This window comes from Arthrobacter sp. PM3 (assembly GCF_003352915.1).
Lineage (GTDB): Bacteria > Actinomycetota > Actinomycetes > Actinomycetales > Micrococcaceae > Arthrobacter.
Genome location: NZ_CP022314.1, coordinates 1,595,737 through 1,697,171 on the forward strand (window position 1 = coordinate 1,595,737; position 101,435 = coordinate 1,697,171).

The following is a 101,435-nucleotide window of genomic DNA, read 5'->3' on the forward strand; positions in this document are numbered from 1 at the left end:
AGGCGGCGCCGGCACCGGAAACGCGGGAGTCGCCGGTGCGGGCGGGTGCGGGGGTGTTCCGTCGCCGCGGGCGCAGGTCCTGGTCACGGTCCCGGTGATGGCTTTGCTCGGGGTCACGGAGGAACCGGCCATGCTGGACGGGTACGGGCCGGTCCCGCCCTCGATGGCCCGCCGGCTGGTCGCCGACGGCGCCAATTCGTTCCACCGGGTCCTGGTCGACCCCCGCGACGGGGCGCCGCTGGAGATCGGGCGTACCAGTTACCGGGTCACGAAGGCGATGCGGCAGTGGCTGCGGCTGCGCGACGGCAAGTGCCCGTTCCCGGGCTGTAATAACCCGTCGTTGGATAACGAGGCCGATCACCTGCTGGCCTGGGCCGACGGCGGCGGGACCGGGGTGGCGAATCTGGCCCAGCCCTGCCCGAAACACCACCGGCTCAAACACAACTCCACCTGGACACCCGCCGCCGCCACCAGGGAGCACCCGCCGGGCTGGACCTCACCGGCCGGACGCCACTACGCCAGCGAACACCCCGACTGGGAACCACCCCGCTGGCCCGAAAATCTCCTGTGCGCAGATCCATTCCCGGACCCCGGCCCGGACCCCGACGCCGCCCTGCCCCCGGACCCCTTCCCCGAATGGCACCACTACCCTGCCGAGGCCCGCAGTGGCGGTGGTGGTTACTTGGCGCAGGCGTCCTGAAGAGCCTTAATCGACTCAGCCGGAACCTGGTCGCCGGAGTTGGCGATCTGGCGCAGCGGGGTGGTGATTTCAGCCGGGGCGCCCGCAGTTTCCGCGCTGGCGGCAAGACCGCCCAGCAGCTCCTTGTCCTTGGCGCTGACCAGGCCGTTCTTCACGATGGCGCATGCCTGCTTCTTCACCTCACTGACGGCCGCCGTGGCAGCCTGTGACGCGCCGTCACTGACGGCCTTATTGGCTGCGTCCTGCACTTGGCCGCAGCCGGTCAGGGCGATCAGGAGGGCGGCAGGGGCAAAGGCGGCGAGGCGTCGTTTCATCCATCCAGCCTAGAGCCTGCCCGCGGCCGGAGATTCGGCGAAAAAGGGGAAACGCGAGGCGTAGCCGTGCGGCGCCGCCGCGCATAGGCTCGGTTAGTGGACATCGTCGAGTTTTTGACTGCTCGGATAAAGGAAGACGAAGCTGCCGCGCTGAAGCTGCTCGGCGACCCCACGCTGGCCGTGTCCGGCGAGTGGTACGAACGCCGCCTGCTTCGCGAATGCGAGGCTAAACGCCAGCTCATCGGCATCATCGAATCAGCCCGTCAGTCCGTCCTGGCCACGCTGGTCAGCCTGGAGCCTGCCGACGCCGGCTGGGTTCCGGATGTCATTGAGTGGACCACCCTGTCCTTGAACACCCTGGCCCTGCCGTATGCCGACCATCCTGAGTTCCAGGCCCGCTGGCGTCCGCCCGGGTAGGGCCGCCCGGCGCGCGTGCCCGGACGCAAGGACATATGACACCGGAAACCTGCAGGAAATCTGCCCGGCCTACGCTGGTCACACCGCAGCATCCGCAGTCCGCCAGCCGGTCCGGTCCTTGAAGGGATTCCGTCATGCACTTATTGCCCCGTGAGCAGGAAAAGCTCATGATCGTCGTCGCAGCGGACCTCGCCCGCCGCCGCCAGGCGCGCGGACTGAAGCTGAATTTCCCCGAGGCCGTGGCCGTGATCAGTTACGAACTGATTGAGGGCGCCCGGGACGGCCGGAGCGTGGCGGAGCTCATGAGCTACGGAACCACCCTCCTTGGCCGCGATGACGTCATGGAAGGCGTGCCGGAGATGATCCACGACGTCCAGGTCGAGGCCACTTTCCCGGACGGCACCAAGCTCGTCACCGTCCACGATCCCATCCGCTAGGAGGAGCCCACATGATTCCGGGAGAATACGTCCTCAGCGCCGCGCCGCTGGTGATCAACGCCGGCCGCGAGGCGGTGGAAGTCGCCGTGACCAACACCGGCGACCGGCCCGTCCAGGTGGGCTCGCATTTCCACTTCGCCGAGGCGAACGCCGCCCTGCGGTTCGACCGGCAGGCCGCCTACGGCCGGCGGCTGGATATTCCGGCCGGCACCGCGGCTCGGTTCGAACCGGGGGACAGCAGGACGGTCCGGCTGATCGAACTGACGGGAAACCGTGAGGTGTACGGCCTCAGCAATGCAGTGAACGGCAAACTCCGCGATGCGGGACGCCACGATTCCGAACTCGACGCATCCGGACAGGCAGGGGATCAATAGTGAGTTTCGAGCTCTCCCGACGGCAGTACGCAGACCTCTACGGCCCGACGACGGGCGACGCCATCCGCCTCGCGGACACCGAACTGTTCCTCGAAATCGAAAAAGACCTCACCGTTTACGGCGAGGAGGTGGTGTTCGGCGGCGGCAAGGTCATCCGCGACGGCATGGGCCAGAACGGCCAGATGACCCGGGACGGGAGCGACTCCGCCGAAGACATCCCGGACACCGTAATCACCAACGTCGTGGTGCTGGACTACACCGGCATCTACAAGGCCGACGTCGCACTCCGGGACGGGCACATCTTCCGGATCGGCAAGGCCGGCAACCCGCAAATCACCGACGGTGTCGACATCGTGATCGGCGCCAGCACGGAGATCATTGCCGGTGAGCGGAAAATCCTGACCGCCGGCGGGGTGGATTCCCACATCCACTTCATTTCCCCGGACCAGGTGGCCACCGCCCTGTGCAGCGGCGTGACCACGCTGGTGGGCGGCGGCACCGGGCCGGCCGAGGGCACCAAGGCCACCACCGTCACGCCCGGGAAATGGCACATCCAGCGCATGCTGCAGGCCGCCGAAGGGTTCCCCATCAACATCGGCCTGTTCGGCAAGGGGCACGCGTCCGCCGTCGAACCCCTGGCCGAGCAGATCCGCGCCGGCGCGATCGGACTGAAAGTCCACGAAGACTGGGGTTCCACGACCTCCTCCATCGACACCTCGCTGCAGGTCGCGGACCAGTACGACGTCCAGGTGGCCATCCACACCGACACGCTGAACGAGTGCGGCTTCGTGGAGGACACTGTCCGGGCCATCAACGGCCGCGTGATCCACACCTTCCACACCGAGGGCGCCGGCGGCGGCCACGCCCCGGACATCATCAAGATCGCCGGGCTGCCCAACGTCCTGCCGGCCTCCACGAACCCGACACTGCCCTACACGCGCAACACCATCGAAGAGCATCTGGACATGCTCATGGTGTGCCACCACCTGAACCCGGACATCCCGGAAGACGTGGCGTTCGCCGACTCCCGGATCCGCGCCGAAACCATCGCCGCCGAGGACGTCCTGCAGGACCTGGGGATCTTCGCCATCACGTCCTCGGATTCCCAGGCCATGGGCCGGGTGGGCGAGGTCATCACCCGCACCTGGCAGGTGGCGGACAAGATGAAGAAGCAGCGCGGCGTGCTCAAGGACCCGCAGCTGGACAGCACCGGCGGCGCCGGCGGCGAGGCATCCGGCAAGGACGCGGAGAGCGACAACTTCCGGCTAAAGCGCTACGTGGCGAAGTACACCATCAACCCGGCCATCGCCCAAGGCATGGCCGACTCCATCGGTTCGGTGGAGGTCGGCAAGTTCGCTGACCTGGTGCTGTGGGACCCGGCGTTCTTCGGGGTCAAGCCGGAGCTGGTGCTCAAGGGCGGCCAGATCGCCTACGCCCTGATGGGGGACGCCAACGCCTCCATCCCGACGCCGCAGCCGCGTACGATGCGGCCCATGTTCGCCGCGTACGGCAAGGCGGTGCAGCAGTCCTCGATCACGTTTCTGTCCCAGGCCGCCATCGACGCCGGGGTCCCGGCCGAACTCGGGCTGCAGAAGGTCATCCGGCCGGTGTCCGGCATCCGCAACCTCACGAAGACGGACCTGAAGCACAACGGTGCCACCCCGCAGATCGAGGTGGACCCGGAAACGTACCAGGTCACGGTCGACGGCGAGGACGTCACCTGCGAACCGTCGGACGTCCTGCCCATGGCGCAGCGCTACTTCCTTTTCTGACCTCCGGAGGAGACCACCATGATCATTGAAAAGGTCCTCGGCAACACCCACGACCTTCCCCCCGGACCGGACCCGTACGCCGGGCTGCACAAGGAAAAAGTCATCCTGCCCAGCGCCCAGCTGGTCAAACGCATCCAGCGCGTCACCACCGACCACGGCAAGGAACTCGGCATCCGGCTTCCCTCCGGTTCCGGGGACCTGCGCGACGGCGACATCCTGCACGTGGCCGGGAGCAACATGATCGTGGTGTCGGTGCTGCCCACCGACGTCCTGGTGATCGCCCCGCGCTCCATCTACGAGATGGGCGTGGCGGCGCACTCCCTGGGCAACCGCCACCTGCAGGCCCAGTTCTTCGACGCCTCATCCGAATACGGGGCCGAGGTGATGGTTTGCCAGTACGACCACACCGTGGAGGACTACCTCAAACACGTCGGCGTGCCCTACGACCGCCAGGAACGCGTCATGCCTGTCCCCTTCCGCCATGCCGAACACAGCCACTAGGTCCGCGTCCTACCAGCTCGCGCTGCAGCAGCTGTGCGACTCGGCGCTGCCCACCGGGGCGTTTGCCCACTCGCTGGGCTTTGAGACCTACATTGAGCGCGGACTGGTGCGGGATGAGGAATCGTTCGGAGTGTGGCTGGCAGCCTTCATCTCACAGCAACTGACCTACTCGGATGCGCTGGCCATCAGGTTCCTCTACGAGGACGTGCCGGCGGCCGAACTGGATGCGCTGCTGACCGCCCAGCTGCTCCCGCGGCAGGTGCGCGAGGCCAGCACCAAGATGGGCGGCCGGCTGCTGGAGATTGGGGCCGGGATTTTTCCGTCGCGCGAGCTGGACGAGTACCGGGAACTGGTGGGTTCCGGACGCGCCGCCGGGCACCAGCCGCTGGCGTTCGCGGTGATCGCCCGGTCCCTGGGCGTGCCGCTGGCCGAGGCCCTCGCCGCCTACCTGTTTGCCACGGTCACGTCGCTGACCCAGAACGCCGTCCGTGCCATCCCCCTGGGGCAGAACGCCGGCCAGCGGATCCTGCGGAAGGCGGCCGACGGCGTCGCTGCCGCCGCCGAACGGGCCGGCCGCCTGACGTCGGACGACTTCGGGGCCGTGAGCCCCGGACTCGAAGTCTCCCAGATGCGGCACGAACGCCAGCGCGCCCGCATGTTCATGAGCTAGACCTCTTGCCCGAGCCAACCGACAACACGAAATATGTCTGGAGAAGAATATGTCTGAGCCCATCAAGATCGGTATCGGCGGCCCGGTGGGTGCCGGCAAGACCCAGCTCGTGGAGCGCCTCACCCGCCACATGAGCCGGGACATCTCCATGGCGGCCATCACCAACGACATCTACACAATCGAGGACGCCAAGATCCTCGCCGCCAACGGCATCCTCCCCGTCGACCGGATCATCGGCGTCGAAACCGGCGGCTGCCCGCACACGGCCATCCGCGAGGACACCTCCATGAACACGGCGGCGATCGAGGAGCTGAAGAAGCGGCACCCGGACCTGCAGGTAATTTTCGTGGAGTCCGGCGGCGACAACCTCTCCGCGACGTTCAGCCCCGAACTGGTGGATTTCTCGATCTACATCATCGATGTCGCCCAGGGCGAGAAGATCCCGCGCAAGGCCGGCCAGGGCATGATCAAGTCCGACTTCTTCATCATCAACAAGACCGACCTCGCGCCGCACGTGGGCGCTGACCTCGCGGTCATGGAGCGGGATTCCAAGGAATTCCGGGGCGAGAAACCGTTCTGCTTCACCAACCTCAAGACCGACGAAGGGCTGGAGCACGTCATCGAATGGGTGCGGCACGAGGTCCTGATGCTCGACCTCGCCTCATGAGCACGACGGCGGCGCTCGGCTTCGCCGCCTCAGCGGTTAAGTCGCCGATGGGGGAGCTCGAACTCGTCATCTCTGACCGTGCGGGAAAGTCGGTGGCGACGCACCAGTTCCATCGGGGGGCATTGCGGGTGTTGCGGCCGCATTATCTGGATGACTCGGGGCAGGTTTGTTATGTGCTCGTGAATCCGGGCGGCGCTTATCTGGGGGCTGACCTCTACCTGATTGACGTGGAGGTGGCGGACGGGGCGGAGTTGCTGCTGGCGACGCAGTCGGCCACCAAGATCTACCGGACTCCTGGGTCCTTCGCCGAGCAGCGGATGCGGCTGCGCCTGGGCGAGGGGGCGCGGCTGGAGCTCGCGCCGGACCAGGTGATCGCCTACCGGGAGGCCAGTTACCGGCAGAACACGCACGTGACGCTGCGGCCGTCGTCGAGCCTCGTCATGGCCGAAGTCGTCACCCCGGGGTGGTCCCCGGATGGGGCATCATTCCGGTATGAGGAACTGCGGCTGCGGACGGAGATCCGGGTGGAGTCCGGGGATTCCGGCGGGGGAGCGGGCGGGCTGCTGGGCCTGGACAACGTGCTCATCCGGCCGTCCCTGGACGATGTCACGGGCATGGGGTTCATGGAGGGTTTCAGCCATCTGGGGTCGCTGATCGTCGTCGACCAACGGGTGAACCAGGAGCTCGCCGACGACCTGCACGAGCTTACCCGTGGCTATGACGCGTACGCCGGTATTTCGCTGACCCCTTCTCTTGACGGGACCACCGGGCTTATCCTGCGGTCGTTGTCGAACAGCACCGAAGAACTGAATCATTTGTTGGGAGCCTGCGCCGGTGTCCTTCGCGAACGCTGGTACGGGCAGGGGCCCCTGAACCTGAGGAAGTACTGATGACGACACTGGCCGGGGTCGCCGGCATGTACCGGGCGCGGGAGACGCTGTCCCTGCGCACCCGGCTGCTGTTCACCTTCGGTGCGGTGGCCGCCTTGCACCTTGCCGCCGTCGTCCTCCTGGTTTCCGGCGCGGCCGGCGGAGGACAGCCGCTGGGGATCGGACTGGTCCTGACGGCCTACCTGGCCGGGGTGAAACACAGCTACGACTGGGACCACCTCGCCGCGATCGACAACTCCACCCGGAAATTCGCCGCCGAGCACCGCCATCCCGTGAGCGTGGGCTTCGCGTTCAGCCTGGGGCACAGTTCCGTGGTGGTCCTTGCCGGGGTGCTCGTCGTGGCGGGAGCCTCGCTGGTGGGCAGCTTCATGGACGAGGGGACGTCCGGGAACCTGGTGCTGGGGCTGATCGGCAGCGGGGTGTCGGGGCTGTTCCTGCTGGCCATGGGCACCTTCAACGGTTCGGCGTTCCTCCGGACCCTCAAGGCCTACCGCGGCGCCAGGAACGGCGCCGCGGTCGCTTCCGAGGACCTCGCCGCCGAGGGCTTCGTGGCCAAGCTGCTCACGCGTCCGCTGGCCCGGGTCCGGCATCCGCGGAACATCTACGTGATCGGTTTCCTCTTCGGCCTGGGATTCGACACCGCCACCACGATCGGGCTGCTGGTCATGGCGACAGCGGCGTCCATGGCCGGAGTTTCCCCGCTCGCCCTCGTGGCGCTTCCCCTGGCCTTCACCGCGGCCATGACCCTGTGCGACACCGTCAACGGCGTGGGCATGATGCGAATGTACCGCTCGGCCCTGACCGACCCGCGGCGCAAACTCTGCTTCAACGCGGCGATCACGGGAATCTCCGCGGTCTCCGCCCTCTTCATCGCGGTCATCACCCTCGCCGGAGCCGTCCACGAAGTGTTTGGCCTGAAGGACCCGCTGACCACCTGGTTCGCGTCCGTGGACCTGGGCGACGCCGGGCTGCTGCTGGTGGCGCTGCTGCTGTCGGTCTGGGCCGGTTTCTGGGCCGTGGCTGCGCTGCACGGGCGGGCCGCCGAGCGCGCGCGCCGCAGGCGCTGATCCCAGGAGCTGATCACAGCCGCCGGGCCCCCTTGGCCGGCAGCACCGTGAAGATGTCCGGTGCCCGTAGCCCTCGGGCAGCGAACGCGGCAAGCACCGCGGACCGGGCCCGGTCGACGTCGTCCGCCGGAACCAGGGCGATGGCCGAGCCGCCAAAGCCGCCGCCCGTCATCCGGGCGCCGATCGCCCCGCTGGCGCGGGCCGTGTCCACGGCCAGATTCAGTTCCGGGCAGGAGATCTCGAAGTCGTCCCGCATGGAGCGGTGGCTGGCGTCCAGCAGTTCCCCGATGGCCAGGGGCCCGTGCGTTCCGAGCAGTTCCGCGGTCCGGGCCACCCGCTCGTTTTCGGTGACGATGTGCCGGACCCGGCGGAAGGTCACGTCATCGAGGGCCCGCCTGGCCCGGGGGAGGTCTGCGGCCTCGAGGTCGCGCAGGGCTGCGACGCCCATGCCCTGCGCGCCCCGGACGCACGAGGCCCGGCGGTCGGCGTAGCCGCCGCTGGCGTGGGCGTGCGAGACCTTCGTGTCGATGACCAGGCAGCGGAGGCCGGAGTCCTCCAGCCCGAGCGGCACCGGGCGGGAGGTGAGGTCGCGGCAGTCCAGGTAGACGGCGCAGTCCCTGGTGCCCAGCATCGAGGCCGACTGGTCCATGATCCCGGTGGGCGCGCCGACCACATTGTTTTCGGCACGCCGGCCGATGTCCGCGAGGTCGGCGCGGCCCAGCCCGGCGCCGGTGAGATCGGACAGCGCCAGGGCGACAGCGCATTCCAAGGCAGCCGAGGACGACAGCCCGGCCCCGACCGGAACCTCGGAGGTCACGAACAGGTCAAAGCCCGGAACTGCAACGCCGGCGCGTTCCAGTTCCCAGGCCACGCCGGCCGGATACGCGGACCAGCCGGCCGCCTGCTCCGGCGCGAATGCGTCGAGGTCGAACCCGGCCGGTTCCGCGCCCGGAAACCCGGAGGCCATCCGGACCGTCCTGTCCGCCCGGGCCGCCACGGCCACGGTGGTGGCGCGGTCGATGGCGAACGGGAGGACAAGGCCGTCGTTGTAGTCCGTGTGCTCGCCGATCAGGTTGACGCGCCCCGGCGCCTGCCACACGCCGTCGGGGTCGCGGCCGAAATGCCCGGCAAAGGCACGGGCCAGCGCTGTCCCCACAGTGGCTGACGTGCTCATGAAAGCGCTCCCGTCCCGACGCCGCGGAGCCGCGCCGCGACCTCTTCGGGGGTGGTGTCGTTGATGAAGGCGCCCATGGCGGCCTCGGAACCGGCCAGGAACTTCAGCTTGTCCGCGGCACGCCGCGGCGAGGTCAGCTGCAGGTGCAGGTACCCGGAGCGGCGCAGCACCGGGTCCAGCGGGGCCTGGTGCCAGGCGCTGATGTACGGGGTGGGGCTGCCATAGAGGCGGTCAAAGCGGCCCAGCAGCTCCGGGTACAGGACCGAGAGTTCGTCCCGCTCGGCGCCCGTCAGCGCTGCAAGGTCCGGGACCTGGCGGTGCGGGACCAGGTGGACTTCCAGCGGCCAGCGCGCGGCGAACGGCACGTAGGCGCTGAAGAATTCCCCTTCGAGGACCATCCGGGCGCCGTCGGACCGTTCATTGGCCAAGATGCTGCCGGTCAGGGTCGCGGTTCCGTCCGCGTCCTCGTGGAACTTCCGCGCGGCCGCGGCCATCACCGCGGCCCGCGGCGTGACATAGGGGTAGGCGTAGATCTGGCCGTGCGGGTGGTGCAGGGTCACACCGATGTCCTGGCCCCGGTTTTCGAAGCAGAACACCTGCGCGACGCCGGGCAGCGCACTGAGCGCCTCGGTCCGGTGCGCCCACGCGTCGATCACGGTACGCACGCGCCGGGTACTGAGTTCGGCGAACGTCCCCGTGTGGGCGGGGGTGAAGGCCACGACCTCGCACCGGCCGCCGGCCAGCCCGCGGGTGCCCCAGCCCGGGCTGGCCGGGGCGGAGGCGAAATCGGGGCCCAGGGAGGGGAACCGGTTTTCAAACACGGCGACGTCGTAATCCGCCGCCGGGATCTCCGAGGCCCGCGCGTCCGTGCTGGGGCATAGCGGGCATTCGTCGGCCGGCGGAAGATGGGTCCTGTGCTGCCGGTGCGCGGCGACCGCCACCCATTCCCCCGTCAGGGCGTCGTGCCGGATCTCGCCGGAGCGGCCACGTTCGGGAAGCTCGCGCCGGTCCCGCGAGGGGCGCTGCAGCGGATGGGAGGTGTCGTCGAAATACAGCAGTTCGCGCCCGTCGGCGAGCCGCGTGCTGGTGACCGCGGACACCGACGCCGGGGCGTCAGCGTGGCTGATGATGCTGGTCATGGGGTTCCTTCAGGGATCTGGGGGCCGGTCAGACGGCCTGGACGTGCAGCAGGAGGGCATGCTCCGGGTTCAGTGCCGGCAGGGGCAGCCCGACGTGTTCGAGGAAGGCGCCGGAGACAACGGCCCCGTCCTCCAGCCACGCCGGCGGTTTGATCTGAGTGAACGTGTGCGCGTAGTCGCCGTCGAGGGGTGTGGGCAGTTCGGCCCGGACCCGGTAGGTCCGCTTCGGGTCAAGGCCCGGGAGTGAGGCCTGCCCGGGGGCTTCCGCCGGTGCGGATGCCAGTGACACGGCCGCGAACAGTCCCTCACCGGCGTCGTGCGCCACGACACCGTGGATGCTCAGGGAGGGCTCCGCGGTGTCAGCGTTCACGCGCTTGCCGGAGTGGAGCAGCGCGCGGTGGCGCTTGTACAACGCGATCGCGCGGCGCAGCGTGGCCTGCTCCGCGTCCGTGGCTGCGCGGATGTCCCATTCCATGCCGAAGTGGCCGAAGAGTGCCGTGATGGCGCGGAACGAGATGTCGTGGGTGCGGGCCGTCGTGTGCGAGGTGGTGGGGCCGATGTGCGCGCCGACGAGTTCCGGCGGCAGGACCGCCTGGGTCCACCGCTGGATGGTCTGGCGTTCCAGGGCGTCGTTGCAGTCCGAGGCCCAGACCCGGTCCGTGCGCTGCAGGATGCCCAGGTCCACGCGTCCCCCGCCGGAGGAGCAGCTTTCGATCTCCACGTCCGGGTGTGCCGCCTTGAGCGCGTCGAAGAGGCGGTAGGCGGCCAGCGTCTGTTCGTGCACGGACGGCCGGCCGCCGCTGCCGTGCTCGGTGAGGTCGCGGTTCTGGTCCCATTTCAGGTAGGCGATCTTGTTCTCGCGCAGCAGGGCGTCGAGCCGGCCGTAAATGTAGTCCCAGGCCTCCGGGTTGGCGAGGTCCAGGACATGCTGGTGGCGCCACGTGTGCGGAAGCCGGCCGCCGTCCTTGTGGGATACGGCTGAGGGGCCAACGATCCAATCCGGGTGCTCGCGGGCGACGTCGGAGTCCAAGTTGACCATCTCCGGCTCCACCCACAGGCCGAACTCCATGCCGTGGCCGGTGACCGCGTCGATCAGCGGGGTGAGGCCGTCGGGCCACACGGCCTCGTCGACGAACCAGTCGCCGAGGCCGGCGTGGTCGTCGCGGCGGCCGCGGAACCAGCCGTCGTCCAGGACGAAGCGTTCGACGCCGATCCCGGCGGCAGCGTCGGCGAGTTCCAGCAGGGGTTCGAGGCGGTGGTCGAAATACACGGCCTCCCACGTGTTGAGCACCACCGGGCGGAGCCGTCCTGAGGTGGTGTCCACGTGCTGCGGGCGGGCCCGGAACCAGTCGTAGAACGCCTCGGTGACGCCGTCCAGGCCGCGCGCGGAATAGGCGGCGAAGAGCGACGGCGTCCGGTAGCTGGCTCCGGGGGACAGCACCACTTCCCCGGAGCCGAGCAACTCCGCGGCGCCGAGCATGCGCCGGCCGGTCGTGAGGGTGTCGAAGTACTGCTCGTGGTTGCCGCTCCAGCCGAAATGCGTGGCCCAGACCTGGCCCCGGCGGTTGGAGAAGCCTGCGGTGCCGGCGGCGACCAGCAGCGAGGAATCGTGGCCGGTGCGGCCGTGCCGGCCGGTCCGGACCCAGGTGCCCTGCCGGACCGCGTGCCGCTGCGGGTGGTTTTCACGGCACCAGCGCCCGGTGAGGTCCAGGAGTTCGGTGGCGTCCCGCGGCACCGGCAGCACCGCGGCCAGTTCCTCGTGCTGGTACGCGGCCGTGCCGGTGTTGGTGAGGGTGTGCGCGAGTTCCAGGAGGCCGCCGGGGTGCAGGGTGAGTTCGGAGCTCACCTCGAGTCCGGCGTCGGCATCCCGGTGGATCACCAGGACCCCGCGGCCGCCGTCGAACACGTCGGCGGAGACCACCCGGAGGGCGGGCGAGAAGTCCCGGCCGGGGGCGCCGTCGGCGTTGCGGTGCCCGCGCAGGGCCGGCCGTCCGGCCCAGCCGGAGGAGGCCTGCGGCAGCAGCCCGGCGGGGACGGGGATGTCGAGGGCGGAGTTGGTGATCGGGCCGCGGAGGACCGCCAGCTCGGGGAGGTGCTCGCCGAGGTCGGCGCCCCAATGGACGATCTCGGCCTCGCCGGAGTCGAAGGCCAGCAGGAGGCTGGTGCCGGCAGAACGCAGGTGCACGGGGTGCATGGGATTCGCTTTCGGTAGGGCTGTGGCGGCTTGCTTGGTGGACAGGCCTATTTGTTGAAGAGGGAGTTGACCTGGTCGTTGGCCTGCGAGAGGGAGCTGGCCGGCTGCTTGCCGGAGACGACGGCGTCCATGGCCGGCTTCATGATGCCGTCCACCTTGGCCGCCTTGTCGGCGATCGGGAACAGGAAGGTGGTGTCTTCCTTGACCTGCTGGGTGAAGGGAGTGACGTCCACGCCCTTGGCCTTGAAGGCGGCTTCGGCCTTGTCGGAGGAGGTCTTGATCGCGGGGAACACCACGGCCTTGGAGGCCACGACGTCCTGGCAGGCGGCGGAGCCCAGGTATTCGGCGAACTTCACGGCGGCAGCGGGCTTCTTGGTTCCGGCCCATACGGAGTCGGCCAGGCCGTTGAACATGGAGGACCGCTTGCCGTCGGGGCCGGTCGGGGTCGGGGCGATGCCGACGTCGACGCCCTTGTAGCCGGTGTACTGGCCGATCATCCACGAGCCGTTGGCGTTGATGACGGACTTCCCGGCGGCGAAGGTGTCCGCCATGCTGGCTCCGACCGTGGTCTCCAGCTTGGGCATGTAGCCCTTGTCCGCGAGGCCGGCGAACCAGGCGATGGAGTCCTGGAACTTGGGGTCGTCGTAGTTGAAGTGCGTGCCCCACGGGTTCTTGTCCGTGTGGGTCCAGCCGGTGGTGCCGGTCAGGTAGCTCCACTCGGTCTGGCCCTGGCCGGAACCGGAGCCGGTCAGGCCCAGGCCGTAGACCGCCACCTTGGTCTTGTCGAAGCCGGGCTCGTCGCCGCGCTTGCCGTTCTTGTCTACGGTGAGGTGCGCGATCGCCTTCTCGTAGGTGCCGCCGTCCTGCGGGTTCCAGCTCAGGGACTTCATCTGGTCCTCGCTGACGCCGGCGTCGGCTGCGAGCTTCTTGTTGTAGAACAGGGAAATCGTGTCCCAGTCCTTGGGCAGGCCGTAGCGCTTGCCGTCCTCGCCGACCCACAGATCGGCCAGGCCCTTGTTGTACTGGGCGACGTCGACGTGGTCGTTCGCGACGGCGTCGTCCAAGGCCAGCAGCTGTCCGGTTTTGGCGAACTCGGGGTACTTGGCCAGGTGGTCGGTGAAGACGTCCGGGGCGGTGCCGGCGACAAAACCGTTGGTCAGCGTGCTCCAGTAGTCGTCCCAGCCGCGCTGGGTGATCTTGACCGTGATGTCCGGGTTGGCTTTGTGGAAGTCATCGGCGCACTGCTGGTAGGCCGGGAGCTGGTTGGCGTCCCAGAGCCAGTAGCTGATCTCGCCCTTGGCTTCTTCCGCCGAGGCGCCTCCGCCGCTTCCGCAGGCGGAGAGGGCGAGGACGGCGGCGGCTGCGGCGGCGATGGCGCCGGCTGCCTTCCTGCCGGTTGCTTTCGTGCTGGCTGCCGTGGTGCCGGTTGCTTTCATGTTCACGGTGGTCCTTTCGGGACGGGTCTTTCGGGAGGGTGTTTTAGGGGTGGGGTTACTTGATGCCGGAGAAACCGATGGAGTTGACGATCTTCTTGCCGAACGCGATGAAGAGCAGCAGGACGGGCAGGGCGGAGACGAGGGTGGCGGCCATGAGGCCGGACCAGTCGGGTGCGCCCTGGGGTGACTGGGACTTGAAGACCCCCAGCCCGACCGTGAGCACCCGGACGTTTTCCTGGTTGCCGACCAGCAGGGGCCAGAAGTATTCGTTCCACTGCCCGATAAAGGTCAGCAGCGCGAGGGTGGCGATCGGCGCAGCGGCGTTGGGCAGGACAATTTGGAAGAAGATGCGCAGGTGCCTGGCGCCGTCGAGCATGGCGGCCTCTTCCACTTCGCGGGACATGTTCAGGAAGAACTGCCGCAGGAAGAAGATCGCGAACGGTGTCATGAAGAGGTAGGGGAGCACCATGCCGAGCAGGGTGTTCAGCAGGCCGAGGTTCTTGATGAGCAGGAAGTTCGGCAGCGCGGTGAAGATCGGCGGGACCATCATGGTGGCCAGGAAGAGGCTGAACACGGCGTTCCGGCCGCGCCAGCGCAGGCGGGAGAAGGCATAGGCGGCCATGGCGCTGAAGAAGACGGCGCCGGCAGTGGTGATCCCGGCGAACAGGACGGTGTTGCGGAGGTAGATCCAGAAGTCGATCTTGGCCCCGGAACCGCCCTCCGCCATGGCTTCCTGGGCGGTCTGGAGGCCGAAGACCCGCTTGTAGGCGCCGAGGTTGAAGTCGGCCGGCAGCAGGTTGGAGGCGTTGGACGCCAGGGCGCTGTTGGAGGACAGCGACGTGCGCAGCACCCAGTAGAAGGGCAGTACCGAGACCGCGACGGCGAGGATCACCAGGACCCAGGCTCCCGCGCGGCGCCAGTTGAAGGGGCGGCGGCGTTTGCTGCCGCCGGACGATTTGAAGCGGCTGCTCCGGGTGGCTGAAGTGGCAGTAGTCATGCTGGGACTCCTTAGTCCAGGTCCGACTCGTTGCCCTTGAGGAACTTCATCTGGATGAAGGCGACCAGGGCGAGGATGACGAAGAGGATGACAGCGAGGGCGGAGCCGTAACCGAAGTCGGACTCCGTGAACGCACGCTGGTAGATGTAGAACTGCAGGACGCGGCTGGCGTTGATGGGGCCACCCTGCGTGGTGACGGCGACGGTGTCGAAGACCTGGAACGAGCCGATGACGGTGACGATCAGGACCAGGACGATCACGGGCCGGAGCAGCGGCATGGTGATCTTCCGGAAGGTCTGGAAGGGTGAGGCGCCGTCCAGGTTGGCCACCTCATACACGTGCTGCGGGATGGCCTGGAGGCCGGCGAAAATCAGCAGGGCCGTGTAGCCCATGTGCCGCCACGTGTTGATCAGGGCCTGGGTGGGGATGGCCCATTCCTCGCTGCCGAAGAAGGCGACGCGGGGCAGGCCGAGGGCGTCGATGATGTTGTTCACGATGCCGATCTGGTAGTCCAGCAGCCAGAACCACAGGAGCGCGGCGATCACATTGGCCATCAGGTACGGCAGCAGCAGGCTGCCGCGGATGAAGGTCGACTTGGCGACCCGGTGCATCAGCAGGGCCAGACCGAGGGCCAGGACCGTCTGCAGCACGATGTTGATCAGGACGTACTGGGTGGTGACGCCCAGCGCGTTCCAGAACAGCGGATCCTTGGCGATCGCCGCGTAGTTGGCGCCGCCGACCCACTTGGGTGTGCCGAGGATGTTGTATTCGGTGAAGCTCAGGTAGATGCCGCGGATGGTCGGCACCAGGTAGAACACCACGAGGCCGAGCATGGCCGGGGCGATGAAAAGCAGGGCGACCTTGAGGTCACTCCGGGGTCGGCGCCGCGGCCGGGGGGCAGCAGTGCCGTGTCCCGGGCCGGTCGCCTTGCGGGCCGGTGCGGCTCCGCGGGCAGTTGTGGTGGTCATTGGGGTTCCTCCGCAGTTACGTGGATGCTGTGACGTGGATTACAACTGGCTTAAGAATCTACACGAGTAACTTTTCAATGCGCAATAGTTTCTTTTGTGTTTCAGGGCTGGAACTTTTCGCTCACTCGCAGCTATTGACTCGAGTAGAAACTGATGTGAAACTTGCGTGCATGACATTCTCACTAGGCATCGTCGGCGCCGGACAGTTCGCGGGCGCCTTCGCCAAGCTCTTTGACGCCCACCCCGCGATTTCAGAAGTCCACGTCACCGACGTCCTGCCGGAACGGGCCGAGTCCCTCCGGGAACGGCTCGGCCTGGCGGGCACGTATCCCAGCTTCGAGGCCATGCTCGCCAGCGACCTCGACGCCGTCGCGATTTTCACCCAGCGCTGGACGCACGGCCCGCTGGTGCTGCAGGCGCTCAGGGCCGGCAAGCATGTCTATTCGGCGGTGCCGATGGCCATCAGCGAGGACGAGATCGCCCGGATCATCGAGGCGGTCCGGGAGACCGGCCTGACGTACATGATGGGTGAGACCAGCTACTACAACCCCGCCACCGTTTACGCCCGCAAGCGCCGGGCCGAAGGCGCATTCGGCCGCATCTTCTACGCAGAGGGTGACTACGTCCATGACATGGATCTCGGCTTTTACGAGGCCTACCAGTACAGCGGCGGGGATGACTGGAAGCGCACCGCCAGCTACCCGCCCATGCTCTACCCCACCCATTCCACCGGCGGGGTGCTGGGCGCCATCGGCGGCCACGCCGTCAGCGTCAGCTGCATCGGCGTCACCGACGACCGCGGCGACGGCGTCTTCGACAAGGACGTCAGCATGTTCGGCAACGATTTCTCCAACGCCACCGCGCTGTTCGAGCTTTCCACCGGCGGGTCCATGCGCATCAACGAGATGCGCCGCGTCGGCTACCCCTCCCACCTGCGCGAAAGCCGGTTCCGGTACTTCGGCACCGAAGCCAGCTTCGAGCAGCTGGCCCTGGTCAGTGTCTGGCAGGACAAGGACTCCGTGACCGACGTCAGTGCCGAACTGGCCACCCGTGCCACGCTCGACGCCGACGATCCGGCCCTGGCCGACGTCGCACCGGCCCTGCGGGACGCCTTTACCTCCGGCATGGCCCCCGTGCACGACGCCGGCCGGCTCCCCGCCGAGTTCCGCGGACTGCACAACGGCCACGAGGGCAGCCACCACTTCCTCGTGGACGACTTCGCCACCGCCGTCGACACCGGAACGCTGCCGCCCGTCAACGCCTGGGAAGCCGCCCGCTACACCCTGCCGGGCATCGTGGCGCACCGGTCCGCGCTCCGCGGCGGGGAACGGCTGCCGGTGCCGGACCACGGCGACGCCCCGGCCGCGCTGGCCGCCTCGGCTCCCGGCCTCGACGGAGCCGGTGGGGAGGGGTCCGCCGGGGAAACCCGGCGGTAGCATGGTCACTGTGCCGCACTCGCCAGCCCCCGCCAGGCCCACGATCACCCGCAAGGACGTGGCCCGGCTGGCCGGCGTCAGCACCGCCGTCGTCAGCTATGTGGTGAACGACGGCCCCAAGCGGGTCTCCCCGGCAACGGCCGCGAAGGTGCGCGAGGCCATCAGTGCGCTCGGCTACCGGCCGAATGCCGCGGCGAGGGCGCTGAAGCTGGGGTCCAGTGAGATGCTCGGCATGGTGGTCCCGGACACCACCAACCCTTTCTTCGCCACCTTGGCCCGGGCCGTGGAGGAGGCAGCGGCCGCGCGCGGCTACGCGCTGCTGCTGGCCAACTCGGGCGGATCGGCGGCCAATGAGCGCCGCCAGATCAGGAACCTCGCGAGCCGCCGCGTGGACGGGGTCTTTCTCTCCAGCGTGCTGTTCGACCCCGACCTCACCGAGCTGGAGCATTCGGAGATCCCCACCGTGCTGCTCAACCACAGCACCGAGGTGCCGGGGTTCAACTCGGTGGGCGTGGAGCTGCAGGAAGGCTCCCGGCGCGCCGTCGAGCACCTGGCGGGCCACCACGGCCACCGCAACATCGCACTGGTCATGGGCATGAACGCCGGCAATGATCTCGACGGCCGCGAGGTCGGGTGGCAGCAGGGCCTGGCGGACGCCGGGCTCCCGGAAGGGCCCATCCTCCGCTGTGACTTCGACCGGCAGGGCGGCTACCGGGCCGGGCAGCGGCTGCTCGCTGCGGCCGACCGGCCCACCGCCGCTTTCGTCAGCTCCGACCTGCAGGCCGTCGGCCTGCTGCGGGCAGTGCACGAGGCCGGCCTGCGGGTTCCCGAGGACCTGGCCGTGTTCTCCTTCGACGGCTCGGCCGAGGCGGAGTACAGCTGGCCGCCGCTGAGCACGGTTGCTCAGCCGGTCAAGGGCATGGCCGAGGCCGCCGTGGCGGCCCTTGTTGACTTCGACGGCGTGTCCCCGACCCGGAACCGGACGTTCCCCGTGGACCTGGTCCTCCGGGCGTCGTGCGGCTGCGCGCCCGTGCCGGTTTCTGCGGGCTAAGGTCCCCCGCTTTTCTTATCGTTCCCTGTTCCACCCACCGGGCGCGCTGGTCAGCCGCGCCCGGCCGAACCCCAGAGGTCCCCATGAATGTCCCCACCGCAACTGCTACTCATTCTGCTGCGCCCGAACCGGCCGTGTCCGCGCCGTCTGGGTCTGCGCCGTCTGGGTCTGCGCCGGCTGGCGCCGATCCCTTCCGGCCCGCGTGGCACTACTCGGCCCGGAAGAACTGGCTCAACGACCCCAACGGGCTGGTCCACCTGGACGGCACGTACCACCTCTTCTACCAGCACAATCCTTCCGGGGACGTCTGGGGGAACATGTCCTGGGGACACGCGACGTCCGCGGACCTCCTGCACTGGGAGGAGCAGCCGGTCGCCATTGCGTGCGACGCCAACGAGGCCATCTACTCGGGCTCCGTGGTGTTCGATCCCGACAACACCAGCGGTTTCGGCACCGCCGGGACGCCGCCGCTCGTGGCGATCTACACCAGCGCCTACACCGACGCGTCGCCGCTGCGCGGGCGCCAGGCCCAGTCCCTGGCCTACAGCCTGGACCGGGGACAGACCTGGACCAAGTACGCCGGCAACCCCGTCCTGGACCGCGCCTCGGCAAACTTCCGCGACCCCAAGGTGTTTTGGTACGAGGGCCCGTCGGAAAGCTACTGGGTGATGGCCGCGGTGGAGGCCACGGACTGCCTGGTGGTCCTTTACCGGTCCGCGGACCTCAAGAACTGGGACTACCTGAGCAGCTTCGGCCCCGCGAACGCCACCGGCGGCGACTGGGAGTGCCCGGATCTCTTTCCCCTCGCGGTCGACGGCGACCCGGCCGACACCAGGTGGGTGCTGGTGGTCAACCTCAATCCGGGCGGCCTGACCGGCGGCTCGGGCGCGCAGTACTTCGTGGGAACGTTCGACGGCGTGGAGTTCCGTTCCGGGACCACGGTCACCGAGGGCCTCCAGCGGGACAGCAGCCGGATGCGGGACTACGCCTGGCTCGACTGGGGGCGCGACTACTACGCCGCTGTGTCCTTCAACGACGCCCCCGGCGGCCGCAGGATCATGATCGGCTGGATGAACAACTGGGACTACGCGGCCGCGACGCCCACCGGTGCGTGGCGCGGCGCCATGTCCCTGGCACGGGAGCTCACCCTGACCCGCCGCGACTCCGGCGTCGTCCTGCTGCAGACGGCGATCGATCCCTTCGACGGCCCGGACCGCGGCCGCATCTCCCTGGCGCCGCGGGACCTGCACCCGGGAACCGTGGATCTGCTGCTGCCGGAACCGGCGGCCGCCGGGGCTGGGCCTGCGGCCGCACCTGCACCTGCACCGGCGGTTGCGGCGCGCATCGACGTCGACCTTGAGCCCGGAACCGCCGCACGCGTGGGACTCCTGCTGCGGACCGGCGGCACCGAGCGGACCGTCCTGGCCTACGACACCGCCACGTCCCGGCTCTCCCTGGACCGGCGCGACTCCGGCGCCGTGGCGTTCCACGAAGGCTTTGCCTCGGTGGAACACGTTCACGTGCCCCTCGAGGACGGGATTCTGCGGCTCCGGGTCTTCCTGGACGCCTGCTCGGTGGAGGTCTTCGCCCAGGACGGCCGGGCCGTCCTCACGGACCTCGTCTTCCCGGCGGAGTCCAGCACCGGACTGGCCTTGTTCGCCGAGGGTCACGGAGCGCGGGTGCGGTCGCTGGACATCCGGAGGTAGCGCCTCGCGGCCTTGGTGGTCCGGGCCGGGCGGCGGAGTTTCCCCACTTTCCATGGCGCAGCCGGCCGGCCGCCGGCGATTCGGCGCAACACGCCGGCCGGGACCGGCGAAGGCGGGGAAATCCCGACGCCGGTGCACCGCAACTACCGCCGTCGCCGGCCAACCGGAGAGGCCTACCCGCGGGAAGGTCCCGGGAGTACCCTGTGCCAATCTGCAAGACCGTAGTTGATGGAGGTGCGGCGCAATGATGGACAAGCAGCCTATGGACAAGCAGCTCTGGCACAGGGGCCCGGTGGTGGGTGTCGGAGTCGGAGACCTGCAAAGCGCGGTGGCCCGGGAAACCGGGCGCATCATCCGGGAAGCCAACGGCGACCGCCTCAAAGCCACCAAAATCGTCCTCGACAAGCTCGTGGAAATGGGGCTCATCACCGAATCCGAGCTGCCGGTCCTCGCCGGGATCTGTGAGGAAGGATTCGCTGCCACATCCGGCAAGAAGGACGCCGCGGCCGCGTACCACGAGGTCCGGAAAGCCTACGACGAAATGCTCCTCAAACCCGGAGCCAGCCCCGTCGCGCTGGCCTTCGCGTCGGCGTCGGCCGGCTCCTACGTGGCCACCGACGGCGGCGAGGACGGCGGTGGCGGGACCACCGTGGTCTACAAGAAGTCCGGCGGCAACTGGCAGGAGACCCTCGCCGGGGCCGGGGCTGCAATCGGAGGCATCCTCGGCGGGGCGGCCGGGGCGGGACTGGGAACGGTGATCGGCGGCGTCGCCGGCAAGATCGTGGACGAGTGCCTGGACTGACGCGGAAAAGGTTCGACGACACCGGAAGGCGCTGGCGACGCGCATGATGCCTGGCGCCCCCCGAATATGGGAGCGCCCGGTATTTTGCGCGTCGCGGGGCGGCCGACGCGTCGTCAGGTATGCCTGAAAACCGGCCGGATCAGTCCCCGTGGACGGCGGCCTGGCGTTCCTCCGAGCGGTCCAGGTAGGCCAGCAGTAGGTCCCCGGCCCGGTCCAGGTCGCCGGATTCCAGGGCCGCGCAGATTTCTTCGTTGTCCGGCAGCCAGCCCTGGTAGAAGTGCGCATCGAGGGTGGCCTTGTGGAAGAAGAGGCGCATCTCGGCCAGCACCTGGGCCATGATCGTGTCCAGCCGCCGGCTTTCCGCCAGGGCCACGATTGCCCCATGGAAATGCTGGTTGGCGGTGCCCAGGCCCTCTTCGTCGCCGGCGGCGGCGGCGGCTTTGCCCTCCTCGACGGCGGCCCGGACCGCCGCGACGCGCTCGGGGCTGCCGCCGCCGCGGATTGAACTCACTTCAATGGCCCGGCGCACCGCGTAGACGTCGTGGATGTCGCCTGCCTCCAGGCTGGCCACGAAGACGCCCCGGTTCGGGTGGCGGACCACCAGGCGTTCGGCGGCCAGCTCGGCGAAGGCCTCGCGGACGGTGTTGCGGGAGACGCCCAGGTCCTCGGCGATGGTCGATTCCGTGAGCCGGGCTCCCGGCAGGAGCAGCCCCTCGGCCAGCTGGAGGCGCAGTTCCGCCGCCACCCGATCCGCCACAGACGGCACCGCGACGCGCAGCCGGGCCGCCGCTCCCAGTGCAGCCCCCACCGCGGGGCTGCCCGCCGCCGCGCCAAGTCCGGTGCCCGTTCCGGTTCGCGGCTTGGCGGAAAGGACTCGGGAGCCTGCTTCGGAGCTGGTCATACTCCAGAATTTACACGATCGCCAGATCGTCGGATTGAAGAATCGTTGAACAATCCGAAGTTTTAGTGCATCCTAGATAGGGGCCCAACCATGAGATGAGGATCACAATGGCAACCATCGACCTGAACAGCGACGTCGGCGAGTCTTACGGCCGGTGGACGCTGGGCGACGATCTGGCGATGTTCCGCTCCGTTTCCAGCGCCAACGTGGCCTGCGGATTCCACGCCGGCGATCCCAGCGTGATCCGCCGGACCTGCCGCGAAGCCGTGGCCGCAGGCGTCATGATCGGCGCCCACGTCGGCTACCGCGACCTCGCCGGCTTCGGACGCCGCTTCCTGGACATCGACCCTTCCGAACTGGCGGACGACGTCGTCTACCAGATCGGCGCGCTGCAGGCGCTGGCCGCGGCCGAAGGCGGCAAGGTGGCCTACGTGAAGCCGCACGGCGGCCTCTACAACGCGATCGTGGCGCACACCGCCCAGGCGCGGGCCGTCGTCGACGCCGTGAAATCGGTGGACCCGAGCCTGCCGATCCTGGGCCTGCCCGGCTCGGAGGTGCTCCGCCTGGCCGAGGCCGCCGGGCTCCGGGCCGTCACCGAAGCCTTCGCGGACCGGGCGTACAACACGGACGGCACGCTCGTCTCCCGGACGCTCCCCGGAGCGGTCCTGCACGACCACAAGGAGGTCACTGAGCATGTCCTCCGGATGGCCACCGATTCCGCCGTCCGCACGGTGGACGGCTCCATCCTGAAAATCCGGGCCGAGAGCATCTGCGTGCACGGCGACTCCCCGGGCGCCGTCACCATGGCCGCGGCCGTCCGCGAGGCCCTCAACGCCGCCGGAATCACCACCGCCGCGTTCGTCTAGGCCGGACCGCCGCCGGCGGCCGCCTTCATCCGGGCCTGCACCGCAGTCCCCGCACGACTCACGTCGACTTCAAACCCCAAGCATCAGGCAGCACCCCGCACACCTGGAGGAAAATCATGACCACACCGCAGCAGGCCACCCCGGCCGCCAGCAAGAAGAAGCTGCCGCCCGGCGCCGTCAAGGCCTACATCGCGAGCCTCACGGGCACCTCGCTCGAGTATTACGACTTCGCGATCTACTCGGTGGCGTCGGCCTTGGTGTTCCCCAAGGTCTTCTTCCCCGGCAACGACGAATACGTCGGGCTGCTGCTGTCGTTCTCGACCTTCGCGGTGGGCTACCTCGCCCGCCCGATCGGCGGCGTGATCTTCGGCCGGCTCGGCGACAAGATCGGCCGCAAGCACGTCCTCGTGACCACCCTGCTGCTGATCGGCATCGCCACCGTGCTGATCGGCGCGCTTCCGGGCTACGCCGCCATCGGCCTGGCCGCGCCCACCATTTTGGTGCTGCTGCGCCTGGCCCAGGGCATCGGCGTCGGCGGCGAATGGGGCGGGGCCGTGCTGCTCTCCAGCGAATTCGGCGATGCCCGCAAACGCGGCTTCTGGTCCTCGGCCGCCCAGATCGGCCCGCCGGCCGGCAACCTGATGGCCAACGGCGTCCTGGCCGTGCTCGCCGCGACGCTCAGCAACGAGGCGTTCCTCTCCTGGGGCTGGCGCGTGGCGTTCCTCGCCTCGGCCCTCCTGGTGGGCTTCGGCCTGCTGATCCGGCTGAAGCTGGAGGAAACCCCGGTCTTCAAGGCCATTCAGGCGCACGGCGAACAGCCCAAGGCCCCCATCAAGGAGGTCTTCACCAAGGAACCGCGCGCCCTCGTCTCAGCCGCCCTCAGCCGCATCGGCCCGGACGTGCTGTACTCCCTGCTCACCGTCTTCATGGCCGTCTACGCCACCAAGCAACTGGGCATGACCACCAGCAACGTCCTCACCGCTATCCTGATCGGCTCGGCTTTCCAGCTGGTCCTGATCCCCGTGGCGGGCGCCCTCACGGACCGCTTCAACCGCCGCCTCGTGTACGGCATCGCCGCCGCCGGAACCGCCGCGTTCATCCCGCTGTTCTTCCTCATGATCCAGGGCAAGTCGGTGCTCATGCTGACTGTCGGCATCGTGATCGGACTGGCGTTCCACGCGTTCATGTACGGCCCGCAGGCTGCCTTCATCACCGAGCAGTTCCCGGCCCGGCTGCGGTACGCCGGAAGCTCGCTGGCGTACACCCTGGCCGGCGTGGTCGGCGGCGCCATCGCACCCCTGGTCTTCACCGCCCTCTTCGCCGCCACCGGCAACTGGTTCCTGATCGCAGGCTACCTTGCGGTCGCCTCCATCGTGACGGTGATCGGCCTGGCCATCGGGCGCAACCCGCAGACCAAGGAAGAGGAACGCCTCCTGCAGGACGCCCACGCCTGAGCGGCGCGGATCCTTCGAGCAACCCGGCGGCAATGATGGAGACAGCAATGGAAACCCTGGCAGTTCACAACGATGCTGCTCAAACCAGTGCAGGTCACGACGGTGCCGTTCACAAGGTCCGCTCCGTGCGGGCCGTGGGAACGCGCGCGGTCCTCGCCGAGCTCGCCGGCACCCAGGACGTACTGGCCCTGCAGGCCCTGCTCCTCGAGTCGCCGCTGCCGGGCCAGCAGGACGTCCTGGCCGCGGCCGAGACCGTCCTGGTCAGGGCAGACTCCCCGGCGTCGGCGCGGCGCATCGCCGCGCGGCTGCTGGAGCTCGACCTCACCGCGCCCGTGCAGCGCGACGGCGGGCTGGTGGTCATCGACACCGTGTACGACGGCGAGGACCTCGCCGAAGTCGGCCGGCTCACCGGGCTGGGCGCCGACGGCGTGATCGCGGCCCACTCCGGCCAGGTCTGGACCGTGGCGTTCGCGGGGTTCGCGCCCGGTTTCGGGTACATGGTGGGGGAGAACCAACAGCTGGAAGTGCCCCGCCGCAGCTCGCCGCGCACCGCCGTCCCGGCCGGCTCCGTGGCGCTGGCCGGAAACTACTCGGCCGTCTACCCGCGCCGCTCCCCGGGCGGCTGGCAGCTGATCGGACGCACCGATGCCCGGATGTGGGACCTGGACCGGGCGCAGCCGGCCCTGGCCGCGCCCGGGCACCGGGTGCAGTTCCGTCCCGTCCGGGATGCGGTCACGCTGTCCGCCGAGCCCACCACCGAATCCGCTGCGGAACCCGCCGCCGCGCCGCGCACTGCAGACGGGCAGCACACCGCCTCAGGGCTCCGGATCGTGTCCCCGGGGATGCAGAGCCTGGTCGAGGACCTCGGCCGGCACGGCCATTCCGGCCTCGGAGTGTCCGCCGCCGGCGCCCTGGACCGGGCGTCGCTGCGGCGGGCCAACCGCCTGGTCGGGAACCCGGCGTCGGCCGCCGTCATCGAGACCGTCGCCGGCGGGCTTACCGTCCAGGCCGTGGGGGACCAGGTCCTCGCGGTGGCGGGGGCGCCGTCGGACCTGGACATCGTGTCCAAGCCCGACGACGCCGGCGACACCTGGCACCGCACCGTCCCGGTGGCCACGCCCTTCGCGCTGCTCGACGGCGAAACCCTCACCCTCGGTGCCCCGCGCAGCGGCTTCCGCAGCTATCTCGCGGTCCGCGGCGGCGTGGATGCGGCTCCCGTGCTGGGCAGCCGCTCCACGGACACCATGTCCGGCATCGGCCCCGCGCCGCTGGCCGCCGGGCAGCTCGTTGCCGCGGGCGGCGAGGCCGAGTCCGGCGTCGTCGGGCATCCCGAACTGCAGCCGGACTATCCGGGCACCGGGGTGACCGTCCTCGACGTCGTCCCCGGCCCGCGCGCGGACTGGTTCGACCAGGCGGCGCTGGAATCCTTCACCGCCCAGGAGTGGGACGTGACGCCGCAGTCCAACCGGGTGGGCATGCGGCTGGACGGGACGCCGCTGCGGCGCACCCGGCAGGGCGAACTCCCCAGCGAGGGCACCGTGGCCGGCGCCCTCCAGGTCCCGCCGGAAGGCCTGCCCGTCCTCTTCCTGGCCGACCACCCCATCACCGGCGGCTACCCGGTGATCGCCGTGGTGGTCGACGCCCAGCTGGACCTCGCCGCGCAGGTCCCGATCGGCGGCAAAGTCCGCTTCCGCTGGACGCCGGACGAAACACGCGTGCCCGGCACCCCCGAATCCAACCCCCAGTCCGTCACCGAAGAATCCGCCACCGAAAAAGAAGCGAGTAACTGATGCGCAAGGTCCTGATCGCCAACCGTGGGGAAATCGCGGTCCGCATAGCCCGGGCCTGCGACGACGCGCAGCTGGCGTCCGTCGCCGTCTACGCCGATATCGACGCCGACGCCCTGCACGTCTCCGCCGCGGACGAAGCCTTCAGCCTGAACGGCAACTCGCCCGCGGACACGTACCTGAACATCGCCAAGCTGCTCGCCGTGGCCGCCGAGTCCGGAGCGGACGCCGTCCACCCCGGCTACGGCTTCCTCTCCGAGAACGCCGACTTCGCCCAGGCCGTCCTGGATGCGGGACTGACGTGGATCGGCCCCAGCCCGGACGCCATCCGGCTGCTCGGCAACAAGATCACCGCCCGCGACGCGGCCGTCCGCGCCGGTGCGCCGCTGGTCGCCGGCAGCGACGGTCCCGTGGCGACAGCCGCCGAGGCCCGGGCGTTCGCCGAACAGCACGGCCTGCCGATTGCCATTAAGGCCGCCTTCGGCGGCGGCGGCCGCGGCCTGAAGGTGGTCCGCGTGCTCGACGAGGTGGAGGAAGCCTTTGATTCCGCCGTCCGCGAGGCTGTCGCCGCCTTCGGCCGCGGCGAGTGCTTCGTGGAGCGCTACCTGGACCGGCCCCGCCACGTCGAGGCGCAGGTCCTGGCGGACACGCACGGCAACGTCGTGGTGGTCGGAACCCGCGACTGCTCGCTGCAGCGCCGGCACCAGAAACTCGTCGAGGAGGCCCCCGCGCCGTTCCTCAGCGACGCCCAGCGGGAGCAGATCTACGACGCCGCCAAGGCCGTCTGCCGGGAAGCCGGCTATTCCGGCGCCGGCACGGTGGAGTTCCTCGTCGCCGCCGACGGCACCGTCGCCTTCCTCGAGGTCAACACGCGCCTGCAGGTGGAGCACCCGATCACCGAGGAGACCACGGGGATCGACCTCGTCCAGGAGCAGTTCCGGATCGCCGCCGGCGAGCCGCTGCGCCTCACCGAGAACCCGGCGCCGCGCGGGCACGCCTTCGAATTCCGGCTCAACGCCGAGGACGTGGGCCGCGGCTTCCTGCCTTCGCCCGGCACCATCGGCGAGTTCGCCGGCCCCACCGGCCCGGGCATCCGGCTGGACACCGGGGTCCGGTCCGGCTCCTTCGTCGCGCCGCAGTTCGACTCCCTCCTTGCGAAGCTGATCGTCACCGGCGCGGACCGCCAGCAGGCGCTGCGCCGCGCCCGCCGTGCCCTTGCCGAGATGCGCATCACCGGGGTGGCCACCGTGCTGCCGTTCCACCGGGCCGTCCTGGAATCCGCTGACTTCACCGCCGAGGACGCCCTGGGCGTCCACACCCGCTGGATCGAGACCGACTTCGCGGACAGCATCCCCGCCGACCCCGGCTACAGCACCACCGCGCCCGGCGGCGAACGCCGCACCATCACCGTCGAGGTCGACGGCCGGCGCCTCGCCGTCGGGCTCCCGGCGGATCTGCTGGACGGCTGGGCCCGCTCAGGCGCGCCGCTACCTGCCGGCGTCACCGTCCCCGGAACGTCCGACGGCGGTGCCGCCGCCGGCGGGTCGGCCGCCGTCGATCCCGGCGAGCTGCGCGCCGACATGGCCGGGACCGTGGTGAAGTGGCTGGTCGAGCCCGGCGCCGAGGTCGCGGCCGGCGACCCGGTGGTGGTCCTGGAAGCCATGAAGATGGAAACCCAGGTCTCCGCGCACCGCGCCGGGACCGTCACGGACGTCCGCACCGGCGCCGGGGGAGTGGTGGCCGCGGGCGCGGTGCTGGCGCTGATCGGCTAGCTCCCGGGCTGGTACGTGCCTGCACTCCATTCCTGGCCCTGCGGATCAAGGACCCTGCTGCGCCTGGAGCCCCACTCTGTGTCCTCAGGTTCGATCACGGAGATTCCACCGGCTGCGACGGCCCTGCGGTGGAAATCGTCGACGTCACCGACCAGCAGATAGAGCCCCTGGCCCGTCGACTGGCCGACGAGTGGCGGCCGTTGGTAACCGGCATCGCTGCTCGCGAGCATGACGACCGCTTCTCCCATCCGCGCCTCGGCGTGCACCACGGTGTCGTTGGGGCCGTCCTGCCTGCGGACAATTTCGAACCCGACTTCCTGCAGCCATTCCAGGGCTGCAGGGGCGTCGGCGTAACTGAGATAGACGTAGAGCCGGGCTTCCATGCGGTGATGATAGTTCCCGGGCGCGTCGGCGGGAAGATCCGGTGCCGGTCTGCCCGGACGGGGCGGCGGTGTCAACCGCTCAGCTCCCGGGCTCGCCAACGGTGATGACGGCCTTACCCCTGATGCGTCCGTCCGCGAGGTCAGCCAGGGCCTTTCCGGCGTCGGCGAGTGCGTAGGTCATACTCACCATGGGGCGGAGGGTGCCGGTCTCCGCAGCCTGTGCCAGGGCAGCGAGGTCGCGGCCGGTTGTGCGGCCGAACATGCCGCCAAGGTGCTGGCTGATGAACGGCGTCAGCAGGCTGCCGCGCAGCTGGCGGCCGAGGCCGCCCAGCAGCGGGCCGCCGTTCTCGCCGCCGACAATGACCAGCCGCCCCCGCGCTGCCAGTACGCTCCGCAGCAGCCGCAGGGGCCGGTTGCCGGCGATGTCGATGACGACGTCGTAGCCGCCGCCGCGGGCATCGATTTCCTCCCGGGTGTAGTCGATGACGTCCTTGGCTCCCAGCCCGAGAACGAACTCGCGGTTGGTCCCGCGGGCCACGGCGGTGACCTCCGCGCCGGCGGAGGCCGCGAGCTGGACAGCGTAGGAGCCCACGCCGCCGGATGCCCCGATGATGAGGACCCGGTTGCCCGCCGCGACGCGGGCATGGTCACGGACCGCCTGCAGCGCGGTGCAGCCGGACACGGGAAGTGCGGCGGCCTCGACGGGACTGAGGTGCTGCGGGCGGCGAATGACGCGGCTTGCCGGGGCGGTGGCATAGCCTGCGTAGGCGCCGGTCCCGCTGCCGAAGACCGGGTCGCCGACAGCGTAGTCGCTCACGCCCTCACCGACTGCGGCCACCGTCCCGGCAAAATCGAGCCCCGGGACCGGCTGCCTGGGTTTGGTGAGCCCGATGCCCAGCCGGGCCGCGTAGGGACGGCCGGTGGTCAGGTGCCAGACGCCGCGGTCGACGCCGGCCGCCTCCACCCGTACCAGCACCTGGCCCGGGCGAGGCCGTGGGACGGGCACCTGCCCTGGGGAGAGCACCGCAGCCGGGTCGTCCCCGTAGCGGGCCTGGACAATCGCCGTCATGAGCTCCGGCAGCGGCGGGTTCACGCCGCCCCCGTTTCCTGCAGATGCGGCGGGGCGGTGTGCGGGACTGTTCATGGCGACCTCCAAGCGGGTGACTTACGGTGTAAGAAAAGATAGCCTTACGGTGTAAAAACGTCAAGGGAGTGATGCAGATGGCAGGAACGCCACGGCGAGGTGCCGCCTTGGACCGCGCCGGAATTGTGGGCGCTGCGGTTGCCCTGGCCGATGAGCAGGGCATCGAGCGGCTGAGCATGCGGCGGCTCGGCGACGCCCTGGGGGTGGAGGCCATGTCCCTCTACCACCACGTGCCCGGCAAGGCGGTGCTGCTCGATGCCATGGTCGATTCGGTGTTCGGCGAGATCGCGCTGCCCGGGGATGGGGCCTGGGCCGACGGCATGCGGGACCGGGCCAGATCACAGCGAGCGGCGCTGCACCGCCACCCGTGGGCGCTGCGGCTGCTGGAGTCGCGCTCGGCCCCCGGAGTGGCCAATCTGCGTCACCACGACACCGTGCTGGGCTATCTGCGCGACGCCGGGTTCTCCATAAGGGCGGCCGGGCACGCATACGCCCTCCTCGATGCCTTTGTGTACGGCTTCGTGATGCAGGAGCAGGCCCTGCCGTTCGACGCCGGCAGCGCCCCGCAACTGGCGGCCACGATGCTGGCCTCAACTCCCGGGGCGGACTTCCCGAACCTCACGGCGTTCATGCGGGACGTCGTTCTGCCGGGCGGATATGACTTTGCGGACGAATTCGAGGTGGGGCTCGCCCTTGTGCTCGACGCCGTCGCGAACCTGCAATCCGGCCCGCCCCGGCCTTAGCGCGCGACGGCGGGCGGCGGTGCAGTGCTCGATCTCACCGTGAGCGACGGCGGAACGAGCGTATGGGTGCGCCGCCCCTCAAGCGCGGCCGCGGCCGCCGCCACCGCGGCGCCGGCGAGGGCGTCCGGATCCTGCCGGACGCTCGTAAGCTGGACATGCGCAAGCGCCGCCAGGCGGGAGTCGTCGTATCCCACCACGGAAAGCTCCTCGGGAACGACGGTTCCTGCGGCGTCCAGCGCGTGGAGGAACCCCAGGGCCGCATCGTCATTGAAAACCACGACGGCGGTCGGCAGCTCCGCCGGTGCGCCCAGGCTCCGCAGTTCAAGCAGTGCCCGCGCAGCTGCCATGCCGTCTGTCTCGCCCGGGCCGCCGGCAATGACTAGCGGCGGGACGGCAGTGTCCGCCATGAGCTGTTCATACGCTACCTTCCGCGCCCGGGAGCCGGCCGCCGTGCCGCCGTCGACGTGCGCGATCCGCGTGTGGCCCAGCGCGCGCAGGTGCTCAACGGCCAAAGCGATCCCGGCGGCTTCGTCCGTCGCGGCGCTCGAGAGCCGCGGATCGCTGTGCGGCTCCAGGACGGACACCACGGGTGCCGGCTGGGCGGCGAGAATGTCGGAGGAGGACGCCGGGCCCAGGACCAGCAGCGCCTCCGCGCCAAGATCCAGAAGGGAGCGGACGGCCTCGTCCTCGGCACGGCGATGCCCCCGCGCGCTCAGCGTGATGTCGAATCCGAGGGTGGCGGCCGCCGGATACAGGGCCTCGATGATCTCCGTGTGAAACGGCCCGTCGACGTCGAACACCACGCCGAGCAAGTGGCTGCGCGAGCTGCGCAGGAGACGGGCCCGCGCATCCGGGCGGTAGCCGAGCTGGGCGGCGGCCGCGAGGACCCGCTCGCGGGTCGCGTCGCTCGCGCCAGGAGCGCCGCGGACGACGATCGAGACGAGCGCGCGCGAAACCCCCGCCGCTGCGGCGACGTCCGCCAGTGTGGGGCGCTTGGCCATGGGTACTCCTTAGACTCTCCCTAAACTCTACTGGAACGTTCTAGACAGCGGGCCGTGTGCCGTGCGACACTCGTCAAATACTCCACTAGAACGTTCTAGTGAATTCTTGAGAGGACTGTCCCATGACTTACCTTCCCGTCGCGTCCGCCCGGCCCGCGCCGGTGCGCATCGGCCTCATCGGAGCGGGTTGGATGGGCGCGTATCACGCCCGCAGCCTGGCCCTGCGCATCCCGGGCGCTAGCCTCGCCGCGATCGCCGACCCCGCCGTCGCGGTCGCCGAAGAACTCGCCGCCGAACTCGGCGTGGCCCGCGTGACCCCGGACCCCGCAGACCTGTTCGCCGATCCCGGGATCGACGCCGTCGTAATCGCCGGGCCCGCACGCTTCCACGCGCAGCTCTCGATCGACGCCGCCCGCGCCGGCAAGCACGTCTTCTGCGAAAAGCCGGGCGCGCTGGACCTGGAGGAGCTGGCACGCGTCGAGGAGGCGGTCGCGGCCGCGGGCGTGCATTGGCAGATCGGCTTCAACCGGCGCTACGCGGCCGACTTCCTCGCCGCCCGCCGCGAAGTGGCGGCCGGCACGGTCGGAACGCCGCAGCTCCTGCGCTCCCTGACCCGCGATCCCGGCACGGGCAGCATCGGGCACGCCGCGCGGATTCCCCAGTGGACGATCTTCCTCGAGACGCTGATCCACGACTTCGACGCGCTCAACTGGTTCAACCCGGGTGCCGAGCCCGTCAGTGTCCACGTCACCGCGGACGCCCTGGTGGAGCCGTCCTTCAAGGACGCCGGCTTCCTCGACACCGCCGTGGTGACGGTCCGCTACGCGAACGGCGCGATTGCCGTTGCGGAGGCCAGCTTCTCCGCACTCTACGGCTACGACGTTCGCGGTGAGGTCTTCGGCTCAGCCGGCATGGTCCAGGCCGGCCGTGCCACCGAGACCGCCGCCGTGCGCTACGGCGCCGCCGGGCTGTCGGCTCAGACCCCGCGCCTGAACATCGAGCTCTTCCACGACGCCTACACCGATGAGCTCGCGGACTTCGCCGAGCACGTCCGCTCCCGCCGCGACGGCGCCGCCGCGCCCGAACACGGCGTGCCCCTCACCCCGGGCCTCGGGGACGCGCGGCGCGCCCTCGCCATCGCCCTGGCCTGCATCGAATCGGCCCGGACCGGCGCCACCGCCGCCGTCGCCGACGCCTCGGCTGCGGAGGCACGCGCGTGAGGCTCGCTGTCTGTGCCGAGATGGTCTTCACGGACCTGCCGTTCGTCGAGCGGGTCCGCCGCGTCCACGAGGCCGGATTCGACGTCGAGATGTGGGACTCGCGCAACAAGGACCTCGCCGCGCTCAAGGCGACCGGCGCCCGGTTCTCGTCCATGACCGGCTATTCCGCCGGCTCGCTGGTCGAGCCCGACACCGCTGACCTCGTGCTGAGCACCGCCGAAGCCCTCATCCCGACGGCGCTCGAACTCGGCGTCGAACGCCTCGTCGTCCACCCGGCCGAGCTCATCGACGGGAAGGCCGCCCGACCGCACTGGCGCTCCGACGGCACCATGTGGCTCACCGCGGCGCGCACGCTTGAGCGCCTCGGCGAGCTCGGCGCGCGCCACGGGGTCACGTTCTGCCTCGAAAACCTCAACACCGTCCTCGACCACCCGGGCATCCCGCTGGCCCGCGCGAAGGACACGCTCGCGCTCGTGCGCGCCGTCGACCACCCGAACGCGCGGCTCATGCTCGACCTCTACCACGCGCAGCTCGGCGAGGGGAACCTGATCGAACTGGTCCGCGAGGCCCGGCCGTGGATTGGCGAGATCCAGGTCGCGGACGTCCCCGGCCGCTGCGAGCCCGGAACCGGCGAGATCAACTACGCAGCGGTGTACCGGGCCCTCGCCGAGGCCGGTTACGCCGGGACGGTCGGGCTGGAGGCATATGCGTCCGGTGATTCCGACGACGCGCTCAAGGCCTTCCGGACAGCATTCGAAGGCTAGAGAGCCGCCGGTACCCGAACTCAGCTGTGGGTGGGTTCTTCCACCAGGGCGGTGGCGATGCTGTCCGCATCCTCCAGCGCGGCCAGGTAGCGTTCGGCATCCAGGGCGGCGGCGCAGCCGGTTCCGGCGGCGGTGATCGCCTGGCGGTAGCGGTGGTCCACCGCGTCCCCGCAGGCGAAGACGCCGGAGAGGTTGGTGACGGTGGTCGGGGAGTCGACCTTGATGTAGCCCTCCGCATCGAGGTCAACCTGCCCGGCCACGAGCTCGGTCCGCGGCACGTGGCCAATCGCGACGAAGATGCCCGTGGCGGCGTGTTCGCGGGTCTCGCCGGTGCGGGTGTCGGTCAGCGTGACGCCGCTGACCTTGCCGTCGCCGTGGATCGCGGTGACGGCGGAGTGCCAGGCGAAGCTGATTTTGGGGTTGTCCTTGGCGCGCTGGGCCATGATCCGCGAGGCGCGGAGCTCGCCCTTGCGCACGACGACGGTCACGGACTTGCCGAACCGGGTCAGGAAGGTTGCTTCCTCCATGGCGGAGTCGCCGCCGCCGACCACGATGATGTCCTGCTCGCGGAAGAAGAAGCCGTCGCAGGTGGCGCACCAGGAGACGCCGTGGCCGCTGAACTTCTTTTCCTCCGGCAGGCCGAGTTCCTTGTACGCGGAGCCGGTGGCGAGGATGACGGCCGGGGCCTTGTGCGTCGCGCCGGTCCCGGTGACCACGCGCTTGAGGTGCCCGGTCAGCGTCACCCCGGTGACGTCGTCGAACACCACCTCCGCGCCGAACTTCTCGGCCTGCTGCTGGAGCCCGTCCATCAGTTCGGGGCCCTGGATGCCGGCGGGGAAGCCGGGGAAGTTCTCCACCTCGGTGGTGTTCATCAGCGCACCTCCCGCGGTGACGGCGCCGGCAAGGACGAGCGGCGCCAGGCCGGCGCGGGCTGCGTAGATCGCCGCGGTGTAGCCGGCGGGGCCGGAACCGATGATGATCAGCTGCCGGCTGTCGGTGGTCTCGGTGCTCATGGTGGACTCCTGGATTCTCCTGCGGCCCCGGCCCCGGGCTACGCGCTGGTGCTGGATGCGAGAACGCCCAGGCCGAGGGCTGCGATGATGCCGCTGCTGCCGCGTTCGAGCCAGCTGCTCACCTTGGGGCGCTGCAGCCAGGCCATAGCCTTGGCCGCCGCGATGGCGACGACTGCCAGGTAGAGGAAGCCGATGACGCTTTCAATGACGCCGAGGACCATGGCGGTCTCCAGGGTGTTGCCGCCGTGCGGGATGAACTGCGGGACGACGGCGAGGTAGAACAGGCCCACCTTGGGGTTGAGCAGCGTGGACAGCGCGCCGGCGCCGAACCCGGAACGCCGGCTGTAGCTTCGGCGCGGCGGGAGCCCGGCCGCCGCGGGGGTTGCCGCGCGGCGCGCCCGGATCAGCGACGAGATGCCCAGGTACAGCAGGTACAGGCCGCCGGCGACCTTCAGCCAGCGGAACACTTCCGCCGAGTCCTCCAGCACTGCGGCGAGCCCCACGCCCACGAGTGCGGCCCACACCAGCGCGGCCAGCGCGGAGCCGACCGCCGCCGCAATGCCGGCCCCGGCACTTTGCAACGAGATGCGCAGCACCAGGAAAGTGTCCGGTCCGGGAGTCACGGAGAGCAACAGGCACAGGCCCGCGAAGGCCAGCAGGGAGACGGCGGTCATGGGCACCATTGTCCGGGTGCGGGCGTCCGGGTGCAATTGAGACAGTGCAGCGTGAGGTCAGTCGTCAACCTCAGCACTTGACCTCAGCACTTAACCTCGGCCCTGAGATCACTGATGGCGGCCTGGACGTTCGCGGCCTCGTCCTGGAGGGACGCGGCGGCCTGGGTCAGCGTGGCGTCGTTGGGTACCGCGCTGACGGCGGCGTTGAACTTGGCTTCGGCCGCCTTGACGGCGTCGGCCCGTTCCTGGGCGAGGTTCTTGTTGGCCGCGACGAGGTCGTCATAGGTCTTGGTGACCTGATCCTGGGCCTTGCGGACCTGCTCGATGGTGGCATCAGGCTTCAGTGTGTCCTTGAAATTTGTCAGCGCCGCGGCGTGAGCATCAATGGCGGCGCAGACCTCGGACGTGCTCGCCGGCGGACTGGACATGGACGCGGGCGCACTGGCTGAGGCGCTGGAGGTCGCAGCAGGGGTGCCGGCGGGGCTGCACCCGGTGAGCAGCGCGGCGGCGAGTGCGATCGCTCCCAAGAGAATCGGGTGGGGTTTCGGCATTGGACGTTCCTCTCCCAGTTGGGTGTCGCCTCCGCGCGTCGAAGGCCATATTCATCCTCTGCCCGGACGGGGGAGCGGACCTCACCCGCCGGGGGTGAAATGGGAAATGTTGCCCTCACACTGCCGCCGCTCCGGGACGCAGGAGGCTATAGGCAAAACGGCTCTAGTGGGACCGGCCCGGCACGGGTAGAACGGATGGTGCCACGGCGGAAGGGGTCGTCCGCGACTGGTGTTGAAGCCGGGGCAGGCGGTCCAAGGCGGGACGTTTGAACTATCTGCCTTGGGCCGCCGCGGCGCATCTGTGTGTCGTTGGGAAGCGGATCTGAGGTGCCGGCGGATTTGATGGCGCCGCAGCCCCCGCGCGGACGTATGCTGTTTTCATCGGCTCAGCAATGAGCCGCGTGCCTTGACTTCGAGCGTGGAACATGACCCAGGTAACGCCGGAAGGAAGCGGGCAGGATCCCCATGCCGCCTTCTGGGATGTGCATTTCAACGACCCCGCCGTCGGTGCGTTTCTCAGCGACGTCGTGAGTGAACTCCTTGACGACATCGGCGGGGCCGGCCGCGGGATCGACTGGGGGATTACACTTCTGCGGTCCGGGGAAACCATCACGCTCGCCGCCGGCAGCGTACCGTCGCGTGCAGCGGACGAAGCCCAGCGTGTCTTCGATGACGGCCCCGCCCGCGCCGCCGTGCGCAGCGGGGAGTTTGTCCTCGTGGGTGATACCTCCCTGGAGCGCCGCTGGCCCGGATACGCCAGTGCCGTCGCTGCCGAGGGAGCCCGATCGATCCTGACCGTGCCCCTGTTGCCCGCCGACGTGTTTCGTGCCGCGGTGAGCCTCTATGCGGCGCGGCCGCAGGTCTTCACCAGCGCGGACATCATGGCAGCGGTGCGGCTGGCCCACCAAGTGTCCCGTGCGTTGCTCCTGGTCCAGGAAGCGGCCCTCACGTACGGGGCGGCTGCCGATCTGTCCTCGGTCCAGCTCTCCCGGGTGCTGGCCGGCCTGGCACTGAGGACACTGGTGCGCGACTACGGCTTCAGCGAAGGCGAAGCCCTTGACTATCTCCGGAGCGCGGCGGCCGGTCCCGCCCGGGAACCGTCCGGCGGCGCGGTCCGTGTGCTGGTTCCCGGCCCGGGCCAGGACGAATCCCTGCCCGTTCCCTACGTCGCTGCGCCCCACGCTGAACCCCCGGTTCGCCGCAGGCGGCGAAAGGTGGAGAGCCCCGCGTAGAGCCCGGCTGAATTAGTCGACGGCCGGGCGCAGCAGTCGGGCCGCGAAGTGGAGCTGGCGGACCCAGTGGTGTTCCTGCCCGCCCTCATGGTTGTTGAAACGGTAGACCTCAATGGCTGTCGCCGGGGCTGCCGTGCCGGCTTCCCCGGCGCCAGTGCCCCCTCCGGCGCCCGTGCCGTAGGCGTTGTAGGCGGCAAAGACCGTGGACGCCGGGCAGACGTCGTCCATGAGCGCCACGGAGAACAGCGCCGGCGCCGTGGCACGCCGGCCCAGATGCACGCCGTCGAAATAGTTCAGCACCGCCAGTGCGGGCTCGTAGCGGTCCCGGTGCCGGGCCAGGAAGCCGGCAATTTCCGGGTAGGGCCCGCGCGCGGCGATGTCGATGGCGCGGGGAAAGTCCTGCAGGAACGGCACGTCGGCCATGGTGCCCGCAATCCCGTCCAGGCGCCCGCCCGCCAGCCCGGCGGCCGCGATGGCCAGGCCGCCGCCCTGGCTCAGGCCCGCCAGCAGCACCTGCCCGGCATCCACCTCGGGGTGGCTCTGCGCGGCTTCGATGGCCCGGAACGCGTCGACGAACACGCGGCGGTAGTAGTAGTCCTCCCGGGAGGACAGACCGCGTGTCATCAGCCCGGCGTAGGCCACCTCCCCTGCCGAGGCGTGCGTATCCGGCGTCTCACCCAGGGAGCCGCCGTAGCCCTGGCCGCGGGTGTCCATGATGAAGTGCGCGTAGCCCGCCTGCGCCCATTTCGTGTCCTGCTGGACCAGTCCCCGGCCGCCGGAATAGCCGACGTACTGCACCACCACGGGCAATGCCCGGCCGGGCTCCCGGTTTGCCGGCAGGTGCAGCCAGCCCTTGATCCGGGCGCCGCCGAAGCCGGAGAAGGACACATCAAAGCTGTCGATGACGCTCAGATGGTTCTCGACCTCGACAAAGACGGCGTCGAGCGGGAATTCCCTCGCTTCAACAATGGTCCGGTCCCAGAACGCATCGAAATCGCAGGGTTCGACGGCGGACGAAGTGTAGGTGCGGAGCTGGTCCAACGGCAGATCAACGAGGGGCATCGGGTCTCCAAGAGGTGAGGCATGCGGTCCGTAAGCGATCCTATGTCCCGGGGGCGACTGTCCCGGGGGCGCCGCGTCCGGCGCGGCTCAGGCGGGGGCGGCCAGGATCCGGCCGCCGCGCAGGACCGCGACGCGCTCGAAGCCGGCATCGACGGCCAGGATATCGGCGCGCATCCCCGCCCTGAGGGCGCCAATCTCGTTGTCCAGGCCCAGGACACGGGCCGGCACCAGCGTCGCCGCCAGGACGGCGTCGACCGGACTCACGCCGGCGGCGATCGTGGTGCGGACAACGTCCAGCAGGGTCGCCGTGCTGCCGGCAAGGGCGCCGTCGCTCTTCAGGGTGGCCACGCCGTCGCGCACTACGACGTCGGAGGGGCCGAGCCCGTAGTCGCCGTCGGGCAGCCCGGTGGCCGCCATGGAGTCGGTCACCAGCGCGATGTTCGCGGCTCCGGCCAGGCCGAACACCATCCGGACCGTCTCCGGGTCCAGGTGGACGCCGTCGCCGATCAGCTCGACTACAACCGTGCCGGCCGCCGCCAGCCGCAGGCACGCGCCGGCCGGTCCGGGACTGCGGTGGTGCAGCGGCGGCATGCCGTTGAACAGATGCGTCACCGTGGGCCGGGCGTGCGGACCGAAACGGCCGCCCGCGGCAGCGCCGCCGATGAGGTCCGCGACCTCGGTCAGTGATTCGGCCGTCAGGCGGGCATCGGCGTCGGTGTGGCCGAGCGACGGGGTGACGCCGTGGTCTGTGAGCATCCGGAGCAGGTCCGCGGCCCCCGGCAGTTCGGGAGCGTACGTCATGGTCCGCAGGGTCCCGCCGGCGGCGGCCAGCATGAGGCCGAGCAGTTCGGGATCCGGGTCCCGGAGCCAGCGCGGATTCTGCGCACCGCAGCGGGCGGCGGAGAGGAAAGGCCCCTCGGCGTGCACGCCGGCGATCAGTCCCTCGGAGGCCAGGACTCTGAGGATGCGCAGGGACTGCACGAGGTCGTCGCCGGAGGCCGTGACCAGGCTTGCCAGCAGGCTGGTGGTTCCGCTCCGGTGCAGGAACTGCACAGCCTCCCGGCAGGCCTGCTCATCTCCAGCGGGGAATCCGCCGCCGGCTGCGCCGTGGCAGTGCAGGTCGACCAGCCCGGGAAGAAGTGATGTGCCTGCCGGCAGCGGCAGCTCCTCCGCATCGGGGGTTTGTGAGGCGTCATAGCCGGCGGCGGGCCCCGCATAGGCGATCCGGCCGCCGGCCACCGCCACCACAGCTTCCCCGGTCCGGTCACCGTCGGTGAGGAGGGCGCCCCGCAGCACGTAGGCAGGCGCGGGGGCGGCGGCGCTGTCCCCGGGGGTTAGGGTCATGGTGTCCGGTTTCTGTACGGCCCGGCACTGCCGGGCGGGTACGGTCAAGCCTAGCGGTGCGGCCCCGGGCAGCGGCTGCGGAGTTTCAGCCGTTCTTCTTCCAGCGCTTGGGCCACCTGACGTTCATCAGCAAGAGCCCGAGCAGGAGCGAGTCGATCGTCATGATGGCTGCCAGGAGGTAGGCCCACCCGGCCATCATGGCCGGGTCGCCCGGCTGCTGGAAACGAGCGTGTTGACCGGAATGCCCATGACGATCTCCTGACGTGGTTCCCCCCAGTCACTCGATAGTCCACCCAGTGTGCCAGCCCCCCGCCGGTGTGGGAACCGCGCTCCTTCCCAGCCCAAGGTTTTCACAAGGAATGCCACTCGACGTTGAGAAGCGCCCGGCGGGTCCGGTGTCATGCGTCAGAAGACGACGCGTCACATAAGCAACTCTGCTTCGGCTAGCGCAACTGCTGGAACGACGCCGTACAGCCGCCTTTAGCCGCGGAACTCGAGGCCCAGGGAGTTCAATCTGAGAATAACGGATGAAAAAACCATTGACTGTGTTGCGCGTCACGCCTAATCTGATGCAACAGCGTTGCAATCAATGCAACTCCAAAAATCGTTTTGGTGGACACATGAGTAACGAAACTTCCTCCCCTGCCACTCTTGCGGGGACGGACGGCCCGGAGTCCAATAGCGGGCATGGCAATACCCTCTCCGGAGAAGCGGCCGTGAGCGGCGGCGGGGTTCCGGCCGGCCAGGATGGACGCACTACCGGCGGCGCCGTCAGCCGGGACACCCGACGCCGGGTGGTCGCCGCCAGCTTCATCGGCAACTTCGTCGAATGGTTTGACTACGCCGTCTACGGGTACCTTGCCGCTACCATCGCCGCGGTCTTCTTCCCCGAATCCAACCCGCAGACCGCGCTTTTGCTGACATTCGCCCTGTTCGCCATCTCGTTCCTGGTGCGGCCGATGGGCGGTTTCGTCTGGGGACACATCGGCGACCGGGTCGGGCGCAAGACCGCCCTGTCCCTGTCGATCCTGATCATGTCCGGGGCGACGTTCTGCATCGCCCTCATTCCCGGCTACAGCGCCATCGGCATCTGGGCGCCGGTCCTGCTCCTGCTGGTGCGCGTGGTCCAGGGTTTCTCCGCCTCGGGCGAATACGCCGGCGCCTCCGCCTTCCTGGTCGAGTACGCCCCGGCTAACAAGCGCGGCCTCTACGCCGCGGTGGTTCCGGCCAGCACCGCTGCAGGCCTGCTGCTCGGCTCCCTGCTCGCCGGCCTGCTGACCATCCTGCTCAGCTCCGAGGCGATGCACAGCTGGGGCTGGCGGCTGCCGTTCCTCCTGGCCGCCCCGATGGGCCTGATCGGACGGTACATCCGCACCAAGCTCGAGGACACCCCGGTGTTCCGCGAAATGGCACAGGAAGAGCACGCCGTCAAGGCGCCGGTATCCAGCCTGTTCCGCAACCACTGGAGGCTGCTGCTGAAGGCCGTCGGAGCCGTGCTGCTCAACGCCGTCGGTTTCTACGTGATCCTCAGCTACATGCCCACGTACCTGTCCGCGGAACTGGGCCTCGGCGCGGCTGAATCCTTCCTCGCCACCACCATCGCGCTGGTGACGTACATCGGGTTCATCTTCCTAACCGGAATGCTCTCGGACCGCTACGGCCGCAAGAAGGTCCTCATCTCAGCATCCCTGAGCTTCATGGTCCTGACCGTGCCCGCCTTCGCCCTGCTGGACACCGGGAACTTCCTCGTGATCGTTCTGGTCCAGATCCTGCTGGGCGGCATGCTCACGCTCAACGACGGCACGCTCCCGAGCTTCCTTGCCGAAATGTTCCCCACCCGCGTCCGCTACAGCGGCTTCGCCGTCAGCTTCAATCTCTCCAACGCGCTCTTCGGCGGCACGGCGCCCTTCATGGCGACCCTCCTGATCGCCGCCACGGCCAACGACCTCGCCCCGGCCTGGTACCTGGCCGGCGCCGCCGCCGTCTCCCTGGTCGCCGTCGTGCTCTCCCGCGAAACCAGCCGGGAACCGCTGAGTCACGACTAACCCGGCGGCACGACTAGACGGCGCCACGACTAGACGGCGCCACGACTGACCGGCGCCGGCCCCCCATCTTTCCCTCCACAGAACAACACTGCAGAAAGGCACCACCAGCATGACCATCACCACTTCTGACAACGCTTCCTCCGTCGCCGAACTGGAGCGCCTCAAGGTCCTCAACAACGGCCAGAAGGTCAGCCTGACCTTCTCCGACGCCGAATTTGAGCGCCGGCTCGCCGGGCTGCGCCGGATCATGGCAGAGAAGGACCTGGACGCCGTCGTCCTGACCAGCTACCACTCCATCAAGTACTACTCCGACTTCCTGTTCACCTACTTCGGCCGTTCCTACGGCATGGTGGTCACCAAGGACGACACCGTCACCATCACCGCCAACATCGACGCCGGCATGCCCTGGCGCCGCAGCTACGGCGACAACCTGGTGTACACCGACTGGCGCCGCGACAACTACATCCACGCCATCCAGGAGACCCTGCGCACCCGCGGCATCAACCCGCGCCGGCTCGGCGTCGAAGACGATTCGCTGCCGCTGGACAACCGGAACAAGATCCAGGCGGCCTTCCCCTCCGCCACGCTCGTGGACGTGGCCCAGGCGGCCATGCGCCAGCGGATGATCAAGTCTGCCGAGGAAATCGAAGTCATCAAGCACGGCGCCCGGATCGGCGACCTCGGCGGCGAGGCCATCCGCAACGCCATCACCGCCGGCATCACCGAATACGAGGTCGCCCTGATCGGCACCGAGGCCATGGTGCACGAGATCGCCCGGACCTTCCCGGACTCGGAAATCCGTGACACGTGGGTCTGGTTCCAGTCCGGCATCAACACCGACGGCGCCCACAACTGGGCCACCACGCGGAAAATCCAGGAACACGACATCCTGTCCCTGAACTGCTTCCCGATGACCTCCGGCTACTACACCGCCCTGGAACGCACCCTGTTCTACGGCGAACCGGACGCCCGCTCCCTCGAGCTGTGGAACATCAACGTGGAGGTCCACAAGCGCGGCCTGGAACTCATCAAGCCGGGAGCGGTCTGCAAGGACATCGCCGCCGAGCTGAACGAGATCTACGTCAGCCACGGACTGCTCGCCAACCGGACCTTCGGCTACGGGCACTCCTTCGGCGTCCTGAGCCACTACTACGGCCGGGAAGCCGGGCTGGAACTCCGCGAGGACATCGACACCGTGCTGGAGCCGGGCATGGTGGTCTCCATGGAGCCCATGATCACGGTCCTGGACGGCCAGCCCGGCGCCGGCGGCTACCGCGAGCACGACATCCTGGTGGTCGGTGAGGACGGCGCCGAGAACATCACCAAGTTCCCGTTCGGCCCGGAATACAACATCGTGGGCGCCTAACCCTCCCGCGACCGGCTTCCCCGACCCCGCAAAGAAGCGGCGCCACGTCCACCGTGGCGCCGCTTTTCGGTCCCCATGCAGCATGATGGAAGACACCATGACCCCAGCAGAATCTCCCGAGACCACCGGAAACGGCGACACCAAGGGCGCCTCGGTGATCGTCAACGCCATCGCAGTGCTGCGAACGTTCAGCGCCGACGAGCCGCTGCTCGGGGTCACCGAGATCGCGAACCGGGTGGGCCTGCACAAGAGCACCGTGTCGCGGATCCTGGCCACCTTCGAACAGGAAAACCTGGTGGAACGGGACCCGGAAACGCGCCGCTTCCGGCTGGGGCTCGGGCTGATCGCCGTCGCCGGGCCGCTGCTGGCCGAACTCGAGGAACGGCGGGTGGCCTACCCGGTGCTGCGCGAACTCGCCGAACAGACCGGCGAAACGAGCGCCCTCATGGTGTGGAACGGCGGCGAGTCGATGTGCGTGGAGCAGATCGCCAGCCACCACCAGATCAAGCACAGCACCCCGCTGGGCGCCCGGTACACGGACGCCATGAGCGCCTCCGTGCAGGTCTTCCTTTCCGCCCAGCCTGCCGAACGGGTCCAGGCACTCCTGCGCAGCGGAGCGATCAGCTATCCGGGACTCGACGATGCCGGCCTGGAGGGATACCAGGTAAAGCTCACCGATGTGGCGGCCCGCGGCTGGGCCATCAACTACGGTGAATCCTCGATCGACGAAGTGGGCGTCGCCGCCCCCGTCTACGACCACCGCGGCGACATCGCGGCCGCGGTCCTGATCTCGGCCCCCCGGTTCCGCGTCTCGCGGGAACGGCTGCAGAGCCTGGGCGAAGCCTGCGCCGCGGCGGCGTACAAGGTCACCACACGCCTGGGCGGGCGCGCCGTCCCGGGCAAGGACTGACTCTCCGGGCAGACGCGCCCGGCGGGCAAACTTCCGGCTCAGTTTTCTGCGCCGGTGCGGCGTGCCGCCGGCCGGTGCCGTGCAAGACTGTTCAGAAGTCGTACACCCCGAGCCCGGAGGTTTATTGATGTCGCTGTATCAGCCGGAACCTGTCGAGATCTCCACGCGGATGCGCCCGGGGGAGTGGACGGAACGCACTCTCGAGGCGTTGATCGCGAGCTACCGCGACAAACTGCAGGCCATGGGCGCCACCGCCGCCGAAATCGACGTCGTCACTCACCGCGACGATCGCGGCGGCGTCAGCGTGGTGGCCACCTGGATCAAGTCCGACGACGAGACCGCACCCTAGGCTTCACAGCGCCCCTACCCGTCGCCGGCATCTAACCGTCACTGAGCCGCGCCAGCCGGGTCGCCAGGTGCAGCGCCGCCAGCCTGCCTGTGCCCCGGGGATCGCCCCCGCACAGGTCGAAAATCCGCTGCAGCCGCTGATGCATCGACTGCCGCTCCACATGCAGCTCCCTGGCCGCCTGGGCGGTGTTGCAGCCGGAATCCAGCCATGCCGCCAGGGTGCCGAGCAGCCGGGAACTGCGTTGCGCATCATGGTCCAGGAGGGCGCCCAGCTGCTGGCGCACGAAGTTGCGCCGCTGCCCGGCGTCGAGGCTTCCGACGGCGAGGCGTTCGACGGCGAACACCTCGGCATCGATCACCGAACCGTGCCGGCCGGCGGAGTCCGCCGGCGCGTATCCCGGCGCGTCCGCCAGATCCAGGGTGAGCCTGGCCTCGGACAGGGACCATGGCGCCTCCGGGATGCCGGCCGCCGGCGGGCCGACGGCAACCAGCGCGTCCGCCAGGGCCGGAAGCGCCCGCAATCCGGCCAGGAGCGCGTGCCGGCTTTCGCGGGAGCCCTCGGCGGGAAGGACAGCCAACGCGAGCAGCTCGGCGTTGTCCACATAGGTGGCACTGGGCTGCGCCCCCCGGGACAGGAGCTGCTCCACGGGTGTCCGGAGTTGCTGGAGCATGTCGGCCCGGACAATGACGGCCACGATCGGATTCCCCGGCGGAATCCCGGCGGCGGACGCCAGCTGCTGGAGCCGCCAGGCCTGGCTGCCGGAATCAACCGCGCGCAGCAGGGCCGCGCCGGCAACTTCCTTCAGACCGGGCGACATCCGCTGCAGCAGGGCCAGCGCCAGGATGTCCACCGAGCGGTTTCCGGCCGTGCGGGCCAGGTTTTCGTCTTCCTCCACCGGCACCCGGAGCAATAGCTGCGCCGCAAGGATGCCGCGGATCGGTACGTCGATGCGGATCAGCCGCGCCTGCTCCTCGGGTCCCAAGGCTGAACCGGCGTCCGCCGCCCCGGCATTCCCCGGGGCTGCGCTGCCCAGAGTCACGCCTGCCACCGACGTTAGCGTCACCTCAGCATGGGTGATGCCGGCCAGCACGGCCAGGATCCGGTCCAGCCCGCCGCCGTGCGCCAGCTCGACGGCCATCGCGTGGCTGGCCTCGTCGGCCCGCCGCAACTGCGACACCGAATCGCTGACCAGCATCGAGTTGATGGCTTGTGTCACGCCGACGAACGGGACCACGCCGCGCAGTTCGATCAGCGGCAGCCCCGCGGCCTCGGCGGCCGCCACCATGGAGGACGGAAGCGACGGCAGTGCCGCCCCGGTTTCGACGGCGACAGCGGCCACGCCCCGCTCTGCCAGCTGGCGGATGTAACTGATCCGGCGCTCGTCCGAGGCGAGGGCGAGGGCTTCCCCGCCGGTCAGCAAGAGCTCCCCGCCGGCCAGCAGGGGAGCGATGTCGATGATCTCGCTGGAGTGGATCCACCGCAGCTGCGCGCGTGCGGCGGCCCGGGCTCCGGCCCGGATGATGGGATCGGCGGCCGCCAGGGTCGGATGCTTCAAGGCGTCCTCAAGATGAATGGACATTACACTCCGTCGTCTCGAACTACTTTTGTTTAGACACATTGTATATAGTCGGATGTGGCGTGTGACACATAATCTTGAGGCATCCCACACACCCCCCTCGGAGGCTCCAAATGCGTCAACAATCCTCAGCGGCCCCAGCCGGCACCGCGCCGGAGGCCGGCGAAGACCACGAAGCGTGGCTCCAGCCCATCCCCGAATCCCAGCGGACCCGCAAAGTCTCCGGGCAGTTCTGGATCTGGGCCGGCGCCAACCTCGCCCCGATCAACTGGGTGCTCGGCGCGCTCGGCATCCAGCTCGGCCTGGGATTCGCGGACACGGTGACGGTCCTGGTCCTTGGAAACCTGATCGGGATGCTGCTCTTCGGCTGCTTCGTCCTGCTGGGCCAGAAGACCGGGGCGACCGGCATGGTGCTGGCCCGGGCCGCCTTCGGCCGGCGCGGAAACTACCTGCCGGCGGCCATCCAGGCGCTGCTGGTGATCGGCTGGTGCGCGGTCAACACCTGGATCATCCTGGACCTGGTCATGGCCCTCTTCGGAACGCTGGGCTGGGTTGATCCGGAGGCCAAGAACTACGCCTGGAAAATTGGCATCGCCACCTTCATCATGGGTGTACAGGTAGCCATCGCCTGGTTCGGCTACAAGGCGATTGCGGCGTTCGAAAAGTGGACCGTCCCGCCCACCATCCTCATCCTCACCGTGATGTCCGCCGTGGCATGGTTCGGCATGAAGATCAACTGGACCTACGCCGGCCCGGCCGGCCACATCCTGGAGGGCTCGGAACGCATCGCCGCGATGAGCGCCGTCATGACCGCTATCGGTATCGGCTGGGGCATCACGTGGTTCACCTACGCCGCCGACTACTCCCGCTTCGTCAGCACCTCCGTGCCCAAGCGCAAGGTGTACCTCGCCTCGGTGCTGGGCCAGTTCATCCCCGTCGTCTGGCTGGGCATTCTGGGGGCAAGCCTGGCCACCAACACCGGTGAAATCGACCCCGGAAAACTTATCGTCCAGAACTTCGGCGCCCTGGCCCTTCCGGTGCTGCTGATGGTCCTGCACGGGCCGATCGCCACCAACATCCTGAACATCTACACTTTCTCCGTCGCCACCCAGGCACTGGACATCTCCATCAGCCGGCGCAAGCTGAACCTGTTCGTCGGCGTCTTCTCCCTGGCCGCGGTGATCTTCTTCATCTTCCAGGAGGACTTCGCCTCCGTGCTGGATGCGTGGCTGATCGGCCTGGTCGCCTGGGTGGCCGCCTGGGGCGGCGTCATGCTGGTCCACTACTTCTGGATCGAAAAGCGCTGGCCCGCGGACACCGCCCGGCTCTTCGACGCCGTCGGCACCAAGCGCCTGCCCGGCCTGAACCCGGCCGGCATTGCCTCCCTGCTCATCGGCATCTTCGCCACCTGGCTGTTCATGTACGGCCTCATCCCTGTCATGCAGGGACCCATCGCCGTCGCGCTCGGCGGCTGGGATTTGTCCTGGCTCGCCGGGGGACTGTGCAGCGCGGCCGCCTACGCCGTCCTCGGGCCGCGGTTCCACCGCAAGTTCCTCGACGTCGTGCCGGCCACTGTGAGGGTCACGGACACAGCCCTCCCCGTGGCCGACGCGCCGGTCCCGTCCACCGCCCCCTCCACTCTTTAGCCAGGAGTTTTCCCCGTGAACTTCCCCGCATTCGCTGACACCGCCCACCCCATCACCTGGCCAGACGGCCACCGTGCCGCCGCATCCTTCACCTTCGACGTCGACGCCGAATCCTGCACGATCGCCCATGACCCGCAGAGCACCCGGCGCATGTCGCTCATGACGCACCAGTCCTACGGGCCCAAAGTGGCCGTCCCGCGGCTCCTGCAGATCCTGGCGCGCCAGGACATCCAGGCGACATTCTTTGTCCCCGGCTTCACCGCCGAGTGCTACCCGGACGCGGTGCGCCGGATCGCGGACGCCGGCCACGAGATCGCGCACCACGGCTACCTGCACGAACCGATGCAGGGCATCGACGCCGCCACGGAGGCGCGGTACCTGGACCGGGGGCTGGAGGCACTGGCCAAGGCGGCAGGCGTCCGGCCGACGGGCTACCGGGCACCCTGGTGGGAGCTCAACTGGCATTCCGCCTCGCTCCTCGCCGACCGCGGCTTCCTGTATGACTCCAGCCTGCTCGACGGCGACGCCCCTTACCGCTTCAGTGTCGCCGAGTCGGACCCGCGGGACCTCGTGGAGATCCCGGTCGACTGGGCCCTGGATGACTGGGAGCAGTACGCCTTCTACCCCGGCGTCACCGGCAGCGGCGTGATTGAAAGCCCCGCCAAGGTCCTGGAAATGTGGACGCTGGAGGCCGAGGCACACCATGCGGCCGGAAGCTGCTTTGTCCTGACCAACCACCCGTTCATTTCCGGCCGGCCTTCCAAGGCCGTGGCCCTGGAACGGCTGATCGAGCGGGTCAAGTCCATGGAGGGCATGTGGGTCACCACCATGGAGAATATTGCGCAGCACACCCGCGATTCCGTCCGGGAAGTCCACAGCCACGCGCGGATTGACGTGCCGCAGTTCCCGGACACGGGCGCCCGGTTCACCCCGGCGGCGATCCGGCAGTCCGAGGTACTCGGGACACCGCTCCGCTGATCTCTGTGCCCTCGGCCAAGTCCCTGGCCCGGCCGCCTCGCGATGAGGCGGCCGGGCCAGGGACTTCTGTGTGTGGGCTCTGTGGTGCTGACGTTGTCGTGTCGGCCTTGTCGTGTTCGGGGGCGCTTCCGGCCGGGCGGTCAGCCCGTCTTCGCCATGGCGTAGGCCGCGGTGCCGTAGGCCAGGGCCGCGGACATGTCTTTGAGCAGGTCCTGGTTGATGTTCGAGGTCGTGTCGCAGGCCTCGTGGTAGCAGGGATCGAGATGCTTGCCGGCCTGGCCGCCGTACTCCTGCACCTGGGCCCGGGTCTTCTTCTTCTCATCGCCGGTGAACAGCCCGCCGCCCGGAATGCCCGCCGAGAGGAACGCGTCGTAGTCGGAGCCGCCGTCGAACGGCGTGGTCTCCGCCGGCAGCGAGTTCTCCTTGAAGAACTGGAAGAAGATGTCCTCGATCGCCTTCGACCCGGCCGGCCCGGCGTGCCCGAAGTCCGTGCCGTCGCCGTCATGCACGGACCGGACCCCGTTGGGCGAGGCCACCATGTCCACGTTCAGGTTCGCCGCGGTCTGTTGTTTCTCGGTCTGGCTGAGCTCGTCGACGTAATGCTGGGAGCCGTAGAGCCCGTCTTCCTCCCCGCCCCAGAACGCGAACCGGACCCGGTTGGCCGGCGCGATCCCGGATTCCTTCAGCCACCGCGCGGTCTCGAGGACGGCCGCGATCCCGCTGCCGTTGTCGTCAATGCCCGGGCCCTCCGGCACGGAGTCCAGGTGCGCGCCCACCACCACGGTGTGCTCCGCGCTGCCGCCGGTGTCGGCGAGGATATTGAAGGACTGCACCTGCTTCTTGTTCCGGCCGTCCCCCCGGAAGCTGAAGGTCTGCCGGACCGGCGTGTAGCCGGCCGCCCGCAGCTGCTCCTCGACGTAGCGGCCCGATTCCTCGTACCCGTTCGTGCCGGAGGCGCGGTTGCCGCCGTTGGCGTCGGCGATCCGCTGCAGTGCCTCCAGGTGGCTGCTCATGCCCCGGGTCTTGAAGTCCGCCAGCACCGTGCGCGCATCCACCGGGCTGACCGGATTCAGTTGCAGGGCGGCAGGACGGGACGAAGCGGGAGCGCTGGGGCTGGCGGACCTGGCTGACTTGGTGGATTTGCTGCTGGGGCTGCTGCTCGGGGATCCGGCCGCGGTTTCGGACGTGCAGGCCGACGTCGAGAGCAGGATCACGGCGAGGACGGAGGGGAGGATGTGTTTGCGTAAAGTGATCATGCCGAGGAGCCCCCATCAGTAGTGTGTACAAGTTCGCTTTCGTTCGGCTCGAATGGACAAGACGCCCGGCACTGACACACCAGTAGGTCGCGGCCACCATCGCCCGGCAAATACTCCTATCAGATCGAACTATTGTCGGCCCTCCGGCTGTGGGGTCAATAGGGCCTGGCTGTGAAACTGCTGTGCAAGTGGGGCTGGGCAAGTGGCCGCTGCCTCCGGGGGGACATGCCCAGCGGCCGCCTCCGGTGCCCGGGCGCATGCCCTCCCCTTGCGCCGAGGAATGGACATAGGCCCGCTATGCCCATTCCTCGGCGCGCCGGGGGAGCATGCTCAGCGGCTGGCTGGCTGGCTGGATCGTGGGTGGGTGGGCACGCTCGGTGGTGGGTTTGGGGAACGGCAGGAGCATGCTCAATGGTGGGCCGGGGCCGGGGGAGCATGCTCAATGGTGGGCCGGGGCCGGGGGAGCGTGCTCAATGGTGGGCCGGGGCCACGGGGACATGCTCAGTGGTGCGCCCAGGAAAGAGGGCGCATGTCCACTCCGTAGGCCGAGGAGTGGACATAGGCCCACTGTGTCCACTCCTGCCGCACAGCGGGGCGCATGCCCATTCGTGGCGGGGAGCATGCTCAGTGTTACGGCGCAGGGGAGGGCATGTCCGCCCCCGGGGACCCGCCGAACCGCCACGCGCAACCGCGGCCCAAAGTCCTGGCGCAACACGGCCGGGCCTAGAATGGTCACGATGATGCCAGGACAAATAGCCGCAGCGGATGGGAAGAACGTGCTGAGCATCAGTGCGGGCATCATCTACTCGGTCTGGCTTCCCGGGTCCGTTGTTGACGTCCATTACGCCAAGGACGCCATGCGGGCCGTCGAGCAGATCAGCGGGGGCATTCCGATGCCCATGCTCTCGGAAATGACCGAAGTGGAGATCAGCGCCGCCGCCAGGTACGAGTTTGCGCAGACCGCCGGGGTCTTGGCGATTGCGGTGCTTGGATCCAGCACCGTGGACCGTGTCATTGCCGCGGCCATGAGCCGGCACACCCGGTATCCCCACGAGTTCTTCACGTCCAGGGACAACGCCGTGGCCTGGCTGAACAGGTTCATCCCCGGCGGCAGCGGGCAGCCCGAAGGATTCGAGGACGGCATCTCCGCCCTGACCTGAGAGACGGCGGCGGATCCGGCTGTCCGGGGCCGCTGTCCGGGAGAGGTCGAACAAGTGGTCCCGTTCGGCGTCGTCGAGCTGCAAGGAACTCGCGGATCGCGTCTCGATTGTCCATGCCCTCAGCGTTAGGGCTTGCGCCCCCGTAAGGGAGGCCCTGGCAATACCCCTATAAGCAGAGACTCCCTTGGCGCGCCGGGAACCGGTTTGATGGATGATGTTCCGTTGAACAACCCCCAACGACTAGCAAGCAGGAGATTCATTGCTTACCGTCAATGCATATGCCGCACCGTCCGCCGCTGAAGACCTCGTCCCCACCACGATCGAACGCCGGAACGTGGGCCCGCACGACGTCCTGATCGAGGTCAAGTACGCCGGGATCTGCCATTCAGACATCCACACCGTCCGCGGCGACTGGGGCCCGCAGTCCTACCCGCTGGTCCCAGGCCACGAGATCGCCGGAATCGTCACCGAGGTCGGCACGGCCGTGACCAAGCACGCCGTCGGAGACCGCGTCGGCGTCGGCTGCATGGTCAACTCGTGCGGCGAATGCGCCAACTGCGCGGCCGGCGAGGAGCAGTACTGCCTGGCCGGCAACACCGGCACCTACGGCGCCGTGGACCGCGACGGCACCATCACCCAGGGCGGCTACTCCACCCACGTCGTGGTGACCGAAGACTTCGTGGTCACCATTCCGGAGGGCCTGGAGCTCGATGTCGCGGCGCCGCTGCTGTGCGCCGGGATCACCACCTACTCCCCGCTGCACCACTGGGGCGCCGGCCCCGGCAAGAAGGTCGCGGTGGTCGGCCTGGGCGGCCTGGGCCACATGGCCGTCAAGATCGCCCACGCCATGGGTGCCGAGGTCACCGTGCTGTCCCAGTCGCTGAAGAAGCAGGAAGACGGCCTGCGCCTCGGCGCGGACCACTACTTCGCCACCAGCGAGCCCGCCACCTTCGAACAGCTCGCCGGGACCTTTGACCTGATCATCAACACGGTCAGCGCCTCGATCGACATCAGCGCCTACCTCCAGCTGCTGAAGCTCGACGGCGCCCTGGTCAACGTCGGCGCCCCCGCAGAACCCCTCCCGGTGAACGCGTTCGCGCTCATCGGCGGCCGCCGCTCCTTCGCCGGCTCCATGATCGGCGGGATCCGCGAAACCCAGGAAATGCTCGACTTCTGCGCCAGCCACGGCATCGGCGCCGAAATCGAGGTCATCCCGGCGGCCAAGATCAACGACGCCTACGAGCGCGTCCTCGCCTCCGACGTCCGGTACCGCTTCGTGATCGACACCGCCACGCTGAGCTAACGACGCCGGACCAGGACTGCGGATGCACGACGCCGGGCGGCCTGTTGGCAGGCCGCCCGGCGTCGTCAGTGCGAGGCGCCGCTACGGCCCGGCGGCGGGGACCAGCCAGAAGCCGGCGACTTCGCCGGCCCCGGGGTCGGTGCTGTAGCGGAATCCGTGGACCTGGACGGGCCCGGCCGACAGGTCGACCTGCGTTACCGCGGGCGCGCCGCAGGTGAGGGTCATCTCCGCACTGCCCCCGCCCCGGAGGCCGTCCTGGGACAGGGCCAGGTACGCGCGGGGTGCGCCGATGCAAGCACCGGTGAGCGTGTAGGTTCCCTCCGGCACCGCCGCCACCGAGTGGCCGAACCCGCTGCCGCCAATCCCGCCCGCGCCGCCGAGGACGATCGCGTCCGGCCGCGGGCCGAGGACGGCCGTCAGCTCGTCCAGGTTGCGCGCTTCGGCCTCGGCGAGCCCCGGGTCTACCGGCGGGAGAGGCGGCGGTGCCGGCCGCGACGACACCGCCGGGGCCGCCGTCGAGACGTCATCCGCATACTCGCACCCGGACAGGCCCGCGGCCGCCCCGCCGCGGTCAGGAGCAGCACGGCGCCGCGCATCCACGCGCATCCCTTGACGGGTGACCTGCCCAGTGACATGCCCCGAGCCTACTGGGCACCGCCGCCCGCGCAAGTCACAGGCCGCGGGCCCGGGCTCGGCGCCTAGAGCAGCGACACGGCAGTCCGGACGGCGTCGGGCATTGCTGTGGTGGGCCTGCCGATCAGGCTGCTGAGGTGGGCGGTGGTGACGTGCAGATCGCCGCGGGCAATCCCCAGGTCCGAGTCCGCCAGGATGCCCGCGAAATCCCGGGGTACGCCGAAGCCTGCCAGCAGCTCGGCGTAGTCCGAGGCGGGGAGGTCCTGGTAGCTGACGGGCCGGCTTGCGGCGGCGCTGATGCTCCCGGCCAGGTCGGCCAGGGTGAACGCCTCGTCGCCGCCGAGTTCATAGACCTTGCCGGCCTGGTTATCGGCCGTGAGCACGGCGGCGGCCGCCTCGGCGTAGTCGGCCCGGGTGGCTGCGCTGACTTTGCCGTCGCCGGCGCTGCCGGCCAGGGCGCCCTGCGCCAGCGTGCCCGGCAGCTGGTCCGTGTAGTTCTCCAGGTACCAGCCGTTGCGCAGAAGGGCGAACGGGACGCCGGATTCCTTGAGGAGGGCCTCGGTGGCCAGGTGCTCGTCGGCCAGTTTCATGCCCGTGGTGTCCGCGTTGGCGATGCTCGTGTAGGCAAGCAGGTCCACGCCCTCGGCCTTCGCGGCCTCGATCACGGTCCGGTGCTGAGCCACCCGCCGGCCGACGGTGCTGGAGGAAATCAGCAGCACCTTGTCCGCGCCCTTCAGCGCCGCGGCAACCGATGCGGCGTCGTCGTAGTCCATGGCCCGGACCTGGACCCCGCGGGCGGCGAAGTCGGCCAGCTTCTCCGTGGAACGCCCCGCGGCCACGATCTGGTCCGCGGGGACGTTGCGCTTCAGGAGGGCCTCGATGACGAGCCGGCCCAGCTGGCCGGTTGCTCCGGTGACGACGATGCTCATGGGGAAGTCCTTTCAGGTTTCTTTGCTCTTCCTTTCTGGACAACCGGGCCACCGGCGCAGAACTTCCCTGTGGAGAGTACGCACTTTGAAGTAAGGTACTGACATGAAAGTAAGTAATGGGCGCCCGGGCGCCCCGGCCGCGACGGCCGGCGCCGTATTTCCGGCCGGATGCCCCAGCCGGGTGGTGCTGGACCACGTCACGAGCAAGTGGGGGATCCTGATCCTGGTTGCCCTCGACGACGGCGAGCAGCGCTGGAGTGATCTCCGGCGCCGGGCCGACGGCATCAGCGAAAAGATGCTGGCCCAGACCCTCAAGATCCTGGAACGTGACGGCCTGGTCCACCGCGAGGCGCAACCGAGCATCCCGCCGCGCGTGGATTACAGCCTGACGCCGCGGGGACGGGAGCTGGCCGCGTACCTGCTGCCGCTCTTCGGCTGGGTTGTGGAGAACGCCGACGAGATCCTGGCCGGCCAGGGCTGAAGTGGATCTGTCCTGTCGCCTTACTGTCCCGGGGCGCGGTACGAGGGCGTCTTCTTGGCTGCCTCGTCGAGGTCCTCCGGTGTCATGAGCGGCTTCAGGCGCAGGCTCACCGAACCGGTGGAATTGATCAGGAGGGACAATGCTGCGGCGTTGGCCTGATCCGGGATATCGAAGACCCCCACGACGTCGGTCTCGCCAAAGGCGTAGTAAAAGCACTCGAGTGAACCGCCCGCCGATTTGAGAGCTTCGACCACCGCATCGCGCCGCTTTGTCCCGCCCTCACGCATGAGGCCCTTGATGCCTTCGCCAACGTAGTTTGATTCAAACAGATATTTGCTCATGGCGTTTCCTATCCTGTGATGCCCAGGATGCAGGCCTTTCGAAAGGGTGCCAACTAACCCGCCGATAAACGGTCCTGGGCCGGCCCCAGAGCGGGGCTCTGCCCACATGCCAGGCCTTGCCCTCCAGCCGTTCAACGTTTTTTTGGGGGCCCGAATGATGTCCCGGGCAGTCCGGCCCTACCCTCGGGCGGCGGCCGGGAAGATAATCGGCCGTATCAACCCCGCACACACAATGGAGGTGGCCGACGTGTCGGTTTATACGCTCGGAATCTGGCTGGTGCATCCCGGACGGGAGAACGATTTCATCCAGGCCTGGCGGGACCTGGCCCGGAAGACGAGGGAAGATTTCCCTCACGCCAAGGCCGTGCTGATGCACGACCGGGACGTCAGGAACCGGTTCATCAGCACCGGGCCGTGGGAATCCCTTGAGCAGGTGGAGCAGTGGCGGGCGTCCGACGTGTTCACGCAGGGCGTGGCGAGCATGAAAGATCTGCTGGAACATTTCGAGTCGCGCACCCTTGACGAGGCCGCCAGCATCGGGTGGGACGCCACCGATATGTGAGCCCGCCGCCCGGGACGGTCCGCTGGTTACCCCGCGGGTTATTCCGCCTGCAGCGCCTCGAACACCGCGTCCAGCAGGACGTCGTTCCGGCCCCAGACGGGGTCGAAGATCTCCACGTACCAGGCATCGGCCAGAACGAGGGCCAGGGTCTCATTGGCCTCGGCCGTCCAGTCCCTGAGCTGGTCCTCGCCCACCGGTTCCTCGCTGCTTCCGAGCACGGTCACGACGGCGCCGTCCTGCACGGTCACGGGAATGGAGGCGCTGCTCGCCTCGCCCGGGGCGTGGGCCACCGTCACGAGTTCGGTCCGGGTGGACAGCTCCAGCAGCGCCGACGCCGTCTCCGGGCTGCAGAACGCCGTCACGTACGCCCGCTGCGCGAGTCCTTCGACCTCAACGCCCGGCTGCGATTCCTTGGTGAACAGGCCGTTGCGGTTGAGCCGGGCGAGCTCCCCGGCGATGGCCGTGGTCTCGTCGTCGAACCCCGGTGAAAAGACGCCCGGCTGGTACTGGCTGTTGCCTTCCAGCCACCGGGCGGTCAGTTCGCCGGCCGCCGGAATAGTGGTGGCCTGCCGCCAGACCTCGCGGTCGGCGAGAAGCCGGCCGAAGCTGTCCCGTTCGGTGGTGAACCTGTCCTCTGACATCTCAGGCCTCCCGGGCCTCGGAGCGGGCTGCGGGCTGGGTAGCCGGCTGACCCTGCGGGGTGTGGTGCTGCAGGAGGATGGACAGGCGTTCGCAGCTGACCCGGAGTGCCTCGAGCTCGCGCAGCGCATAGTCCTCGATGATCCCGTTGATCCGCCCGGTGAGGTGCTCGTCGTCGACGTCGAACCCGTGGTTCAGGGTGACCACCGAGAGGCCGTCCGCCGTGCTGACCTCCCAGTCGCCGACGAGCTGCCGGAGCGGCGGTTCCAGGTCCAGCTGCTGGAATTCCGCGCGGTGGCTGGCGGCGTCAAAGACGCGCCAGCAGTGGCTTGAACTCAGTGAACCGTTCGAGACCACCGACGTCCGGAGTTCGTGCGTGGCGTCGTCGCCGCTGACGCGCTCGGAATAGACCGTCAGGCCGTCAAGGTACGGCCAGTGCGAGGCGTCCCGCAGCATGCCGAAGACCAGGTCCGCCGGGGCGTTGATGCTGGTCCGGTGCGTGGTCCGGTGCAAGGTCTGGTCCGCATTGCGCGGCGTGCTCACTGACAAGTTCACCCCTCCTGTGTCGTGTTGGTGTCCTGCAGGTCTTCTATGCAGGCTAGGCGAGTTGAGGCCCGCCGTGAACAATTCCGACCCGCCGCGTCACGCAGTGCAATGTTCGGTAACACTCGGCCGCCGCAGGCCCTTCCGGCGGACGCCGGATGAACCGGTGTTACCGCCTGTATCCCCGGGTTTCACCCGGTTGCACGGCGCTTTGACCGGTTTTCCGGCGCCCCGGATAGTTGCTGGCACCAGCACCACCGACAACTACTCTCAAGGGGAAATCATGTCCAGTCTTGCGTTTAAATCAGGCGTCACGATCGCCCTCGCGGCGAGCACGCTCCTGGGTCTCGCGGCCTGCTCCGACCCGGGAGCCGCCGCTGCCGGCGGAACGAGCTTGGCGCCGTCGTCGTCCTCCAGTGCCAGGCAGTTCAACCTCTCGCCGCAGCAGGACCGCGTCAAGGTCACCGTCGACGACGCCGCCGCCAAGCTCGTCCCCGACGCCGTCAAGAAGGACGGCAAACTGACCGTGGCGGTGAGCCCGTTCGCGGCGCCGCTGGCCGTCTACGCCATCGACAACAAGACGCCGGTGGGCAACGAGGTGGATATCGCCGTCGCCCTGGCCCAGTCGCTGGGCCTGGAAGCGGAGATCGTTCCGACCGCCTGGGCTGACTGGCCGCTCGGCGTCGACTCCGGCAAGTACGAGGCCGCCATCTCCAACGTCACGGTCACGGAGGAGCGCAAGCTCAAGTTCGACTTCGCGACCTACCGTGAGGACAAGCTGGGCTTCTACGCCAAGACTGACAGCGGCATCACCAAGGTGGAGTCGGCGCCCGACGTCGCCGGCAAACGCGTCATTGTCGGCTCCGGCACGAACCAGGAGGCCATCCTGCTGCGCTGGGACGAGGAGAACAAGAAGAACGGCCTCAAGCCGGTGGAGTTCCAGTATTACGACGACGACTCCGCCTCCCAGCTGGCCATCCAGTCCGGCCGGGCGGACCTGACGTTCGGGCCCAACGCCACGGCGGCCTACAAGGCTGCCACCGACGCCAAGACCAAGCTGGTGGGGCTTGTGGCCGGCGGCTGGCCGCTGAAGGCCAGCATCGCCGTCACCACCAAGAAGGACAACGGCTTGGCCGCCGCCGCCCAGGCCGGACTGAACCACCTGATCCAGGACGGCAGCTACGCGAAGATCCTGGACCGCTGGGGCCTGTCCGAGGAAGCCGTCGCGACGTCGGAACTGAACCCGGCGGGCCTGCCCAAGAAGTAGCCCCGCCCGTTAGTAACGCCTAGTAACGCCGGTTGCTCCGTAACTGCCCTTATTGGGGGTGAAAATGGCGGTTACGGAGCAACCGATGGGGAAGACAAGGGCGGGCATCCCCTGAGTGAACCCCACTGGCTGCGCCGCGGGCCGCGGAGCCAGGCCCTCCGCCGGGAAGCCAGTCCGCGGAGACCGAAGGCGTCGGAGAAAACTTCCGTGCGGGTGCATCCGGGTAGGGCCTTCGATCGGTAGTAAGGGTGTAAGCACAACCACAGACCCCATGTGGGCCTCAAAGAGGAGCTGGAAATGCGCAAGACACTCTCTGCTGCCGCCGGAGCAATGACGTTGCTGGCAGCACTGGCACTGGCCGCCCCGGCCCAGGCCGGCGGCTGGCACCACCGCGATGAGGGAACGGCAAAACTATCGGTCCTCCACGGCGTCCCGGGCCTCACCGTGGACGTTTGGGTCGACGGCAAGCTCACCCTGGACAACTTCACTCCGGGCACCTTGGCCGGGCCGTTGAACGTTCCCGACGGTGACCACAAGCTAGCCATTACCGGTGCCGATGCCACGAGCGCCGACAACCCCGCGATCGGCCCGGTCACAGTCGACCTCGAAGCGGGCCGGAACTACACGGCGGTCGCTCATCTGGCCGCCGACGGCACTCCCACGGCGTCGCTGTTCACCAACGACACCTCGCCCAGCCCGGATGGCAAGGGCAAGCTGACCGTCCGCCACGTCGCCGCAGCCCCCGCCGTGGATGTCCTGGCCGGCGGGACCGCAGTCATTGAGGGACTCACCAACCCGCATCAAAAGACACTTACCCTCAAGGCCGGAACCGTCTCCGCCTCGGTCGCAGCGGCCGGAACCACAGACCCGCTGATCGGCCCCGCCGACGTCAAGATCACCGAGGGGAAGAACACCATCGTCTACGCCTGGGGAAGCCTCGCCGACAACAACCTCGGAGTCGCCGTACAGGTCGTGGACTCCTCATCGCACGTAGACGGGAGCCACGGCGAGTAGCCCTCAGAAGCTCCTGCAGCCACTCGGTTCTGCCGGTGGGGGCCCGCCGCTGGCGGCCCCACCGGCACTCATGCCGTTCCCTCCCGGAGGCTGACGCCGTTGGACGATGGCGGAGCCACCGGGAGGAGCGGCATAATGTGGTTCAACAAGGCCTGTGCCCGCTCAAAGGAGCACCCCATGGAGTCTTCCGCCGCGCATGATTGGGACCCCAGCCTCGATCATGCGTTTGCGGGAGGCGATGAACGCGCCCTTGCCGAGGTCTACCGGAGGTTGGGTCCTCTGGTTTACACGCTGGCGCTGAGATCCCTGGGCGAGCGTGCCGCCGCCGACGATGTCACGCAGGAGGTCTTCATCCGGGCCTGGAAATCACGGACCAGTTTTCGTCCCGAGGCGGCGCGGCTGCCGGCTTGGCTGATCGGGATCACACGCAATGCCATCTCCGACGCGTTGTCGGTCCGCTTCCGCCAGCGTCGTCTGGAGGAAGCGGCCATTCACGTCGTTGCAGGTCCCGCCGCCGGCCCGGATGAAGGCGATGTCGAAGAGGTCGCTGACCGCCTGACCCTTGACGAGGAACTGGAGCACCTGGGAGATCCACAACAGACAATAATGCGGCTGGCCTTCTACGAAGACCTGACTCACGACCAGATCTCCTCGCGCCTCAATCTGCCGCTCGGCACCGTCAAAAGCCACATCCGGCGCAGCCTCATGCGATTGCGTACCCGCCTGGAGGTGGAACATGGAACACCTTGACGCCGAACTACTCAGCCTGTTGGCCCTCGGCGAGCCCGCAGGCACAGATGCCGACGCGGACCATCTCGCCAACTGTGCGCAGTGCAGCGAAAGTCTCCAAGCCCTGCAATACACGGTGCACATAGCCACCCTCGACCCCGCCGGCATAGAACTCGAGGAACCGGGCGGCCAGAACTGGACCGCCATCCATGAAGCCCTGGGGCTCTCCCCGGCCGTCGCGGCGGACCCCCTGACCCGGGGCACCATGCGCCCCGCCACGTCATCGGACACGGCCGCCGCCAAGCCGGCCGCGGGGGAGGGGACCACGAAACAGGCCGACGGGCCGGACCATGTCCCGACTCCACTGCGGCCCGGCCGCAAGGACCGGCATGCCCGTCCGGGACTCTGGGTTGCAGCCGCTGCCGCCGGTATCGCCCTCGGTGCGGCTGTCGGCTGGGCCGGCGCCGGATTCCTGGGACAGACCGGTACCCCTGCCCCCGTCCCCAGCCAGTCGGTCCCCGCGTCCATCGTCTTGGCCCAAACGCCCCTGACCCCGCTGCCCACGCACACGGGCAGCGGAGAAGCGCAGGTGCAACAACTGCCCGATGGGACGCGCCAACTCGCGATCCGGCTGTCCAACGACCACGTCTCCGGATTCCAGGGAGTGTGGATGGGCTCTGCCGACCTCACCAAGATGGTCAGCCTGGGCGTCCTCTCCAATGAATCCGGCGTCTTCACCCTCCCGTCCGGCATCGACCTGGCCCAATACCCCATCGTCGACATCTCGGACCAGCCCTACAACGGCAATCCTGCGCACTCGGCTGACAGCATCGCCCGAGGAACGCTCAATCCGGGAAACTGACCTTCCAGGACACGGTGTTCCCCGCCGGCAATGGCCCCGGCCCAGAACCCCACGGTTTGACGAAAATGGCCGCTATGGGAGGTCCCATAGCGGCCATCTCTGACGAACCGGCGCGACCACAGCGGCCGTCTGCGGCGAACCGGCGGGCGAACCGGTGCGGAGCAATCGATGGGGGAGGCCAGCCTCAGAGTTGCTGCTCCCAGACGGTCAGCTGCAGCCGGACAGTATCGGCGTCCGATCCGGCGCCGGAGTTCCAGTGGTCCGTGCCGGACACGCGCGCGCCCATCGCCTCAGACCCGCGCCGCCGCGGAGGCAGACTCAGCGCCGGTGACGTCCGCCGCCGGACGCACCGGTACCGCCAGCCCCAAATTCTCCCGCAGCGTGGTTCCGGCGTACTCGGTCGGGTAGATCCCGCGCTCCTGAAGTTCCGGGACGAGGTGGTTGACGATCTCGTCCAGGCCCGTGGGGATGAGCCACGGCGAGATGTTGAAGCCGTCAACAGCGCCGGTGCGGGCGTATTCTGCCAGCCGGTCGGCGACCTCGGTGTAGGAACCGGTGAAGGTGGAGTCGCCCCGGCTGGTCCGGGCCGACACGAACTGCCGGATGGACAGGCCCTTCTCCTTGGCTTCGGCGCGCCACTGGTCGGCGAGCTGGCGGGCCTTGGCGCCGTGGAAGCCGCTGCCGCGGGTCTCCGACGTTTCCTCCACCGCGGGGTCGATGTCCGGCAACGGGCCGTCGGGATCGTAGCCCTGCAGTTCCCGGCCCCAGAACTGTTCGAGGTAGGCGATGGCCTGTTGCGGGCCGATCTGCAGGCTGCGGACCCAGGCTTTCTTCTCGAGGGCTTCCTGCGGGGTGGCAGCGAGAATGAATTCGCTGGCGGGCATGATCTTCACGTCGTTGGCCCCGCGGCCGGCCTTGAGCGTGCGCGCCACGATGTCGCGGCGGAAGTCCAGGGCGTCGTCCAGCTGCGGGTGGGCGGAGAAAATGACGTCCGCCTGGCGGGCCGCGAAGTCCCGGCCCTCGGGTGAATCCCCGGCCTGGAACAGCACCGGGCGGTACTGGGCGCTGCGCGGCAGCCGCGGCGTGACGTCCACGGAGTAGTGCTTGCCGGTGTGACGCACGCGGCGGACCGCACCGCTTTCGTCCCAGGCGTCCCAGATCCGTTTGGCGGTTTCCACGAAGGCCTCGGCGTGGGTGTACCGGTCGGCGTGGTCCAGGTAGCCGCCACGGCGGAAGTTGGCGCCGGTCCAGGCGTTGTCCGTGGTGACGATGTTCCAGGCCGCCCGGCCGCCGGAGAGCAGGTCCAGCGTGGAGAGCCGGTGCGCCAGGTCCGCAGGGTCGTTGTACGTGGTGTTCTGGGTGGCGACCAGGCCGACGTTGGTGGTTACGGCGGCGAGGGCGGCGAGGGCCGTCTGCGCGTCGGGCCGGCCGGCGACGTCGAGCGCGTGCGGCCGGCCCAGGTGCTCGCGCAGCCGCAGGCCTTCGCCGAGGAAGAAAGCCGCGAAGAGGCCGCGTTCGGCGGTCTGGGCGATGCGCCGGAAAGATTCGAACTCCGTCTGGGAGCCGGAGTCGGCCGCCTTCCAGACGGTTCCGGAGTTGACACCCTGGAAGAAGACGCCCAGCTGCAGCTGCCCGGACGGGGTGAACTCGGTGGCGGGGTGGATGCTGTGGCTCATGACGGGTTCCTTAGTTGTCGGCGGCGGTTGCGGCGGCGTAGCGGCTGGCGGGCCGGGACAGTCCGAGCTGCTCACGGAGGGTCGTGTCCTGGCTGACGGGGGCCAGGAGTTGGCGGCGGCGCAGTTCCGGCAGGACCAGGCGTGAGAGCTCCTCGAGATCCGTCTCCAGCACGGCGGGGTGCAGGCGGACGCCGTCGGCCAGCGTCAGGACCCCGGCGAGCAGTTCGGTGAGCTCGGCCGCCGTGCCGACAAACCGGGCGCGCGGGCTCTGCCACGCGGCGAGGCTGTTCAGTGCATCCAGCCTCGCCACCGCGGTCTGCCCGCGGGAGTCCAGAACGACGTCGAGCTCGGCAATGAGCGCGGGCTCGCGTCCGATGCCGGCCAGGGCCGCCCGTGTCTCCGCGATTTCGGCGGCCAGGAGCTCCGGCGTCGGGGCCGAGACGAGAAGCGCGTCGGCCGCCCCGGCTGCGAGGGCCTCCCGGTCCAGGAGCCCGGCGGGGACGAGCACGGGCAGCTGGCCTTGCAGCGGCCGCGGAATGATGGACGGACCCTTGACCGAATAGTTTTCGCCCTCGAAATCCGCGTAGTGCAGCTTGTCGACGTCGAGGTAACGGCCGGTGGCGACGTCGCGGATCACGGCGTCGTCCTCCCAAGAATCCCAGAGCCGGCGGCCCACCTCGATCGAATCGGCAGCCTCCCGGGAAAGACGCTGCCCGTGCACGGGTTCGCGTCCCACGGCGGCGGCATCGGCCGCGCTCGCCGACGCGGCAACGAGCCAGCCGGCGCGGCCGCCGGAGACGTAGTCCAGGCTGGCGAGCTGGGTCGCAATGTGGAACGGCTCGGTGTAGACGGTGTCCACTTCCGGGATCAGGGCCAGCGATCGTGTCACAGGACCGGCGAACGCGGCGCGTTGCAGCGCGTTCAGCCGGGGTGCCGCTGCCGGTTCGGCGGAGACCGGCGCAGAATAGTCCGGCAGGCCGGGATCGGCAAACGTCGCGGCGTGGAACCCGGCGGATTCGGCGGCCAGCACGGCGCCGCGCAGGCGGTCCGCGGACGGCGCCGCGGGGGGCGCCGTACGGGATGCCCGCGACGCGGCCGGGTGGCTGCCGGCGCCGTCGAGTTCCAGCAGCAGGAGGCCACGGCCGCGTGAAGCTGCAGGGAGGGGAAGGGTGCTCATGATGCGTCCTGACGTTCGTAGGGGATCTGTTCGCCGGCCTCGATAGCCACCGGCAGGCGGTTTTCTGCCGGCGGGAGCGGGCAAGTGGCGAGGTCGGTGTAGGCACACGGCAGGTTGACCGCCCGGTTGAAGTCGAGCAGGACCGTCCCGTCGGCGTCCGGTGCCGGCACGATGAGCGAGCGGTTGGCTGCGTAGGTGGTCTTGCCCGACGTCCCGTCCGTGAAGAGGACCGACAGCGTGCCCGGTGCGTGGCCGTTGAAGGCCGTGAGACTCAGGTCCTGGCCATGCAGCCGGAAGCGGATCTCCCCGGGTGCCTCATAGACGTGCTGGATGCCTTCGACCGCCGCACCCACCGTGGTGGCGCGTGGTTCGGCGAACGGAACGAATATTCCCGAAACGGAATATGCGGGGTCGGGGGAGTAGGCCGGCGTGCCGCGGTAGCCGGCGAGCAGCGGATTCAGCGGATGCCGCGGCCGCACCACATAGCGGCCGCCGCGCTTGGCGACCTCGATCACGGTGTGCCCGGCACCCGCGTCTTCCACGCGCAGGTCCAGGCCTTCGCGCTCGGCGATCGGGCCCAGGATCACGGCCGCTCCGGTGCCGTCCGGGTTCAGGTCCTGCCCGTCGCGCAGGACGCGTTCGCCCGCCGCCAAAACCAGACGGACGGCGTCGTTCTCCACGCTCCACGTGCCCGGCGCACCGTCCAGGCGGGCGGGCGCGGCATCCAGCCAGTGCAGGTGGGTGACGGCGAGGAAGCCGTGGGGATCGGCGCGGTGACGTTCGTGCGCGGCGTGCCAGTCCGTCCAGGCGGCGCCGAACGCGGCGGAGTCCGTGCTGGTTTCGCGGCCCTCGTGGGCAGATGTTTCAGTGTGTGAAGGCATGGGAGCTCCTGTGGGTGTTGTGGTCTGCCTCCGGGCGCCCCGCAAAGGGGTCCCCGGCGGACCAGAGCGTGGTGGGCGCGGCGGCCCGGACGGCCGGGATGACCCCGAGGGCGAACCGTTCCAGGATGTCCAGCTGCTGGCTGAACGGCAGTGTGGTGGGCAGCGAGATCGACTGGAGATCGTGGCCGTAGAGCGCGTGGTAGCTGAGGATCTTGTCGATCACCTGCTCCGGGCTGCCCACCAGAGCCGGCCCCTCCGCGACGGCGTGGTCGATGTCCCGGTACGGGGAGTTGTTGCCGGGGACATTCCGGCCCGTCGTGAGGGCCTCATAGACCGGCCCGAACTGCCGCTTGGCCTCCTGCGTGGTGTCCGCGATGAACACCCCGCCCGCACCGGAACCCGAGCCCAGGTACTGCTGCCGGGGATCGTGGCCGTGGCGTTCGTATTCCTCGCGGTAGTGGTCGATCAGCACCTTGTAGTTCTCGCGCGGCTGGATCGCGTTGGCAGTGAACAGCGGATCGCCCCACTGTGCCGCCAGCGCCGCCGAGGTCAGTGAGGTCGCGGACCCGTGCCACACCCGCGGCGCGCCGGCGAAGGGCCGCGGCGTCGTAGTGACGGGCTCGGTCAGCGCCGGGCGGAACTTCCCGGACCACGTGACGTTCTCCTCGGTCCAGAGCCGGCGCAGCAGCCCGTACTTCTCGGCGAGGAGCTCCCACTGGTCCGCGAGGTCCAGGCCGAACAACGAGTACTGCAGCACCTCGTTGCCCTTGCCGATCACCAGTTCCAGCCGGCCACGGCTCAGCTGGTCGATCGTGGCGTAGTCCTCCGCGACCCGCACCGGGTCCAGAACGGAGAGTACGGTCACCCCGCTCTGCAGCCGGATGCTGGACGTCACCGCGGCGATCGCGGCCAGCACCGTGGTGGGGGAGGAGGAGATGAATTCCCCCGCGTGGCGTTCCCCGACCGAGAAGCTGTCGAAGCCGAGGTCCTCGGCCCGGCGGGCCGTCTCGACGACCTGGTTGAGCCGGTCCGCGGTGGACACGATCTCCCCGGTGACCGGGTTCTTCAGGTGCGGGATGATGTCGAGGACTTGGAACCTCATTGTGTTTTCCCTGCTGGGCCGTTTCCGAAGTTGGCCTCGGTGACGGTCTTGGACTCGGGGAGGGCTTCCTCGGAGAGTCCCCAGCGCTGAAGGACCTTGGCGTAGGAGCCGTCCTTGATGGCCGAGTTCAGGGCGTCCGTGATGGCCGGGGCCAGCCCGTTGCCCTTGAGCGTGGTGGCTGCGACGAGGGTTTCGGACGGCCAGCCGGCGTTGACCTTGCCCACCACCTTGAGGTCGTCGCGGGTGTTTTCCCGGTAGGTCACGGACGGGTAGGGCGCCAGGTTCAGGTCTGTGCGGCCGGAGGACAGGGCCAGGATGGTGTCCGCATCGGAGGAGTAGTACTGCAGCGCCGCGGGCGCTTTGCCCTTGGCCTCCAGTTCCTTGTTCCACGCGATCAGGATCTTTTCCTGGTTGGTGCCCGAGCCCACGGAGATCTTCAGCCCGGAGATGTCGTCGGAGCCCTTGATGTTGTAGTTGGAACTCTTCTTGGCTTCGAAGCCCATGTACGCGGCGCGGTAGCTGGAGAAATCGAAGAGCTTCACCCGGGCCGCGTTGATCCCCACGTTGGAGAAGACGGCCTCGAAGTCGCCGGACTGGGTCTTCAGCGGCCAGTTCTCCCAGGAGGTGACCTGGACGTCCAGGTCGAGTCCCAGCTTGTCCGCGACCAGCTGGGCGAGGTCCACCTCGACGCCGATCGGGGTCTTGTCGTCGGTGGCGTGGAAGGACAGCGGAATGGCGCCCGCCGTGGTCGCGACGGTGAGCTTGCCGTCCTTGCTGATCGGCGAGGGGACCTCCGCGGCGAGAGCCGCGTCCTTGGCTGTGCGGATGCGCTGCTGGTCCGGGGAGGTGTTGTATACGACGCCGTTGCGGGCCGCCGTCGTGGCCGGCTGCGCGCCGGACGCCGCGGAGGCGCCGGGATCGGAGCAGGCGCTCAGCGCCAGCGTGCCGGACAGCGCTCCGATGACGACGACGGCGGGCAGCGCCGCCTGCTTCCGCCGGGGACGAGTGGCGGGGCGGGGAGTGGAAAGTGCCATGCGATGTTCCTTAGATGTTGAAGGCGGGTTCGATCACCTTGGAGAGAAAGCTCCGGGTGCGTTCCTCGCGCGGGTTGCTGAAGATGTCCTGGGGTGCGCCTTGCTCGATGATCCGGCCCTGGTCCATGAACACCACCGTGTCCGCGACGTCGCGGGCGAAGCCCATCTCGTGGGTGACGATGATCAGGGTGGTGCCGGACGTGGCGAGTTCGCGGATGACGTCCAGGACCTCGTTGACCAGTTCCGGGTCGAGGGCGGACGTGGGTTCGTCGAAGAGCAGGATCTTGGGGTCCAGGGCCAGGGCGCGGGCGATGGCGACGCGCTGCTGCTGGCCGCCGGAGAGCTGGCGGGGGTAGGCGCCGGCGCGGTCTTTGAGGCCCACCCGGTCCAGCAGTTCGAGGCCGCGCTCGCGGGCCTGCGCTTTGGACCTGCCCTGGGCGACGACGGGGGCCTCGGTGACGTTTTCCAGCGCGGTGAGGTGCGGGAACAGGTTAAAGTTCTGGAACACCATTCCGATTTCGGTGCGCTGCTTCAGGATGTCCTTTTCGCGCAGTTCGTGGAGCCTGGTGCCGCGGACCTCATAGCCCACCAGCGTCCCGTCGATGGCGATGAACCCGCCGTCGACCTTCTCCAGGTGGTTGATGGTGCGCAGCAGGGTGGATTTGCCGGACCCGGAGGGGCCGACGATGACGGCGACGCCGCCGGGCTCGACGGTCAGCGAGACGTCCTCGAGGACTTCCGTGGCGCCGAAGGATTTGCGGACCCTGGTGATTTCCACGAGCCCGCGGGTGGGGGCGGCGGGGCCGGTGACTGGTTCACGGACGGCGGTGCTCATCGGGTGCCCCCTTTCCGGGTGGTTTCCCTGGGCGCGGGTGCATGGGTGGCGAGGAATCTGCGGGCCTTCTGCAGCGGGGTCAGCGGCAGGGTGCGGACCGCTCCCTTGGAGTAGTGCCGTTCGATGTAGTACTGGAAGATGCTCAGGACCGAGGTGATGACCACGTACCAGAGGGTGGCCACGAGCAGCAGCGGCAGGACCTGCTGGGTCCGGTTGTAGATGACCTGGACGGTGTAGAAGAGCTCGGAGTACGCCAGGACGTAGACGATCGAGGTGCCCTTGACCAGGCCGATGACCTCGTTAAAGGCCGTGGGCAGGATGGCGCGCATGGCCTGCGGCAGGACGATCCTGGTGGAGCGCCGCCACGCCGGGATGCCCAGTGCGGCCGCGGCCTCGAGCTGGCCCTGGTCCACGGAGAGGATGCCGCCGCGGATGATCTCGGCCGAATAGGCGGCCTGGTTGAGGGTCAGGCCGAGGACCGCCGCGGCGAACTGGCTGATCAGGGTGGTGGTCTGCGCCTCGAAGAAGCGGATGTCCGTGAAGGGGATGCCCAGACTGATCTTCTCGTACAGGTAGCCCAGGTTGTACCAAAGCAGCATCTGCACCAGCAGCGGCGTGGACCGGAAGATCCAGGAGAACGTCCACGAGACGGAGACCAGCAGCGGGGACGCGGAGAGCCGCATCAGGGCCAGGATGAACCCGAGGATGAACCCGAGCGCGCCGGAGATCGCGGTCAGCTTGAGCGTCTCGACGAGCCCGTTCACGATCGACTGCGCGGTGAACCACTGCGCCACCACGCCCCACTCCCAGCGCGGGTTGGTGACCAGGGACCAGGCGATCCCGGCGACGCCGAGGGCGACCACCGCCGTGCCCACCCAGCGCCACGGGTGGCGGGCCGGGACCAGCCGGTAGTCGGCGTAGTTCGCGGCGGCTGTGGTGTCGGGTGCCGTGTTTCCGGGTGCCGGGTCCGGCGTGGTGTCAGGTGTGGTTCCGGTGCCGGGGGACGCCGGCTCCGGGGCGGACTGCGCCACCGGGGTTGCTGTTGAACTCATGCGCCACCTCAGTTCTTCCAGTTGGTGTGGGGTTCGGTTGGCTGCCAATCTAGGGCGGCCCCAAAACGCCCGGCAAGGCGCAAAGTTGCACGCGTTCACGCGGGTTCGCACGGCGTCACACGACGATTTATTGCGCTGATTTGCGCCCCGTTACGCGGGGTGAACGGCCGTGACCGGCGCCTCGACCGGCCCGGTTGACGCTGCCTAGCATGAGGGCTCCGAACCCGACCCAGGAGGCCCCCATGCCAGCGAAAACCCCGTCCCTGGTCCTCATCGGCGGCGGCCCGCGTACGGCCGGGGTGCTGGAACGCCTTGCCGCCAACCGGCAGGAACTCGTCCACGGCACGCTCCAGGTTCACGTCGTGGAGCCGCACACTCCCGGATCCGGCCGGATCTGGCGCTATGAACAGGACGCCGGGCTCATGCTCAATTCCACCGCGGCGGACGTCACGATGTTCACGGACGCCTCTGTCCAGTGCGAGGGACCCGCCGCCGCGGGGCCGGCCCTGTCCGACTGGGCGGCCGGGGTCCTGGACGGGTCCATCACGGACGTGCCGGACCTCCCGCGGCACCTGGAAGACCAGCTGCGGTCCCTGACCGGCGCCACGTTCCCCACCCGGCAGCTGCAAAGCGTCTACCTCGAGTGGTTCTTCCGCCGGGCTGTTGCTTCCCTCGGACCGGATACCACGGTGACTGTGCACCGGGACACGGCTGTCGCCGTCGAACCTGTCGCCGTCGAACCCGCAGAGGCTGAAACCGTGGACGGAGGCCCCGGCCCGGGCGGGTACCGCGTGCGGCTCGCCGGCGGCACGGTGCTGCACGCCGACGTCGTGGTGGCCTCCCTGGGCCACACCGATTCACTGCCTGACAGCGCGTCCGCCGCGTGGGCGGATTTTGCCGCCCGGCACGGCGGGTTCCACGCCGCGCCCAGCTACACCACCGACGTCGACTACTCACCGATCGCCGCCGGGCAGGACGTGATTGTCTCCGGCATGGGCCTGGCGTTCGTGGACCTGCTGGTGCTGCTCATGGAGGGCCGCGGCGGCCGGTTCGAGGAACTGCCCGACGGCGGCCTGCGTTACCTGCCCTCCGGCGCCGAACCGCGGCTGTGGGCCGGGTCCCGCCGCGGCGTGCCGTACCACTCCAAGATTTCCTCCACTCTGCGCGGCGACGCCGCGGGGGAGCCGGCGTTCTTCACCGCCGGCGCCGTCGACGCGCTGCTGGAGGCATCCGGCGAGCTGGATTTCCGTGCCCAGCTGTGGCCCCTGATCGCCAAGGACGCCGGCTACGCGTACTACCGTGAGCTGTTCACCGGCTACCCGGAGCGGGTCCGGACCGGCTGGGAGGAATTCGCCGCCCGCTTCTGCGCCGTGGACTGGTACAACGAGGACCGCCGGCGGCTGGTCGGCGAGTCCGTCCCGGACCCGGAGCTCCACCTGGACTTCGAACGGCTGGACCACCCCTTGGCCGGCCGGATCTTCGCCGGCCACGCCGATGTCCAGGCCGCGGTGGCCGGACACATCCGCCGCGACCTGGAACTGCGGACCGGACCGGACCATTCGGAGACACTGGCCCTGTTCACCTCGCTGCTCAAGTCCTACATGGACCTCGGCCGCCTGGTGCCGTCCGAGCGGCTGAATGCCCGGTCCCAGCGTGAGGTGCAGGAATGGTGGCACGGCTTCTTCAGCTTCGTCGACTCGGGGCCGCCGCCGCGCCGGCTGCGGGAGATGCTGGCGATCCACCAGGCCGGGCTGCTGCACTTCATCGGCCCCGGGCTGGAAATCACCGCCGCGGAGTACTCCGGCCGGTTCGTTGCCGCCTCCGCCCGGTCCGGCATCACCGTCTCCGCCGCAGCACTGATCGAAGCCCGGCTCCCGGCGCCGTCGGTGGCACGCTCCGCCAACCCGCTGCTGCGCCAGCTGCACACCTCGGGGCTCGGCACCGAGCAGCAGCTCCTGACCGCGGACGGCACCCACTCGACGGGGCGGCTCCTGGTGTCCTCCCGCAACGAGCTCATCAGCCCGGTGGGGGAACGGCGTGAGCGGCTGTTCGGCGTCGGACCCGGGACCTCCGGCTGGGGCGCGGGCGCCTTCGCCCGGCCCGGCACCAACGCCGCGCCCTTCCGCGAGAACGACGCCCTCGCCCGTCGCATCCTCACCCTGCTCGCCCCCGCACCGCGGCAGACCCCTGCCGTGCCCGCGCGCCCCCTGGACACCTCGGGCCTGACGGTCCTGAGCCTGCCCATGGGCGATCCCCGGGTCCGGCCGCTCCTGGACGAGCTCGCGGTCGAATACGACACCCGGTACGGCAACCTCTTCGGCCGGGGAGCCGCCGCGGAGGAACTGAACCGCTACCCGGCCGGGGAATTCGCCGGACCGGGCGGGGCCCTGCTCATTGTGCGGGAGAACGGCCAATCCGTGGCGGGCGGCGCGTTCCGCCGGCACGGCCCGCAGACCGCCGAATTCAAGCGGATCTGGACGCATTCGGCGCATCGCCGCCGCGGGCTCGCCCGGTTCGTCCTGGCCGAGCTGGAGGCGCTGGCCGCCCGCCGCGGCTACCGGCAGGTCTACCTGACCACCGGCCCCCGGCAGCCCGAAGCCAAGCACCTCTACCTCAGCACCGGCTACGCGGCCCAGTTCGATCTCTCCGCGGATCCCGAGACCATCGGAGCCCTGGCCTTCACCAAGGACCTCCCCGCCCAAACAGCAACGCGGGGTCACTTAGCGCCGGTCAGGGGCCCCGGGATGGGCGATATCTGACCCCGCGTTGCTTCGGGCTAAAGTTCACTCAGGGGAATCCCCCGGGACGGGATTTTAGGGACCCGCCGCTAAACCGCGGTGGGGAAGCAACGGGAGTCATCAGTGCGGCATGGAGCCAAGCCCACCATCCGTGATGTCGCGGTAACAGCCGGGGTGTCCCTGACCACCGTGTCCTACGTGCTTTCCGGCCGGTCCGGCGGCACTACCCGGATCAGCCAGGCCACCCAGGACCGTGTGCACGCCGCGGTCCGGGACCTTGGCTACGTGGCCAACCGCGCCGCCCGCGGGATGCGGCGGGGCCGGACGGAACTGGTGGCCGTGGCTGTGGCGGACCTCGAACAGCCCTTGGACAGGGCACTTGCGACCGTGCTGGCCGCGATCCTGCCCGAGCACGGATACCAGGCGGTCATCCTGCTGGGCGGGGGCTGGCGGCAGTACATGCTCTCCGGCGGCGCCGACGGCGTCATCCGGCTGGGCGTAGCCGCGACCGCCGAAGACGCCGCCGTTATGGCCGAACTCGCCGGCCGCGGCGTCGCCCAGGTCCTGATTACGGACGACGCCGGAGCCGGCGGCCCTGCTGCCGGCTCCGGCGTTCCGGCGGAGTACGACGTCGTGACCGCCGGAACTGACGGCCCGGAGGTCGTGGCCCGGCGCGCAGCCGCGGCGCTGCTGGGCCGGCTGCGGGTTTAGGCGTCCCGCAGCGGGCGCCGGGCCAGCCACGCGGCGACGACCGCGCCGGAGATGTTGTGCCAGAGGGAGAACACGGCGGACGGCAGGGCCGCCAGCGCGCCGAAGTGCGCCGTGGCGAGGGTCGCGGCCAGGCCGGAATTCTGCATCCCGACCTCAAAAGCCAGCGCGCGGCGGGCCTTGCCGTCCAGTCGCCCCAGCTTGCCGGCCAGGTAGCCCAGGCCCAGGCCGAATCCGTTGTGCAGCACCACCGCGAGGAACACGATGCCGCCCGCGGCGACAATCTTGCTCGCGCTGCCGGCCACCACGATCGCCACGATCAGGGAAATCACCGCGGCGGAAGCCCACGGCAGTGCCGGCAGGACCTTGGCCACGACCCTCTTGAGGAACAGGCGGGCGAGCAGGCCGGCAATGACGGGCAGCAGGACGGTCTTGACGATGTCCTGGACCATGCCGCCGGCGTCGATGCTCAGATAGGAGCCGGCCAGGAACAGCACCAGCAGCGGCGTCACGATCGGGGCGATCAGGGTGGACACGGACGCCACGGCCACGGACAGGGCCACGTCGCCCTTGGCCAGGAACGCCATGACGTTCGAGGCAGTGCCCGACGGCGCGCAGCCGACCAGGATCAGGCCCACGGCCAGCTCCGGCTCGAGGTGCAGGGCGGCCGCGATCAGCCACCCGGCCCCCGGCATGATGACGTAGTGGGCCACGATTCCCAGGGCCACCGCCCACGGGCGCTTGGCCACCGAGGCGAAGTCGGGCGGAGTCAGGGTCAGGCCCATGCAGAACATGATGATGCCGAGCAGGAACGGCACGGTGGGTGCCAGGGGCCTGAAGGCCCCGGGGAGCAGGAATCCGGCGAGCCCGGCCACCACAACGAGGATCGGGAAGATCGTCACCGCGATCCGGGCGATCTTTGCCTCGGCGGCGAGGGCGGGGTTGGCCGGGACGGCGGCAGCGGTGCCTGTGTCCCCGGCCGTGGTCGGAGTTTTAGTTGCCTCAAGCATCTATGAATGGTGCCACCGGTGTCCGCGGACCGGCCACTTCATGACCGCGTGTCGGATGAATATGTCAGATTTTTGGCGGGGGCCCGCCTTGTGCGATCGGCGACTTGGATAGGGTTGATGCGGTGAGCGCCCCGACGCGGCGGCTCCCCTCTCCTTCGGCGCGGCGCGGCGCCCCATTTTTCAAGCATCCGGAGGCGCTCGTACGCCCTCTTGAGCACCCACCTGATCATGAACGGAGCCGGCGATGACCGCCACGTCCGCCGGGCCCGCCCCGGCCCCCACTCCCGAGCAGCTGCAGTCCGTCCGGGGTGCCCTGCGCTCCCCGCGCCGGCTCAAGAACGAGGTCTTCGGCGGGCTCGTCGTTGGCCTGGCCCTGATTCCGGAGGCGATCGCCTTCTCGGTCATCGCCGGCGTGGATCCGCGGATCGGGCTCTTCGCCGCCTTCACCATGGCCGTGACCATCTCCTTCGTCGGCGGCCGGCCGGCGATGATTTCGGCCGCCACCGGCGCCGTCGCCCTGGTGATCGCGCCGCTGGTGAAGTCCCACGGGCTGGACTATCTCGTGGCGGCGGTGATCCTCGCCGGCATTTTCCAGATCATTCTGGGCCTGTCCGGGGTGGCGAAGCTGATGCGCTTCATTCCCCGGTCCGTCATGGTGGGGTTCGTCAACGCCCTGGCCATTCTGGTCTTCCTGGCCCAAATGCCCGAGCTGACCGGCGTCCCCTGGCCGGTCTATCCGCTGACGGCGGCAGGCCTGCTGATCGTTGTCGGGCTGCCCCGGCTGACCAGCGCCGTACCCGCCCCGCTCATCGCAATCGTGGTCCTGACCGTCGTGACCGTGCTGGCCGGCGTCGACGTCCCCACTGTCGGGGACAAGGGTGCACTGCCGGACTCGCTTCCCGTGCTCTTCTTTCCGAATGTGCCGCTTAACCTCGAAACGCTGCAGGTGCTCTTTCCCTACGCGCTGGCTATGGCCTTCGTGGGGCTGCTCGAATCGCTGATGACTGCCAAGCTTGTCGACGACATCACGGACACCCGTTCCTCCAAGACGCGCGAGGCCTGGGGCCAGGGCGTGGCGAACATCGTCACCGGCTTCTTCGGCGGGATGGGCGGCTGCGCCATGATTGGCCAGACCATGATCAACGTCAAGGCATCCGGCGCGCGCACACGGATCTCCACCTTCCTGGCCGGTGTCTTCCTGCTCATCCTCGTGGTGGCCCTGGGCGGTGTAGTGTCCCTGATCCCCATGGCCGCCCTGGTGGCCATCATGATCTTCGTCTGCATCGCGACCTTCGACTGGCACAGCATCCGGCCGGCCACCCTGAAGGCCCTGCCCAAAAGCGAAACCGCTGTCATGGTCGCCACCGTGGCCGTCACCGTCGCCACGCACAACCTGGCGATCGGCGTCGGCGTCGGCGTCCTGGTGGCCATGGTCCTGTTCGCCCGCCGGGTGGCGCACTTCGTTGCGGTGCGGCGCACCGTGACCGCGGACGACGGCGGAACGCTCGTCACGTACAAGGTCGACGGCGAGCTGTTCTTCGCCTCCTCGAATGACCTCTACACCCAGTTTGAGTACGCCCTGGACCCTGACCGCGTGGTCATCGACATGCACGATTCCCACCTTTGGGACGCGTCCACCGTCGCCACGCTGGACGCCATCACCCGGAAGTACCGGCACCACGGCAAGAGCGTCGACGTCGTGGGCCTCAACGAGGCGAGCCTCCTGATGCGCGAGAGGCTCGCCGGCAAACTGGGCGCCGGGCACTAGCCCCCACACCTGGCCGGCGGTCCGGACGGTCCCTACACCGGCCCGCGCTGCCGGAATTTCCCCGCTTATGAAGGCCGCGTCGTGCGTGGCGTGCTACATCGCCGGCGATTCATGGCCAGGTGCCGTCGAAGGTGGGGAGATGGCGCGGCGGAGCTCACGGCGGCGCGTCGGGATCCTTACGACGCCGGTTTGGTGGCCTTCCCGTCGAGCCAGAGCATGTCCGACTCGTCGCGGTGCACGCCGTCGGAGCCGACATGCTTGGCGTCGATCTGCGGGCCGTTCTTTATGACGTGCACCAGGGCCATGCCGTGGCCGCGGCCCAGTCCGTAGTCCTCCTTGAGCCACTCCAGAATGGTTCCGGCTTTGACGGAGGGCTCGGCGAAGCCCTTGTCCCGGGCGATTTCAAGCAGTTGGCGGGGCGTGAGCCCGGTTTTGTCTTCGATGGTGTCGAGATAGGCCTGAAACGACATGCGGGTTCCTTTCGGCGGGCCGGACATTCCGGGGCCACTCTAGGGAGTGCAACCGGCCCGGCGCCAGTGCACGTCCGGCCCGAGTTCGCCGGAACGCGTCCAGATCGCCGGAAGGGAGGCAACGGCGACCCCACGGGTTTCCGGCGACTTCGGCACCGCCGCGGCCAGGTCCCCGGAGCCTAGCCCTGGGTCAGGCGGTACCGTTCGATCTGCCTCAGCCGCCGCAGGAGGCTGTCGCGCCTCGGATGGGGAACGGCGTCGGCGGGCTCGGCGGTGAGCTCGATGTGTTCGGTGCCGTACTGCCACAGCAGCAGGTCATCGAGCAGCCGGTCCGGACCGGGGGAGTAGCGGTGGTCCAAAGCCTTGCGGACGTCGGTGATCCGGTTGGCGCTGAGCAGCCCCGCGAGCTGCATCGTCTGGTTGAGGCCGTGGGCGGCCATGAGCTCGGCAGCCCAGCCCCAGTCGTCGTCGACTTTCCGGTCCACGTGCGGCAGCAGGGTCCGCCAGACGTCGCGGATCCGGTTCGGCGTCAGCGGCGCGGCGCCCTCCCCGTCCATGTCCCAGTAGCTGCGGACTTCCTCGTAACGCTCGTGGAGGTCCGAGAACGCCGTCTCCACGGTCTCCAGCATGGCGGCCGTGGCGGTGAACTGGCGGTCGAAGTGCGGGGTCCAGGCCCGGGGGTCCTCGGCCTTGAAGCGGATGTCGTGCTCGATCTCGCTCCAGGCGTGGGCGAACACCGTGCGGATCTGGCATTCGAAGAAATAGCTGCCGTTGGGCGGGATCTCCGGGTTGAAGACCTGCTGGTAGTCCTTGACGGCCTCGTTCTGGATGGTCCGCAGGATCAGGTGCCGGCTGGAGTAGCCGTAGGTGCCGGACTCGATCGAGCCGATGTCCTTCTCCCGGTCCCCGCGGCAGTCAAAAAGCTGGCGCTGGCGCTTGATCAAATTGGCCACGACGGCGTTCTCCGCCGGCAGAGTGGTGATGACACGGACCCCGACCATGTCGTTAAGGGTCCGGAAGGGGTCCGGAAACTTCAGCACAGGCGGCCCGCCCGGCTCCAGCGGTTCTTCCGTGCGGGAGATCTTTTCGCGGAAGGACTCGACAGTCTTGGTGCGGCCGGTGACGAACAACGGCGTGACTTCGGTTTCCTTGAGCATGGTCCGCAGGTTGAGCAGGACCTCCCGGGTGACCAGCTTCAGGGCAGGCCGGACCCGCTCGTAGAGTTCCACGTTCTCCTGCACCGATTCGCGCAGGCTCAGGTCCAAACGGTCCCAGTTGCTCGCCATGCGTCCAGCTTACGGCGCACCACCGACACCGGCCCGCAAGCCCGCTCGCGGCCGGCGCCCGCTGTAGGCTCAATCCATGGCTGTGAAGAGGCACAAGTACCACTACGGTGAGGACCCCAGTCAGTGGGGCGAACTCTTCCTCCCGGATGTGGCCGCGCCCAGGGGGATTGTGGTGGTGATCCATGGCGGGTACTGGCGGTCACAGTACGGCGCGGAACTCGGGGAGCCGCTGGCAAAGGACTTCGCGGCGCACGGCATGGCCGCCTGGAACCTGGAGTACCGGCGGGCAGGCAACGGCGGCGGCTGGCCCAATACGTTTGCCGACGTCCTGGCCGGCATCGACAAGCTCGGCGAGGTCGCCGACGAACACGGGCTCGGCCTGGAACGGGTGGTGGCCCTGGGCCATTCGGCCGGGGGTCACCTTGCGGTCTGGGCGGCGGGCCGCAGCCGGCTCGCCGGACTCGGCGCCCCCGACGCCGACCGCCAGCTGGTCCGCCGGGGCGAGGACGACGGCGCGGTGCGGCTCACCGGTGTCGTCAGCCAGTCCGGGGTGCTCAACCTTGCCGCCGCCGAGCGGCTCAACCTCAGCAACGGCGCCGTGAGCAACTTCCTTGGCGGCTCATCGGAGAGATACCCCAAACGGCATAAATATGCTGACCCGATGACCGCCGTGCCGCTGGACGTGCCCGTCTATGCCGTCCACGGTACTGAGGACGACACAGTGCCGTTCAGCCAGTCCGAGACCTATGCCGGGGCGGCGAAAGCGGCGGGGGCACCCGTGCAACTGCTCAGGGTGCCCGGCGACCACTTTGCCCTCATCGACCCGAAGGCGCCCGCCTACCGCAAATGCCGCGAGCTGGTACAGCAGCTGCTCGGCTGACGTCTCCGCCGCCGCGGGGCCGGCCGGGGCGGCGTGCCCCCGGCCGCTGAAAGCGAATAGACTGGAGCCCAGGTGCGCCGGGAAGTCTGGTCGGCATAGTTCCGTCGACCCCACTTTGAGGATTCCATGAGCGAGCTTCCCCCGCACCCCGCACCGCCCCGCCTGACCATTTTCGGCCGCGGCAGCTACGCCGAAGCCCTGCGGATCGGCGAGATCCTCCGCAAGGAAACCGTCGGCGGCGCACTGCTGGTTGCCGCGGCGGTGGTGGCCCTCATCTGGGCCAACTCGCCGGCGTCGGCGAGCTACTTCGCGCTGCGCGACTTCACCATCGGCTACGCACCCTGGCATCTGGACCTGAGCCTCGGGGCCTGGGCCGCTGACGGCCTGCTGGCCATCTTCTTCTTCCTCGTCGGGCTCGAACTCAAGCGCGAGTTCGTCGCCGGGGACCTCCGGCAGCCCAGCAAATCCGTGGTTCCCGTGGCCGCGGCCGTGGGCGGCGTGGCCGTTCCCGCGCTCATCTACGCGGCTGTCAACCTCGCGGCGCCCGAGAACCTGCGGGGCTGGGCGATCCCCACAGCCACTGACATCGCGTTCGCGGTCGCGGTGCTGGCGATCATCGGGTCCCACCTGCCCAGCGCGCTGCGCATCTTCCTGCTCACCCTCGCCGTCGTCGATGACCTCCTGGCCATCACCATCATCGCCGTGTTCTACACCAGCGAACTCCATCTCGTGCCGCTCCTGCTCGCGCTGCTCCCGCTGGGCCTCTACACGTTCCTGGTGCAGAAGTACCGGCGCTTCTTCGGCACGCACGCCGCGGCCGCCTGGCTGATCCTGCTGCCCCTCGGCGCCGCCACGTGGGCGCTCGTCCACGCGTCGGGCATCCACGCCACCGTCGCAGGGGTCCTGCTCGGCTTCGCCGTCCCCGTGCTCCGGTCCCGGGCCAGCGGCGGCCCCGAGGCCGGACCCGGCCTCGCGGAGATCTTCGAACACCGGTTCCGCCCGATCTCCGCCGGCATCGCCGTTCCGGTCTTCGCCTTCTTTTCCGCCGGGGTCGCCATCGGCGGCCTGCAGGGCCTCGGTGCCGCCCTGACCGATCCCGTCGCGGTGGGCATCGTCTTTGCCCTCGTGCTCGGGAAGCCGGCCGGGATCCTCGGCACCACGTGGCTCATCACCAAAACCACCCGGGCCCGGCTGGACGGCTCTTTCAAGTGGGTGGACGTCTTCGGCCTGTCCGTCCTGGCCGGCATCGGCTTCACGGTGTCGCTGCTGGTCGCCGAACTGAGCTTCGGGTCCGGCACCGCTCATGAGGACCACGCCAAGGTGGGGATCCTTGCGGCCTCCGTGCTCGCGGCATTGCTCGCGACGGCGGTGCTCCGGACCCGCAACACTCATTACCGCCGGGCGGAAGCGGAAGAAAAAATCGATTCAGACCACGACGGCATCCCGGACGTCTACCAGCAAGGCCGTGCGGCAGACTAGGTTGGTGACCGGGCCGTGGGGGCCGGACCGCGAATCATACCCCAAGGGGTATCATAGTGCTGCTGGAACACGCGCGCCGGGACGTCCGGCGCCCCCGAAAGGAACAGGCATGAAGAGCATTTCCGTCAAGGACCTGGCCGCCCTGGGCGACGCCACCGAAATCGTCGATGTCCGCGAGGACGACGAATACGCAACGGTCCGCGTCCCCGGTGCCCGGAGCGTCCCGCTCTCGCGGTTTGTGCAGTCCCTCGACGAGGTTCCGGCCAGCGGCACCGTCTACGTCATGTGCGCCGCCGGCGGCCGCAGCGCCCAAGCCACCGCCTTCCTGGAAGACCGGGGCTACGACGCCGTCAACGTCACCGGCGGAATCATGCAGTGGCAGGATGAGGGACACCCCGTCAACCGGGGCTAAACACTCCCGGGAGGGGCCATGGAAGTCATTGTCATCGAGACCAGGCAGCTCGGGGACCGCAGCTACCTGGTCCACGACGGCACCGTCGCGCTGGCGATCGACCCGCAGCGCGACACGGACCGCATCGAAGCGGCCGCCCGCGACGCCGGCGTCACCATCACGCATGTGGCGGAGACGCACCTGCACAATGACTACATCACCGGCGGCCTCATCCTGGCCCGCGCCCACGGCGCCAGCTACCTCGTGAACGCCGCCGATCCCGTGCAGTTCGAGCGCACCCCCGTCACCGACGGGCAGGCGTTCCGGGTGGGCTCGTTGACCGTCAAGGCGGTCGCCACACCCGGCCACACGCACACCCATATGTCGTACATCGTGGACGACGGCGGCAAGCAGGCTGTCTTCTCCGGCGGCAGCCTGTTGTACGGATCGGTCGGCCGCACCGACCTCGTTTCCGAGGCCGATACCGTCGGCCTGACCCGCGACCAGTACGCCTCCGTGCGGCGCCTGGTAGCGGAGGCCGGTCACGACGCCGGGCTGTTCCCGACCCACGGGTTCGGATCGTTCTGCTCCTCCGGGCCGGCCACCGGCGCCGTGTCCTCCACCATCGGCGAGCAACTCGCCGCCAACCACGCCCTGACGGATCCTGACGAAGACCACTTTGTCCGCCAGCTGATCGCCAACCTCACGGACCACCCGTCCTACTACGCCCACATGAGCCCGGCCAACGTCCGGGGGCCGGGACCGGCGGATCTGGCCGTGCCCGAGTCGCTCGACGCCGCCGAGCTCACCCGGCGGCTGGAGGACGGCGAGTGGGTGGTGGACCTGCGGCGACGCGTGGCCTTCGCCAGCAGCCACCTCAAGGGCAGCGTCAGCTTCGAGTACGGCAGAGGCTCCAATTTCACGACGTATCTGGGCTGGGTGCTGCCCTGGGGTGAATCCCTGACCCTCGTCGGTTCCCGCGAGGATCTCGGGAATGCCATCCGCGACCTCTCCCGGATCGGTATCGAATCCCCGGACGCCGCTGTCGGAACCGAACCGCACGCTCTGGCGCCGGAGGCCGCCCTGGCTTCGTACCCCCGCGTGGGCTGGGACGGTGTGCTGACCGGCCGGGCCGGCGGCGACATCGTCCTGGATGTGCGCCGGGCCGACGAATTTGCCGCCTCGAGGGTGGCGGGCGCGGTGAACATGCCGCTGCACGAACTGCTGCTGCGGCTGGACGACCTCCCGGCCGGGAAACTCTGGGTGCACTGCACTAGCGGCTACCGGGCCGGGGTCGCCGCCAGCCTCCTCCAGCGGGCCGGGCGGGACGTGGTCCACATCGACGCCAGGTTCGCCGACGCCGGGCCCGCCGGGATCGCCGTGGACACTGCCGCCGCCTGAACCCCGCCGCCTGAACCCTGCCGCAGGACGTCCACCGCAGGCGGGGCGGTCAGGGGCCGCAACACACGGCAACGGACCGGATTCTCTGGCAGAGTATGACCATGCTCACAGTTATTGGCGAAGGCCTGGTTGACGTCGTCCAACGCTCCTCCGGCGTGCAGGCCCACGTCGGCGGCAGCCCCCTCAACGTCGCGGTAGGGCTGGCCCGGCTGGACCACCCGGTCCAGTTCATCGGCCGGTACGGCCGGGATGCCTACGGCGAGGCCCTGGCGGCGCACCTGAAGTCCAGCTCGGTGCTGCTCCCGGTCGGGGCCGACGACCAGCCAACCAGCGTGGCCGCCGCAATGATCGACGACGCCGGGGCCGCCACCTACACGTTCGACCTCGCCTGGGAGCTCCCCGGGCTTGCGGCGCGCCTGCCGTTCCTCCTGCAGGGCACGACACTGCTGCACACGGGCTCCATCGCCACGATGCTGGCCCCCGGCGCCGCCGAGGTGCTGGCCGCCGTCGAACGCGCCCACCCGTCCGCCACCATCAGCTTTGACCCCAACTGCCGGCCCAGCATCATCCCCGACGCGGACTATGCGCGCGGTCAGGCCGAAAAGTTTGTCGCACTCGCCGACGTCGTGAAGGCCTCCGACGAGGACCTCGAGTGGCTCTACCCCGGCACGGACCCGCTGGACTCGGCCCGCCGCTGGCTGGCCCTGGGCGGTTCGGAAGGGCCGGCCATGGTGGTGGTCACCCGCGGCGGCGAAGGCCCGTGGGGCATCAACGCCGCTGGCTCCGCCCAGATCGCGCCGCCGCCGGTGACGGTCGCGGACACGGTCGGGGCCGGGGATTCCTTCATGGCCGCGCTGCTGTCCGGGGTGGTGGATCTCGGCCTGGACGGGGCGCAAAACCGCAAGGCGCTGCGCGAACTCTCCGCCGAAAGCCTCCGCGATCTCCTCGCCCACGCTTCCCGCGCGGCCGCCGTCACCGTGTCCCGCGCCGGCGCCAACCCGCCCACGCGCGCGGAGATCGCCCGGATGGAGCTTGGTAGCGTGGAAACCGGCAACGCCTAGCAGTCAGCACCCGAACCGCAACCACCACAGGAAAGGCAGCCATGACAGCCCACGATCCTTACGCACCGCTGCCCAGCGTCCCCGCGTTCGACGTCAGCAGCGAGTCCTTCCACGACGGCGATACCCTTCCCCCGGCGCAGCGCAGCGGCCTCATGGGAGCCGGCGGCAAGGACGAGTCCCCGCAGCTGAGCTGGAGCGGCGCCCCGGCCGGCACCAAGAGCTACGCGGTGACCGTCTTCGACCCCGATGCCCCGACGGCCAGCGGATTCTGGCACTGGGCCGTGCTCGACATCCCCGCCAACGTCACCTCCCTGCCTGCCGGCGCCGGGTCCCGGGACGGCGCGGCCCTGCCCGCCGGGGCACGGCAGCTGAAAAACGACGCCGGATTCGCCGGTTACGTCGGGGCCGCCCCGCCCAAGGGGCACGGGCCGCACCGGTACCTGATCGTGGTCCACGCCGTGGACGTCGAGAAGCTCGACGTCGGCAAGGGCGGCAGCCCCGCAAGCCTCGGCTTTGCCCTGTTCAGCCACACCCTGGGCCGTGCCCGGCTGACCGGCCACTACGAACAGCACTAGCCCGCCGCCTCCCCGTCCACCGGCGTGCGGGTTCGCCGGAAACGCCCGGGGTCGCTGGTTCGTTCCGGCGACCCCGGCGCGTTCCGGCGACGTCGGCGTGGAGCGGCCAACGTAGACTGGCTGTATGCGGCTCGTAGCAAGCGATATCGACGGAACGATCCTCGGCCATGACGGCAAGATCAGTGACCGGACCGTCCGCGCGTTCCACGCCTGCCGCGACGCCGGGCTGGAACTCGTCTTTGTAACCGGCCGCCCGCCGCGCTGGCTGCACCCCCTGCAGGACCGGCTGGGGCACGCCGGCACCGTCATCTGCTCCAACGGCGCCGTGGTCTGGGACCTCGAGGCTGACCGCGTGGTCTCGGCGCGGACGCTGGACCTGGACGCTGTGTTCGAGGCCCGCCGCATCATCCGGAAGCTGCGCCCTTCGGCCCTGTTTGCCGCCGAAACCCTGACCGGCTTCCACCTGGAACCGGGATTCCTCGACAACGAAGCAAGCCGGCTGCTGACCGAGTTCACGCCCGGCCCGCTGCACACCACCCTCACTGCCGGCGACTCGGTAACCAAGTTCCTGGCCATCGTCCGGGAGGGCACCGCGGACGAGTTCCTGGCCGAGGTGAGCCCCGCCGTCGCCCATCTGGCCGCCGCGACGCACTCGGCGCCGAACATGGCCCTGCTGGAACTGTCCCTCCCCGGCGTCAACAAGGCCGTGACCCTGGCCGAATACGCGGCCTCCCTCGGCATCGACGCCGCCGACGTCGTGGCCTTCGGCGACATGCCCAACGACATCGAGATGCTCCGCTGGGCCGGCGACGGCTATGCGATGGCCAGCGGACACCCGGAGGCCATCCTCGCCGCCGGCCAGCAGGCACCCCATTTCGACGACGACGGCGTTGCCCAGATCCTCGAGGCCAAGCTCGCCCAACTCGGCCTCCGCCTTCCGTAGCGCCGGTCGGTCTTTCCGTTCGGCGGTGTACAGGTCACCCGATTCCCAGCGGGCGGTCAACTGGCGTTCACCTTGGCCTCCTAGGCTGAAAGCTCGCGACCGATCATTTGAGGCGAGAGTGGGGACATCATGGCCAGATACCGCATCAATAACAGGGACGAGCAACCGCTGCACCCCGCGGAACCGGACCAGCACTGGCGGCAGCTGCGCCAAGGCGACCGCGTCAGCGTCCGGCTCTCGCCGGGCTTCGAGACCGGCGGCCTCGTGGACGCCGTGACGGCCGACCACAGCGTTGTCTGGGTGGACCTCGACGGCGGCCGCGGCCGCACGCTGCTGCATTGCGGCGACGGCATCGAAATCCGCCCGCACGACGACTGACACCCCTCACCCCGGGCTCAGGTACGCTTCAGGAGTGACGACCCTGCACCCGTTCTTTGCCTCGGGCGGTGGCGCCGCCGGCAATGCCGGGGGCACTTCCCAGACGCCCTTGGCGATGGCCCACCGGGGTTTCTCCCTCGACGGGCTGGAGAACTCGATGGCCGCCTTCCGCGCCGCCGTCGAACTGGGGATCCGGCACCTGGAGACGGATGTGCACACCACGGCCGACGGCGTGCTGGTGCTCTTCCACGACAAAACCCTGGATCGGCTCACGGCGGAACGCGGAAGGATCGCTGACCTGCCGGCCGCCGCCGTCGCCCGGGCCAGGATCGGCGGCATCGAACCCATCCCGTTGTTCGAAGAGCTCGTCGCGGCCTTCCCGGACGTCCGGTTGAACGTGGACGTCAAGGACTGGAACTCCGTGGACGCCCTGGCCTCGGCGATCGAAAGGCTGGGCCTGCACGACCGCGTGCTGGTGGCCAGTTTTTCGGACCGGCGGCGCCGCGCCGTGCTGCGGCAGCTCAGCCGGCCCGCCGCGGCCTCGGCCGGCACGGTGTCCAATGCCGTGTTCGTCCTGCTCGGCCCCGTGCTGCCGGCACCGCTGATGTCCCTCGTGGCGCGCCGTGCCTTGCAGGGTGTCCACGCCCTCCAGGTCCCGGCCCGCTACGGCGCCGTGACCGTAGTGACCCGCGGCTTTGTCCGGCGCGCCCACCGGCACGGCCTCCAGGTGCACGTCTGGACCATCAACGAGCCCGCCGAAATGCACCGGCTGCTGGACCTCGGCGTCGACGGGATCGTCACCGACCGCGCGGACCTGCTCAAGGCCGTCCTCCGGGAACGCGGGACCTGGGCCTAGACACCCGCGACATATCGGCCACCCGCGACATATCGGCGGGCACGGCCCTGCGGGCTGGCAGGATAGAGCCATGCGCATCCTCATCGCCCCGGACAAGTTCAAGGGCTCCCTCACCGCCACCGAAGCCGCCGCCGCCATCGCCGAAGGGGCCCTGCGCGTGTACCCGGATGCCGAGGCCATCCAGTTCCCCGTGGCCGACGGCGGCGAAGGCACCATCGAAGCGGCCTTCGCCGCCGGATACGAGGAACTGATCAACGCGGTCGTCGGACCTATCCTGGCCCCGGTCGGCGCCGCCTGGGCCCTGCGCAAAGACGCGTTCGGCGGCGCCACCGCCGTCATCGAAACAGCCCAGGCATCCGGCCTGGCCCACATGGAGCCCACCCCGGAGAACGCCCTGCGCGCGCACAGCTACGGCTGCGGCCAGCTGATCGCAGCCGCCCTCGAGGCCGGCGCCACCGAAATCGTGCTGGGCGTAGGCGGTTCGGCAATGAGCGACGGCGGCAGCGGCGCCCTGCGCGCGCTCGGACTCAAGCCGCTCGACGCGGCCGGCAACGTGGTGCCGCTCGGCGGCGGATCCCTGGCGGACGTGGTCTCCGTGGACGCGAGCGGCCTGGATCCCCGGCTGTCCGCCGTGAAGTTCCGGATCGCCGTCGACGTGCAGAACCCGCTCTACGGCGCGGACGGCGCCGCGCACGTGTTCGGCCCGCAAAAAGGCGCGGACGCGGACGCCGTGGAACTGCTCGACGCCGGTCTGCGCAACTGGGCGTCGGTCCTGCGCGAGGCCACAGGCCGGGACGTCAACATCCCGGGCGCCGGAGCGGCCGGCGGCTTCCCGGCGTCGTTCCTGGCCTTCAGCAACGCCGCGCTGGAAGGCGGCTTCGAGCTCGTGGCCGGGCTGACGGGCCTGGCCGACAAGCTCGCGGTGGCCGATCTGGTCATCACCGGCGAAGGCTCCATGGACAGCCAGTCCCTGACGGGCAAGGCGCCGATCGCCCTGGCCGACGCGGCCCAGGCCCGAGGCATTCCGGTAATCGTGGTGGCCGGGCGGATCCTCGTCACCCCGGACGACCTCGCCAAACACGGAGTCGTGGCCGCCGCCCAACTGCTGGACGTCGCGGCAGGCCCGGACGACGCCGTCGCCAACGCCGCCAAGTACCTCGCCTGGGCCACCACCCAGGTCCTCGAAGGCGCCTAACGGCCCCGGGGCTGCGGCGCTCAGGCCCCGGTCTCGTAGTGCGGCTCGGCCACGGGTTTGGACTCGGGGGAGCCTTTCTCGCGCAGGAACACCGAGGCTCCCACCAGGACCGCCACCGCCAGGAACTCGCTCTGCCAGTTCTGGAAGGACTCAAACCAGAACCGGCTTGTCGCGAGGTACCCCAGCACCGTCACGGTCGGCTGCCCGTGTGCCTCCTGGTCGCTGTTGTAGTCCTCGGCCCCGCCCACCGCGTGCAGGATGAACGAAGCCAGGAACAGCAGGAGGAACATGACGGACAAGGAGTGTTCGTAGAGTTTGAGGATCCAGCCGCCGCGCCGCACGGGCCACGGCGTGGCCGGTTTGATTTTGGCGCGCCGCGGGTCTTCATCCTGAGGCGCAGCGCGGTCCATCGGCTTGGACTCGGAGGACCCCTTCTGGAACAGGAACACGGTCAGGATGACGTACATGCCCATCTGCAGGAATTCCGACTCCCAGTTCTCGAACGTCGCCTCGAGGAACGCCCCCGTCCCGAGGTACCCCAGGACGCTGACCGGCGGTTGGCCGTGAGCAAGCTGGTCGTCGCTGTAGCTGCTCGCCCCGCTCAGGACCATGCCGCCGAAAAACACGGCAAACAGCCCGATGTTGGCCAGCAGGAGCCCGTGATCCTTGACCCACCTTCTCATGGTCCCTCCCTGGCTCCCGGCGCGCCGCTGCTCCGGATGCCGCGTCACTGTGCCGCCTCCCGCCGGGCTCTCCGGCGGATCGCGGAAGGGAACAACACCAGCAGGAGCACCAGGATGCACAGCAGGCCGAGCCCGGCAATGACCCCGGCCGTCCGGCCCAGAGTCACGTCGAAGATCAGGGATGTGGTGCCCACGCTCAGCAGGCCAACGCCGGTCAGGGAGACCTTCGCGATGATGTCGGCACTGGCCACCAGGGTGGCTTTCAGCCCCTGCCGGAACAGCCGACGGTGCACACTCACGGGCAGCACGATCGTCGCTGTGGTCAGGGCGGCCAGAGCCACATTGGTCAGGTAAAGGCGAATCTGGTGGTCATCCAAGGTCTCGAAGCGGGACTGGAACGGCAGTGTCAGGAGGAAACCGGCGAGGATCTGGACGCCGGTCTGGAGCACCCGGAGTTCCTGCAGCAGTTCCGCCCAGTTCCTGTCCATCCGCTCCGCGCCGGATTCGTCCCTGCCGTCATCCCCCGGCATTGCGGTACCTGTCATGGGGGCTCCTCGGCATGAAACGAAGGGGCCGCAGGCCGCGGCCTTCCCTCAACTTAGGCTTGAAGGTTCCCAAAAACAAGGTGGTACTAAGTGTGCTGACTAAATTGCGGCTATGGTGGAAACTGTTTACTTCGCCAAAGCGGCTCCGAAGGCCACGCAGTACCGGCCACGGACCGTCCCAGGAAAACCGACACGTTGGGTAGGTGGACTATGAGTGAATCAAGCAAACAACAGGACCAGCCCCGCGATCCCCGCGCCGGCTACCACTCCGGGCCGTTTCCGGAACAGGTCCAAAAACAGCCCGGCCTCACCGCCCCTATGGACCCCAAGCCGGACCACGGCGAAGAAAGCTATGAGGGCAGCGGCGCGCTGAACGGCAACGCGGCCCTCATCACCGGCGGCGACTCCGGAATCGGCAAGGCGGTGGCGATCGCCTTCGCCCGCGAGGGCGCCGACGTCGCGATTTCGTACCTGCCGGAGGAGGAAGCGGACGCGCAGGACACTGCCGCGTGGATCCGGAAAGCCGGCCGGACGGCCCTGCTGCTTCCCGGTGACGGCCGCAGCGAGGACTTCGCGGCGAGGATCGTGGAAGACACGCTGGCAGAATTCGGGCGGCTCGACGTCCTGGTGCTCAACGCGGCCTACCAGAAGAATCGGGAGAGCCTGGAGTCCCTCCCCACGGAGGAGTTCGATCGCGTCTTTAAGACCAACCTGTATTCGCTGCTCTGGACGGCCCGCGCGGCCGTACCCCGGCTCAAAGCCGGTGCGTCGATCATCACCACTGCCTCCATTCAGGCCTTCAACCCGTCACCGCAACTGATCGACTACGCCATGACCAAAGCGGCCCAGGTTGCGTTCACCAAGGCCTTGGCCCAGGAACTCGGCCCGCAGGGAATCCGGGTCAACGCCGTGGCGCCCGGACCCATCTGGACGCCGCTGATCCCGGCCACCGAGTGGCCGGACAAACTGCCGACCTTCGGCCTGGACGCGCCCCTGCAGCGGGCCGGGCAGCCCGCAGAGCTCGCGCCGGCCTATGTCCTGCTTGCCTCGGACCACGGCTCCTACATTTCCGGTGCGGTACTGCCCGTCACCGGTGGCAAGGGCCTCTAGGCCATCCACGGACCACCAACCATAGGAGGACTGGCATGACTGACAACCAGCAGAACCGGAACCACCCGACCGACGAAGCCGGCGGCTACGGCACGCCGACCCCCGAAGAGGAGATGCCCGGCGGCGAGGCCGCGGAGAAGGCACGGGCCGCCGTGCCGTCGTCAGAGGCTGAAATGGATACGTCCAACACGGAAGAGCCCGACGCCGGCCGTCCATTCTCCTCGGAGTCCGGCCAGGACGCGGCGGGACTGCCCGACGGTTCCGGCACGGACCTGCCGGAGCGGAAATCCCCGGACGGCCGCGGTGACGACGAGGAACGGTTCGACGCCGGCTAGGAGGCGGCCGCGGCCCGGGCCGCCGGATACTGTGGCAGTCCCGGGCCGCAGGCGATATGTATGTGGCCAGTGATACAAGTGGTGGCTGCTGAGGTTCCGGGTAGCGGGCACTCGTGTCCTCCCCGTGGCGCATTCATAAAGTTGTGTCATCGGGATCCCGGCCCGTCCCGCGCGCAGGAGCTGAGCCTGTCCGGCGGGCCGGAACAGGCTGCCAGGGACAAGGGGTACGTCATGGGACTCAACGCAAAGTCAGCCTCGTGGACGCTCCGGTCCGTGCCGGAACGTCAGGCCACCACCCGCGCGGAAGCGAAAGAACGGGACGCGGCCGGCCAGGCGCCGCGCAAGTACCGCGCGAGCATTGCCAGGGCACCCATCGTGGACCCCGCCCGGCTTCAGGAGACCGCGGGAAATCCCGAGTCCTGGAAGTTCGAGGACTTCGTCAGGACATTCCTGTTCATGCTTCCTTACCGGCTCGAAAAGGTGCACCAGGCCTTGACAGCCGGAAAGTGGGAGGAGGGGCGCCTCGCCGCCCAAAGCTTGTCCTGGTCCGCTGCGATGGCCGGCGCGTGCCGGCTCGAGCTCATCGCCGGGCTCATTGACACCGACCTCGGGTCCGGGCGTAACACCCGGGCGCGAGAAACGGCCCGCCTCCTTGGGGTTACGGCCACTGAATTGGAAGCAGCCCTCACCCTGCTGAACGCCGGCCCACCGGACCCGCTCCCGTGACGCGGCGGGGGAGTCCCCTTACCGGCGCTTCTTCGGGGTGCGCTTGGCGGCGGCTTTGACCGCCGCCGTCTGGGCAGCGAGAGGCGTCAGGTCTTCCGTTTCGGGCTCCGCCACCGTACCGCGTGCCTTCGCCAGTGCCTTCATGCCGTGGTAAATCACCAGGGCCGCGGCCGAGCCCAGCGCGATGCCGTTGAACGTCAGATCGCCGACGGTCCACGTGTAGTTCGCGATCCCGATGATCAGCGCGACGGCGGCGGTGGTCAGGTTGATCGAGTTGGAGAAGTTCACCTTGTTCTGGACCCAGATCTTCACGCCCAGCACCCCGATCATGCCGTACAGCATGGTGGCGGCGCCGCCCAGGACACCGGCCGGGACAGTGGCGATGAGTTCGCCAAACTTCGGCGAGAAGCTCAGCAGCACCGCGAAGATGCCCGCCACCCAGTACGCCGCGGTCGAATACACCTTGGTGGCGGCCATGACGCCGATGTTCTCGGCGTAGGTGGTGGTTCCGGAGCCGCCTCCGAGCCCGGCGAGCACAGTGGCGGCGCCGTCGGCCAGCAGCGCGCGGCCGGACACTCCGTCGAGGTTCTGGCCCGTCATGGCCGAAACCGACTTCACGTGGCCGATGTTCTCCGCCACCAGCACCAGCACCACCGGCACGAACAGGCCCACCACCCCGAGGTGGAATTCGGGTGTCTGGAAATGCGGAAGGCCCACCCAGCCGGCGGTGTCCACCTTGGCGAAGTCCACCTCGCCCCGGGCCATGGCCACAACGTAGCCCACGACCACACCCACCAGGATGCTCAGCCGGCCCAGGATGCCGCGGAACAAGACACTGACCACGATGATCACGGCCAGGGTGATGAAGGCCGTGACCGGTGCCTTGTCGAAGTTCATTTTCGCCGCCGGGGCCAGGTTCAGGCCGATCAGGGCCACGATTGCGCCGGTCACGATCGGAGGCATGAGCCGGTTGATCCAGCCGGCGCCGAACTTCTGCACCACCGCACCGACGACGGCGAGGACCGCGCCGGCCATCACCACGCCGCCGAGCGCCCCCGGGATGCCGAACTGCTGCTGTGAGGCCAGGATCGGGGCAATGAACGCGAAGCTGGAACCGAGGTAGCTGGGCACGCGGCCCTGCGTGATGACGAGGAACAGCAGGGTGCCGATGCCGGAGAAGAACAAGGTGGTGGCCGGCGGCATGCCCGTGAGGATCGGCACCAGGAACGTGGCGCCGAACATGGCCACCACATGCTGCATGCCGATCCCGATGGTCAGCGGCCAGGTCAGCCGCTCATCCGGTCTGACGACTTCGCCGGGGCGGACGGACTTGCCGGTGCCGTGGAGCTTCCATTTGGTGCCGAGCATGCTCATTGCCGGGAGCCTTTCAGAGAATGAGGGGGCGGGAGCGGAAGGAATCTTCCACGCAACTTTACCGCGCGGGCGGCGCGCCGCCGGGCGCCGGATCCGTACCCGGGGGCGTACCGTAGGGGCCGATGACTATCGACGAACTCCTTGCTGCCTACGACCAGCAACTGCGGACAGATGCGGAAACCCCCAGCGCGGTCGCGGTCGGGCGGCTCGGCCCCCTGCGGCTCGTGACCTTCGCGGGCGGCCGCGGCTTCGTGACCTACCAGAACCTGGCCGGCGCCGGCGCGGACACGATCGCGCACTGGGTGGCCGAGGTTCTGGAGTTCTACCGTGCCGACCCTGAGATCGTGCGGGTCGAGTGGAAGACCAGGGGCCATGACCACGCGCCCGGACTCCACGAGGCGCTGCTGGCGAACGGGTTCGAACCGGACGAAACCGAGTCGGTCATGATCGGCGACGCCGGTGCGTTGGATGTCGACGTGCCCCTGCCGCCCGGAGTCTGCCTGCGGCGCGTGACGGACGAGCCGGACATCCGCGCCATGAGCGCCATGCAGGACGAGGTCTTCGGCAGCCACGCTTCCGACGGCAACGCGGAAGCCATCCTGCGCCGCGTCGCCCGCGACGACGGCATGGAACTCTGGGTCGCCGAACACCGGGGTGTGATCGTCAGCGCCGGCCGGCTGGAACCGGTTCCCGGCACCGAATTCGCGGGCATCTGGGGCGGGGCGACGCGCGCGCAATGGCGCGGCCGGGGGATCTACCGCGCCGTGACTGCAGCCCGGGCGCGGGCGGCCATAGCGCTGGGAAAGACGTTGATCCACAGCGATTCAACCGAGTATTCGCGGCCGATCCTGGAACGCTACGGCCTGGTGCGGGTGTCCACGACCACACCGTATCGCTGGCGCCGGTAAGCGTCAGGTCCTCGCGGGGGCCGTGCGGCCGGCCCGGCTGTGGCTGACGTCACGCCGCGGGCCGGGAAGCAGCCGCCGCGGTGACCTGTTGCACCTAGGGACAGCAGAAGCGCCCCGGCCGGGGCGGACCCAGCGAAAGGGACGCGAATGACGATCGCCCATGAAGAAGCAGTAATCGACGCCGCAGCGGTGGACGCCATCTTTGCCGAGGCCCGCACCGCCAACGTCTTCACCGGCGACGTCACCGACGACCAGGCCCGCGCCATCTACGAACTGACGAAGTTCGGCCCCACCGCCTTCAACTCGCAGCCGCTGCGCGTCACCTACGTGCGCTCCGACGAGGCCCGCGCCACGCTCGTGGACGCGCTGTCTGCGGGCAACCGGGCCAAGACCGCATCGGCGCCGCTGGTCGCCGTGCTGAGCTACGACACCGCCTGGCAGGACCAGTGGGACGCCTTCCTGCCCGGTTACAACGCCCCGAAGGCCATGTACGACGCCGCGCCGGACCTGGCCGCGGCCACCGGGAACAACAACGCCCACCTGCAGGCCGGCTACTTCATCCTCGCGGTCCGCTCGCTGGGCCTCGCCGCCGGCCCCATGACGGGCGCGGACTTCGCCGCGATCGACGCCGCGTTCTTCCCCGACGGCAGCCAGAAGAGCTTCCTGGTGGTCAACATCGGCCAGCCCGGCGCAGACGCCTGGGGCGCAGCCAAGCCGAAGTTCGCGTACGAGGACGTCGTCCGGACGGTCTAAGAGGAGCGTTACCTCGCGGAGGTGCCTCCGGCACCATGGGGGACAGGCCGGAGGCACGCGGGACGCATTTCTGCGGTTCAGCGCATGGCCTGCATCCGGGGCCACTTCCCAGTTTAGTCCGGCCCGGGCGGGGCGTGACACACTTTTCCCATGCGGAACCTGATCGCGGTGGCCTTCGTGGAGCCGGTTGTCGAGGGGCTCGAATTTCCCCGTGATGACTGGCCGTTGCACATCACCTTGGTGAAGTTCGACGTCGTCGAACCCCTTATGGATGCTGGTGCGGCGCCCATCGCGGACGACACAGCGGCACCGGGTTCGGACGATTCGCTCGCGGAAACGATCGTCGACCGCATGGCGGACCCCGTTGCGGCGGCCTTGGGCTGCCGGCTGACCGTGGGCGGCGAGGCCGGCTTCGGCCGGGCCGGGTCCATCCCGGTCAACCTGATCGAACCCAGCGAAGAACTGCAGTCACTCCACGACGCGCTGGTCCGGATCGTCCAGCAACTGCCCGGCCGGATCTCCACCCCGGCCTATACCCTCGCCGGCTACCGCCCGCATGTCTCCCACCACGGGGACAAACGGCTTCGCGCCGGGGACACGGTCACGCTGGACCGGATCGCGCTCGTGGACATGGCCCCGGGCGGCGGACACTCCACCCGGCGGATCCTCAAGCTCTGGAGCGGCAGCCGGGCGGAAGCGAAGTAGCGCTGCAGGAGCGGCGGCGGCTCGGGAAACCCGCGTCACATCGCGGCCGCCGCCCGGCTTTTCCGACGGCGAGTGCCATACTTGGGTCAACTTCGACGGGTATTCGTCGGGAAGCGACGTTATATCGGGCAAATCAGGGCGGACCGGGGGGCCACTACATGATGCTTGACACCGCAACACTTCGGGTTGCCTTGGCGCTGGTCGACCTCACGCTGCTCATGCTGTTCTACTTCATCACGTTTCGGCGGACGCGGTCGGCCTACAGTGCCTGGTGGTGCATGGCGCTGCTGCTGTTCCTGGCCGGCAACGCCTTGTACCTGCTGGACGGGACGGTGCACCAGCTCTGGGCCAACCCCTCAGGCAACGTCCTGCTGGTGGCGGGCGCGGCCAGCATCTGGGCCGGCGGCCGGTCGCTGCGTGCGCCCTCGCCCCGGCCTTGGCAGCTGGCTGCCGGCCCCGCGGCCACCGCCGTCGCCTCCGCGCTGGATCACCCGGCCACCAATGTCTGGTCGGGAGGCCCCGTGTACCTGGGCTTCATGGCGCTGCTGATCGGCATGGGGTCCCGGGAGATGTTCCTGCTCGAACGCGACTACTCGCGCGTGCACCGCCCTCTCGCGGTGGGCGCCGGCATCCTGGCCGTGTTCTACGCCGGTCGGCTCGTCGCTTTCCTCGCGGACGGGCAGAACGGCGCGGTCTTCACAACGGTGTTCGGCTCCGCGCCGATGACAGCCTTCTCCACGATCACCCTCGTGGTGGCATCCTTCACGATGGCCGAACTGAGCTATGAACAGCAGACCCGGGACCTGCGGGACCGGGCCACCGTGGACGGCCTCACCGGCCTGCTCAACCGGGCGGCGTTCCTGGACCTCGCGGAAAACGAACTCCGGCAGCTGCGCCGGAGCGGAACGGCCGCTTCGATCGTCCTCGCGGACCTGGATCATTTCAAGGCGATCAACGACCAGTTCGGCCACGCGGCCGGGGACTCGGCCCTGCAGGCGTTCGCGAGGGCCTGCACCGGAACCGTCCGCTCCACTGACCTCGTGGGCCGGTACGGCGGCGAGGAGTTCATCCTCCTGCTGCCCGGCGTCACCCCGGAGCGGGCGCAGGAAATCGCCGCAGACATCAGCCTCCGGCTGCAGCAGTCAGAGGCGGAGGGAATTCCCCGGCTGCCGACCGTGAGTTACGGGATCGCCTCCACCGGCGCCGGGGCCGGCGGCCTCGACGCTGCGGTGGCCTCGGCCGACGCGGCCCTCTACCAGGCAAAGACGCTTGGCAGGGACCGCGCCGAACTGGCCGGCGGGGCTACGAAATAACCCCGTCCACCAGCGCCTTCGCCTCGGCCTGGACCTGCTTGAGGTGCTCGGCGCCCTTGAAGGACTCGGCGTAGATCTTGTACACGTCCTCGGTACCGGAGGGCCGCGCCGCGAACCAGGCGTTTTCGGTGACCACCTTCAGCCCGCCGATCGCCGCGCCGTTGCCCGGCGCCTCGGTCAGCTTGGCCGTGATGGTTTCCCCGGCCAGTTCCGTGGCGGTCACGTCCGACGGCGAGAGCTTGCCCAGCGCGGCCTTCTGCTCACGCGTCGCTGCGGCATCGATCCGGGCATAGACGGGGTCGCCGAACTGGTCCGTGAGTCCCTTGTAGAGCTGCGACGGCGACTTGCCCGTCACGGCCGTGATCTCCGAGGCCAGCAGCGCCAGCAGGATGCCGTCCTTGTCGGTGGTCCAGACGCTGCCGTCCATCTTGTTGAAGGACGCGCCCGCGGATTCCTCGCCACCGAACGCTCCTTCACCGGAAAGCAGACCCGGAACGAACCACTTGAAGCCCACCGGGACCTCCACGAGCTTGCGGCCAAGGTTCGCGGCGACGCGGTCGATAATCGACGACGAGACCAGGGTCTTGCCGATCACGGACTGCGGGTTCCAGCCGGTGCGGTGCCGGTACAGGTAGTCGATGGCGACGGCGAGGTAGTGGTTCGGGTTCATCAGCCCGCCGTCCGGCGTAACGATCCCGTGGCGGTCAGCGTCGGCGTCGTTGCCTGTGGCGACGTCGAAAGGCGCGGACCCGTCCGCACCAACAGCCATCCGTGCGATCAGGGACGCCATCGCCGACGGCGAGGAGCAGTCCATCCGGATCTTCTCGTCCCAGTCCAGGGTCATGAACGCCCACTGCGGGTCGACGGTCGGGTTCACTACCGTGAGGTTCAGGTGGTGCCGCTCCGCGATCTCGCCCCAGTAGTCCACGGACGCGCCGCCCATGGGGTCGGCGCCGATCCGGACGCCGGCGTCGCGGATCGCGTTCAGGTCCAGCACCGACGGGAGGTCGTCCACGTAGCTGCTGAGGAAGTCGAACTTACCGGTGGTCCCGGCGGCGAGGGCGTCAGCCAGGGGGACGCGCTTGACGCCCCGCAGCCCGTTCTCAAGGAGTTCGTTGGCGCGGTTGGCGATCCAGCCGGTGGCGTCCGTGTCCGCGGGACCGCCGTGCGGGGGGTTGTACTTGAAGCCGCCATCGGCGGGCGGGTTGTGGCTGGGGGTCACCACGATCCCGTCGGCCTGCGGGGCGCCCGGTGCCGCCTTCCGGTTGTGCGTGAGGATGGCGTGGCTCAGGGCGGGGGTGGGCGTGTAGCCGTGGCGGGCGTCGATAAGGACGTTCACGCCGTTGGCGGCCAGTACTTCGAGGGCGGAGTTCTGCGCCGGTTCGCTCAGGCCGTGGGTGTCCTTCGCCAGGTAAAGGGGCCCGGTGATGCCCTGGCCGGCCCGGTATTCCACGATCGCCTGGGTGATGGCAAGAATGTGGGGTTCGTTGAAGGACGCCTTGAGGCTCGATCCCCGGTGCCCGGAGGTGCCGAAGGCCACCCGCTGGCCCGGATCCGTCAGGTCCGGTGAAACGTCGTAGTACGCATCCAGGAGCGCAGTGAGGTCAACAAGGTCTTGGGGTTGGGCAACTGTGCCCGCGCGGCTAGCCATGGCACCAGCATGCCAGACGACGACGGCGGCGCAACACGGTTTCGCCTCAAACCCGTTCCTGTGACGCAAGAAAACCCACCGGCCGGGCCGGCCACAACGCAACCCCGCGGCGGTACGCTGGATCCAGAGACTTCTTGAGGGGGCATACTATGACTGAACAGCCAAAACACGGTCAGGACGAACAGGGTCCAGGCGCGCAGGGTCCGGGCACGCACGGGACCGGCGCAGAGGCTCCCGGCGCAGAGGCTCCCGGCGCAGAGGCTCCCGGCGCGCAGGGGGCCGGTGAGCAGGGTCCGGGCGTCACCCCCGAGGGTTACCAGCCGACCCTGCGCCTTCCGGACCACGAACCGGCCGTTCCGTCCCAGCCGGACTCCTCGCATCCGACCACACCGCTGCCGGACTTGACGCAGCAGCACTCCGCCGGCGTGCAGCCCGGGCAGGAGACCTCCGGGCAGGAGGTCAAAGGGCAGCCGACACCGGACCAGGGCCAGTACTCCAGCCCCTACCCGCCGGTCTACGGCGCCGCCGGGCAGGCCTACAACGCTCCGGGCCAGGCTCCGTACGGCCAGCAGGTCCAGGGCTACGGCCAGCCCTCGCCGTACGCGCAGCCCTACAGCTACAACGCCTACGGCCAGCCCACGTACTCCACCATGCCGGCGGCGCCAAAGGCGCTGAGCATCGCGAGCATGTGCTGCGGCATCGCCGCATGGCTGGGATTCGGGTTCTTCCTGCTGCCCCAATTAGCTGCGGTCATTCTGGGGCACCTGGCCCTGCGGCGCGAACCTGCGGGAAAGGGTATGGCGATAGCCGGGCTCGTCCTGGGGTACGCGGCCATCGCCGTGACCATCCTGGTGATGGTCATCTTCGGGCTGGTCATCGGGACCGCCAGCAACCGCGGGTACGGGGTCTGAGACTCATACAGGCCAGGCACGTTTTCAGGTAGTCAGGGCAGTGACCAGCGGCCCGGCGTTGGCCGCGAGCCAGTCCTGCCTGCGCCGGATCAGGCCGCCGACGCCGTCGTCCCACATCCGGGCCCATCCGCCGCCCAGCGTCGCGGCGTTGTGCCGCATCCGCTCGTAGCTCAGCGCCGCGGCGTCGATCCCGGCGCCGGGCACCCGGCGTCGTTCCTCCTCCGTCCAGCCGTAGGCGTCCGCGAAAATGCGGAGCCGGCGGAATGGGTCCTGGTCCTCCCAGCCCGGCCACGCGTCGGCCGGATCACGCAGCGGCACCCAGTGCATGGCGGTATTGAGCGAATCGTGGAAGGCCGTGGCAGGACCGGCGAGGTCGAAATCCACCACGCCGGTCGCCCGGCCGTCCCGGACCACCACGTTTTGCGGTGTGATGTCCAGATGGCAGATGAGCCCGGCAGCGTCCGTCGGGTTCGGCCGGACAGGACTGCGCGGAAACGGACGGGGCGGAAACGGGTGGGCCCGCGGCACGAAGCCCGCCGATGCCGTGTGCAGCCGCCGCACCAGGCGCGCCACGGATGCCAGAAGGTCCCCGGACTGTGCCCAGGCTTCGGGCGGGGATCCGGCGCACTGGCCCGGCACGAAGGTCAGGACGTCCCGGCCGCGGGGGTCCCGTCCCAGGAACCGCGGGGACCCTTCAAATCCGGCGTCTTCGAGCCAGTCCAGGTACTCCGCGACGGCGAGGGATTGCGGCTGGTGCGGGCGGCGGACGGTTCCGCCGACCCGCACCACACCGTCGGTGACGTCGCCCGCGGGCATCGGTTCGACGTCGGACTCCTCGCCGGGGGCGGGGGTGTAGACGCGCGAATCGACCGGGACGCGACGTGCGGGGCTCATCGGGTCAGCGTACGCCGCCCATGAGCTTCTTGATGGCCGGCGAGGCCGCTGCCATGCCGACGGCCAGCAGGATGGCGGTGCCGCCCACGCCGATGAAGTACGGCAGCTCGTCGTCCGGGTTGTACAGCCCGGACAGGATGCCGGCCAGCGTGGTGCCCAGCGACACGGAGAGGAAGAACAGCGCGACCATCTGGGTGCGGAACGCCTTCGGCGCGAGCTTGGTGGTCACGGACAGGCCGATGGGGGACAGGAAGAGTTCTGCCAGGGTGAACAGCAGCAGGATTCCCGCCAGTGCCAGCAGCGGGGTCTTGCCGTCGCCGGACAGCGGAATGAAGGCCAGGAACGCCAGGCCCATCACGAACAGGCCGATCGCGAACTTCAGCGCCGAGCCCGGCTGCCGGCGGCCCAGCCGGGTCCACAGTCCCGCCATGACGCCGGCGAAGATGATGATGAACACCGGGTTGATCGACTGGACCCACGCGGCGGGCATTTCCCAGCCCAGGAAGTTCCGGTCCAGCTTTTCTTCCGAGTACACGGCGATGAAGGTGAACTGCTGCTGGAACAGGGCCCAGAACGCGGCCGAGGCAATGTACAGCGGGATGAACGCCGTCACCCGTCCCCGTTCGGTGGCGGTGACCTTCTTGCTGCTGAAGATCAGGGCGAAGTAGATCACGGAGGCGCCGATCGCGGCGTAGGCCATGGACGTGGCCAGGTTCTCGGCGTTGATGGTGCCGGTGATGAGCAGGACCGCGACGGCCGCGGCGATGGCGCCGAAGATCAGGCCGTACCTCTTGCGCTGCGCGTCCGGGAGCGGGTGCGCGACCCGCTGGCTCTGGGCGGGAAGCTTCTTGCGGCCCATGGCGTAGACGGTCAGGCCCACGGCCATCCCGACGGCGGCAGCACCGAAGCCCCAGTGGAAGCCCTGGCTTTCCTGCAGCCAGCCGGTCACGAGGGGGCCGATCAGTGCGCCGGCGTTGATGCCCATGTAGAAGATGGAGAACCCGGCGTCGCGGCGCTCGTCCTTCTCGCCGTACAGGGTGCCCACGAGGGCCGTGGCGTTCGCCTTCAGCCCGCCGGACCCGACGCCCACCAGGACCAGGCCGGCGATCAGGCCGGGAACACCGGGGACGAGTGCCAGCGCGATGTGGCCGGCCATGATCATGATGGCCGCGCCGAACAGCACGCGCTCGGACCCGAACAGCCGGTCCGCGAGCCACGCGCCGAGGATCGTGGAGAGGTACACGCCGCCGCCGTAGGCGCCGACGAGTCCGGCGGCCAGGCCCTGGTCAATCCCGAGGCCGCCCTTCTCCACCGAGAAGTACATGTAGTAGAGCAGGATTCCCTGCATGCCGTAGAAGGAGAAGCGCTCCCACATCTCTACGGAGAAGAGGCTGGCCAGCATCTTTGGGTGGCCAAAAAACGAGGTATCGTCCGGCGTTGTAGCGGGACGGGTATCTAAATGAGTTGTGCTCATTTACTTAATGCTGACATTGTGACGCGGAATTGTCACATTCGAGGCGGCGCGGGGCAAGCAACCCGGACGGTGTTTCGTCCCACTTTTCTCCCCGGGGGTGAGGCCGTGCACCGGGGTGCGGGTCGGCCGTGCGCCGCTAATCGGCGTCGAACATGATGATCTGCCGGATGGCCTGCCCGTCGGCAAGCTGGTCCATTGCCCGGTTGATATCGGCAAGGGCGATGCGGTCCGAGATCAGCTCCTCGACCGGCAGCTTCCCGTCGCGCCACAGCTGCGCGTACTTCGGGATGTCCCGCGACGGGACGGCGGAGCCGAGGTAGCTGCCCACGACCGTGCGGGCCTCGGCGGTGACGGTCAGCGGCGCCAGCTGGGCGCGGGCATCCGGGGAGGGCAGCCCGGCGGTGACGGTGGTGCCGCCGGGAGAGGTGGCGGCGAACGCGGTTTCAAAGGCGCGCGGGTTGCCGGCGCACTCGATCACGAACCTGGCTTTGGTCCCGCCCTCGAGGACCTGCTGCGGCGTGTAGGTCTCGTGGGCGCCGAGGCGGCGGGCGTGCTCGAGTTTCTGCTCAAGCGTGTCGACGGCGACGATCCGCGAGATTCCCTGGGAGACCGCAGTGATGAGTGCCGCCATGCCCACGCCGCCGAGGCCGACGATCATGATGCTGTCCTCCGTCCGGGGACGGGCCGCGTTGAGTACGGCTCCGCCGCCGGTCAGCACCGCGCAGCCCAGGACCGCGGCGATGTCCGCGGGGATGTCGTCGTCGACCGGCACGGCCGAAGCGCGGTCCACGACGGCGTGGGTGGCGAATCCCGAGACGCCAAGGTGGTGATGGACGGTCTCGCCGCCGCGGCTCAAGCGCCGGGCGCCCCGGAGGAGGGTTCCGTCGTTGTTGCTCTTGGAGCCGGCCGTGCAGGGGAGCCGGCCGTCCTCGGCGCAGTTGGCGCACTGCTCGCAGCGCGGCAGGAACGACATCACCACGCGCTGGCCGGGCTGCAGGTCTGTGACGTCGGCCCCGGCGCCGACGACGCGGCCGGCGGCCTCGTGGCCCAGGAGCATGGGAACAGGGCGCACCCGGTTGCCGTCCACGACGCTCAGGTCCGAGTGGCAGATCCCGGCCGCCTCCAGCCGGACCAGGATCTCGGTGGGGCCGGGAGCGCCCAGGTCCAGTTCGGAGATGCTGAGCGGCCTGGACTCCGCGAACGGGCGTGGACGACCGATTTCCTCCAGGACTGCACCGGTGATCTTCATCGATCCTCTTTTCGCTTTGATGGCGGGGTGGTCGGGTTTGAGTGAACCCTAGCCGCCGCCGGTGCCGGGGTCCATTTCGGCGTGGCCCGCGACCCGTCGGCAGGCCGTCCAAACGGACAAGAAAAGCTCAAGGTGACTGGGCAACAGTGGAAGCATGGCTGGTTGGGGAAAGCTTTGTCGTCCCCTGGACTCGGTGTGGCCCGGGGCGCAGGAAGTGTCCTGCCCGGTTGCCTCCTCTGTCCTGCGGCCTCCCCGCCGGTCCCTGTTTCGGCCGTTTCTGCTCGCCCTGGCGGTGCTGGCCCTCCTCCTCACGGGCGTCGTACCCGGCCACACCGCGCCGGGCGTGACCACCCTGCACGTGTTCCTCGCGGCGGGGCAGTCCAATATGTCCGGGCGGGGCCTTCCGCTGGACGGTGCGGTCGACGTCGCGGACCCGCGCATCTTCCAGTACGGAGCCAAGGTGCGCACGTTCCGGCCCGCCACGGTTCCGTTGGACATGCACGACAGTCCCAGCGGGCTGTCCCCCGCCACCACCATGGCGCGCGAGTACCTGAAAACCCAGCCCGCCGACGTCGGCGTCCTGATCATTCCGGCGGCGCACGGTGACACCGGGTTCACCTCGGCGGCGCAGACCCTGACGTGGTCGGTCGGCGCGGCATCCGCCCCCGAGTTCGACCTCCCGGCCCTCGCCGTCAAGCAGACCCTGGCGGGCATTGCCGCGGCGCGGGCGGCCGGCTACACGGTGGAGCTCAAGGGGATCCTCTGGCATCAGGGCGAAAAGAACTCGCTGACCTCCGCGGCGGTTTACAGTGCGGGGCTGGACGAAGCCATCGCCTATTTCCGCCGGCAGCTGTCCGCGCCCAAACTGCCCTTCGTGGTGGGGCGCATGACGCCCGAGGGCATCGCCGCACGGCCGGGCAGGCCCAACGTGGACAAGGTCCACTACCAGACCCCGGGCCGTGTCGCCTACACCGGCTTTGCGCCCTCGCTGGCCTGCGCGCTGAACCCGAACGACACGACCCACTTCGCCCGCGCCGGCGTCGAATACCTGGGCCGGTCCTACCTGGCCGGTTACCGGCAGGCGCTGGCCAACACAAAGGCGACGTCCGGCCCCACCCCTGCCCTCACCGTGCCGGACTGCTCCGGCCGGGCGATGCCCACGGACCCGAAGCGGTTCCTGGACACCCGGATCCGGCCGGGCCGCGTCGCTGCCGGTGGCTCGGTGACTTTCCGGGTGGCCGGCGCGAGGGGCCTTCCGGCCGACATATCCGCCGTCGCACTGAACCTGACAGTGACGTCGGCGAAGTCGTTCGGGTTCATCACCGCCTATGCCGCCGGAACGGACAAGCCCGGAACCTCGAACCTGAACTATGTCGCCGGGCAGACCGTTTCCAACCTGGCCGTGGTGCCGGTCGGCGCGGACGGCAGGGTGACGCTCAGCAACACCTCCTCGGGCACGGTGCACCTGATCGCCGACGTGTCCGCCTATTTCCAGTCCGGCACGGCGGCGGCGCCGGGGACGCTCGACGCCGTGGCGCCCAAGCGGCTGCTGGACACGCGGTCCTCCTCAGGATCCGTGGCCGGCGGCAGATCGGTGACGTTCCAGGTCGGTGGCACCTCGGGAATCCCCGTCGATGCCTCGGCAGTCGTCCTGAACGTCACGTCGGCAGCGGCGACGTCATTCGGGTTCCTGACTGCCTATGCTGCGGGCACCGCCAAACCGAACGCCTCCAGCGTGAACTACACGGCCGGGCAGACGGTGCCCAACCTCGTCGTGGTCCCGCTCGGGAGGGGCGGCAAGGTGACGGTGGCCAACACATCGCCCGGGTCCACGGAGGTCATCGCCGATGTCGCCGGGTATTTCCTGTCTGGCAAACCTGCCCAGACGGGGGCGCTGGGTGCGCTGGCACCTACGCGGTTCCTGGACACTCGGAGCTCGCCCGGCTCCGTCGCGGCCGGGGCCTCGGCAACCTTCCACGTGCGCGGCGTCAAAGGGATCCCGACCAACGTGTCCGCCGTGGTGGTCAACCTGACGGTCACCGAGCCACGGTCCCACGGGTTCCTGACGGCATTTGCCTCCGGTTCAGCCACCCCGAACGCCTCCAACCTGTCGTACTCCCGGGGGCAGACGCTTGCGAACCTGGCCGTGGTCCCGGTCGGGCCGGACGGCAACGTCAAAATCACGAACACCTCGGGCGGGTCCGTGCAGATCGTCGCCGACGTCGCCGGCTATTTCCGCGGGTAGGGGCTGGTCCTGCGGCGTGCCGGGCGGGCGCTCGCGGCGGCGCTCGCGGGGCGCGCGGGCTGAAGCGCGGGCGGTATGGCTCGCGGGGCGCTTGCGGGGCGGGGTAGTTGCTGCGGGCTGTCCGGCGCGGGGGACATGCTCATTCCGGGTCCTGAACTGGTCCCCGATTGTTGGACTGGTTGGTTACAGCCTAAGCTGCGAGGGTCTGGGCGCGGTATTGGACCGGGCTCAGGCCTTTGAGTTTTGTTGAGATTCTTTCGGTGTTGTACCAGCGGATGTACTCGTTCAGGGCCGCTGCCAGGGCGTCGGTGCTGGGGAACCGGGCATGGTGGAAGAGTTCTTCCTTGAGGTGGCCGAAGAAGTTCTCCATGACCGCGTTGTCGTAGCAGTTGCCTTTGCGGGACATCGATTGGACCGCGCCGGCGTCCTCGAGCAGAACACGCCAGGACAC

At 69.2% G+C, this 101,435-nt stretch carries 99 protein-coding genes and 1 pseudogene; 59 read left to right on the forward strand and 41 right to left on the reverse strand.

The genetic code is table 11. The features are described 5' to 3' along the window. On the forward strand, positions 1-700 hold a 700-nt coding region (locus tag CFN17_RS07385; protein WP_208750776.1), incomplete at its 5' end, for an HNH endonuclease signature motif containing protein. On the opposite strand, the gene CFN17_RS07390 is transcribed toward CFN17_RS07385, so the two are convergent. Beyond that, positions 679-1,014, reverse strand: a complete 336-nt coding sequence (locus CFN17_RS07390; RefSeq protein ID WP_208750777.1) for a hypothetical protein — start codon at positions 1,012-1,014, stop codon at positions 679-681. The genes CFN17_RS07385 and CFN17_RS07390 overlap by 22 nt on opposite strands. Positions 1,015-1,110: 96 nt before the next feature. Here CFN17_RS07390 and CFN17_RS07395 point away from each other — a divergent pair, with 96 nt between their 5' ends. From CFN17_RS07395 to CFN17_RS07435, 9 genes are all read left to right on the forward strand, one after another. After that, positions 1,111-1,431, forward strand: a complete 321-nt coding sequence (locus tag CFN17_RS07395; protein ID WP_208750778.1) for a DUF6221 family protein — start codon at positions 1,111-1,113, stop codon at positions 1,429-1,431. A 134-nt stretch (positions 1,432-1,565) separates the two neighbouring features. Beyond that, the gene (locus tag CFN17_RS07400) at positions 1,566-1,868 is read left to right on the forward strand and encodes an urease subunit gamma (RefSeq protein WP_208750779.1); all 303 of its coding nucleotides are present in this window, start codon (positions 1,566-1,568) and stop codon (positions 1,866-1,868) included. 11 nt (positions 1,869-1,879) lie between these two features. After that, positions 1,880-2,242 (forward strand): urease subunit beta, encoded by a 363-nt coding sequence (locus CFN17_RS07405; RefSeq protein ID WP_208750780.1) that lies wholly within the window; start codon positions 1,880-1,882, stop codon positions 2,240-2,242. After that, positions 2,242-4,014: an urease subunit alpha gene (gene ureC, locus CFN17_RS07410; RefSeq protein WP_208750781.1), complete on the forward strand. Its 1,773-nt coding sequence runs from the start codon at positions 2,242-2,244 to the stop codon at positions 4,012-4,014. Before CFN17_RS07405 ends, ureC begins: the two co-directional genes overlap by 1 nt. 18 nt (positions 4,015-4,032) lie before the next feature. Next, complete coding sequence (ureE, locus tag CFN17_RS07415; RefSeq protein ID WP_208750782.1) at positions 4,033-4,515, forward strand: urease accessory protein UreE; 483 nt, start codon at positions 4,033-4,035, stop codon at positions 4,513-4,515. After that, on the forward strand, positions 4,496-5,185 hold the full coding sequence (locus CFN17_RS07420; protein WP_208750783.1) for an urease accessory protein UreF: 690 nt from the start codon (positions 4,496-4,498) through the stop codon (positions 5,183-5,185). Before ureE ends, CFN17_RS07420 begins: the two co-directional genes overlap by 20 nt. A 49-nt stretch (positions 5,186-5,234) precedes the next feature. Then, complete coding sequence (gene ureG / locus CFN17_RS07425) at positions 5,235-5,852, forward strand: urease accessory protein UreG (RefSeq protein WP_208750784.1); 618 nt, start codon at positions 5,235-5,237, stop codon at positions 5,850-5,852. Then, positions 5,849-6,742, forward strand: a complete 894-nt coding sequence (locus tag CFN17_RS07430; protein WP_261792401.1) for an urease accessory protein UreD — start codon at positions 5,849-5,851, stop codon at positions 6,740-6,742. The genes ureG and CFN17_RS07430 overlap by 4 nt, the downstream gene beginning before the upstream one ends. Next, complete coding sequence (locus CFN17_RS07435; RefSeq protein ID WP_208750785.1) at positions 6,742-7,809, forward strand: HoxN/HupN/NixA family nickel/cobalt transporter; 1,068 nt, start codon at positions 6,742-6,744, stop codon at positions 7,807-7,809. The genes CFN17_RS07430 and CFN17_RS07435 overlap by 1 nt, the downstream gene beginning before the upstream one ends. Before the next feature lie 13 nt (positions 7,810-7,822). On the opposite strand, the gene galK is transcribed toward CFN17_RS07435, so the two are convergent. Genes galK through CFN17_RS07465 form a run of 6 tightly spaced genes read right to left on the reverse strand, consistent with a single transcriptional unit; the run spans position 7,823 to position 15,717 of the window. Continuing rightward, positions 7,823-8,983, reverse strand: coding sequence for a galactokinase (gene galK / locus CFN17_RS07440; RefSeq protein ID WP_208750786.1), 1,161 nt, complete (start codon positions 8,981-8,983; stop codon positions 7,823-7,825). Then, the gene (gene galT, locus CFN17_RS07445; RefSeq protein ID WP_261792402.1) at positions 8,980-10,122 is read right to left on the reverse strand and encodes a galactose-1-phosphate uridylyltransferase; all 1,143 of its coding nucleotides are present in this window, start codon (positions 10,120-10,122) and stop codon (positions 8,980-8,982) included. Before galT ends, galK begins: the two co-directional genes overlap by 4 nt. A gap of 28 nt (positions 10,123-10,150) precedes the next feature. Further along, positions 10,151-12,316, reverse strand: coding sequence for an alpha-galactosidase (locus CFN17_RS07450; RefSeq protein WP_208750787.1), 2,166 nt, complete (start codon positions 12,314-12,316; stop codon positions 10,151-10,153). Positions 12,317-12,363: 47 nt separating this feature from the next. Then, a complete protein-coding gene (locus CFN17_RS07455) occupies positions 12,364-13,752 on the reverse strand; it encodes a sugar ABC transporter substrate-binding protein (protein ID WP_208751391.1) in 1,389 nt (462 codons plus the stop codon). 55 nt (positions 13,753-13,807) lie between these two features. Beyond that, positions 13,808-14,749 (reverse strand): carbohydrate ABC transporter permease, encoded by a 942-nt coding sequence (locus CFN17_RS07460; protein WP_208750788.1) that lies wholly within the window; start codon positions 14,747-14,749, stop codon positions 13,808-13,810. A gap of 11 nt (positions 14,750-14,760) precedes the next feature. Beyond that, positions 14,761-15,717 (reverse strand): carbohydrate ABC transporter permease, encoded by a 957-nt coding sequence (locus CFN17_RS07465; RefSeq protein ID WP_208750789.1) that lies wholly within the window; start codon positions 15,715-15,717, stop codon positions 14,761-14,763. Positions 15,718-15,887: 170 nt separating this feature from the next. Here CFN17_RS07465 and CFN17_RS07470 point away from each other — a divergent pair, with 170 nt between their 5' ends. The 4 genes from CFN17_RS07470 (at position 15,888) to CFN17_RS07485 (ending at position 20,712) form a co-directional block, all read left to right on the forward strand. Continuing rightward, positions 15,888-17,153 (forward strand): Gfo/Idh/MocA family protein, encoded by a 1,266-nt coding sequence (locus CFN17_RS07470; protein WP_261792403.1) that lies wholly within the window; start codon positions 15,888-15,890, stop codon positions 17,151-17,153. 1 nt (position 17,154) lies between these two features. Next, positions 17,155-18,204: a LacI family DNA-binding transcriptional regulator gene (locus CFN17_RS07475; RefSeq protein WP_208750790.1), complete on the forward strand. Its 1,050-nt coding sequence runs from the start codon at positions 17,155-17,157 to the stop codon at positions 18,202-18,204. An 83-nt stretch (positions 18,205-18,287) separates the two neighbouring features. Then, a complete protein-coding gene (locus tag CFN17_RS07480) occupies positions 18,288-19,910 on the forward strand; it encodes a glycoside hydrolase family 32 protein (protein WP_208750791.1) in 1,623 nt (540 codons plus the stop codon). A 244-nt stretch (positions 19,911-20,154) separates the two neighbouring features. Further along, positions 20,155-20,712 (forward strand): hypothetical protein, encoded by a 558-nt coding sequence (locus tag CFN17_RS07485; RefSeq protein ID WP_208750792.1) that lies wholly within the window; start codon positions 20,155-20,157, stop codon positions 20,710-20,712. A 139-nt stretch (positions 20,713-20,851) separates the two neighbouring features. Here the strand turns inward: CFN17_RS07485 and CFN17_RS07490 are convergent, their stop codons facing one another. Further along, entirely contained in the window at positions 20,852-21,613 is a 762-nt protein-coding gene (locus tag CFN17_RS07490) for a GntR family transcriptional regulator (protein WP_261792405.1), read from the reverse strand. Between the two features lie 107 nt (positions 21,614-21,720). On the opposite strand from CFN17_RS07490, the gene CFN17_RS07495 reads away from it, so the two are divergent. The 4 genes from CFN17_RS07495 to CFN17_RS07510 all read left to right on the forward strand — a co-directional run bounded on the left by CFN17_RS07495 (position 21,721) and on the right by CFN17_RS07510 (position 27,492). Then, positions 21,721-22,479, forward strand: coding sequence for a LamB/YcsF family protein (locus CFN17_RS07495; RefSeq protein WP_208750793.1), 759 nt, complete (start codon positions 21,721-21,723; stop codon positions 22,477-22,479). A gap of 116 nt (positions 22,480-22,595) precedes the next feature. Further along, positions 22,596-23,933: an MFS transporter gene (locus CFN17_RS07500; protein WP_208750794.1), complete on the forward strand. Its 1,338-nt coding sequence runs from the start codon at positions 22,596-22,598 to the stop codon at positions 23,931-23,933. A 47-nt stretch (positions 23,934-23,980) separates the two neighbouring features. Beyond that, the gene (locus tag CFN17_RS07505) at positions 23,981-25,723 is read left to right on the forward strand and encodes a 5-oxoprolinase/urea amidolyase family protein (protein WP_208750795.1); all 1,743 of its coding nucleotides are present in this window, start codon (positions 23,981-23,983) and stop codon (positions 25,721-25,723) included. After that, positions 25,723-27,492, forward strand: a complete 1,770-nt coding sequence (locus CFN17_RS07510; protein WP_208750796.1) for a biotin carboxylase N-terminal domain-containing protein — start codon at positions 25,723-25,725, stop codon at positions 27,490-27,492. The genes CFN17_RS07505 and CFN17_RS07510 overlap by 1 nt, the downstream gene beginning before the upstream one ends. Here CFN17_RS07510 and CFN17_RS07515 read toward each other — a convergent pair. Together CFN17_RS07515 and CFN17_RS07520 are read right to left on the reverse strand one after the other, a co-directional pair. Then, positions 27,489-27,875, reverse strand: coding sequence for a VOC family protein (locus tag CFN17_RS07515; RefSeq protein WP_208750797.1), 387 nt, complete (start codon positions 27,873-27,875; stop codon positions 27,489-27,491). The two genes, CFN17_RS07510 and CFN17_RS07515, sit on opposite strands and share 4 nt — an antisense overlap. A 79-nt stretch (positions 27,876-27,954) precedes the next feature. Further along, complete coding sequence (locus CFN17_RS07520; RefSeq protein ID WP_261792406.1) at positions 27,955-29,019, reverse strand: NAD(P)-dependent alcohol dehydrogenase; 1,065 nt, start codon at positions 29,017-29,019, stop codon at positions 27,955-27,957. Positions 29,020-29,096: 77 nt separating this feature from the next. Between CFN17_RS07520 and CFN17_RS07525 the strand changes: the two genes are divergently transcribed. Then, complete coding sequence (locus CFN17_RS07525) at positions 29,097-29,762, forward strand: TetR/AcrR family transcriptional regulator (RefSeq protein WP_208750798.1); 666 nt, start codon at positions 29,097-29,099, stop codon at positions 29,760-29,762. Here the strand turns inward: CFN17_RS07525 and CFN17_RS07530 are convergent. Beyond that, on the reverse strand, positions 29,759-30,763 hold the full coding sequence (locus CFN17_RS07530; RefSeq protein WP_208750799.1) for a LacI family DNA-binding transcriptional regulator: 1,005 nt from the start codon (positions 30,761-30,763) through the stop codon (positions 29,759-29,761). The two genes, CFN17_RS07525 and CFN17_RS07530, sit on opposite strands and share 4 nt — an antisense overlap. Before the next feature lie 122 nt (positions 30,764-30,885). Between CFN17_RS07530 and CFN17_RS07535 the strand changes: the two genes are divergently transcribed. After that, positions 30,886-31,983 (forward strand): Gfo/Idh/MocA family oxidoreductase, encoded by a 1,098-nt coding sequence (locus CFN17_RS07535; protein ID WP_208750800.1) that lies wholly within the window; start codon positions 30,886-30,888, stop codon positions 31,981-31,983. Next, positions 31,980-32,747 carry a TIM barrel protein gene (locus tag CFN17_RS07540; RefSeq protein WP_261792407.1) on the forward strand — a complete coding sequence of 256 codons (768 nt, stop codon included), beginning with the start codon at positions 31,980-31,982 and terminating at the stop codon, positions 32,745-32,747. Before CFN17_RS07535 ends, CFN17_RS07540 begins: the two co-directional genes overlap by 4 nt. 20 nt (positions 32,748-32,767) lie before the next feature. Here the strand turns inward: CFN17_RS07540 and trxB are convergent, their stop codons facing one another. From trxB to CFN17_RS07555, 3 genes are all read right to left on the reverse strand, one after another. Beyond that, positions 32,768-33,760, reverse strand: a complete 993-nt coding sequence (gene trxB / locus CFN17_RS07545; RefSeq protein ID WP_208750801.1) for a thioredoxin-disulfide reductase — start codon at positions 33,758-33,760, stop codon at positions 32,768-32,770. Positions 33,761-33,798: 38 nt separating this feature from the next. Then, the gene (locus CFN17_RS07550; protein ID WP_208750802.1) at positions 33,799-34,434 is read right to left on the reverse strand and encodes a LysE family translocator; all 636 of its coding nucleotides are present in this window, start codon (positions 34,432-34,434) and stop codon (positions 33,799-33,801) included. Between the two features lie 83 nt (positions 34,435-34,517). Then, positions 34,518-34,985 carry a hypothetical protein gene (locus CFN17_RS07555; protein WP_208750803.1) on the reverse strand — a complete coding sequence of 156 codons (468 nt, stop codon included), beginning with the start codon at positions 34,983-34,985 and terminating at the stop codon, positions 34,518-34,520. 425 nt (positions 34,986-35,410) lie between these two features. Here CFN17_RS07555 and CFN17_RS07560 point away from each other — a divergent pair, with 425 nt between their 5' ends. Further along, a complete protein-coding gene (locus CFN17_RS07560; protein ID WP_208750804.1) occupies positions 35,411-36,217 on the forward strand; it encodes a GAF domain-containing protein in 807 nt (268 codons plus the stop codon). Between the two features lie 12 nt (positions 36,218-36,229). On the opposite strand, the gene CFN17_RS07565 is transcribed toward CFN17_RS07560, so the two are convergent. Both CFN17_RS07565 and nagA read right to left on the reverse strand, forming a co-directional pair. Beyond that, the gene (locus CFN17_RS07565; protein ID WP_208750805.1) at positions 36,230-37,279 is read right to left on the reverse strand and encodes an acetylxylan esterase; all 1,050 of its coding nucleotides are present in this window, start codon (positions 37,277-37,279) and stop codon (positions 36,230-36,232) included. Between the two features lie 87 nt (positions 37,280-37,366). Beyond that, positions 37,367-38,623, reverse strand: a complete 1,257-nt coding sequence (gene nagA / locus CFN17_RS07570) for an N-acetylglucosamine-6-phosphate deacetylase (RefSeq protein ID WP_208750806.1) — start codon at positions 38,621-38,623, stop codon at positions 37,367-37,369. A 716-nt stretch (positions 38,624-39,339) separates the two neighbouring features. On the opposite strand from nagA, the gene CFN17_RS07575 reads away from it, so the two are divergent. The 4 genes from CFN17_RS07575 to CFN17_RS07590 all read left to right on the forward strand — a co-directional run bounded on the left by CFN17_RS07575 (position 39,340) and on the right by CFN17_RS07590 (position 43,293). Further along, positions 39,340-40,668 (forward strand): MFS transporter, encoded by a 1,329-nt coding sequence (locus CFN17_RS07575; protein WP_395926869.1) that lies wholly within the window; start codon positions 39,340-39,342, stop codon positions 40,666-40,668. Between the two features lie 109 nt (positions 40,669-40,777). Continuing rightward, entirely contained in the window at positions 40,778-42,034 is a 1,257-nt protein-coding gene (locus CFN17_RS07580) for an aminopeptidase P family protein (protein WP_208750808.1), read from the forward strand. 97 nt (positions 42,035-42,131) lie between these two features. Next, positions 42,132-42,944, forward strand: coding sequence for an IclR family transcriptional regulator (locus CFN17_RS07585; RefSeq protein WP_261792408.1), 813 nt, complete (start codon positions 42,132-42,134; stop codon positions 42,942-42,944). A 127-nt stretch (positions 42,945-43,071) separates the two neighbouring features. Further along, on the forward strand, positions 43,072-43,293 hold the full coding sequence (locus CFN17_RS07590) for a hypothetical protein (RefSeq protein WP_208750809.1): 222 nt from the start codon (positions 43,072-43,074) through the stop codon (positions 43,291-43,293). 31 nt (positions 43,294-43,324) lie between these two features. Here CFN17_RS07590 and CFN17_RS07595 read toward each other — a convergent pair whose 3' ends face one another. Beyond that, a complete protein-coding gene (locus CFN17_RS07595) occupies positions 43,325-44,872 on the reverse strand; it encodes a PucR family transcriptional regulator (protein ID WP_208750810.1) in 1,548 nt (515 codons plus the stop codon). Positions 44,873-44,982: 110 nt separating this feature from the next. Between CFN17_RS07595 and CFN17_RS07600 the strand changes: the two genes are divergently transcribed. After that, on the forward strand, positions 44,983-46,515 hold the full coding sequence (locus CFN17_RS07600; protein WP_261792409.1) for a cytosine permease: 1,533 nt from the start codon (positions 44,983-44,985) through the stop codon (positions 46,513-46,515). Positions 46,516-46,530: 15 nt separating this feature from the next. Continuing rightward, entirely contained in the window at positions 46,531-47,493 is a 963-nt protein-coding gene (locus CFN17_RS07605) for a polysaccharide deacetylase (protein WP_208750811.1), read from the forward strand. A 140-nt stretch (positions 47,494-47,633) separates the two neighbouring features. Here CFN17_RS07605 and CFN17_RS07610 read toward each other — a convergent pair whose 3' ends face one another. Continuing rightward, positions 47,634-48,749, reverse strand: a complete 1,116-nt coding sequence (locus tag CFN17_RS07610; RefSeq protein ID WP_208750812.1) for a M28 family metallopeptidase — start codon at positions 48,747-48,749, stop codon at positions 47,634-47,636. A 737-nt stretch (positions 48,750-49,486) separates the two neighbouring features. Between CFN17_RS07610 and CFN17_RS07615 the strand changes: the two genes are divergently transcribed. Together CFN17_RS07615 and CFN17_RS07620 are read left to right on the forward strand one after the other, a co-directional pair. After that, the gene (locus tag CFN17_RS07615; RefSeq protein ID WP_208750813.1) at positions 49,487-49,909 is read left to right on the forward strand and encodes an STAS/SEC14 domain-containing protein; all 423 of its coding nucleotides are present in this window, start codon (positions 49,487-49,489) and stop codon (positions 49,907-49,909) included. A gap of 259 nt (positions 49,910-50,168) precedes the next feature. Further along, positions 50,169-51,212: an NAD(P)-dependent alcohol dehydrogenase gene (locus CFN17_RS07620; protein ID WP_208750814.1), complete on the forward strand. Its 1,044-nt coding sequence runs from the start codon at positions 50,169-50,171 to the stop codon at positions 51,210-51,212. An 81-nt stretch (positions 51,213-51,293) separates the two neighbouring features. Here CFN17_RS07620 and CFN17_RS07625 read toward each other — a convergent pair whose 3' ends face one another. Next, positions 51,294-51,812, reverse strand: coding sequence for a hypothetical protein (locus tag CFN17_RS07625; RefSeq protein ID WP_208750815.1), 519 nt, complete (start codon positions 51,810-51,812; stop codon positions 51,294-51,296). Between the two features lie 98 nt (positions 51,813-51,910). After that, entirely contained in the window at positions 51,911-52,774 is an 864-nt protein-coding gene (locus CFN17_RS07630; RefSeq protein ID WP_208750816.1) for an SDR family oxidoreductase, read from the reverse strand. Positions 52,775-52,877: 103 nt separating this feature from the next. Here CFN17_RS07630 and CFN17_RS07635 point away from each other — a divergent pair, with 103 nt between their 5' ends. Then, the gene (locus tag CFN17_RS07635) at positions 52,878-53,255 is read left to right on the forward strand and encodes a helix-turn-helix domain-containing protein (RefSeq protein WP_208750817.1); all 378 of its coding nucleotides are present in this window, start codon (positions 52,878-52,880) and stop codon (positions 53,253-53,255) included. A 20-nt stretch (positions 53,256-53,275) separates the two neighbouring features. On the opposite strand, the gene CFN17_RS07640 is transcribed toward CFN17_RS07635, so the two are convergent. Then, positions 53,276-53,596, reverse strand: coding sequence for a GYD domain-containing protein (locus tag CFN17_RS07640; RefSeq protein WP_208750818.1), 321 nt, complete (start codon positions 53,594-53,596; stop codon positions 53,276-53,278). Positions 53,597-53,828: 232 nt separating this feature from the next. On the opposite strand from CFN17_RS07640, the gene CFN17_RS07645 reads away from it, so the two are divergent. Next, positions 53,829-54,158: an antibiotic biosynthesis monooxygenase family protein gene (locus CFN17_RS07645; protein WP_208750819.1), complete on the forward strand. Its 330-nt coding sequence runs from the start codon at positions 53,829-53,831 to the stop codon at positions 54,156-54,158. Positions 54,159-54,196: 38 nt separating this feature from the next. On the opposite strand, the gene CFN17_RS07650 is transcribed toward CFN17_RS07645, so the two are convergent. Next, positions 54,197-54,799 (reverse strand): DUF6919 domain-containing protein, encoded by a 603-nt coding sequence (locus CFN17_RS07650; protein ID WP_208750820.1) that lies wholly within the window; start codon positions 54,797-54,799, stop codon positions 54,197-54,199. A 1-nt stretch (position 54,800) separates the two neighbouring features. Next, positions 54,801-55,352, reverse strand: a complete 552-nt coding sequence (locus CFN17_RS07655; RefSeq protein WP_261792410.1) for an SRPBCC family protein — start codon at positions 55,350-55,352, stop codon at positions 54,801-54,803. A gap of 271 nt (positions 55,353-55,623) precedes the next feature. Between CFN17_RS07655 and CFN17_RS07660 the strand changes: the two genes are divergently transcribed. The 4 genes from CFN17_RS07660 to CFN17_RS07675 all read left to right on the forward strand — a co-directional run bounded on the left by CFN17_RS07660 (position 55,624) and on the right by CFN17_RS07675 (position 59,212). Next, positions 55,624-56,607 carry an ABC transporter substrate-binding protein gene (locus CFN17_RS07660; protein ID WP_208750821.1) on the forward strand — a complete coding sequence of 328 codons (984 nt, stop codon included), beginning with the start codon at positions 55,624-55,626 and terminating at the stop codon, positions 56,605-56,607. Between the two features lie 297 nt (positions 56,608-56,904). After that, positions 56,905-57,621, forward strand: coding sequence for a DUF4397 domain-containing protein (locus tag CFN17_RS07665; RefSeq protein WP_208750822.1), 717 nt, complete (start codon positions 56,905-56,907; stop codon positions 57,619-57,621). Between the two features lie 177 nt (positions 57,622-57,798). Continuing rightward, entirely contained in the window at positions 57,799-58,371 is a 573-nt protein-coding gene (locus tag CFN17_RS07670) for an RNA polymerase sigma factor (RefSeq protein ID WP_208750823.1), read from the forward strand. Beyond that, a complete protein-coding gene (locus CFN17_RS07675; protein ID WP_208750824.1) occupies positions 58,358-59,212 on the forward strand; it encodes an anti-sigma factor in 855 nt (284 codons plus the stop codon). The genes CFN17_RS07670 and CFN17_RS07675 overlap by 14 nt, the downstream gene beginning before the upstream one ends. Before the next feature lie 290 nt (positions 59,213-59,502). Here CFN17_RS07675 and CFN17_RS07680 read toward each other — a convergent pair whose 3' ends face one another. The 7 genes from CFN17_RS07680 to CFN17_RS07710 are packed head-to-tail and all read right to left on the reverse strand — an operon-like array spanning position 59,503 to position 66,969. After that, positions 59,503-60,888, reverse strand: coding sequence for an NtaA/DmoA family FMN-dependent monooxygenase (locus CFN17_RS07680; RefSeq protein WP_208750825.1), 1,386 nt, complete (start codon positions 60,886-60,888; stop codon positions 59,503-59,505). Between the two features lie 10 nt (positions 60,889-60,898). Then, positions 60,899-62,065 carry an LLM class flavin-dependent oxidoreductase gene (locus tag CFN17_RS07685; protein WP_208750826.1) on the reverse strand — a complete coding sequence of 389 codons (1,167 nt, stop codon included), beginning with the start codon at positions 62,063-62,065 and terminating at the stop codon, positions 60,899-60,901. Continuing rightward, positions 62,062-62,946 carry a DUF1684 domain-containing protein gene (locus tag CFN17_RS07690; protein ID WP_208750827.1) on the reverse strand — a complete coding sequence of 295 codons (885 nt, stop codon included), beginning with the start codon at positions 62,944-62,946 and terminating at the stop codon, positions 62,062-62,064. Before CFN17_RS07690 ends, CFN17_RS07685 begins: the two co-directional genes overlap by 4 nt. Next, a complete protein-coding gene (locus CFN17_RS07695; RefSeq protein ID WP_208750828.1) occupies positions 62,930-64,048 on the reverse strand; it encodes an LLM class flavin-dependent oxidoreductase in 1,119 nt (372 codons plus the stop codon). Before CFN17_RS07695 ends, CFN17_RS07690 begins: the two co-directional genes overlap by 17 nt. Then, complete coding sequence (locus tag CFN17_RS07700; protein WP_208750829.1) at positions 64,045-65,082, reverse strand: ABC transporter substrate-binding protein; 1,038 nt, start codon at positions 65,080-65,082, stop codon at positions 64,045-64,047. The genes CFN17_RS07695 and CFN17_RS07700 overlap by 4 nt, the downstream gene beginning before the upstream one ends. A 10-nt stretch (positions 65,083-65,092) precedes the next feature. Beyond that, positions 65,093-65,917: an amino acid ABC transporter ATP-binding protein gene (locus CFN17_RS07705; RefSeq protein ID WP_208750830.1), complete on the reverse strand. Its 825-nt coding sequence runs from the start codon at positions 65,915-65,917 to the stop codon at positions 65,093-65,095. Next, positions 65,914-66,969 (reverse strand): amino acid ABC transporter permease, encoded by a 1,056-nt coding sequence (locus CFN17_RS07710; RefSeq protein WP_208750831.1) that lies wholly within the window; start codon positions 66,967-66,969, stop codon positions 65,914-65,916. The genes CFN17_RS07705 and CFN17_RS07710 overlap by 4 nt, the downstream gene beginning before the upstream one ends. Positions 66,970-67,211: 242 nt before the next feature. Here CFN17_RS07710 and CFN17_RS07715 point away from each other — a divergent pair. The 3 genes and pseudogenes from CFN17_RS07715 to CFN17_RS07720 all read left to right on the forward strand — a co-directional run. Continuing rightward, positions 67,212-69,146: pseudogene (locus CFN17_RS07715) on the forward strand (FAD/NAD(P)-binding protein); the annotation flags it as partial. Between the two features lie 66 nt (positions 69,147-69,212). Further along, complete coding sequence (locus tag CFN17_RS19915) at positions 69,213-69,728, forward strand: GNAT family N-acetyltransferase (protein ID WP_261792448.1); 516 nt, start codon at positions 69,213-69,215, stop codon at positions 69,726-69,728. Positions 69,729-69,830: 102 nt separating this feature from the next. After that, the gene (locus CFN17_RS07720) at positions 69,831-70,418 is read left to right on the forward strand and encodes a LacI family DNA-binding transcriptional regulator (protein ID WP_208750833.1); all 588 of its coding nucleotides are present in this window, start codon (positions 69,831-69,833) and stop codon (positions 70,416-70,418) included. Here CFN17_RS07720 and CFN17_RS07725 read toward each other — a convergent pair. Next, entirely contained in the window at positions 70,415-71,425 is a 1,011-nt protein-coding gene (locus CFN17_RS07725) for a bile acid:sodium symporter family protein (protein WP_208750834.1), read from the reverse strand. The genes CFN17_RS07720 and CFN17_RS07725 overlap by 4 nt on opposite strands. Positions 71,426-71,669: 244 nt before the next feature. Between CFN17_RS07725 and CFN17_RS07730 the strand changes: the two genes are divergently transcribed. Continuing rightward, a complete protein-coding gene (locus tag CFN17_RS07730) occupies positions 71,670-73,193 on the forward strand; it encodes a SulP family inorganic anion transporter (protein ID WP_208750835.1) in 1,524 nt (507 codons plus the stop codon). A gap of 176 nt (positions 73,194-73,369) precedes the next feature. Here the strand turns inward: CFN17_RS07730 and CFN17_RS07735 are convergent, their stop codons facing one another. Both CFN17_RS07735 and CFN17_RS07740 read right to left on the reverse strand, forming a co-directional pair. Beyond that, positions 73,370-73,663 (reverse strand): DUF4287 domain-containing protein, encoded by a 294-nt coding sequence (locus CFN17_RS07735; RefSeq protein ID WP_208750836.1) that lies wholly within the window; start codon positions 73,661-73,663, stop codon positions 73,370-73,372. Between the two features lie 179 nt (positions 73,664-73,842). Then, on the reverse strand, positions 73,843-74,949 hold the full coding sequence (locus CFN17_RS07740; RefSeq protein ID WP_208750837.1) for a GTP pyrophosphokinase family protein: 1,107 nt from the start codon (positions 74,947-74,949) through the stop codon (positions 73,843-73,845). 82 nt (positions 74,950-75,031) lie between these two features. Here CFN17_RS07740 and CFN17_RS07745 point away from each other — a divergent pair, with 82 nt between their 5' ends. The 10 genes from CFN17_RS07745 to CFN17_RS07790 all read left to right on the forward strand — a co-directional run bounded on the left by CFN17_RS07745 (position 75,032) and on the right by CFN17_RS07790 (position 84,108). Next, the gene (locus tag CFN17_RS07745) at positions 75,032-75,829 is read left to right on the forward strand and encodes an alpha/beta hydrolase (RefSeq protein ID WP_208751397.1); all 798 of its coding nucleotides are present in this window, start codon (positions 75,032-75,034) and stop codon (positions 75,827-75,829) included. A gap of 126 nt (positions 75,830-75,955) precedes the next feature. Next, complete coding sequence (gene nhaA, locus CFN17_RS07750; protein ID WP_208750838.1) at positions 75,956-77,308, forward strand: Na+/H+ antiporter NhaA; 1,353 nt, start codon at positions 75,956-75,958, stop codon at positions 77,306-77,308. A gap of 109 nt (positions 77,309-77,417) precedes the next feature. After that, positions 77,418-77,720: a rhodanese-like domain-containing protein gene (locus CFN17_RS07755; protein WP_208750839.1), complete on the forward strand. Its 303-nt coding sequence runs from the start codon at positions 77,418-77,420 to the stop codon at positions 77,718-77,720. Between the two features lie 18 nt (positions 77,721-77,738). Continuing rightward, the gene (locus tag CFN17_RS07760) at positions 77,739-79,100 is read left to right on the forward strand and encodes a rhodanese-like domain-containing protein (RefSeq protein ID WP_208750840.1); all 1,362 of its coding nucleotides are present in this window, start codon (positions 77,739-77,741) and stop codon (positions 79,098-79,100) included. A gap of 101 nt (positions 79,101-79,201) precedes the next feature. After that, complete coding sequence (locus CFN17_RS07765; RefSeq protein ID WP_208750841.1) at positions 79,202-80,161, forward strand: carbohydrate kinase; 960 nt, start codon at positions 79,202-79,204, stop codon at positions 80,159-80,161. 41 nt (positions 80,162-80,202) lie between these two features. Next, entirely contained in the window at positions 80,203-80,736 is a 534-nt protein-coding gene (locus CFN17_RS07770; RefSeq protein WP_208750842.1) for a YbhB/YbcL family Raf kinase inhibitor-like protein, read from the forward strand. A 124-nt stretch (positions 80,737-80,860) separates the two neighbouring features. Further along, positions 80,861-81,679, forward strand: a complete 819-nt coding sequence (locus CFN17_RS07775; protein ID WP_208750843.1) for an HAD family hydrolase — start codon at positions 80,861-80,863, stop codon at positions 81,677-81,679. A 129-nt stretch (positions 81,680-81,808) separates the two neighbouring features. Beyond that, a complete protein-coding gene (locus CFN17_RS07780) occupies positions 81,809-82,057 on the forward strand; it encodes a hypothetical protein (protein ID WP_208750844.1) in 249 nt (82 codons plus the stop codon). 34 nt (positions 82,058-82,091) lie between these two features. Beyond that, on the forward strand, positions 82,092-82,913 hold the full coding sequence (locus CFN17_RS07785) for a glycerophosphodiester phosphodiesterase (protein WP_395926574.1): 822 nt from the start codon (positions 82,092-82,094) through the stop codon (positions 82,911-82,913). A gap of 70 nt (positions 82,914-82,983) precedes the next feature. After that, the gene (locus CFN17_RS07790; RefSeq protein ID WP_208750845.1) at positions 82,984-84,108 is read left to right on the forward strand and encodes a glycerate kinase; all 1,125 of its coding nucleotides are present in this window, start codon (positions 82,984-82,986) and stop codon (positions 84,106-84,108) included. A 20-nt stretch (positions 84,109-84,128) separates the two neighbouring features. Here the strand turns inward: CFN17_RS07790 and CFN17_RS07795 are convergent, their stop codons facing one another. Beyond that, a complete protein-coding gene (locus CFN17_RS07795) occupies positions 84,129-84,791 on the reverse strand; it encodes a DUF6766 family protein (RefSeq protein ID WP_208750846.1) in 663 nt (220 codons plus the stop codon). Between the two features lie 44 nt (positions 84,792-84,835). After that, entirely contained in the window at positions 84,836-85,336 is a 501-nt protein-coding gene (locus tag CFN17_RS07800) for a DUF6328 family protein (RefSeq protein ID WP_208750847.1), read from the reverse strand. A 210-nt stretch (positions 85,337-85,546) separates the two neighbouring features. Here CFN17_RS07800 and CFN17_RS07805 point away from each other — a divergent pair, with 210 nt between their 5' ends. From CFN17_RS07805 to CFN17_RS07815, 3 genes are all read left to right on the forward strand, one after another. Then, the gene (locus CFN17_RS07805; RefSeq protein WP_208750848.1) at positions 85,547-86,446 is read left to right on the forward strand and encodes an SDR family oxidoreductase; all 900 of its coding nucleotides are present in this window, start codon (positions 85,547-85,549) and stop codon (positions 86,444-86,446) included. A 35-nt stretch (positions 86,447-86,481) separates the two neighbouring features. Next, on the forward strand, positions 86,482-86,781 hold the full coding sequence (locus CFN17_RS07810) for a hypothetical protein (RefSeq protein WP_208750849.1): 300 nt from the start codon (positions 86,482-86,484) through the stop codon (positions 86,779-86,781). Between the two features lie 231 nt (positions 86,782-87,012). Further along, positions 87,013-87,507 (forward strand): Hpt domain-containing protein, encoded by a 495-nt coding sequence (locus CFN17_RS07815; protein WP_208750850.1) that lies wholly within the window; start codon positions 87,013-87,015, stop codon positions 87,505-87,507. Between the two features lie 18 nt (positions 87,508-87,525). Here CFN17_RS07815 and CFN17_RS07820 read toward each other — a convergent pair whose 3' ends face one another. Beyond that, positions 87,526-88,881 carry a uracil-xanthine permease family protein gene (locus CFN17_RS07820; protein WP_208750851.1) on the reverse strand — a complete coding sequence of 452 codons (1,356 nt, stop codon included), beginning with the start codon at positions 88,879-88,881 and terminating at the stop codon, positions 87,526-87,528. A gap of 122 nt (positions 88,882-89,003) precedes the next feature. Here CFN17_RS07820 and CFN17_RS07825 point away from each other — a divergent pair, with 122 nt between their 5' ends. The 4 genes from CFN17_RS07825 to CFN17_RS07840 all read left to right on the forward strand — a co-directional run bounded on the left by CFN17_RS07825 (position 89,004) and on the right by CFN17_RS07840 (position 92,560). After that, the gene (locus tag CFN17_RS07825; RefSeq protein ID WP_208750852.1) at positions 89,004-89,789 is read left to right on the forward strand and encodes a GNAT family N-acetyltransferase; all 786 of its coding nucleotides are present in this window, start codon (positions 89,004-89,006) and stop codon (positions 89,787-89,789) included. A gap of 147 nt (positions 89,790-89,936) precedes the next feature. Further along, a complete protein-coding gene (locus CFN17_RS07830) occupies positions 89,937-90,542 on the forward strand; it encodes a malonic semialdehyde reductase (protein ID WP_208750853.1) in 606 nt (201 codons plus the stop codon). Between the two features lie 150 nt (positions 90,543-90,692). Then, the gene (locus tag CFN17_RS07835; protein WP_208750854.1) at positions 90,693-91,247 is read left to right on the forward strand and encodes a 2'-5' RNA ligase family protein; all 555 of its coding nucleotides are present in this window, start codon (positions 90,693-90,695) and stop codon (positions 91,245-91,247) included. A gap of 158 nt (positions 91,248-91,405) precedes the next feature. Then, a complete protein-coding gene (locus tag CFN17_RS07840) occupies positions 91,406-92,560 on the forward strand; it encodes a GGDEF domain-containing protein (RefSeq protein WP_208750855.1) in 1,155 nt (384 codons plus the stop codon). Here CFN17_RS07840 and pgm read toward each other — a convergent pair. Continuing rightward, complete coding sequence (pgm, locus tag CFN17_RS07845) at positions 92,550-94,211, reverse strand: phosphoglucomutase (alpha-D-glucose-1,6-bisphosphate-dependent) (RefSeq protein WP_208750856.1); 1,662 nt, start codon at positions 94,209-94,211, stop codon at positions 92,550-92,552. The genes CFN17_RS07840 and pgm overlap by 11 nt on opposite strands. 149 nt (positions 94,212-94,360) lie before the next feature. Between pgm and CFN17_RS19920 the strand changes: the two genes are divergently transcribed. Next, positions 94,361-95,122, forward strand: coding sequence for a DUF4190 domain-containing protein (locus CFN17_RS19920; protein WP_261792411.1), 762 nt, complete (start codon positions 94,361-94,363; stop codon positions 95,120-95,122). Between the two features lie 24 nt (positions 95,123-95,146). Here the strand turns inward: CFN17_RS19920 and CFN17_RS07855 are convergent, their stop codons facing one another. The 3 genes from CFN17_RS07855 to CFN17_RS07865 form a co-directional block, all read right to left on the reverse strand. Continuing rightward, entirely contained in the window at positions 95,147-96,016 is an 870-nt protein-coding gene (locus CFN17_RS07855) for a phosphotransferase (protein ID WP_208750857.1), read from the reverse strand. 4 nt (positions 96,017-96,020) lie between these two features. Further along, positions 96,021-97,490, reverse strand: coding sequence for a peptide MFS transporter (locus CFN17_RS07860; protein WP_208750858.1), 1,470 nt, complete (start codon positions 97,488-97,490; stop codon positions 96,021-96,023). A 136-nt stretch (positions 97,491-97,626) separates the two neighbouring features. Then, entirely contained in the window at positions 97,627-98,739 is a 1,113-nt protein-coding gene (locus CFN17_RS07865) for an alcohol dehydrogenase catalytic domain-containing protein (RefSeq protein ID WP_208750859.1), read from the reverse strand. A 154-nt stretch (positions 98,740-98,893) separates the two neighbouring features. Between CFN17_RS07865 and CFN17_RS07870 the strand changes: the two genes are divergently transcribed. Beyond that, the gene (locus CFN17_RS07870; protein WP_208750860.1) at positions 98,894-100,984 is read left to right on the forward strand and encodes a sialate O-acetylesterase; all 2,091 of its coding nucleotides are present in this window, start codon (positions 98,894-98,896) and stop codon (positions 100,982-100,984) included. A 190-nt stretch (positions 100,985-101,174) separates the two neighbouring features. Here CFN17_RS07870 and CFN17_RS07875 read toward each other — a convergent pair. Continuing rightward, positions 101,175-101,435 (reverse strand): IS3 family transposase (locus CFN17_RS07875; RefSeq protein ID WP_208750186.1); only part of this gene is annotated, 261 nt, incomplete at its 5' end.

What these genes read in the sequence shown, in the direction of transcription:
- CFN17_RS07400 (WP_208750779.1), top strand. Translation starts at nt 1,566, where the DNA reads ATGCACTTATTGCCCCGTGAGCAGGAAAAGCTCATGATCGTCGTCGCA.
- CFN17_RS07525 (WP_208750798.1), top strand. Translation starts at nt 29,097, where the DNA reads ATGGCAGGAACGCCACGGCGAGGTGCCGCCTTGGACCGCGCCGGAATT.
- CFN17_RS07600 (WP_261792409.1), top strand. Translation starts at nt 44,983, where the DNA reads ATGCGTCAACAATCCTCAGCGGCCCCAGCCGGCACCGCGCCGGAGGCC.
- CFN17_RS07730 (WP_208750835.1), top strand. Translation starts at nt 71,670, where the DNA reads ATGACCGCCACGTCCGCCGGGCCCGCCCCGGCCCCCACTCCCGAGCAG.
- CFN17_RS07455 (WP_208751391.1), bottom strand. Translation starts at nt 13,752, where the DNA reads ATGAAAGCAACCGGCACCACGGCAGCCAGCACGAAAGCAACCGGCAGG.
- CFN17_RS07550 (WP_208750802.1), bottom strand. Translation starts at nt 34,434, where the DNA reads ATGACCGCCGTCTCCCTGCTGGCCTTCGCGGGCCTGTGCCTGTTGCTC.
- CFN17_RS07505 (WP_208750795.1), top strand. Translation starts at nt 23,981, where the DNA reads ATGGAAACCCTGGCAGTTCACAACGATGCTGCTCAAACCAGTGCAGGT.
- CFN17_RS07645 (WP_208750819.1), top strand. Translation starts at nt 53,829, where the DNA reads ATGGAGGTGGCCGACGTGTCGGTTTATACGCTCGGAATCTGGCTGGTG.
- CFN17_RS07770 (WP_208750842.1), top strand. Translation starts at nt 80,203, where the DNA reads ATGACAGCCCACGATCCTTACGCACCGCTGCCCAGCGTCCCCGCGTTC.
- CFN17_RS07460 (WP_208750788.1), bottom strand. Translation starts at nt 14,749, where the DNA reads ATGACTACTGCCACTTCAGCCACCCGGAGCAGCCGCTTCAAATCGTCC.
- CFN17_RS07680 (WP_208750825.1), bottom strand. Translation starts at nt 60,888, where the DNA reads ATGAGCCACAGCATCCACCCCGCCACCGAGTTCACCCCGTCCGGGCAG.
- CFN17_RS07580 (WP_208750808.1), top strand. Translation starts at nt 40,778, where the DNA reads ATGACCATCACCACTTCTGACAACGCTTCCTCCGTCGCCGAACTGGAG.
- CFN17_RS07840 (WP_208750855.1), top strand. Translation starts at nt 91,406, where the DNA reads ATGATGCTTGACACCGCAACACTTCGGGTTGCCTTGGCGCTGGTCGAC.
- CFN17_RS07485 (WP_208750792.1), top strand. Translation starts at nt 20,155, where the DNA reads ATGATGGACAAGCAGCCTATGGACAAGCAGCTCTGGCACAGGGGCCCG.
- CFN17_RS07420 (WP_208750783.1), top strand. Translation starts at nt 4,496, where the DNA reads ATGCCGAACACAGCCACTAGGTCCGCGTCCTACCAGCTCGCGCTGCAG.
- CFN17_RS07515 (WP_208750797.1), bottom strand. Translation starts at nt 27,875, where the DNA reads ATGGAAGCCCGGCTCTACGTCTATCTCAGTTACGCCGACGCCCCTGCA.
- CFN17_RS07825 (WP_208750852.1), top strand. Translation starts at nt 89,004, where the DNA reads ATGACTATCGACGAACTCCTTGCTGCCTACGACCAGCAACTGCGGACA.
- CFN17_RS07790 (WP_208750845.1), top strand. Translation starts at nt 82,984, where the DNA reads ATGCGCATCCTCATCGCCCCGGACAAGTTCAAGGGCTCCCTCACCGCC.
- CFN17_RS07500 (WP_208750794.1), top strand. Translation starts at nt 22,596, where the DNA reads ATGACCACACCGCAGCAGGCCACCCCGGCCGCCAGCAAGAAGAAGCTG.
- CFN17_RS07835 (WP_208750854.1), top strand. Translation starts at nt 90,693, where the DNA reads ATGCGGAACCTGATCGCGGTGGCCTTCGTGGAGCCGGTTGTCGAGGGG.
- CFN17_RS07450 (WP_208750787.1), bottom strand. Translation starts at nt 12,316, where the DNA reads ATGCACCCCGTGCACCTGCGTTCTGCCGGCACCAGCCTCCTGCTGGCC.
- CFN17_RS07830 (WP_208750853.1), top strand. Translation starts at nt 89,937, where the DNA reads ATGACGATCGCCCATGAAGAAGCAGTAATCGACGCCGCAGCGGTGGAC.
- CFN17_RS07640 (WP_208750818.1), bottom strand. Translation starts at nt 53,596, where the DNA reads ATGAGCAAATATCTGTTTGAATCAAACTACGTTGGCGAAGGCATCAAG.
- CFN17_RS07495 (WP_208750793.1), top strand. Translation starts at nt 21,721, where the DNA reads ATGGCAACCATCGACCTGAACAGCGACGTCGGCGAGTCTTACGGCCGG.
- CFN17_RS07535 (WP_208750800.1), top strand. Translation starts at nt 30,886, where the DNA reads ATGACTTACCTTCCCGTCGCGTCCGCCCGGCCCGCGCCGGTGCGCATC.
- CFN17_RS07565 (WP_208750805.1), bottom strand. Translation starts at nt 37,279, where the DNA reads ATGCCCCTCGTTGATCTGCCGTTGGACCAGCTCCGCACCTACACTTCG.
- nhaA (WP_208750838.1), top strand. Translation starts at nt 75,956, where the DNA reads ATGAGCGAGCTTCCCCCGCACCCCGCACCGCCCCGCCTGACCATTTTC.
- CFN17_RS07860 (WP_208750858.1), bottom strand. Translation starts at nt 97,490, where the DNA reads ATGAGCACAACTCATTTAGATACCCGTCCCGCTACAACGCCGGACGAT.
- CFN17_RS07740 (WP_208750837.1), bottom strand. Translation starts at nt 74,949, where the DNA reads ATGGCGAGCAACTGGGACCGTTTGGACCTGAGCCTGCGCGAATCGGTG.
- CFN17_RS07530 (WP_208750799.1), bottom strand. Translation starts at nt 30,763, where the DNA reads ATGGCCAAGCGCCCCACACTGGCGGACGTCGCCGCAGCGGCGGGGGTT.
- CFN17_RS07735 (WP_208750836.1), bottom strand. Translation starts at nt 73,663, where the DNA reads ATGTCGTTTCAGGCCTATCTCGACACCATCGAAGACAAAACCGGGCTC.
- CFN17_RS07475 (WP_208750790.1), top strand. Translation starts at nt 17,155, where the DNA reads ATGGTCACTGTGCCGCACTCGCCAGCCCCCGCCAGGCCCACGATCACC.
- CFN17_RS07815 (WP_208750850.1), top strand. Translation starts at nt 87,013, where the DNA reads ATGGGACTCAACGCAAAGTCAGCCTCGTGGACGCTCCGGTCCGTGCCG.
- CFN17_RS07865 (WP_208750859.1), bottom strand. Translation starts at nt 98,739, where the DNA reads ATGAAGATCACCGGTGCAGTCCTGGAGGAAATCGGTCGTCCACGCCCG.
- CFN17_RS07590 (WP_208750809.1), top strand. Translation starts at nt 43,072, where the DNA reads ATGTCGCTGTATCAGCCGGAACCTGTCGAGATCTCCACGCGGATGCGC.
- CFN17_RS07430 (WP_261792401.1), top strand. Translation starts at nt 5,849, where the DNA reads ATGAGCACGACGGCGGCGCTCGGCTTCGCCGCCTCAGCGGTTAAGTCG.
- ureE (WP_208750782.1), top strand. Translation starts at nt 4,033, where the DNA reads ATGATCATTGAAAAGGTCCTCGGCAACACCCACGACCTTCCCCCCGGA.
- CFN17_RS07480 (WP_208750791.1), top strand. Translation starts at nt 18,288, where the DNA reads ATGAATGTCCCCACCGCAACTGCTACTCATTCTGCTGCGCCCGAACCG.
- CFN17_RS07755 (WP_208750839.1), top strand. Translation starts at nt 77,418, where the DNA reads ATGAAGAGCATTTCCGTCAAGGACCTGGCCGCCCTGGGCGACGCCACC.
- CFN17_RS07690 (WP_208750827.1), bottom strand. Translation starts at nt 62,946, where the DNA reads ATGCCTTCACACACTGAAACATCTGCCCACGAGGGCCGCGAAACCAGC.
- CFN17_RS07805 (WP_208750848.1), top strand. Translation starts at nt 85,547, where the DNA reads ATGAGTGAATCAAGCAAACAACAGGACCAGCCCCGCGATCCCCGCGCC.
- CFN17_RS07435 (WP_208750785.1), top strand. Translation starts at nt 6,742, where the DNA reads ATGACGACACTGGCCGGGGTCGCCGGCATGTACCGGGCGCGGGAGACG.
- ureG (WP_208750784.1), top strand. Translation starts at nt 5,235, where the DNA reads ATGTCTGAGCCCATCAAGATCGGTATCGGCGGCCCGGTGGGTGCCGGC.
- CFN17_RS07760 (WP_208750840.1), top strand. Translation starts at nt 77,739, where the DNA reads ATGGAAGTCATTGTCATCGAGACCAGGCAGCTCGGGGACCGCAGCTAC.
- CFN17_RS07560 (WP_208750804.1), top strand. Translation starts at nt 35,411, where the DNA reads ATGACCCAGGTAACGCCGGAAGGAAGCGGGCAGGATCCCCATGCCGCC.
- CFN17_RS07775 (WP_208750843.1), top strand. Translation starts at nt 80,861, where the DNA reads ATGCGGCTCGTAGCAAGCGATATCGACGGAACGATCCTCGGCCATGAC.
- CFN17_RS07635 (WP_208750817.1), top strand. Translation starts at nt 52,878, where the DNA reads ATGAAAGTAAGTAATGGGCGCCCGGGCGCCCCGGCCGCGACGGCCGGC.
- CFN17_RS07695 (WP_208750828.1), bottom strand. Translation starts at nt 64,048, where the DNA reads ATGAGGTTCCAAGTCCTCGACATCATCCCGCACCTGAAGAACCCGGTC.
- CFN17_RS07665 (WP_208750822.1), top strand. Translation starts at nt 56,905, where the DNA reads ATGCGCAAGACACTCTCTGCTGCCGCCGGAGCAATGACGTTGCTGGCA.
- CFN17_RS07510 (WP_208750796.1), top strand. Translation starts at nt 25,723, where the DNA reads ATGCGCAAGGTCCTGATCGCCAACCGTGGGGAAATCGCGGTCCGCATA.
- CFN17_RS07700 (WP_208750829.1), bottom strand. Translation starts at nt 65,082, where the DNA reads ATGGCACTTTCCACTCCCCGCCCCGCCACTCGTCCCCGGCGGAAGCAG.
- CFN17_RS07670 (WP_208750823.1), top strand. Translation starts at nt 57,799, where the DNA reads ATGGAGTCTTCCGCCGCGCATGATTGGGACCCCAGCCTCGATCATGCG.
- CFN17_RS07470 (WP_261792403.1), top strand. Translation starts at nt 15,888, where the DNA reads ATGACATTCTCACTAGGCATCGTCGGCGCCGGACAGTTCGCGGGCGCC.
- CFN17_RS07765 (WP_208750841.1), top strand. Translation starts at nt 79,202, where the DNA reads ATGCTCACAGTTATTGGCGAAGGCCTGGTTGACGTCGTCCAACGCTCC.
- trxB (WP_208750801.1), bottom strand. Translation starts at nt 33,760, where the DNA reads ATGAGCACCGAGACCACCGACAGCCGGCAGCTGATCATCATCGGTTCC.
- galK (WP_208750786.1), bottom strand. Translation starts at nt 8,983, where the DNA reads ATGAGCACGTCAGCCACTGTGGGGACAGCGCTGGCCCGTGCCTTTGCC.
- CFN17_RS07820 (WP_208750851.1), bottom strand. Translation starts at nt 88,881, where the DNA reads ATGAGCATGCTCGGCACCAAATGGAAGCTCCACGGCACCGGCAAGTCC.
- CFN17_RS07610 (WP_208750812.1), bottom strand. Translation starts at nt 48,749, where the DNA reads ATGATCACTTTACGCAAACACATCCTCCCCTCCGTCCTCGCCGTGATC.
- CFN17_RS07585 (WP_261792408.1), top strand. Translation starts at nt 42,132, where the DNA reads ATGACCCCAGCAGAATCTCCCGAGACCACCGGAAACGGCGACACCAAG.
- CFN17_RS07465 (WP_208750789.1), bottom strand. Translation starts at nt 15,717, where the DNA reads ATGACCACCACAACTGCCCGCGGAGCCGCACCGGCCCGCAAGGCGACC.
- CFN17_RS07390 (WP_208750777.1), bottom strand. Translation starts at nt 1,014, where the DNA reads ATGAAACGACGCCTCGCCGCCTTTGCCCCTGCCGCCCTCCTGATCGCC.
- CFN17_RS07615 (WP_208750813.1), top strand. Translation starts at nt 49,487, where the DNA reads ATGATGCCAGGACAAATAGCCGCAGCGGATGGGAAGAACGTGCTGAGC.
- CFN17_RS07870 (WP_208750860.1), top strand. Translation starts at nt 98,894, where the DNA reads ATGGCTGGTTGGGGAAAGCTTTGTCGTCCCCTGGACTCGGTGTGGCCC.
- CFN17_RS19915 (WP_261792448.1), top strand. Translation starts at nt 69,213, where the DNA reads ATGGGCGATCCCCGGGTCCGGCCGCTCCTGGACGAGCTCGCGGTCGAA.
- nagA (WP_208750806.1), bottom strand. Translation starts at nt 38,623, where the DNA reads ATGACCCTAACCCCCGGGGACAGCGCCGCCGCCCCCGCGCCTGCCTAC.
- CFN17_RS07685 (WP_208750826.1), bottom strand. Translation starts at nt 62,065, where the DNA reads ATGAGCACCCTTCCCCTCCCTGCAGCTTCACGCGGCCGTGGCCTCCTG.
- CFN17_RS07650 (WP_208750820.1), bottom strand. Translation starts at nt 54,799, where the DNA reads ATGTCAGAGGACAGGTTCACCACCGAACGGGACAGCTTCGGCCGGCTT.
- CFN17_RS07705 (WP_208750830.1), bottom strand. Translation starts at nt 65,917, where the DNA reads ATGAGCACCGCCGTCCGTGAACCAGTCACCGGCCCCGCCGCCCCCACC.
- CFN17_RS07795 (WP_208750846.1), bottom strand. Translation starts at nt 84,791, where the DNA reads ATGAGAAGGTGGGTCAAGGATCACGGGCTCCTGCTGGCCAACATCGGG.
- CFN17_RS07725 (WP_208750834.1), bottom strand. Translation starts at nt 71,425, where the DNA reads ATGCTTGAGGCAACTAAAACTCCGACCACGGCCGGGGACACAGGCACC.
- CFN17_RS07630 (WP_208750816.1), bottom strand. Translation starts at nt 52,774, where the DNA reads ATGAGCATCGTCGTCACCGGAGCAACCGGCCAGCTGGGCCGGCTCGTC.
- CFN17_RS07675 (WP_208750824.1), top strand. Translation starts at nt 58,358, where the DNA reads ATGGAACACCTTGACGCCGAACTACTCAGCCTGTTGGCCCTCGGCGAG.
- CFN17_RS07780 (WP_208750844.1), top strand. Translation starts at nt 81,809, where the DNA reads ATGGCCAGATACCGCATCAATAACAGGGACGAGCAACCGCTGCACCCC.
- CFN17_RS19920 (WP_261792411.1), top strand. Translation starts at nt 94,361, where the DNA reads ATGACTGAACAGCCAAAACACGGTCAGGACGAACAGGGTCCAGGCGCG.
- CFN17_RS07710 (WP_208750831.1), bottom strand. Translation starts at nt 66,969, where the DNA reads ATGAGTTCAACAGCAACCCCGGTGGCGCAGTCCGCCCCGGAGCCGGCG.
- CFN17_RS07855 (WP_208750857.1), bottom strand. Translation starts at nt 96,016, where the DNA reads ATGAGCCCCGCACGTCGCGTCCCGGTCGATTCGCGCGTCTACACCCCC.
- CFN17_RS07660 (WP_208750821.1), top strand. Translation starts at nt 55,624, where the DNA reads ATGTCCAGTCTTGCGTTTAAATCAGGCGTCACGATCGCCCTCGCGGCG.
- CFN17_RS07595 (WP_208750810.1), bottom strand. Translation starts at nt 44,872, where the DNA reads ATGTCCATTCATCTTGAGGACGCCTTGAAGCATCCGACCCTGGCGGCC.
- CFN17_RS07490 (WP_261792405.1), bottom strand. Translation starts at nt 21,613, where the DNA reads ATGACCAGCTCCGAAGCAGGCTCCCGAGTCCTTTCCGCCAAGCCGCGA.
- CFN17_RS07555 (WP_208750803.1), bottom strand. Translation starts at nt 34,985, where the DNA reads ATGCCGAAACCCCACCCGATTCTCTTGGGAGCGATCGCACTCGCCGCC.
- galT (WP_261792402.1), bottom strand. Translation starts at nt 10,122, where the DNA reads ATGACCAGCATCATCAGCCACGCTGACGCCCCGGCGTCGGTGTCCGCG.
- CFN17_RS07405 (WP_208750780.1), top strand. Translation starts at nt 1,880, where the DNA reads ATGATTCCGGGAGAATACGTCCTCAGCGCCGCGCCGCTGGTGATCAAC.
- CFN17_RS07520 (WP_261792406.1), bottom strand. Translation starts at nt 29,019, where the DNA reads ATGAACAGTCCCGCACACCGCCCCGCCGCATCTGCAGGAAACGGGGGC.
- CFN17_RS07810 (WP_208750849.1), top strand. Translation starts at nt 86,482, where the DNA reads ATGACTGACAACCAGCAGAACCGGAACCACCCGACCGACGAAGCCGGC.
- pgm (WP_208750856.1), bottom strand. Translation starts at nt 94,211, where the DNA reads ATGGCTAGCCGCGCGGGCACAGTTGCCCAACCCCAAGACCTTGTTGAC.
- CFN17_RS07800 (WP_208750847.1), bottom strand. Translation starts at nt 85,336, where the DNA reads ATGACAGGTACCGCAATGCCGGGGGATGACGGCAGGGACGAATCCGGC.